The 108228-nt window shown below is 65.6% G+C and carries 118 protein-coding genes, 7 tRNA genes, 1 pseudogene and 1 other annotated feature (2 of these 127 cut by a window edge); of the genes and pseudogenes, 66 read left to right on the forward strand and 60 right to left on the reverse strand.

Annotated features, from left to right (window positions below):
* Nucleotides 1-44, forward strand: partial view of a dipeptidase gene (locus DFK10_RS02405; protein ID WP_109386214.1) — the final stretch only. It extends 1342 nt beyond the left edge of the window; the window shows 44 of its 1386 coding nt (coding positions 1343-1386); its start codon lies off the left edge, out of view; it ends in the stop codon at nt 42-44.
* Between the two features lie 6 nt (nt 45-50).
* Entirely contained in the window at nt 51-1358 is a 1308-nt protein-coding gene (locus DFK10_RS02410) for a S41 family peptidase (RefSeq protein ID WP_109386216.1), read from the forward strand.
* 60 nt (nt 1359-1418) lie between these two features.
* Here DFK10_RS02410 and DFK10_RS02415 read toward each other — a convergent pair whose 3' ends face one another.
* The 7 genes from DFK10_RS02415 to DFK10_RS02445 all read right to left on the reverse strand — a co-directional run bounded on the left by DFK10_RS02415 (nt 1419) and on the right by DFK10_RS02445 (nt 3934).
* Nucleotides 1419-1640 carry an RND transporter gene (locus tag DFK10_RS02415; RefSeq protein ID WP_109386218.1) on the reverse strand — a complete coding sequence of 74 codons (222 nt, stop codon included), beginning with the start codon at nt 1638-1640 and terminating at the stop codon, nt 1419-1421.
* A 97-nt stretch (nt 1641-1737) separates the two neighbouring features.
* Nucleotides 1738-1814: transfer RNA gene (locus DFK10_RS02420), tRNA-Asp, on the reverse strand.
* Between the two features lie 37 nt (nt 1815-1851).
* Nucleotides 1852-1928 (reverse strand) — tRNA-Asp (locus tag DFK10_RS02425).
* A 122-nt stretch (nt 1929-2050) separates the two neighbouring features.
* Nucleotides 2051-2995 carry a pirin family protein gene (locus DFK10_RS02430; protein ID WP_109386220.1) on the reverse strand — a complete coding sequence of 315 codons (945 nt, stop codon included), beginning with the start codon at nt 2993-2995 and terminating at the stop codon, nt 2051-2053.
* A gap of 188 nt (nt 2996-3183) precedes the next feature.
* Nucleotides 3184-3259: transfer RNA gene (locus tag DFK10_RS02435), tRNA-Val, on the reverse strand.
* A gap of 108 nt (nt 3260-3367) precedes the next feature.
* A tRNA-Val gene (locus DFK10_RS02440) sits at nt 3368-3442 on the reverse strand.
* Between the two features lie 21 nt (nt 3443-3463).
* Nucleotides 3464-3934 carry an HU family DNA-binding protein gene (locus DFK10_RS02445; protein ID WP_109386222.1) on the reverse strand — a complete coding sequence of 157 codons (471 nt, stop codon included), beginning with the start codon at nt 3932-3934 and terminating at the stop codon, nt 3464-3466.
* Between the two features lie 300 nt (nt 3935-4234).
* On the opposite strand from DFK10_RS02445, the gene DFK10_RS16715 reads away from it, so the two are divergent.
* On the forward strand, nt 4235-4666 hold the full coding sequence (locus tag DFK10_RS16715) for a tail fiber domain-containing protein (protein WP_328589327.1): 432 nt from the start codon (nt 4235-4237) through the stop codon (nt 4664-4666).
* Between the two features lie 26 nt (nt 4667-4692).
* On the forward strand, nt 4693-4902 hold the full coding sequence (locus DFK10_RS02455) for a hypothetical protein (RefSeq protein WP_109386224.1): 210 nt from the start codon (nt 4693-4695) through the stop codon (nt 4900-4902).
* A 107-nt stretch (nt 4903-5009) separates the two neighbouring features.
* On the opposite strand, the gene lon is transcribed toward DFK10_RS02455, so the two are convergent.
* On the reverse strand, nt 5010-7421 hold the full coding sequence (lon, locus tag DFK10_RS02460; RefSeq protein ID WP_109386226.1) for an endopeptidase La: 2412 nt from the start codon (nt 7419-7421) through the stop codon (nt 5010-5012).
* Nucleotides 7422-7534: 113 nt separating this feature from the next.
* Nucleotides 7535-7690, reverse strand: a complete 156-nt coding sequence (locus DFK10_RS16400) for a hypothetical protein (protein WP_217810040.1) — start codon at nt 7688-7690, stop codon at nt 7535-7537.
* On the opposite strand from DFK10_RS16400, the gene DFK10_RS02465 reads away from it, so the two are divergent.
* Nucleotides 7689-8576 (forward strand): hypothetical protein, encoded by an 888-nt coding sequence (locus tag DFK10_RS02465; protein WP_109386228.1) that lies wholly within the window; start codon nt 7689-7691, stop codon nt 8574-8576. The genes DFK10_RS16400 and DFK10_RS02465 overlap by 2 nt on opposite strands.
* Here the strand turns inward: DFK10_RS02465 and tgt are convergent.
* The gene (gene tgt, locus DFK10_RS02470) at nt 8573-9703 is read right to left on the reverse strand and encodes a tRNA guanosine(34) transglycosylase Tgt (RefSeq protein ID WP_109386230.1); all 1131 of its coding nucleotides are present in this window, start codon (nt 9701-9703) and stop codon (nt 8573-8575) included. The two genes, DFK10_RS02465 and tgt, sit on opposite strands and share 4 nt — an antisense overlap.
* 66 nt (nt 9704-9769) lie before the next feature.
* Between tgt and rimK the strand changes: the two genes are divergently transcribed.
* From rimK to DFK10_RS02500, 6 genes are all read left to right on the forward strand, one after another.
* The gene (gene rimK / locus DFK10_RS02475; RefSeq protein ID WP_109386232.1) at nt 9770-11182 is read left to right on the forward strand and encodes a 30S ribosomal protein S6--L-glutamate ligase; all 1413 of its coding nucleotides are present in this window, start codon (nt 9770-9772) and stop codon (nt 11180-11182) included.
* A gap of 84 nt (nt 11183-11266) precedes the next feature.
* Nucleotides 11267-11629 (forward strand): SUF system Fe-S cluster assembly protein, encoded by a 363-nt coding sequence (locus DFK10_RS02480; RefSeq protein WP_109386234.1) that lies wholly within the window; start codon nt 11267-11269, stop codon nt 11627-11629.
* 76 nt (nt 11630-11705) lie between these two features.
* On the forward strand, nt 11706-12350 hold the full coding sequence (locus DFK10_RS02485; RefSeq protein ID WP_109386236.1) for a hypothetical protein: 645 nt from the start codon (nt 11706-11708) through the stop codon (nt 12348-12350).
* Nucleotides 12347-13057, forward strand: coding sequence for a DUF3307 domain-containing protein (locus DFK10_RS02490; protein WP_109386238.1), 711 nt, complete (start codon nt 12347-12349; stop codon nt 13055-13057). The genes DFK10_RS02485 and DFK10_RS02490 overlap by 4 nt, the downstream gene beginning before the upstream one ends.
* Before the next feature lie 67 nt (nt 13058-13124).
* A complete protein-coding gene (locus tag DFK10_RS02495) occupies nt 13125-13505 on the forward strand; it encodes a HesB/IscA family protein (RefSeq protein ID WP_109386240.1) in 381 nt (126 codons plus the stop codon).
* A complete protein-coding gene (locus tag DFK10_RS02500; protein ID WP_109386242.1) occupies nt 13505-13831 on the forward strand; it encodes a TfoX/Sxy family protein in 327 nt (108 codons plus the stop codon). Before DFK10_RS02495 ends, DFK10_RS02500 begins: the two co-directional genes overlap by 1 nt.
* A gap of 66 nt (nt 13832-13897) precedes the next feature.
* On the opposite strand, the gene DFK10_RS02505 is transcribed toward DFK10_RS02500, so the two are convergent.
* A complete protein-coding gene (locus DFK10_RS02505; protein WP_109386244.1) occupies nt 13898-14797 on the reverse strand; it encodes an isopenicillin N synthase family dioxygenase in 900 nt (299 codons plus the stop codon).
* Between the two features lie 92 nt (nt 14798-14889).
* On the opposite strand from DFK10_RS02505, the gene tpiA reads away from it, so the two are divergent.
* From tpiA to DFK10_RS02540, 7 genes are all read left to right on the forward strand, one after another.
* Entirely contained in the window at nt 14890-15630 is a 741-nt protein-coding gene (gene tpiA, locus DFK10_RS02510; protein ID WP_109386246.1) for a triose-phosphate isomerase, read from the forward strand.
* 3 nt (nt 15631-15633) lie between these two features.
* The gene (locus DFK10_RS02515) at nt 15634-16806 is read left to right on the forward strand and encodes a cytochrome P450 (RefSeq protein ID WP_109386248.1); all 1173 of its coding nucleotides are present in this window, start codon (nt 15634-15636) and stop codon (nt 16804-16806) included.
* Entirely contained in the window at nt 16791-18038 is a 1248-nt protein-coding gene (gene chrA / locus DFK10_RS02520) for a chromate efflux transporter (protein ID WP_109386250.1), read from the forward strand. The genes DFK10_RS02515 and chrA overlap by 16 nt, the downstream gene beginning before the upstream one ends.
* 60 nt (nt 18039-18098) lie before the next feature.
* Nucleotides 18099-18563, forward strand: a complete 465-nt coding sequence (locus DFK10_RS02525) for an SspB family protein (protein WP_109386252.1) — start codon at nt 18099-18101, stop codon at nt 18561-18563.
* A 93-nt stretch (nt 18564-18656) separates the two neighbouring features.
* A complete protein-coding gene (gene fumC, locus DFK10_RS02530) occupies nt 18657-20060 on the forward strand; it encodes a class II fumarate hydratase (RefSeq protein WP_109386254.1) in 1404 nt (467 codons plus the stop codon).
* Nucleotides 20057-20233 (forward strand): DUF4169 family protein, encoded by a 177-nt coding sequence (locus tag DFK10_RS02535; RefSeq protein ID WP_109386256.1) that lies wholly within the window; start codon nt 20057-20059, stop codon nt 20231-20233. Before fumC ends, DFK10_RS02535 begins: the two co-directional genes overlap by 4 nt.
* Nucleotides 20230-20460: a ribbon-helix-helix domain-containing protein gene (locus DFK10_RS02540; RefSeq protein ID WP_109386258.1), complete on the forward strand. Its 231-nt coding sequence runs from the start codon at nt 20230-20232 to the stop codon at nt 20458-20460. Before DFK10_RS02535 ends, DFK10_RS02540 begins: the two co-directional genes overlap by 4 nt.
* On the opposite strand, the gene DFK10_RS02545 is transcribed toward DFK10_RS02540, so the two are convergent.
* From DFK10_RS02545 to DFK10_RS02560, 4 genes are all read right to left on the reverse strand, one after another.
* Nucleotides 20448-20675 (reverse strand): hypothetical protein, encoded by a 228-nt coding sequence (locus DFK10_RS02545; RefSeq protein ID WP_146193216.1) that lies wholly within the window; start codon nt 20673-20675, stop codon nt 20448-20450. The genes DFK10_RS02540 and DFK10_RS02545 overlap by 13 nt on opposite strands.
* 245 nt (nt 20676-20920) lie before the next feature.
* Nucleotides 20921-22288, reverse strand: a complete 1368-nt coding sequence (locus DFK10_RS02550; RefSeq protein ID WP_109386262.1) for a cytochrome P450 — start codon at nt 22286-22288, stop codon at nt 20921-20923.
* On the reverse strand, nt 22251-23597 hold the full coding sequence (locus tag DFK10_RS02555) for an alpha/beta hydrolase family protein (protein ID WP_109386264.1): 1347 nt from the start codon (nt 23595-23597) through the stop codon (nt 22251-22253). The genes DFK10_RS02550 and DFK10_RS02555 overlap by 38 nt, the downstream gene beginning before the upstream one ends.
* A gap of 78 nt (nt 23598-23675) precedes the next feature.
* Nucleotides 23676-24434, reverse strand: coding sequence for a cytochrome c biogenesis CcdA family protein (locus tag DFK10_RS02560; protein WP_109386266.1), 759 nt, complete (start codon nt 24432-24434; stop codon nt 23676-23678).
* Nucleotides 24435-24560: 126 nt separating this feature from the next.
* Between DFK10_RS02560 and DFK10_RS02565 the strand changes: the two genes are divergently transcribed.
* Nucleotides 24561-24797 carry a sulfurtransferase TusA family protein gene (locus tag DFK10_RS02565; protein ID WP_109386268.1) on the forward strand — a complete coding sequence of 79 codons (237 nt, stop codon included), beginning with the start codon at nt 24561-24563 and terminating at the stop codon, nt 24795-24797.
* Between the two features lie 70 nt (nt 24798-24867).
* Here DFK10_RS02565 and DFK10_RS02570 read toward each other — a convergent pair whose 3' ends face one another.
* The 10 genes and pseudogenes from DFK10_RS02570 to purC all read right to left on the reverse strand — a co-directional run bounded on the left by DFK10_RS02570 (nt 24868) and on the right by purC (nt 34903).
* Complete coding sequence (locus DFK10_RS02570; RefSeq protein ID WP_109386270.1) at nt 24868-27525, reverse strand: Rne/Rng family ribonuclease; 2658 nt, start codon at nt 27523-27525, stop codon at nt 24868-24870.
* 414 nt (nt 27526-27939) lie between these two features.
* Nucleotides 27940-28605, reverse strand: coding sequence for an HAD family hydrolase (locus DFK10_RS02575; protein WP_109386272.1), 666 nt, complete (start codon nt 28603-28605; stop codon nt 27940-27942).
* Nucleotides 28602-29936 (reverse strand): sigma-54-dependent transcriptional regulator, encoded by a 1335-nt coding sequence (locus DFK10_RS02580; RefSeq protein ID WP_109386274.1) that lies wholly within the window; start codon nt 29934-29936, stop codon nt 28602-28604. Before DFK10_RS02580 ends, DFK10_RS02575 begins: the two co-directional genes overlap by 4 nt.
* A gap of 8 nt (nt 29937-29944) precedes the next feature.
* Nucleotides 29945-31693, reverse strand: a complete 1749-nt coding sequence (locus DFK10_RS02585) for a sensor histidine kinase (protein WP_109386276.1) — start codon at nt 31691-31693, stop codon at nt 29945-29947.
* A 35-nt stretch (nt 31694-31728) separates the two neighbouring features.
* Complete coding sequence (gene purQ, locus DFK10_RS02590; protein WP_109386278.1) at nt 31729-32397, reverse strand: phosphoribosylformylglycinamidine synthase subunit PurQ; 669 nt, start codon at nt 32395-32397, stop codon at nt 31729-31731.
* On the reverse strand, nt 32394-32864 hold the full coding sequence (locus tag DFK10_RS02595; protein WP_109386280.1) for a hypothetical protein: 471 nt from the start codon (nt 32862-32864) through the stop codon (nt 32394-32396). Before DFK10_RS02595 ends, purQ begins: the two co-directional genes overlap by 4 nt.
* Complete coding sequence (locus tag DFK10_RS02600) at nt 32861-33583, reverse strand: zinc-binding dehydrogenase (protein WP_408005562.1); 723 nt, start codon at nt 33581-33583, stop codon at nt 32861-32863. Before DFK10_RS02600 ends, DFK10_RS02595 begins: the two co-directional genes overlap by 4 nt.
* Nucleotides 33581-33900, reverse strand: a pseudogene (locus DFK10_RS16720) (alcohol dehydrogenase catalytic domain-containing protein); the annotation flags it as partial. The pseudogene DFK10_RS16720 and the gene DFK10_RS02600, both read right to left, overlap by 3 nt.
* Nucleotides 33900-34130 carry a phosphoribosylformylglycinamidine synthase subunit PurS gene (purS, locus tag DFK10_RS02605; RefSeq protein ID WP_109386282.1) on the reverse strand — a complete coding sequence of 77 codons (231 nt, stop codon included), beginning with the start codon at nt 34128-34130 and terminating at the stop codon, nt 33900-33902. The gene purS and the pseudogene DFK10_RS16720, both read right to left, overlap by 1 nt.
* A 14-nt stretch (nt 34131-34144) precedes the next feature.
* Nucleotides 34145-34903 (reverse strand): phosphoribosylaminoimidazolesuccinocarboxamide synthase, encoded by a 759-nt coding sequence (gene purC / locus DFK10_RS02610; protein ID WP_109386284.1) that lies wholly within the window; start codon nt 34901-34903, stop codon nt 34145-34147.
* Between the two features lie 132 nt (nt 34904-35035).
* Here purC and DFK10_RS02615 point away from each other — a divergent pair, with 132 nt between their 5' ends.
* Together DFK10_RS02615 and bmt are read left to right on the forward strand one after the other, a co-directional pair.
* Nucleotides 35036-35350, forward strand: a complete 315-nt coding sequence (locus DFK10_RS02615; protein WP_109386286.1) for a DUF1476 domain-containing protein — start codon at nt 35036-35038, stop codon at nt 35348-35350.
* Between the two features lie 163 nt (nt 35351-35513).
* Nucleotides 35514-36539: a betaine--homocysteine S-methyltransferase gene (gene bmt, locus DFK10_RS02620; protein WP_109386288.1), complete on the forward strand. Its 1026-nt coding sequence runs from the start codon at nt 35514-35516 to the stop codon at nt 36537-36539.
* 4 nt (nt 36540-36543) lie between these two features.
* Here bmt and DFK10_RS02625 read toward each other — a convergent pair whose 3' ends face one another.
* Nucleotides 36544-37626 carry a PA0069 family radical SAM protein gene (locus DFK10_RS02625; RefSeq protein WP_109386290.1) on the reverse strand — a complete coding sequence of 361 codons (1083 nt, stop codon included), beginning with the start codon at nt 37624-37626 and terminating at the stop codon, nt 36544-36546.
* Nucleotides 37627-37797: 171 nt separating this feature from the next.
* On the opposite strand from DFK10_RS02625, the gene DFK10_RS02630 reads away from it, so the two are divergent.
* The 3 genes from DFK10_RS02630 to DFK10_RS02640 all read left to right on the forward strand — a co-directional run bounded on the left by DFK10_RS02630 (nt 37798) and on the right by DFK10_RS02640 (nt 39941).
* A complete protein-coding gene (locus DFK10_RS02630; RefSeq protein WP_109386292.1) occupies nt 37798-38499 on the forward strand; it encodes a corrinoid protein in 702 nt (233 codons plus the stop codon).
* A 68-nt stretch (nt 38500-38567) separates the two neighbouring features.
* Complete coding sequence (locus tag DFK10_RS02635) at nt 38568-39197, forward strand: DUF1638 domain-containing protein (RefSeq protein ID WP_109386294.1); 630 nt, start codon at nt 38568-38570, stop codon at nt 39195-39197.
* A 129-nt stretch (nt 39198-39326) separates the two neighbouring features.
* On the forward strand, nt 39327-39941 hold the full coding sequence (locus tag DFK10_RS02640) for an MliC family protein (protein WP_109386296.1): 615 nt from the start codon (nt 39327-39329) through the stop codon (nt 39939-39941).
* Here DFK10_RS02640 and DFK10_RS02645 read toward each other — a convergent pair.
* Nucleotides 39938-40339: a SufE family protein gene (locus DFK10_RS02645; protein WP_109386298.1), complete on the reverse strand. Its 402-nt coding sequence runs from the start codon at nt 40337-40339 to the stop codon at nt 39938-39940. The two genes, DFK10_RS02640 and DFK10_RS02645, sit on opposite strands and share 4 nt — an antisense overlap.
* 103 nt (nt 40340-40442) lie before the next feature.
* On the opposite strand from DFK10_RS02645, the gene DFK10_RS02650 reads away from it, so the two are divergent.
* Entirely contained in the window at nt 40443-40955 is a 513-nt protein-coding gene (locus tag DFK10_RS02650; protein WP_235866747.1) for a hypothetical protein, read from the forward strand.
* A gap of 5 nt (nt 40956-40960) precedes the next feature.
* Here DFK10_RS02650 and rnd read toward each other — a convergent pair whose 3' ends face one another.
* Genes rnd through purM form a run of 3 tightly spaced genes read right to left on the reverse strand, consistent with a single transcriptional unit; the run spans nt 40961 to nt 43791 of the window.
* A complete protein-coding gene (rnd, locus tag DFK10_RS02655) occupies nt 40961-42118 on the reverse strand; it encodes a ribonuclease D (protein ID WP_109386302.1) in 1158 nt (385 codons plus the stop codon).
* Between the two features lie 36 nt (nt 42119-42154).
* Nucleotides 42155-42748, reverse strand: a complete 594-nt coding sequence (gene purN / locus DFK10_RS02660; protein WP_109386304.1) for a phosphoribosylglycinamide formyltransferase — start codon at nt 42746-42748, stop codon at nt 42155-42157.
* Nucleotides 42745-43791 carry a phosphoribosylformylglycinamidine cyclo-ligase gene (purM, locus tag DFK10_RS02665; protein ID WP_217810041.1) on the reverse strand — a complete coding sequence of 349 codons (1047 nt, stop codon included), beginning with the start codon at nt 43789-43791 and terminating at the stop codon, nt 42745-42747. Before purM ends, purN begins: the two co-directional genes overlap by 4 nt.
* Before the next feature lie 119 nt (nt 43792-43910).
* On the opposite strand from purM, the gene DFK10_RS02670 reads away from it, so the two are divergent.
* Nucleotides 43911-44819 (forward strand): sterol desaturase family protein, encoded by a 909-nt coding sequence (locus DFK10_RS02670; protein ID WP_109386308.1) that lies wholly within the window; start codon nt 43911-43913, stop codon nt 44817-44819.
* Between the two features lie 16 nt (nt 44820-44835).
* Here DFK10_RS02670 and DFK10_RS02675 read toward each other — a convergent pair whose 3' ends face one another.
* Nucleotides 44836-45087, reverse strand: coding sequence for a hypothetical protein (locus DFK10_RS02675; protein ID WP_109386310.1), 252 nt, complete (start codon nt 45085-45087; stop codon nt 44836-44838).
* 259 nt (nt 45088-45346) lie between these two features.
* Between DFK10_RS02675 and DFK10_RS02680 the strand changes: the two genes are divergently transcribed.
* Entirely contained in the window at nt 45347-46228 is an 882-nt protein-coding gene (locus DFK10_RS02680; protein ID WP_109386312.1) for an MBL fold metallo-hydrolase, read from the forward strand.
* 50 nt (nt 46229-46278) lie between these two features.
* A tRNA-Ile gene (locus DFK10_RS02685) sits at nt 46279-46355 on the forward strand.
* Nucleotides 46356-46435: 80 nt separating this feature from the next.
* On the opposite strand, the gene DFK10_RS02690 is transcribed toward DFK10_RS02685, so the two are convergent.
* Complete coding sequence (locus tag DFK10_RS02690) at nt 46436-47755, reverse strand: ATP-binding protein (RefSeq protein ID WP_109386314.1); 1320 nt, start codon at nt 47753-47755, stop codon at nt 46436-46438.
* 41 nt (nt 47756-47796) lie between these two features.
* Here DFK10_RS02690 and DFK10_RS02695 point away from each other — a divergent pair, with 41 nt between their 5' ends.
* The gene (locus DFK10_RS02695; RefSeq protein WP_109386316.1) at nt 47797-48705 is read left to right on the forward strand and encodes an MBL fold metallo-hydrolase; all 909 of its coding nucleotides are present in this window, start codon (nt 47797-47799) and stop codon (nt 48703-48705) included.
* A 74-nt stretch (nt 48706-48779) separates the two neighbouring features.
* A tRNA-Asn gene (locus tag DFK10_RS02700) sits at nt 48780-48854 on the forward strand.
* 155 nt (nt 48855-49009) lie between these two features.
* Here the strand turns inward: DFK10_RS02700 and DFK10_RS02705 are convergent.
* Nucleotides 49010-49201: a hypothetical protein gene (locus tag DFK10_RS02705; protein WP_109386318.1), complete on the reverse strand. Its 192-nt coding sequence runs from the start codon at nt 49199-49201 to the stop codon at nt 49010-49012.
* A gap of 195 nt (nt 49202-49396) precedes the next feature.
* Here DFK10_RS02705 and DFK10_RS02710 point away from each other — a divergent pair, with 195 nt between their 5' ends.
* Together DFK10_RS02710 and DFK10_RS02715 are read left to right on the forward strand one after the other, a co-directional pair.
* The gene (locus DFK10_RS02710) at nt 49397-49888 is read left to right on the forward strand and encodes a transglycosylase SLT domain-containing protein (protein WP_109386320.1); all 492 of its coding nucleotides are present in this window, start codon (nt 49397-49399) and stop codon (nt 49886-49888) included.
* A 31-nt stretch (nt 49889-49919) separates the two neighbouring features.
* On the forward strand, nt 49920-51089 hold the full coding sequence (locus tag DFK10_RS02715) for a cation:proton antiporter (protein ID WP_109386322.1): 1170 nt from the start codon (nt 49920-49922) through the stop codon (nt 51087-51089).
* A 38-nt stretch (nt 51090-51127) separates the two neighbouring features.
* On the opposite strand, the gene ndk is transcribed toward DFK10_RS02715, so the two are convergent.
* Nucleotides 51128-51550, reverse strand: coding sequence for a nucleoside-diphosphate kinase (ndk, locus tag DFK10_RS02720; protein ID WP_109386324.1), 423 nt, complete (start codon nt 51548-51550; stop codon nt 51128-51130).
* Nucleotides 51551-51659: 109 nt separating this feature from the next.
* Here ndk and DFK10_RS02725 point away from each other — a divergent pair, with 109 nt between their 5' ends.
* From DFK10_RS02725 to DFK10_RS02740, 4 genes are all read left to right on the forward strand, one after another.
* A complete protein-coding gene (locus tag DFK10_RS02725; RefSeq protein WP_109386627.1) occupies nt 51660-53504 on the forward strand; it encodes an ABC-F family ATP-binding cassette domain-containing protein in 1845 nt (614 codons plus the stop codon).
* 99 nt (nt 53505-53603) lie between these two features.
* The gene (locus DFK10_RS02730; protein WP_109386326.1) at nt 53604-54230 is read left to right on the forward strand and encodes a MarC family protein; all 627 of its coding nucleotides are present in this window, start codon (nt 53604-53606) and stop codon (nt 54228-54230) included.
* Between the two features lie 16 nt (nt 54231-54246).
* Nucleotides 54247-54825 (forward strand): retropepsin-like aspartic protease family protein, encoded by a 579-nt coding sequence (locus DFK10_RS02735; RefSeq protein ID WP_109386328.1) that lies wholly within the window; start codon nt 54247-54249, stop codon nt 54823-54825.
* Between the two features lie 234 nt (nt 54826-55059).
* Complete coding sequence (locus DFK10_RS02740) at nt 55060-55575, forward strand: hypothetical protein (RefSeq protein ID WP_146193217.1); 516 nt, start codon at nt 55060-55062, stop codon at nt 55573-55575.
* A 390-nt stretch (nt 55576-55965) separates the two neighbouring features.
* On the opposite strand, the gene DFK10_RS02745 is transcribed toward DFK10_RS02740, so the two are convergent.
* Entirely contained in the window at nt 55966-56430 is a 465-nt protein-coding gene (locus DFK10_RS02745) for a DNA polymerase III subunit chi (protein WP_109386332.1), read from the reverse strand.
* A 4-nt stretch (nt 56431-56434) separates the two neighbouring features.
* Nucleotides 56435-57901, reverse strand: coding sequence for a leucyl aminopeptidase (locus DFK10_RS02750; RefSeq protein ID WP_109386334.1), 1467 nt, complete (start codon nt 57899-57901; stop codon nt 56435-56437).
* Between the two features lie 161 nt (nt 57902-58062).
* Between DFK10_RS02750 and lptF the strand changes: the two genes are divergently transcribed.
* From lptF to rsmA, 6 genes are read left to right on the forward strand one after another with little or no spacing between them, the layout of a single operon-like run.
* Entirely contained in the window at nt 58063-59199 is a 1137-nt protein-coding gene (gene lptF / locus DFK10_RS02755) for an LPS export ABC transporter permease LptF (protein ID WP_217810042.1), read from the forward strand.
* Nucleotides 59196-60293, forward strand: coding sequence for an LPS export ABC transporter permease LptG (gene lptG / locus DFK10_RS02760; protein WP_109386336.1), 1098 nt, complete (start codon nt 59196-59198; stop codon nt 60291-60293). Before lptF ends, lptG begins: the two co-directional genes overlap by 4 nt.
* Nucleotides 60290-62392 (forward strand): LPS-assembly protein LptD, encoded by a 2103-nt coding sequence (locus DFK10_RS02765; protein ID WP_109386338.1) that lies wholly within the window; start codon nt 60290-60292, stop codon nt 62390-62392. The genes lptG and DFK10_RS02765 overlap by 4 nt, the downstream gene beginning before the upstream one ends.
* Nucleotides 62393-62418: 26 nt before the next feature.
* The gene (locus tag DFK10_RS02770) at nt 62419-63618 is read left to right on the forward strand and encodes a peptidylprolyl isomerase (protein WP_109386340.1); all 1200 of its coding nucleotides are present in this window, start codon (nt 62419-62421) and stop codon (nt 63616-63618) included.
* Nucleotides 63618-64589, forward strand: coding sequence for a 4-hydroxythreonine-4-phosphate dehydrogenase PdxA (gene pdxA / locus DFK10_RS02775; RefSeq protein WP_217810043.1), 972 nt, complete (start codon nt 63618-63620; stop codon nt 64587-64589). The genes DFK10_RS02770 and pdxA overlap by 1 nt, the downstream gene beginning before the upstream one ends.
* A 45-nt stretch (nt 64590-64634) precedes the next feature.
* The gene (rsmA, locus tag DFK10_RS02780) at nt 64635-65465 is read left to right on the forward strand and encodes a 16S rRNA (adenine(1518)-N(6)/adenine(1519)-N(6))-dimethyltransferase RsmA (protein ID WP_109386344.1); all 831 of its coding nucleotides are present in this window, start codon (nt 64635-64637) and stop codon (nt 65463-65465) included.
* 3 nt (nt 65466-65468) lie between these two features.
* Here the strand turns inward: rsmA and DFK10_RS02785 are convergent, their stop codons facing one another.
* The 7 genes from DFK10_RS02785 to DFK10_RS02815 all read right to left on the reverse strand — a co-directional run bounded on the left by DFK10_RS02785 (nt 65469) and on the right by DFK10_RS02815 (nt 72075).
* Complete coding sequence (locus DFK10_RS02785; RefSeq protein WP_109386346.1) at nt 65469-65996, reverse strand: DUF4167 domain-containing protein; 528 nt, start codon at nt 65994-65996, stop codon at nt 65469-65471.
* Between the two features lie 197 nt (nt 65997-66193).
* Nucleotides 66194-66970, reverse strand: a complete 777-nt coding sequence (gene prmC / locus DFK10_RS02790; RefSeq protein WP_109386348.1) for a peptide chain release factor N(5)-glutamine methyltransferase — start codon at nt 66968-66970, stop codon at nt 66194-66196.
* A complete protein-coding gene (gene prfA, locus DFK10_RS02795) occupies nt 66967-68022 on the reverse strand; it encodes a peptide chain release factor 1 (RefSeq protein ID WP_109386350.1) in 1056 nt (351 codons plus the stop codon). The genes prmC and prfA overlap by 4 nt, the downstream gene beginning before the upstream one ends.
* Entirely contained in the window at nt 68019-68513 is a 495-nt protein-coding gene (locus DFK10_RS02800) for a DUF1499 domain-containing protein (RefSeq protein ID WP_109386352.1), read from the reverse strand. The genes prfA and DFK10_RS02800 overlap by 4 nt, the downstream gene beginning before the upstream one ends.
* 3 nt (nt 68514-68516) lie before the next feature.
* Entirely contained in the window at nt 68517-69458 is a 942-nt protein-coding gene (gene speB, locus DFK10_RS02805; RefSeq protein ID WP_109386354.1) for an agmatinase, read from the reverse strand.
* A 33-nt stretch (nt 69459-69491) separates the two neighbouring features.
* Nucleotides 69492-70868 carry an aminotransferase gene (locus DFK10_RS02810; protein WP_109386631.1) on the reverse strand — a complete coding sequence of 459 codons (1377 nt, stop codon included), beginning with the start codon at nt 70866-70868 and terminating at the stop codon, nt 69492-69494.
* Nucleotides 70869-70899: 31 nt separating this feature from the next.
* Nucleotides 70900-72075: a M20 aminoacylase family protein gene (locus DFK10_RS02815; RefSeq protein ID WP_109386356.1), complete on the reverse strand. Its 1176-nt coding sequence runs from the start codon at nt 72073-72075 to the stop codon at nt 70900-70902.
* Between the two features lie 169 nt (nt 72076-72244).
* Here DFK10_RS02815 and DFK10_RS02820 point away from each other — a divergent pair, with 169 nt between their 5' ends.
* From DFK10_RS02820 to DFK10_RS02835, 4 genes are all read left to right on the forward strand, one after another.
* The gene (locus tag DFK10_RS02820; RefSeq protein WP_109386358.1) at nt 72245-72880 is read left to right on the forward strand and encodes an outer membrane protein; all 636 of its coding nucleotides are present in this window, start codon (nt 72245-72247) and stop codon (nt 72878-72880) included.
* 149 nt (nt 72881-73029) lie between these two features.
* Nucleotides 73030-73848, forward strand: a complete 819-nt coding sequence (gene mazG / locus DFK10_RS02825; RefSeq protein WP_109386360.1) for a nucleoside triphosphate pyrophosphohydrolase — start codon at nt 73030-73032, stop codon at nt 73846-73848.
* A gap of 52 nt (nt 73849-73900) precedes the next feature.
* A complete protein-coding gene (locus DFK10_RS02830) occupies nt 73901-74152 on the forward strand; it encodes a hypothetical protein (RefSeq protein ID WP_146193218.1) in 252 nt (83 codons plus the stop codon).
* Nucleotides 74153-74211: 59 nt separating this feature from the next.
* Entirely contained in the window at nt 74212-74937 is a 726-nt protein-coding gene (locus DFK10_RS02835; RefSeq protein WP_109386365.1) for an SDR family oxidoreductase, read from the forward strand.
* Nucleotides 74938-75027: 90 nt separating this feature from the next.
* Here DFK10_RS02835 and DFK10_RS02840 read toward each other — a convergent pair whose 3' ends face one another.
* From DFK10_RS02840 to DFK10_RS02850, 3 genes are all read right to left on the reverse strand, one after another.
* Nucleotides 75028-76842, reverse strand: a complete 1815-nt coding sequence (locus tag DFK10_RS02840; RefSeq protein ID WP_109386367.1) for an ABC-F family ATP-binding cassette domain-containing protein — start codon at nt 76840-76842, stop codon at nt 75028-75030.
* A 62-nt stretch (nt 76843-76904) separates the two neighbouring features.
* Entirely contained in the window at nt 76905-77669 is a 765-nt protein-coding gene (locus tag DFK10_RS02845) for a GNAT family N-acetyltransferase (RefSeq protein WP_235866748.1), read from the reverse strand.
* 61 nt (nt 77670-77730) lie between these two features.
* On the reverse strand, nt 77731-78198 hold the full coding sequence (locus DFK10_RS02850) for an outer membrane protein assembly factor BamE (RefSeq protein ID WP_109386371.1): 468 nt from the start codon (nt 78196-78198) through the stop codon (nt 77731-77733).
* A gap of 116 nt (nt 78199-78314) precedes the next feature.
* On the opposite strand from DFK10_RS02850, the gene DFK10_RS02855 reads away from it, so the two are divergent.
* The 8 genes from DFK10_RS02855 to DFK10_RS02890 all read left to right on the forward strand — a co-directional run bounded on the left by DFK10_RS02855 (nt 78315) and on the right by DFK10_RS02890 (nt 83912).
* Entirely contained in the window at nt 78315-78878 is a 564-nt protein-coding gene (locus DFK10_RS02855) for a YceD family protein (RefSeq protein WP_109386373.1), read from the forward strand.
* A gap of 185 nt (nt 78879-79063) precedes the next feature.
* Nucleotides 79064-79270 carry a 50S ribosomal protein L32 gene (rpmF, locus tag DFK10_RS02860; RefSeq protein ID WP_109386375.1) on the forward strand — a complete coding sequence of 69 codons (207 nt, stop codon included), beginning with the start codon at nt 79064-79066 and terminating at the stop codon, nt 79268-79270.
* A gap of 22 nt (nt 79271-79292) precedes the next feature.
* Nucleotides 79293-80459 carry a phosphate acyltransferase PlsX gene (gene plsX, locus DFK10_RS02865; RefSeq protein ID WP_109386377.1) on the forward strand — a complete coding sequence of 389 codons (1167 nt, stop codon included), beginning with the start codon at nt 79293-79295 and terminating at the stop codon, nt 80457-80459.
* Complete coding sequence (locus DFK10_RS02870) at nt 80456-81427, forward strand: beta-ketoacyl-ACP synthase III (RefSeq protein WP_109386379.1); 972 nt, start codon at nt 80456-80458, stop codon at nt 81425-81427. The genes plsX and DFK10_RS02870 overlap by 4 nt, the downstream gene beginning before the upstream one ends.
* A gap of 94 nt (nt 81428-81521) precedes the next feature.
* Nucleotides 81522-81824 carry an integration host factor subunit alpha gene (ihfA, locus tag DFK10_RS02875; protein WP_109386381.1) on the forward strand — a complete coding sequence of 101 codons (303 nt, stop codon included), beginning with the start codon at nt 81522-81524 and terminating at the stop codon, nt 81822-81824.
* Between the two features lie 12 nt (nt 81825-81836).
* Complete coding sequence (locus DFK10_RS02880) at nt 81837-82616, forward strand: MerR family transcriptional regulator (protein WP_109386382.1); 780 nt, start codon at nt 81837-81839, stop codon at nt 82614-82616.
* A gap of 62 nt (nt 82617-82678) precedes the next feature.
* A tRNA-Pro gene (locus tag DFK10_RS02885) sits at nt 82679-82755 on the forward strand.
* Nucleotides 82756-82826: 71 nt separating this feature from the next.
* Nucleotides 82827-83912, forward strand: a complete 1086-nt coding sequence (locus tag DFK10_RS02890) for a 2'-deoxycytidine 5'-triphosphate deaminase (protein ID WP_109386383.1) — start codon at nt 82827-82829, stop codon at nt 83910-83912.
* 4 nt (nt 83913-83916) lie between these two features.
* On the opposite strand, the gene DFK10_RS02895 is transcribed toward DFK10_RS02890, so the two are convergent.
* The 7 genes from DFK10_RS02895 to DFK10_RS02925 form a co-directional block, all read right to left on the reverse strand.
* Nucleotides 83917-84123, reverse strand: coding sequence for a hypothetical protein (locus DFK10_RS02895; protein WP_109386384.1), 207 nt, complete (start codon nt 84121-84123; stop codon nt 83917-83919).
* Nucleotides 84124-84208: 85 nt separating this feature from the next.
* Nucleotides 84209-84877 carry an SMC-Scp complex subunit ScpB gene (scpB, locus tag DFK10_RS02900; RefSeq protein ID WP_109386386.1) on the reverse strand — a complete coding sequence of 223 codons (669 nt, stop codon included), beginning with the start codon at nt 84875-84877 and terminating at the stop codon, nt 84209-84211.
* The gene (locus DFK10_RS02905; protein ID WP_109386388.1) at nt 84870-85661 is read right to left on the reverse strand and encodes a segregation and condensation protein A; all 792 of its coding nucleotides are present in this window, start codon (nt 85659-85661) and stop codon (nt 84870-84872) included. Before DFK10_RS02905 ends, scpB begins: the two co-directional genes overlap by 8 nt.
* On the reverse strand, nt 85658-86671 hold the full coding sequence (locus DFK10_RS02910; RefSeq protein ID WP_109386390.1) for a glycoside hydrolase family 3 N-terminal domain-containing protein: 1014 nt from the start codon (nt 86669-86671) through the stop codon (nt 85658-85660). Before DFK10_RS02910 ends, DFK10_RS02905 begins: the two co-directional genes overlap by 4 nt.
* Nucleotides 86672-87664 (reverse strand): SPOR domain-containing protein, encoded by a 993-nt coding sequence (locus DFK10_RS02915; protein ID WP_109386392.1) that lies wholly within the window; start codon nt 87662-87664, stop codon nt 86672-86674. It lies immediately after the preceding gene.
* 70 nt (nt 87665-87734) lie between these two features.
* On the reverse strand, nt 87735-89468 hold the full coding sequence (gene argS / locus DFK10_RS02920; protein ID WP_109386394.1) for an arginine--tRNA ligase: 1734 nt from the start codon (nt 89466-89468) through the stop codon (nt 87735-87737).
* A 109-nt stretch (nt 89469-89577) separates the two neighbouring features.
* Nucleotides 89578-90753: a deoxyguanosinetriphosphate triphosphohydrolase gene (locus DFK10_RS02925; protein WP_109386396.1), complete on the reverse strand. Its 1176-nt coding sequence runs from the start codon at nt 90751-90753 to the stop codon at nt 89578-89580.
* A gap of 101 nt (nt 90754-90854) precedes the next feature.
* Between DFK10_RS02925 and DFK10_RS02930 the strand changes: the two genes are divergently transcribed.
* The 4 genes from DFK10_RS02930 (at nt 90855) to DFK10_RS02945 (ending at nt 94690) form a co-directional block, all read left to right on the forward strand.
* Nucleotides 90855-91178 carry a HesB/IscA family protein gene (locus DFK10_RS02930; RefSeq protein WP_109386633.1) on the forward strand — a complete coding sequence of 108 codons (324 nt, stop codon included), beginning with the start codon at nt 90855-90857 and terminating at the stop codon, nt 91176-91178.
* A gap of 153 nt (nt 91179-91331) precedes the next feature.
* Nucleotides 91332-92132, forward strand: a complete 801-nt coding sequence (gene xth / locus DFK10_RS02935; protein WP_109386398.1) for an exodeoxyribonuclease III — start codon at nt 91332-91334, stop codon at nt 92130-92132.
* 78 nt (nt 92133-92210) lie between these two features.
* Nucleotides 92211-92269: a sequence feature (sul1 is cis-regulatory element that is thought to sense ions involved in sulfur or methionine metabolism; They are found in Alphaproteobacteria), on the forward strand.
* Nucleotides 92270-92330: 61 nt separating this feature from the next.
* Nucleotides 92331-93821, forward strand: a complete 1491-nt coding sequence (locus tag DFK10_RS02940) for a SulP family inorganic anion transporter (RefSeq protein WP_109386400.1) — start codon at nt 92331-92333, stop codon at nt 93819-93821.
* An 11-nt stretch (nt 93822-93832) separates the two neighbouring features.
* Nucleotides 93833-94690 (forward strand): universal stress protein, encoded by an 858-nt coding sequence (locus DFK10_RS02945; RefSeq protein WP_109386402.1) that lies wholly within the window; start codon nt 93833-93835, stop codon nt 94688-94690.
* 15 nt (nt 94691-94705) lie between these two features.
* On the opposite strand, the gene DFK10_RS02950 is transcribed toward DFK10_RS02945, so the two are convergent.
* Together DFK10_RS02950 and dksA are read right to left on the reverse strand one after the other, a co-directional pair.
* Nucleotides 94706-95854, reverse strand: a complete 1149-nt coding sequence (locus DFK10_RS02950) for an FAD-dependent monooxygenase (protein ID WP_235866749.1) — start codon at nt 95852-95854, stop codon at nt 94706-94708.
* Between the two features lies 1 nt (nt 95855).
* Complete coding sequence (gene dksA / locus DFK10_RS02955; protein WP_109386406.1) at nt 95856-96278, reverse strand: RNA polymerase-binding protein DksA; 423 nt, start codon at nt 96276-96278, stop codon at nt 95856-95858.
* 204 nt (nt 96279-96482) lie between these two features.
* On the opposite strand from dksA, the gene DFK10_RS02960 reads away from it, so the two are divergent.
* The 6 genes from DFK10_RS02960 to DFK10_RS02980 all read left to right on the forward strand — a co-directional run bounded on the left by DFK10_RS02960 (nt 96483) and on the right by DFK10_RS02980 (nt 101532).
* Nucleotides 96483-97322 (forward strand): AAA family ATPase, encoded by an 840-nt coding sequence (locus DFK10_RS02960; protein WP_109386408.1) that lies wholly within the window; start codon nt 96483-96485, stop codon nt 97320-97322.
* Between the two features lie 249 nt (nt 97323-97571).
* The gene (locus tag DFK10_RS02965; protein WP_109386635.1) at nt 97572-98021 is read left to right on the forward strand and encodes a GNAT family N-acetyltransferase; all 450 of its coding nucleotides are present in this window, start codon (nt 97572-97574) and stop codon (nt 98019-98021) included.
* On the forward strand, nt 98021-99397 hold the full coding sequence (locus DFK10_RS02970; protein ID WP_109386637.1) for a DUF2927 domain-containing protein: 1377 nt from the start codon (nt 98021-98023) through the stop codon (nt 99395-99397). Before DFK10_RS02965 ends, DFK10_RS02970 begins: the two co-directional genes overlap by 1 nt.
* Nucleotides 99398-99400: 3 nt before the next feature.
* On the forward strand, nt 99401-99571 hold the full coding sequence (locus tag DFK10_RS16405; protein ID WP_217810044.1) for a hypothetical protein: 171 nt from the start codon (nt 99401-99403) through the stop codon (nt 99569-99571).
* 6 nt (nt 99572-99577) lie between these two features.
* Nucleotides 99578-100765: a vWA domain-containing protein gene (locus DFK10_RS02975; RefSeq protein WP_109386410.1), complete on the forward strand. Its 1188-nt coding sequence runs from the start codon at nt 99578-99580 to the stop codon at nt 100763-100765.
* A gap of 83 nt (nt 100766-100848) precedes the next feature.
* On the forward strand, nt 100849-101532 hold the full coding sequence (locus DFK10_RS02980; RefSeq protein WP_109386643.1) for a M48 family metallopeptidase: 684 nt from the start codon (nt 100849-100851) through the stop codon (nt 101530-101532).
* Here DFK10_RS02980 and DFK10_RS02985 read toward each other — a convergent pair.
* The 3 genes from DFK10_RS02985 to DFK10_RS02995 are packed head-to-tail and all read right to left on the reverse strand — an operon-like array spanning nt 101529 to nt 103946.
* Nucleotides 101529-102080, reverse strand: coding sequence for an RSP_2648 family PIN domain-containing protein (locus DFK10_RS02985; protein WP_109386412.1), 552 nt, complete (start codon nt 102078-102080; stop codon nt 101529-101531). The genes DFK10_RS02980 and DFK10_RS02985 overlap by 4 nt on opposite strands.
* Nucleotides 102077-103273, reverse strand: a complete 1197-nt coding sequence (locus tag DFK10_RS02990; protein ID WP_109386414.1) for an RSP_2647 family RNA methyltransferase — start codon at nt 103271-103273, stop codon at nt 102077-102079. The genes DFK10_RS02985 and DFK10_RS02990 overlap by 4 nt, the downstream gene beginning before the upstream one ends.
* A 40-nt stretch (nt 103274-103313) precedes the next feature.
* A complete protein-coding gene (locus DFK10_RS02995; protein WP_109386416.1) occupies nt 103314-103946 on the reverse strand; it encodes a DUF6778 family protein in 633 nt (210 codons plus the stop codon).
* Between the two features lie 243 nt (nt 103947-104189).
* Between DFK10_RS02995 and edd the strand changes: the two genes are divergently transcribed.
* Together edd and eda are read left to right on the forward strand one after the other, a co-directional pair.
* Complete coding sequence (gene edd / locus DFK10_RS03000) at nt 104190-105992, forward strand: phosphogluconate dehydratase (protein WP_109386418.1); 1803 nt, start codon at nt 104190-104192, stop codon at nt 105990-105992.
* A gap of 24 nt (nt 105993-106016) precedes the next feature.
* The gene (gene eda / locus DFK10_RS03005) at nt 106017-106658 is read left to right on the forward strand and encodes a bifunctional 4-hydroxy-2-oxoglutarate aldolase/2-dehydro-3-deoxy-phosphogluconate aldolase (RefSeq protein ID WP_109386420.1); all 642 of its coding nucleotides are present in this window, start codon (nt 106017-106019) and stop codon (nt 106656-106658) included.
* A gap of 222 nt (nt 106659-106880) precedes the next feature.
* On the opposite strand, the gene DFK10_RS03010 is transcribed toward eda, so the two are convergent.
* On the reverse strand, nt 106881-107141 hold the full coding sequence (locus tag DFK10_RS03010; RefSeq protein WP_109386422.1) for a hypothetical protein: 261 nt from the start codon (nt 107139-107141) through the stop codon (nt 106881-106883).
* Nucleotides 107128-108228, reverse strand: the 3' portion of a protein-coding gene (locus DFK10_RS03015) for a [protein-PII] uridylyltransferase family protein (protein WP_109386424.1). 1677 nt of this gene lie beyond the right edge of the window; 1101 of the gene's 2778 nt are visible here — the last part of the coding sequence; its start codon lies beyond the right edge, outside the window; its stop codon occupies nt 107128-107130. The genes DFK10_RS03010 and DFK10_RS03015 overlap by 14 nt, the downstream gene beginning before the upstream one ends.

Genomic DNA, 108228 nt, shown 5'->3' on the forward strand with positions numbered 1-108228 from the left:
GCATCCGGTCCTGGGCGCGGGTTCTGGCCGCCTTGGCGGGCTAGCCGCGCATGGTGTTCCGCTTCGTCCTGGGCTGGATCGGGCGGCTGATCTTTCTGCTGGTCGGCCTGATCCTGTTGACATGGCCGCTGTTCTGGCCCCCGGCCGAGCTGCGGGGCCAATGGCGGACGGACGGCTACGGGATGGTGCTCGATGTGGGCCGGTTCGGCGTGACCGCCTACCAGGAAACCGCCGTGTCCTGCCTGCCGGTCTTCCGGGCTCCGGCACATTCCCTCCTGCTGGCCGAGCTTGGTGACCTCGCCCTGAACCCGGACGATGCGGGCGGGCTACGGCTCGATGTGGACGGCACCGCCAACCCGATTCGCACGCACCGCCTGGCCGCCCTGCCCGACGCCTGCGCCGAGGGCGGCAGCCCGCAGGATGCCGGCCCGCGACAGATCTTCGATATCGCCTGGCATGGCATGGCCGAGCATTACCCGTTTTTCGAAATGCATGGCATTGACTGGCCGGGCCGATACGACCGTCTTGCGCCAACGATCAACAGCCCTGTCGACCTCTGGCCCGCACTGGAGGCCATGCTGGACGGCGTGAACGACAACAACGTCTATCTTTTCGACCCCGCAACAGGCGCGGCGATCACCCCGCCCCGGGACCTGCCCTGGCATGACGAGGCCGTGGCGTTCCGCGAGGTCCCCCGTGCCCTGGGGCTGACGCAGGTCGAGGATACCGGGCTGGAATACACCGTGCTCGATGGAAATATCGGGTATGTTTTCATCCGGCACACGGCCACGCGCGCCGGGTTCGGCACCTCGCAGGCCGTGCAGGCGGCAGAGGTCTTCGCCCAGGTATCGGACGCGCTGCGCGACACGCAGGCGATCATCCTCGACAACCGGCTGAATCCCGGCGGTTCGGATGCGGTGGCGCTGGCCTATGCGGGGTTCTTCACGGAAGAACCAGCGCTGGCCTTCACCAAGCAGACCCGCAACGACACCGGCTTTACCGACCCGGTTCCCGCCTACACGATCGCCACCGAGCTGCCCCTGACCCAGCCGGTCTACCTTCTCAATTCCGGCTACACCGCCGGTGCAGGCGAGGCTTTGGCGCTGGCACTGAAGGAGATGCCCCAGGTGACGAGTCTGGGCGAGCCAACCTCGGGCACATTGTCGGATATTCTGGACATCCCCCTGCCCAATGGCTGGATTCTCGGGCTATCGCACCAAGTCTACCGCGATACGTCGGGGCAGGCGGTGGACGGGATCGGGGTGCAGCCCGATCAGGCGATGCCTTTTGAGCCTGCCGCGTTCCGACGGGGCGTGGACCCGGCCCTGGACGCGGTGCGGGCCATGATCGGCGACTAGCACCGGCAAAGCGGGCGACGCCCGGCAATCACAACGCGGCCCTGACTGCCCTTGGCGGCGTCACGCCGCCTTTGTCACCTCGCGCAGGATCTTGGCGATCAGCAGCAGGAACGGCGCGCCATGCATCAGCAAATCGAAAATGTCGATCGGCTTCACCAGGTCGCCCGCGACCAGCATTTTCAGCTTTTCCCAGATATGCGGCTCGGGCACGAAAGGCGCCAGCCCCAACGTGGCGCAGGCCAGCAGGATCAGGGTCCAGTCGATCTGATCAAGGAATGCCATGGGAATCTCCGCTCGTTTCGCCCATGCATTAAACTTTTCTAATATTAAGGGCAAGCGCCGTGCGCCACTGGAGAATGTCCAAAACGTAGGAGAAAAGTGGCGCGGTTGACGGGGCTCGAACCCGCGACCTCCGGCGTGACAGGCCGGCACTCTAACCAACTGAGCTACAACCGCGCACTTGGGCATCGGGGGCGTTCGGACTGGGCAGCGGTGGCGCGGTTGACGGGGCTCGAACCCGCGACCTCCGGCGTGACAGGCCGGCACTCTAACCAACTGAGCTACAACCGCTCACTGCCCGCCCGGGATTGCCCCGAGGCGTGACGTGCCTTCTAGGCGCGGGTCCGGGGATCGTCAAGCGCGAATGGCACGTCGCGAAAAGGTTTTTGCGCCCCCGCCCCAAGTCGCTCCGATCACCGCGTCTGGCCCGGCAAGGGAATGAACTCCTGATCATCATGGGGCGGTAGCTGAAAGCGTCCGTTTTCCCAATCTCCGGCGCGCCAGGCCTCTTTCGCGGCCTCGATCTTGTCCTTGCTGGAGGCGACGAAATTCCACCAGATATGGCGCGGGCCATTGAGCGTGGCCCCGCCCAGCAGCATGACCCGTGCGCCCTGCGGCCCGGCCCTCATACTGACGCGGTCGCCGGGGCGGAATACCATCATGCGCCCGGCCGCATGGGTTTCGCCCGCGATCTCGACCTCGCCCTCCAGCACATAGGCACCCCGATCCTCGTGATTGCCAGGCAAGGGCAGCTGGGCAAAGGGATCAAGGCGCGCATCGAGATAGAACATCTCGGACGGAGTCTCGACCGGGGCGCGTTCCCCGTAGGCCGCGCCGAGGATCAGGCGGACGGTCTTGCCTTCGCCGTCGAGCACCGGCAAATCTCCCGCCCCGGCATGCAGAAAGGCCGCCGGATCGTCCTCACGCTCTTCGGGCAAGGCAATCCAGCTCTGAATGCCGAACAGGCTGGAAGGCTGCGCGCGCACGGCCCCGTCGATCCGTTCCGAATGCGTGATGCCCTGCCCGGCCAGCATCAGGTTCACCGCGCCGGGTTCGATCCACTGGTCAGTCCCGAGGCTGTCGCGATGGTGGATCTGGCCGCGATGCAGGTAAGTGACCGTGGCCAAACCGATATGGGGATGCGGGCGCACGTCGATCCCCTGCCCCGACAGAAATTCCGCAGGCCCCATCTGGTCGAAGAAGATGAACGGCCCGACCATCTGGCGGCGCGGCGCGGGCAAGGCGCGGCGCACCTCGAACCCGCCGATATCGCGGGCACGCGGCACGATCACGGTTTCGATGGCGTCGACCGCGTCACCAGTCGGACAATCAGGGTCGAGGGCGGGGTTCCAGCTCATGGGGCATCTCCTTTCGCAAGAAGATATGCGACGGTCCACACAACACAAAGACGCCTCTCGGCAGAGCTTCTGTGCATACATGCGTAGACAGGTTCGAACTAGGTGGGGCCCTCGCAGAGGGTGGGGGCATTTCCATACGTGCAATGCGCCACTGTCGCCTTGGATCCGCTGCGTGGACCGTATGGAACTGGTGGGTGATGAGAGACTCGAACTCCCGACATCTTCGGTGTAAACGAAGCGCTCTACCAACTGAGCTAATCACCCGTGCCGGCGGGATTTAGCGGGGCTTCATCACACTTGCAAGCCCCCACGTGCACAGCCAAGGCCCGTCCTTGAAACGACAAACGCGCCCCGGAGGGCGCGCAAGGGAAATGGTGGGTGATAAGAGATTCGAACTCCTGACATCTTCGATGTGAACGAAGCGCTCTACCACTGAGCTAATCACCCGATCCGGGCGCTGATTTAGCCTTACTCGGCGGCCTCCGCAAGGGGGTCTTTTTCCTCGGGCGCGGCGGCCTTGGGCTGGCGCACCTTGGTGACGATCACCTTCGCCTTGGCCAGGTCCTTGGTGCGGTTGATCATGACCTTGCCCAAAGGCGGCAGGTTCATTTCCTCGCCCTTGGCCAGGCCCAGCCCAAGCACGTTCAGCATGGCCTCGACCACGGGCTTCACGTCCTTCTTCTTCATGCCGGTTTCGGCGACGACCCGGTCGATCAGCTCGGGCTTTTTCAGGACGGGGCCGGATACGACCGGCTTGGTTTCCGCGACCACCTTGGCGGCTGGGGCCGGCGCGGCCTTTGGGGCCTTCGTTGTCTTGGGCTTGGCGCGTGTGGACTTCGTCACCGTCGATTTGCGCACCGCAGTTTTAGGCTTGGCGCCAGAGGTCGCCCGCGTCGTCGTGGTTTTCCGGGGTTTCGTCGGCGTCTTGCTGCTCGGCATGGATCGCTCCGTTTGTTTCTCTTTGGTCAACACTACACCAATTCCCGGCCATGACACATGGGCAAAGAAACAATTTCGACGACATGTGCCATATCACCGCGAAAACCACCCGCCGCGTTGCACATTTGGCGCGGCGGAACCAAAGCCTGCACCAACAGGCTTGACGCGGCGGCCACCCCCGCGAAAAACTCTCTTTCATAACCTTGGGGGGTTTTGTCGTTAGTCGGAATGCGTCCGGCGTTCTGCGGCAAGCTGCAAGCGTCCCGGGAATTTGCGATTACACCATTCGAGGAGATGGATATGAAAACGCTTGTTCTGGCCACCACGCTTGCCGCGTTCGGCGCCAGCAGCGCCCTCGCCGGCGGTATGGCCCCGGCCATCGAGATGGAGCCCGTCGAGATCGTCGAGGAAACCGGCGGCTCCAGTTCCAACCTGCTGATACCGCTGATCCTGATCGCGCTGATCGCCGCGGCCGCCAGCACCACCACCTCGGGCGAAGAAACCGAACTGGTCAGCGACATGCGCGTGAAGACGGACATCGTGCCGGTCGGCACAGCCGCGAATGGGCTGCCGCTCTACCAGTTTCGCTATATCGGGGCCGAGGCCGTGTTCGAGGGCGTCATGGCCCAAGACGTGCTGGCCCACACCCCCGAGGCCGTGCTCACCGACAAGACCGGCCTGATGCGTGTCGATTACGGCATGCTGGGCCTTGAAATGAAACGCATCCACTGAACCGAACCCAAAACAGGAGAAAGACCATGAAAAAGATCCTTGCAGCAGCGACCATCGCCAGCCTGACCGCCAGCAGCGCCCTTGCCGGCGGCATGGCCCCGGCCATCGAGATGGAACCGGTCGAGATCGTCGAGGAAACCGGCGGCTCCAGCTCCAACCTGCTGATCCCGCTGATCCTGATCGCGCTGATCGCTGCGGCGGCCAGCAGCACCTCGGGAACCACCGAGCCAAACTAAGCAACGGCCAAAGTCGATGCCGGTGCATCGGACCGACTGGATTTAACCAAGAACGAAAAAGGGCGCCCCGGCCGGGGGGCCCTTTCCTTTTTTCGATCCGACCGCGCCTAGTGCGCGACGGTCGCGCCGCCCTCGTCGCCCTTGCCCAGGGCGGCTTCGGCGGCGGCCGCTTCCTCGGCCTCTTCATCCCATTCGATCGGTTCGGGCTGACGCACGAGCGCATGTTTCAGCACCTCCGAGACGTGGCTCACCGGGATGATCTCCAACCCTTCTTTCACGTTGTCGGGGATCTCGGGCAGGTCCTTCTCGTTCTCCTCGGGGATCAGAACCGTCTTGATCCCGCCCCGCAGCGCCGCAAGCAGCTTTTCCTTCAGGCCGCCGATGGCGGTCGCATTGCCGCGCAAGGTGACCTCGCCCGTCATGGCGATGTCCTTGCGCACCGGGATCTGAGTCAGCACGCTGACGATGGCCGTGACCATGGCCAGACCGGCGGACGGCCCGTCCTTCGGCGTGGCCCCGTCCGGGACGTGAACGTGGATGTCCAGCTTGTCGAACTTCGGCGGCTTGATGCCCAGCTGCGGGCTGACCGAGCGGACATAGGAATTGGCCGCGTCGATGCTTTCCTTCATGACGTCGCCCAGGGTGCCGGTGGTCTTCATCCGACCCTTGCCCGGCAAGCGCACCGCCTCGATGTTCAGAAGCTCGCCGCCCACGGATGTATAGGCCAGCCCGGTCACGACGCCGATCTGGTCCTTCTCCTCGGCCAGACCGTAACGGAACTTCTGGACACCCAGGAAGTCGGACAGGTTTTCTCCCGTGACTTCAACGCGTTCCACCTCTTTCTTCACCAGCTTGGTGACGGCCTTGCGGGCCACCTTGGCGATCTCGCGTTCCAGGTTCCGCACGCCCGCCTCGCGGGTGTAGTGGCGGATGATCCCGGTCAGCGCGCTGTCATCCAGTGAGAACTCGGACGGTTTCAGCCCGTGGTTCTTCATCTGTTTGCCCAGCAGGTGCTGCTTGGCGATCTCGCGCTTTTCGTCCTCGGTGTAGCCCGACAGCGGAATGATCTCCATCCGGTCCAGCAACGGCCCGGGCATGTTGTAGCTGTTCGAGGTCGTCAGGAACATCACGTTGGAAAGGTCATATTCGACTTCCAGGTAGTGGTCCACGAAGGTGGAATTCTGTTCCGGATCAAGCACTTCCAGCATGGCGCTGGCCGGGTCGCCCCGGAAATCCTGGCCCATCTTGTCGATCTCGTCGAGCAGGATCAGCGGATTGGTCGTCTTCGCCTTCTTCAGCGCCTGGATGATCTTGCCCGGCATCGAGCCGATATAGGTCCGGCGGTGGCCACGGATCTCCGATTCATCGCGCACGCCACCAAGGCTGATGCGGATGAATTCGCGGCCCGTCGCCTTGGCGACCGACTTGCCGAGGGATGTCTTACCCACGCCCGGCGGGCCGACAAGGCACATGATCGGCCCTTTCAGCTTCTTCGAGCGCTGCTGGACGGCCAGGTATTCGACGATGCGCTCCTTGACCTTTTCCAGCCCGTAATGGTCGTCATCCAGCACCTTCTCGGCACGGCCCAGATCCTTCTTGGTGCGCGACTTGGTGCCCCACGGGATCGACAGCATCCAGTCGAGATAGTTGCGCACGACCGTGGCCTCGGCGCTCATCGGGCTCATGTTCTTGAGCTTCTTGAGCTCCGCCTCGGCCTTTTCACGGGCTTCCTTGGACAGCTTGGTCGCGGCGATTTTCTCTTCCAGCTCGGCGATTTCGCCTTCGCCGTCCTCGCCATCGCCCAGCTCCTTCTGAATGGCTTTCATCTGCTCATTCAGGTAGTATTCGCGCTGGGTCTTCTCCATCTGGGATTTGACGCGGGTCTTGATCTTCTTCTCGACCTGGAGGACGGACATTTCGCCCTGCATCAGGCCATAAACCTTCTCCAGCCGTTCGCTGATCGACAGGGTTTCCAGAAGCTCCTGCTTCTGGTCCACTTCGATCCCCAGGTGCCCCGCGACAAGGTCGGCCAGCTTGGCGGGCGCATCGGCCTCGTCCACGGCGGCCAGCGCCTCTTCGGGGATGTTCTTCTTGACCTTGGCGTAGCGTTCGAATTCCTGACCGACCGAGCGCGACAGGGCCTCGATCGCGGTCATGTCGCCGGGCATCTCGGTGAGATCCTCGCAGGCAGCCTCGAAATAGGTCTCGTTTTCAAGGAATTCCGTGATACGCACACGGGTCTTGCCCTCGACCAGCACCTTCACGGTGCCATCGGGCAGTTTCAACAGTTGCAGCACATTGGCCAGCACGCCAACGCGGTAAATGCCATCGGTATCCGGATCATCGACGCCCGGGTCGATCTGGCTGGACAGCAGGATCTGCTTGTCCTCGGCCATCACCGCCTCCAGCGCTTTCACGGACTTCTCGCGGCCCACGAAAAGCGGCACGATCATGTGGGGGAAGACCACGATGTCGCGCAGCGGCAGGATGGGATAGGAATTGCTCAGAGGCTCTTGCATGCTCTTTCCTTGTTCTTGGCAAGACGGCGGGTCCCAGCGTTAGGCAACGCCCCCGTCTCCAGTCATGGACAACAATAATTGGGTCTTGGCGCCCTGTTTTCAACCATGCCCGGTCACGCGTCGGTGATGCATTTGTGCCCGCGCTTTTCCGGGCCTGCAAGGGAGAGGGCAATCTTTCTTGGGGAAAACTCGGTGAACCGGCCCGGTTTCAAAAATGGCCGGGATATCGCCCCAATCCTGACGAGTTGGGCGATCAGGCTCAGGCGCATGAAACATGCCAGTATTCTGACCCGCTTTGGTCGCGCGCTTTTCCGGGAACGTCGCCGGGCGCTTTATGTCTTCATCCTCTGGATCATCGCCTTGCTTGTCGGCTTGCGCCTTCAGGGGAACGTGGCCTTGCCGACCGGCATCTGGGTGGCCGGCTCCGTCGTGACCGCGCTGCTGTTTGCGCTGGTTTCGTGGCTTGTCAGTGCAGCTATGCGGTATATTCGGGCCATGGCACCGATCCTGCCGCTATTGGTGCTGCAGGTCGGCCTGGCCCAGCTGGGCCTGTTCGACGGACTTGTGCCGGGGCGACCCGAGTTGGGCGGCACGCTGGCATGGATTGTCCCCTTGTGTCTCTATGTGCTGGCTTTGAACCTGCCGGTGACCCGGCGTTTCGGACGCCGCCGCGCCACCTACGACGTGCGCTGCCGCACCACCCTGCCCGCCTGGCTGCTGTATGACGGGCTCGTCGGCCGCCTGGGCCACGAAGCGGCGCTGGCCGAGGGCGATATGATCCGCGCCTTCGAGGCCCATCCCGACGATCCGTCGCGCATCCGGGTGATCGAAAAGCTCAACCGCAAGCTGGAGATCGAGGAACACCGCACGATCCTGTCGCAGGACCCGCCGCGGTCCTGTCTGTACGAGTTCGTTCATGCCAATAGGCTGGACGCACCCGAGGCCAATGCCGGAAGCGTCGCCTATGACATCAAGGATCTGGGGTCAAAGCGCCAGGTGACCATGTGCGTGACCTTCAACAATGCCTCTCTGGCCACCCGGCTGTTCGAGTGGCTCGATGACCATCAGGGCAAGCAGCTTGATCGTCGCGTGGCGCTGCTTGAGAAACGGGTGAAGGCCAAGGGCTCCAGCCTTGAGAGCGAGGTCTTCGCCTAAAGCGGCTCGATATCGCCCTGCGCCCGTGTGGCGTGGAACTCGGCCTCCCACGCGGCAAAGGCCCCTTCGGCAATCGCGGCGCGCATTCCGGCCATGATTTCCTGATAATAATGCAGGTTGTGCCAGGTCAGCAGCATACCCGAGATCATCTCGCCGGCCCGGAACACGTGATGCAGATAGGCGCGGGAATAATTGGCGCAGGCCGGACAGGTGCAGGCCGCGTCCAGCGGGCGCGGATCGTCGGCGTGGCGGGCATTCTTGATGTTGACCTGCCCGCGCCGGGTCCAGGCCTGACCCGTGCGCCCCGACCGGCTGGGCAGGACGCAATCCATCATGTCCACCCCGCGCTTGACGGCGCCGACGATATCATCGGGCTTGCCAACGCCCATCAGGTAGCGCGGCTTGTCCTCGGGCAGGAAGCCCGGCGCATAATCCAGCACGCCGAACATCGCCTCTTGCCCCTCGCCCACGGCCAGCCCGCCAATGGCATAGCCTTCGAAACCGATGGATTTCAGTGCCTCGGCGCTTTCCTCGCGCAGCTCGGGCGTCACACCGCCCTGCATGATCCCGAACAGCGCATGGCCCGGCCGGTCGCCGAAGGCATCGCGCGACCGCTGCGCCCATCGCATCGACAGGCGCATGCTTTCGGCCACGGCCTCTTCGGTTGCGGGCAAGGCCGGGCATTCGTCGAAACACATCACGATGTCGGACCCCAGAAGGCGCTGGATCTCCATCGACCGCTCCGGCGTCAACTCATGTTTCGACCCATCCACATGAGACCGGAACGTGACGCCCTCTTCGGTCAGCTTGCGCAATTCGGCCAGCGACATGACCTGAAAGCCCCCCGAATCCGTCAGGATGGGCTTGCTCCAGTTCATGAACTTGTGCAGCCCGCCCAGCCGCGCGATCCGCTCGGCGCCGGGGCGCAGCATAAGGTGATAGGTATTGCCCAGAAGGATATCCGCGCCCGTGGCCGCGACGCTTTCGGGCATCATCGCCTTCACGGTCGCCGCCGTGCCCACCGGCATGAAGGCGGGCGTGCGGATCTCGCCCCGCGGGGTCGATATGACCCCGGTGCGCGCCGCCCCGTCCGTGGCGTTCAGCTGGAACCCGAACCTCTCCGTCATCTGGCTTTCCTTTGCAATTCCGTCCGGCCTTGTTACCCATGTAGCCAGAAATGAAAAGGAGCGCCCATGTCCGAGACCGATCAGCAAGCCGAGCCAATTCGTCTGGGATGGGAAGAATGGCTGGGCCTGCCGAACCTCGGGTTGCCCACCCTGCGCGCCAAGGTGGATACCGGGGCGCGCACTTCGGCGCTGCATGCCTTTGACATCGAAGCCTTCGGATCATCGCGGGCCCCCAAGGTGCGGTTCGGCGTGCACCCGATCCCCGGACGCGACGATATTTCGATCACCTGTTCGGCCCCGGTCGTGGACCGGCGCGAGGTGACCTCGTCCAATGGCGAGATCGAGATGCGCTATGTGATCGAGACCATGGTCGATGTGGGCGACGGGCAGTCCTGGCCCATCGAGGTGACGCTGACCGACCGCGCCACCATGGCAAGCCGGATGCTGCTGGGCCGCCAGGCGCTGCGCGATGACGTGGTGGTGCAGCCCACCGAGCGGTTCCTGCGGCCCGAACGCAAGTTCGACGTCTATACAACGCGCAAGATCAAGCAGGTCGCGCCGCGCCGCGCGCTGCGCATCGCCGTCCTGAGCCGCGAGGCCAACAATTATTCGACCAAGCGCCTTGTCCACGAAGGCGAAGAACGCGGGCACTCCGTCGAAATCATCGACACAACACGCTGCTACATGGCGATCAACGCGCTGGCCCCCGAGGTGCATTACGACGGCAAGCGCCTGCCCCGCTATGACGCGGTGATCCCGCGCATCGGCGCCTCGATCACGCCCTATGGCACCGCCATCGTGCGGCAATTCGAGACACTGGGCACCTATTGCCTGAACAGCAGCGCCGGGATTTCCGCCAGCCGCGACAAGCTGCATGCCCACCAGGTGCTGGCCGGTCAGAAGGTCGGCATGCCCACCACCGCCTTTGCCGCCAGCCCCAAGGACACCAGCAACCTGATCGGGCTGGTCGGATCCGCCCCTTTGATCGTGAAACTTCTGGAAAGCACGCAGGGCAAGGGCGTCGTGCTGGCCGAAACCAAGAAGGCCGCCGAATCCGTGATCGACGCGTTTCGGGGTCTCAAGGCGAACTTCCTCGTCCAGCAATTCGTCAAGGAGGCCGCAGGCGAGGACATTCGCTGTTTCGTCATTGCCGGCAAGGTCGTGGCGTCGATGAAGCGCACCTCGGATGGCGACGATTTCCGCTCGAACCTGCACCGCGGCGGATCGGCGGTGGCCACCCGGATTTCGCCGGCCGAGCGCCGCGTGGCGGTCAAGGCCGCCAAGGCCTTCGGGCTGGGCGTTGCCGGTGTGGACCTCTTGCGCTCCGAAGACGGGCCGAAAGTGCTGGAGGTCAACAGCTCTCCGGGCCTCGAAGGCATCGAGAAGGCCAGCAAGAAGAACCTGGCCGGCAAGCTGTTCGATCATATCGAGGAACAGGTGCGCCCCGCCCCGTCGCGTCGGAAAAAGAAACCGGCCTGATCGACGACGGGCGTCCCGCGCCCCCCTTTACCCCGCCCCCGCATATCTTATATGAACGGTCAGGAATAAATCGGGAAACGCGCAATGACCGACCAGAGCCAACCCTTGGAAGGCGCACCGCTGATCAAGCCCTCGACCACCGATCACCCGCTCTACGACCAGATCGTGGAAGCGTGCCGATCCGTGTATGACCCCGAGATTCCAGTAAATATCTATGACCTCGGTTTGGTCTACACGATCGAGATTTCCGAGGCCGGCGAAGTGCATGTCATCATGACCCTGACCGCGCCGGGCTGCCCCGTTGCAGGCGAGATGCCCGGCTGGGTGCACGATGCGGTGGCCGCCGTCCCGGGCGTGCAATTGGCCGATGTCGAACTGACATGGGACCCGCAATGGGGCATGGACATGATGTCGGACGAGGCGCGACTGGAACTGGGCTTCATGTAAGCAAGCCTTTTTTATTGCATTTTCAAAAAGCAACCCTTATGGATTGCATATTGATTATGCAAGGGCGAGACCCCCTATGAATGCCACCGTCTTCACCGGTGACCTGATCGGATCGCGCGAGGCGACTACCGAGGTGATCGAGGACAGCCTTGCCGCCCTGTCGGATGCCGCATCCCGCGCCGCGCGGCTGCTCGACACCGACCTGCGGTTTACCCGCCACCGGGGCGATGGCTGGCAAATCCTACTGACGCAACCGCGCCAAACGCTGTTCCTCTGCTTGGCCCTGCTGGCCGGGTTGCGGGCCGCAGATACAGGTCTGGACACACGTATCGGCATCGGCATCGACCGGATCGAGAGTCCCGGCACAAGCGACTTGTCGGATGCCGCCGGGCCGGCCTTCGTCATGGCCGGTGACATGCTGCACGCCTTGGGCGCGCCACGCCGGAAGGAACTGGTGCTGCTGGGTGGCGGCGGGGCCCAACCCTGGCACAATGCCGTCGTGGCCCTTGTCGATTGGATTGCCCGTGGCTGGACGCCGGAGCAGGCCGAAGCCCTGTCGCTGGTCCTGCTGGAGACCGGGCAGGACACCAATGCCAAACGTGCCGAACGGCTGGGCATCTCGCGGCAGGCGTTCGAATCCCGCCTCAAGGGGACTGGCCATGACGCGCTGGCTGTCGCAAGATCGGCCTTCGAGGCCCATGATTTCGAAGGCACGCCATGATCGCCACCTTCACCGCCCTGCTGCTGGCCCATACGGCTGCCGATTTCCTGATGCAGACCGGCTGGATGGTCAGGCGCAAGGCGCATCCGGGGGTGCTCTTGCTGCATGGCGCGCTGGTGCTGGGCACGGCGCAGCTTGCCATCGGCACAGTGACCGCGCCCGCGCTGGTGGCGCTGGCTGCGGCCCATGTCGCCATCGATGCGATCAAGACCTATGGCGGGTTCCGGTCGTTGACGGCCTTTCTGCTGGACCAGGCCGCACACCTGGCGACCCTGGCGGCGGTCGCAGTCTATGCGCCCGAGCTTTGGGCCAACGGGGCCTGGGCGGGTCAGGACTGGCTGCTGCCGGTCATGGCGGTGACGGCGGGCGCGATCCTGGCGCTTGCCGGCGGGCAATACGCGGTCGGCATCCTGATGCAGCCCCACAGCCCGCGCATCCGCAATACCGGGCTGCGCGACGGCGGGCGCCAGATCGGCCTGCTGGAACGCGGTTTGATCTTTGCCTTCATCCTGACCAGCCATCCGATCGGCGTTGGCTTTCTGATCGCGGCCAAGTCGATCCTGCGTTTCGACACCGCCTCGCGCGACCAGCGCAGCGCGGAATATGTCATCATCGGCACGCTAGCCTCTTTCGGCTGGGCCATCCTGGCGGCGCTGGCGACAAAGGGCCTGCTGGACAGCCTGCCGCCTTTCGCCCTGCCCCGGTAAGCCGCCCCTTGAGATCACCGCCTTGCCCAACTAGATTGGTCAGGAAAGCGAAAGCAGGAGCTCTCAGATGTTCGGTATTCCCGGCAAACAGGCCGTCACCCTGACGCCCAAGGCAACGGAACAGATTGCCAAGCTGATGCAGCGCGACGGCAAGTCCGGCCTGCGCATCGGCGTCAAGAAGGGCGGCTGCGCGGGCATGGAATATACCATGGATTACGCCGACGAGATCGACCCCAATGACGAGGTGGTCGAACAGGACGGCGCACGGGTGATGATCGCCCCCATGGCGCAGATGTTCCTCTTCGGCACGGAAATCGACTACGAGGTCAGCCTGCTGGAAGCCGGGTTCAAGTTCCGCAATCCCAATGTCGAGGATGCCTGCGGCTGCGGCGAATCCATCAAGTTCAAGGATGTCGAGGAACTGTCGGCGGAACAGGGCCGCGGCTGATGGGGGTCTCGGACGCCGAGATCGCCTATGCCAAAGACCTTTTTTCAGACCTTCCCGGTGACATCACAACACGCAGGATGATGGGTGGGCTTTGCCTTTACCATGACGGCAGGATTTTCGCGATCCTCCACCCCGATCACGGGCTGATGATCAAGGGGGCTGGTGCGTTTCAGGATCACCTTGAGGCCAAGGGCTGCACCCGCTGGGTGCATAAACGCGCCGATGGCGGCACCAGTGCCATGCCTTACTGGACGATACCGGATGACGCCCGCGAAGACCCATCAGAGGCCAGCGCGCTGGCGCGAGAGGCGTTGCGGTTCCTGTAACCTGGCGCAGGGCCTTGCGCCCGCCCAAGCGGCCGGTTTCACCCGCTGAACCCGTGTGGCACCTGTTCAGCCCGCCTTGTCCTGCAAATGGACATAGGTTTCGTCGTAGCGCTTTTGCAGGTGGTCGGCGGCCAGGATCACGTCGTCCGACCCGATCGGCGCGACATTGGTGTCGTGGTTGGGGTTGAAGAACAGCGGCACCGAGATGCGTTCATCGCTGCTGCCCTTGACCCGGTGCGGTGTGGCCACGACCCGGCCATCGGTCCACATCTCCAGCATCTCGCCGAAATTGATGATGAACTCGCCCGGCGCGGCATTGACGGCGATCCAGCCGCCGCCGCGCTTGCGCACCTCCAGCCCCGGCGTGCCATCCGTGGCCAGCAGCGTCAGGCAGCCGTAATCGGTATGGGTGGCGATGCCGAAATCCCTGTCCCCCGCCCAGGCCGGGCGTTGCGGGTAATAGTTCCCGCGCAGCAGCGCCATGGGCCGGTCGAACTTGTCGGCGAAATAGCCCCTGTCCTCGCCAATGGCCCCGGCAATGGCGCCCAGCAGGTCCACCGAAAAGGCGCAGGCGGCCTTGTAATAGGCCTCGATCGTTTCGCGGAACCCCTCGGGCTTGTCGGGCCAGAGGTTGGGCGCATAGGTGCGCAGGCCGGTTTCGGGCGCCTCGAACCCGCAGTCGAAGACCTGCTTGTAATCGGGGTTCGCGTCCGGATCGACCTGCTCGGACCGTGCCCCGCCCCATCCCCGGCTGGCCCCGGTGCGCGCCATGTCCACCTGCGCCTTCTCCGCCGCCGGAAGGGTAAAGAAGGCCCGGTAGGCGGCGATTACGTCCTGCACCTGCGCCGCCGGGATCGGCGTATTGTAAAGGGTCAGGAATCCCATGTCGGATGCCCCGTGGCGCACCGCCGAAACCGCATCGGGATCGCCCGCCAACAAGGCCGCCGTATCTATTCTCGGGATCATTTCAGCCCCCTTCCTGCTTGCATTCGCCCCCAAATGCCGTGATCTCTTGGCAAAGCCAAGCCGAAACCCGTCCATCCTGAGGAGACCCGCCCATGCGCCGCAAATTCGCCGCCGGAAACTGGAAGATGAACGGGCTTGCCGCCGACCTGGCCGAGCTGGAAAAGATGGTTGCGGCCAAGCCCGCCCCGTCGGTCGACACCGCGATCTGCGGACCGGCGACACTGGTGCACCGCATGGCGGCCCTTGGCTGGCCCGTGGGGGGCGAGGACTGCCACGCCGTCGCGAGCGGTGCCCATACCGGCGATATCTCGGCCGAGATGCTGGCCGATGCGGGCGCCAGCTATGTCATCACAGGCCATTCCGAGCGCCGCGCCGACCACGGCGAAACCGATGCCGACGTCAATGCCAAGACCCGGGCCGCCTGGCGCGCCGGGCTGACTGCAATCCTGTGCATCGGCGAGACCGAGGCGGAATATCGCGCGGGCGACACGCTGGATGTGCTGCATCGGCAGATGGCCGGGTCCATGCCCGAGGGCTGCACCGGTGAAAACACGGTCCTGGCCTATGAGCCGGTCTGGGCCATCGGCACCGGGCTGACCCCCACCCGTGACGAGATCGGCGCGGTCCACAACGCCCTGCGCGATGCGCTGATCGAACGGTTCGGCACCGAGACAGGTCTGGCCATCCGCATTCTTTACGGCGGATCGGTCAAGGCCGCGAATGCCGCCGAGATCTTCGGCGTCGCCGATGTGGACGGGGCACTTGTGGGCGGGGCGTCGCTCAAGGCCGACGATTTCCTGCCCATCGTCGCCGCGCTGGAAGCTGCCGACTGACCCATGCAGCGGCTGCGACAATCCCCGACCGATCCCGATTTCGTCCAGAACCCCTACCCGTTCTACGACCGGGCCCGCGCCGGCGGCGACCTGTTCTGGTGGGAAGATTATGCCGCGGTCTGCGCGACCTCCTACGCGGCGGTCATGGCGCTGCTCAAGGATCGGCGTCTGGGCCGCGAGGTGCCCGAGGGCCACGCGGCCCCGATCCCGGACCGGTTGCGCCCCTTCTATGACATCGAGGCCCATTCCATGCTGGAACTGGAGCCGCCGCGCCATACCCGGCTGCGGTCTCTGGTCCTGCGCGCCTTTACCTCGCGGCGCATCATCGGCATGCGTGACGAGGTCGAGACCCTCGCACATGAATTGATCGACGCCTTTCCCCAAGGCGAATTCGACCTCCTGCCCGCCTATTGCCAGCGGATTCCGGTGATCGTCATCTGCCGCCTGCTGGGCGTCCCCGAGGCCATGGCGGACCAATTGCTGGCCTGGTCCACCGCGATGGTCGCCATGTATCAGGCTGGCCGCACCCCGCAGATCGAAGAAGAGGCGATGACTGCCTCCACGGAGTTTTCGAATTTCCTCCGAGGCTATATCGACGAGCGCCGCAGCCGCCCCGGCGAGGACCTGATAACCGAGTTGATCGCCGCCGAGGAAGCGGGCGAAAAGCTGTCCACGGACGAACTGATCTCGACCTGCATCCTGCTGCTGAACGCGGGCCACGAGGCCACGGTTCACGCCATGGGCAACGCGGTGAAACTGTTGATCGAACAGGATCACCGTCAGGTGGACGAGGAGGTGGTCGAGGAGTGCCTGCGTTTCGATCCGCCGCTGCATATCTTCGACCGTTGGGTTTACGAGGACGTGGAGCTATTCGGCCATCGGTTCCGGCGCGGCGACCAGGTGAAATGCATGCTGGGCGCGGCCAATCGCTGCCCTTTGACCTTCGAGGACCCGACCCGCTTCGCCCCGAAACGCGACGGTGTGCTGTCCACCAGCTTCGGCGGTGGCATCCATTTCTGTGTGGGCGCGCCGCTGGCGCGGATGGAATTGCTGTTGGGGCTGCGGGTGTTGTTCGATCGCTGCCCGGATCTGGCGCTGGCCGCGCCGCCCCGCTATGCGGATGTCTACCATTTTCACGGGCTTGAGCGGTTGATGGTCTCATGTCCCAACCCCTAGGCGCGCTGACCCGCGTCTTCGGGCGCATCGGCCTTCTGTCTTTTGGCGGACCGGCCGCCCAGATCGCCCTGATGCACCGCGAACTTGTCGAGGACCGCCCGTGGTTGACCGAGGCGCAATTCCTGCGCGCCCTGTCCTTCTGCATGTTGCTGCCGGGTCCAGAGGCGATGCAGCTGGCCACCTATGCGGGATGGCGGCTGCGCGGGGCGCCCGGCGGGCTGATCGCGGGCGGGCTGTTCGTGCTGCCCGGCGCCCTGGTCATCGCGGCGCTGGCCATGGCCTATGGCGCCTATGCCGACCTGCCGCTGGTGCAGGCCGGGTTCCTGGGGGTCAAGGCCACCGTTGTCGTCATCGTGATCCAGGCCATTCTGCGCCTGTCGGCCAAGGCTTTGATCGCGCCCGGCGCCAAGGCGCTGGCGGTGCTGTCCTTCCTGGCGCTGTTCCTGTTCAACCTGCCCTTTCCGCTGGTGATCGCACTCGCCGCGCTCTGGGGGGCGCTGCGGTATTCCGGCCCCACCCCGGACGGGGGCCAGCGCCCCGACCTGCGGCGCAGCCTGCGGCCGCTGGCGATCGGCGGCGCACTTTGGGCCGCACCACTGGCCGCCGCCGCGCTGGCCGGGCACAGTTTCCTGCTGTCCGTGGGTCTGTTCTTTTCCAAGTTGGCCGTCGTCACCTTCGGTGGGGCTTATGCAGTGCTGGCCTACATGACGCAGGAAGTGGTCACCGCCCAGGGCTGGATCACCACCGGGCAGATGCTGGACGCGCTGGGGCTGGCCGAGACGACGCCCGGGCCTCTGATCCTTGTCACCGAATTCGTCGGCATCACCGCCGGTTCGAACCTCGGCGGCGTCTGGCTGGGGCTGTTGGCGGGGCTGATGACGCTTTGGGTCACCTTCGTGCCCTGCTTCATCTGGATCTTCGCGGGCGCGCCCCTGATCGACTGGCTGGAACACCGCCCCCGGATCAACGCGGCCCTTTCGGCGATCACCGCCGCCGTGGTCGGTGTCATCGCAAACCTGTCGGTCTGGTTCGCGGCGCATGTGCTGTTCACCTCCGTCCAGACGCTCAATATGGGCCCGATGCAGCTTCTGGCACCGGACTGGGGCAGTTTCTCGCCGCTGGCCCTCGGTCTCGCCTGTTTTGCCGCCGCGCTGCTTTTTTGGCGAAAATGGTCTCTTTTGCAGGCGCTTGGGGCGACCACGGCGGCCGCCGTCCTCGCCGGTTTGTTCTAGGCCCTTTCCTCCCCTTCCGAATCCCGTATGCTGACCGAGACAGAGCAAAGGATCCCCCAAGTGACCCGCACCATCGACTACGGCAACCTGATGCACGAGGCCATGCGCGGCCTGATCCGCAAGGTGTTGCACGGGATCGAACAGGACGGCCTGCCAGGCCAGCACCATTTCTTCATCACGTTCGACACACTGCACCCGGACGTGGAAATCGCCGATTGTCTGTCCGATCGCTACCCCGGTGAAATGACCATCGTGATCCAGCACTGGTTCGACAACCTGACCGTGACCGAGGACGGCTTTGCCATCACGCTGAATTTCGGCGATGCGCCGGAACCGCTCTACATCCCCTATGACGCGATCAAGACCTTCGTGGACCCCTCGGTCGAGTTCGGCCTGCGCTTCGAGACCCAGCCCGACGAAGACGAGGTCGACGACGCCCCGATGGAGGAAATGGCCGAACCCGAGGCAGAGGATGAGGACCACCGGGACGCCGAGGTGGTCAGCCTCGACCAGTTCCGCAAATAGCCCCGAAATAGCGCTAACGCCGCATTCTGGCCGTTGCGGTCACAGGTTCGGGGCGGTATTTGGCATACAACGGCATACCGCAAGGACAGATCCATGACCAAGACCCGCCCAGAAACCCGCACCGAATCCGACAGCTTTGGCCCGCTTGAGGTCCCCGCCGACCGCTACTGGGGCGCCCAGACCCAGCGCAGCCTGATGAATTTTCCCATCGGCTGGGAAAAGCAGCCCGTGGCCATTGTGCGGGCTCTGGGTGTTATCAAGCAGGCCTGCGCGCAAGCGAACAAGGAAAGCGGCAAGCTCGACCCCAAGCTGGCCGATGCGATGATCCAGGCTGCCTCGGAGGTCGTCGCAGGCGAGCTGGATGACCATTTCCCCCTTGTTGTTTGGCAAACCGGGTCCGGCACCCAGTCGAACATGAACGCCAACGAGGTGATCTCGAACCGCGCCATCGAGATCCTTGGCGGTGAGATCGGATCGAAGGACCCGGTCCACCCAAATGACCATTGCAACATGGGCCAGTCCTCGAACGACACCTTCCCCACCGCCATGCATATCGCCACTGCCATGACGGTGCATGACACATTGTTGCCGGGGCTGGAAAAGCTGTTGGCCGGGCTGCGGGCCAAGTCCGAGGAATTCCGCGACATCATCAAGATCGGCCGCACCCATACCCAGGATGCCACCCCGCTGACCCTGGGGCAGGAATTCTCCGGCTATGCCCAGCAGATCGAGAACGGCATCGAACGCATCAAGCAGGCCCTCCCCAAGATCTACGAACTGGCCCAGGGCGGCACCGCCGTGGGCACCGGGTTGAACACCTCCAAGGGCTGGGACACCACCGTCGCCGCCAACATGGCCGAGATCGCCGGCCTGCCCTTCGTGACCGCGCCCAACAAGTTCGAGGCCCTGGCCGCCCATGACGCGATGGTCTTCATGTCCGGCGCGGTCAAGACCACGGCGATGGCCTGCTACAAGATCGCCAACGACATCCGCTTTCTCGGCTCCGGCCCCCGGTCGGGCCTGGGCGAGCTGATCCTGCCTGAAAACGAACCGGGCAGCTCGATCATGCCGGGCAAGGTCAACCCCACCCAGGCCGAGGCCATGACACAGGTCTGCGCCCATGTGCTGGGCAATGACGCGGCGATCGGCTTTGCCGGCTCGCAGGGCCATTTCGAACTGAACGTCTACAACCCGATGATGGCTTACAACCTGTTGCAGAGCATGCAATTGCTCGGGGATGCGGCGGACAGCTTCACCGAGCGGATGCTGATGGGTATCGAGGCCAATGAAGAGCGCATCGAAAAGCTGATGACCGAATCCCTGATGCTGGTCACGGCCCTTGCGCCGACCATCGGCTATGACAACGCCACCACCGTCGCCAAGACCGCCCACAAGAACGGCACCACCCTGCGCGAAGAGGCGGTAAAGCTGGGCTTTGTCGACGAAGAGACCTTTGACCGCGTCGTGCGCCCAGAGGACATGATCGGACCGAAATGAGCATCGTGAACCTTGGCAAGCATCGCAAGGCAAAGGCCCGGGCCGAGAAAAAGGCCCGGGCCGATGCGAACGCGGTCAAGCATGGACGCACCAAGGCGCAGAAGCTGCTGGACGCCGCGCGGGACGAAAAGGCGCGGCGTCACCTTGACCAGCACAAGTTCGAGGAAGAATGAGCGGCCGCCCGGTCAAGCATTCCCTGACCTTGCGGGGCCATCGAACCTCGGTCTCGCTGGAGGATGAATTCTGGCATGAGTTTCGACGCATCGCCGCCGAACGCGGTCAGACCATCAACGGTCTGGCCATCGAGATCGACGAGGCGCGTGGCGATATGGGGCTGGCCTCGGCCATCCGGGTTTTCGTGCTGCAGACGATCAGACGGGACCCGGCTCAGTCCTCGTAAAGCGCGGAGCGCACGCGGTTGAGCATCTCCACATCGTGGCGCTCGACCTCGGTCAGCAGTTCCTTGTCACGCTCATGTTCGGCAAGGCGTTTGAGTCGGCGTTCGTCGGCCACCGGTTCGGCGGCCTCACGGCTGGCACGGAAATGGCCCTTGGCCGCTTCCAGAAGTCGGGCGCCCATATTGCCCCGGGTCCGAAACATTTCGGTCATACTCATGCTACATTCCCCCAGATTGCGTGCTTTGAGTATCGACAAGGGCAGGAATGAGGCAAGATGGGGCCGCCTCAACCACAGCGCGACTCCGCAGAAAGGAATTTGTTAATAGCCTGTTATCATTTTCCTTTTTCGACCCAGGGCGGCACGAGTGCTGCCCTGCAAGTCAACGGACGCGCCGCCGGATCGTTGCAGTTGCAGCCACAATGTCCCGCAAAGCGGAGGCATGTTTCCCGCGCCTGAACGACTCAGGGCGAGCGCGGCTCCAGTTGCAGCCAGATCCCCTCGCGCGACCGCACGGTCAGATGCGCGACGGGCACCGGCACCCGCCCCTCGACGGCGCGCAGGCGATAACGGCGCAGCAACATCGACAACAAAAGCGGCCCCTCGACCATGGCGAAGCCCGCGCCGGTGCAAACGCGCGGCCCCGACGAAAACGGGATATAGGCATCGCGCTGGCAGGTCTTGCCGTTTTCCGTCGCCCAACGCGCCGGATCGAACCCGTCGGGGTTGTCCCAAAGCCGCGTATGGCGATGCAGGTGCCAGGGCGACAGCACCACCTGGCTGCCCACGGGCGCCGCGCGCCCGCGCATCTTCTCCGGGCAGGCCGTCTCGCGCACCATCATCGGCACCGGCGGGTAGAGGCGCAGCGCCTCGCGGAACACGTCGCGGCTGAGTTTCAGCTCTGACATGACCTTGAAATCGCAGCCACCCTCCAACGCGCGGGCTTCTTCGGCCACCTTGTCCTGCCAATCCGGGTACATCGCCATGAGGTAGAGCGTCCAGGCCAGGGCGCTGGCGCTTGTCTCGTGGCCCGCCAGAAAGAAGATCGCAACTTGGTCGACCATTTCGGCGGTGTCGAACCGTTCGCCGGTCAGCGGATCGGCGGTGGTCATGATCTTGGTGGCCAGGTCGTCCGGTGCCGTGCCCGCCGCGATCTCGGCCATGCGGTCACGGGTAAGCCGCGTGATCAGCGCACGGATCTCGCGCGCGGTGCGCTTGGTTTCGGCCTTGAAGAAGCGCGGCATCCAGCGCGGCCCGCGCAGGAACGCGGCGAGGTTCAGGATCGGCTGGGTGCGCTGATGCGCCTTGAACTGGTCGAAGACCTCGCGCGCGATCTCATGCTCGATCGGGATGGAGAACAGGGTGCGAAAGATCACGTCGGCGGCCGCATGGCTGGTCTCCGGCTCCACATCGAAGGGACCGCCCTGCCCGGCCCGACCGAACCGGTCCACCGCCGCCTCGCCCGCCGCCCACATCGCCGGAAAGGTGTCACGCAGCCGCCCGCCTTCGAAGGCCGGGTCGATGATGCGGCGCTGACGCTTCCATGTCTCGCCATTGGTCAGGAAGACGCTGTCGCCCAGAAGCGGCCGCAGCCCGGCGCCGACGCGGTCGGATTTCGGGAAATCCTCGGGCCGGTCCTTGAGCACCCGTTTCACCAGGTCCGGGTCATTGGCCAGGTAGGATCGGAAGAACGGCGTCCGGAATTCTGCCATCCACGCGCGATAGAGCTTGGCCGGCTGTGCCGACAGGATGTCCTGCCGAAACAGCCGCATGTAGCGCCAGAGCGAGACCTTGTCAGGCCGTGAGGGCGGTTTCGGCGGGATCGGCGTCATGGCCCATGCTTGTGTATTTCGAGGCCGGAACGTCAATACGGCTTTTCGACGGCGCGCGCCCCTCAAAGCGGCGGGCCAGGGTGCGGGGGCCGGCGGTGATGCGGAAATAATCGTAGTCGCCGGGCCGGTCGAAGGCGCAGAGATACTGGAAATGCAGCCGGAAGAACCGCCAGCGCAATGCCTTCCAACGCTCGGGTGACAGGGTCTGCGTGAAGGCGGCCGAAAGCACCAGCGGCCAGCGCTTGCCGGTCTCGGGGGCGACACCCGACACCGCCACCGGGTCACACAGTGCAAAGGCGCAGCCATCACCGGGCGCGGTCACGTCCACCCAGGTCAGCTCCTCGCGCTGAGACAGGTAATGCAGGTCGGCGCGCAACCGCTCGGCATCGGGCAGGAACGAGACCATCGGCACCACCTGGCCCAGGCTGAGGAAGGCCAGCGCCGGGCCGTCCTTGGGCACCTCGCCCGCGCGGATCATGTCGGCGAGGATCGACACCGCCAGATGCGCGCCCGAGGAATGGCCGACGACCAGCACCTCGTCCACAGGGTCTTGCAGGGCACGCGCGATCGTCGCGCGAAACTCGGCCATACGGACTTCCAGCTCGGGCGGGTTGGCGCCCAGCCAGCGGGCTGAAAACGCGTAGTCATGCATCAGGTAATAGGCGAAGAACCGGCCATCCCGGCGCTTGAACCATTGCAGGACGCGCCAGAAAACGAAGCCCCCGAGCGCCCACATCAGCACGATACGCGCGAAGACGAGGACCGAGAGATCCAGCGGCGGGGCATCGGGCGGTGTCGGCACCCAGCGCCCGATCGGGCCTGCAACGGCCTCGAACCCCGCAGCCAGCCCCCACCCCAGCAGCCGGGCCGCCAGAAGCCCCGCAAATATTGCCAGCACGGCCTGCAGGATCAGCATTCCCACCGGATAGAGCGCGGCGATGACCGGCCCCTTGCGCAGCCACATCAGGCGCCGCAGCGCACCGGTGCGGATATAGGTCCACGAGGTGCGCAGCAATTGCCAATAGGTGGCCGGAATGGACTTGCCCATGGACCGACGCACGATATCGGACCAGACCAGAACGTCGATCTCGGCGCGGGTTTCCTTATCGTCGATCCGGGCGTTGGTGGTCCAGCCGAAGTCCTTGCCCGCCGATTTCGGTGCAATAGAGATCTCGTAATCGGAAATCTCGGCCTGGGCCGCGGATTCGGTGCGGTAAAGCTCTCGGTAGCGGCGCGGGTGAATCGGGTCGTAGCCGGGGATGTAGAACACCCGGCGCCGCGCGACTTCACGATGGGTTTCACTGGTCATGGATCACGCCCGAAACTGCCTGCCCCGAAGTCTAGCCGCGATTTCTGGCAAAAATAAGGGCCCGCCGTGCCGGCCTTGTCAGCCCAGCGTGGCCAGCGCCGGAAAGGCTTCGAGCAGCCAGTAGCTGAAGGCGGTGAACTGGCCGGTGATCATCATGAGACCGACCAGCACCAGCAGCACCCCCGAGGTCTTCTCGATGGCGCCCATATGGCGCTTCATCCAGGCCATCACGCCGGTGAGGCTGGGAAAGAAGGCCGCGACCAGCAGGAAGGGAATGCCCAGCCCCACCGCGTAGGCCGCCAGCATGGTGACGCCCCGGCCGATATCCGCCTCGGTCGCCGCCAGCCCGAGGATCGCGCCCAGGATCGGCCCCAGGCAGGGCGTCCAGCCAAAAGCGAAGGCCAGGCCCAGCACATAGGCTCCCAGCGCCGAACCGCCCCGGTCGCCCGCATCGACGCGCAATTCGCGGTCCATGAAGCCGATGCGGTAGAGCCCGATGAAATGCAGCCCGAAACCGATGATGACCACGCCCGCCCCGATCAGCATCCAGTCCTGGTAGGCCAGCAACATGCGCCCCAGCCCCGAGGCAGCAGCCCCGAGCAGCAGGAAGATCGTGGACAGGCCCAACACGAAGAACAGCGCCGCACCGACCGCCTTGCGCCGCGAGGCCCGGTCGCCCTCGCCCATATCGGCCACGCTGACCCCGCCCATATAGGCCAGGTAGGGCGGCACGATCGGCAGCACGCAGGGGCTGAGGAACGACAGCACCCCGGCCGAGATCGCGATCAGAAGCGCGGGCAGCAGCGTGGCATCGAGAAAGGTTTCAGCGGCGAACATGGTGTCCTCTGGTCCGTTTCTCCCCAGATAGCGATTGTCGCGCCCAAGGTCACGCCACTCTTTGTCACAGGGGCGTCAGACCGTTGTAGCTGGACAAGGGGAGCTGTTTTGCCCCATTGGACGGGCATGAGCGCCGATGCGACCCTCGATGCCCGCGGGCTGAAATGCCCCCTGCCCGTTCTGCGGGCCGGCAAGTTTCTGCGCGAGATGGCGCCGGGCGACCGGTTGCGGGTTCTGGCCGATGATCCGGTCGCGGTGATCGACATCCCGCATTTCTGCCACGAGGCCGGGCATGACCTGCTGGAGCAGTCCGAGGCATCCGACCATCAGCTTTACCTGATCGCGCGCGGCCCCGATCGCTGACCAGCACCGTTTCCAAAAGAAAACCGCCGCGCGGTGAAGCGCGGCGGCTAGCTTTTCCCTTGGATGCGCTTCAGCGCCCCAGCGCCCACCAGCCGCGCCGCTTGGGCTTGGCCGGTTCCTCGGGCTTGTCCTCTGCCTTGGCCTCGGCTGCCACAGGCTCGGCGGGCTTCTCCTCGGCTGCCGGCGGCTCGGCCGGTGCCGGCTGTTCAGCGGCCTGAGCGGCCTCTGCGGGGGCCTCCTCGGTCTTCTTCTTGCGCGTCCGTGTCCGCTTGGGCTTCGGTTTGTCCTCGGCTTCGGGGGCCTCGGACGACGCGGCCGCGTCCTCGGCGGCGGGTTGCGCCTCGGGGGCCTCTTCCACCTTCTTCTTGCGGCTGCGCGTCCGCTTGGGCTTGGGTTTCTCTTCGGTCTCCGGCGCCTCGGAGGCTGCCTGCTCCATCGGGGCGGCCTCCTCGGGCTGGGCCTCGGGGGTCTCCTCGGTCTTCTTGCGGCGGCTGCGCGTCCGCTTCGGCTTGGGGCTTTCCTCGCCCTCCGGCGCATCAGGCGTCGCGGCCTCTTGCGGCGCCGCGTCCGCGGTCTTGCTATCCTCGGATGCGCCCTCGGCCTGCGGCTGATCGCCGTTCTGGCCTTCACCGCCTCCATTGCCCTTGCGGCGACGACGCCGGCGACGGCGCTTCTTCTTGGGTTGCTCCTCGCCCTCGACCGAAGCCTCGGGCTGCGGGGCCGGCTCGACCTCGTCCTCAACCTCGGCCATGACGGCCGTATCCGAGGAAATCACCGGTTGTTCCACCTCGGCCACGTTGCGGGTGGCCTGCTTGAACTTCTCAATCTGGTAATCGGGCGAAACCAGCGTCACATCGGCCTCGAGGCGCACGGACAGGCCGTATCGCGCCTCGATCTGGGCGATATGCTCGCGCTTCTGGTTCATCAAGTAGTTGACGATATTGACCGGTGCCTTGATCAGCACCTCGCGGGTGCGGCCCCGCACGCCCTCTTCCTCGACCTGGCGCAGGATCGCAAGCGCCACGTTGTCATCGGAGCGCAGCAAGCCGGTGCCGTGGCAATGCGGGCAAGGCTGCGTCGTGGCCTCCAGCATGCCGGGGCGCAGACGCTGGCGCGACATTTCCATCAGGCCGAAACCCGAGATGCGGCCGACCTGGATCCGCGCCCGGTCGGTCTTGAGCCGTTCCTTCATGCGCTTCTCGACGGCGGCGTTGTTCTTGCGCTCGTCCATGTCGATGAAGTCGATCACGATCAGACCGGCCAGGTCCCGCAGGCGCAATTGGCGTGCAACCTCGTCGGCGGCTTCCAGGTTGGTCTTGGTCGCGGTCTGCTCGATCGAGCCTTCCTTGGTGGCCCGGCCGGAGTTCACGTCGATGGCAACCAGCGCTTCGGTCACGCCGATGACGATGTAACCGCCCGAGGGCAGCTGCACTGTCGGGTTGAACATGTTACCGAGATAGCCATCGACCTGGTAGCGCGCGAACAGCGGCAGGCCGTCGGTGTAGTGCTTCACGTTGCGGGCATGGGACGGCATGATCATCTTCATGAAGTCCTTGGCCGTGCGATAGCCCACGTCGCCCTCGACCAGCACCTCGTCGATCTCCTTGTTGTAGAGATCGCGGATCGAGCGCTTGATGAGATTGCCTTCTTCGTAGATCGGCGCGGGGGCGATGGATTTCAGCGTCAGCTCGCGGATCTGTTCCCACAGGCGCTGAAGGTATTCGTAGTCGCGCTTGATCTCGGTCTTGGTGCGCTGCGACCCGGCGGTGCGAATGATCAGGCCCGCGCCTTCGGGCACGTCCAACTCGCCCGCGATCGCCTTGAGCTTCTTGCGGTCGGCGGCATTGGTGATCTTGCGCGAAATGCCGCCGCCACGGGCCGTATTCGGCATCAGGACGCAGTAGCGGCCCGCCAGCGACAGATAGGTCGTCAGGGCGGCGCCCTTGTTGCCGCGCTCCTCTTTCACCACCTGCACCAGCAGGATCTGGCGGACCTTGATGACTTCCTGGATCTTGTAGCGGCGCGGGCGCGGCTTGCGCACCGGGCGCACTTCTTCGCTGTCATCTTCGACGGCGACGCTTTCGATGCTGTCATCCTTGGCGGTGGCATCGCTGGCGTCGGGGCCGTCGTCGTCCTCGGCGGCGGCATCCTCGCCCTCTTCATCGGTTGCGGGGGTCTCCACCGGGGTCTCGGCCACGGTTTCCATGGGCGAGCTGCCTTCCTCGGCACCCGGCAGCACGCCGTCCAGCACCTGCATGCCTTCGATGTCGCCCGAAGTCTCCTCCTCGGGGGTTTCGACGGGGTTGCTATCGGGCTCGGCGCTGATCACAGCATCGGCACCCTCGGTCGCGGCGGGCTTCGGCTTGGCGCGGGACCGGCGGCGCTTGGGCTTGGGCTTTTCCTCGGCCTCGGCTTCGGCTTCGGCCTTCATGGCCTCGGCATAGGCCTTTTCCTCGGCCAGCAGCGCCTCACGATCCGCGGTCGGGATCTGGTAGTAGTCGGGGTGAATTTCCGAGAACGCCAGGAAGCCGTGGCGATTGCCGCCGTAATCCACAAAGGCCGCCTGCAGCGACGGTTCGACGCGCGTGACCTTTGCCAGATAGATGTTGCCCGCTAGTTGACGGCGGGACTGGGTTTCGAAGTCGAATTCCTCGACCTTGTTTCCGTCAACCACCACGACGCGGGTTTCTTCCGCGTGGGTGGCGTCGATAAGCATTTTCTTAGCCATGTTTTCCGTTCGCAAGACGCAACCGGCCCCGCCCCGGGGGGCGCGAGCGCGGAAACGTCTTGTCCAGTAGTGGCGATGATGCGCGCGGCGACGGCGGATGCAGGCCCTTGGGCCGCCCCTGTCCTGTCTGTCATGCTCGCGCCACGCATCGCGTTTCTTCTCCGACGGCCGAAATAAGCCGCCAATTCAATGGCCCGGCACGATGAGTTTCGAATCGTCGCGCCCGAGGGCTGTTCAAATGGCCCCACAACGCTGAGCCATATTCGCTGTCCGTGAAGGTCGGGTCTCTCTCCGCGGGTCCTTGACGGAAAATCCTACCGGACCCCAGGGCACACCGTCGTGCCAGCGATCCGTTCTCCTTACATAAGGGAGGCGCGGGGCAAATTACAATCTGAAACTGCCGATCCGACGAAATCAGCCCGGCAGATCGAACAGCGCCAGACCCTCGGCGAGGCTGTCGCAGACATGCTGGCCCAGTTCCGGAAGGGGCAAGCCCGCGGGGCGCAGGTCGGGAATCTGCACCGTGGTGCAGCCGGCGCGGACCGCGGCGGTGGTGCCGCTGTCACTGTCCTCGAAGGCCAGCGCCCGTGCCGGAGCGTGCCCCAACCGTTCTGCGGCCATCAGGTAGGGTGCCGGGTCGGGTTTGGTCGCCGGAACCTCGTCCCCGCCCAGCACGAACCTGAAATGCCCCAGCAGACCTGCCCGGTCGAGGTGATCGCGGGCCCGGCTGCCGCCGGTCGAGGTGACAACGGCCATGTCATGCCCGGCCGCCGCAAGCGCCGGGATGACCTCGGCCACGCCGGGGCGCAGCGCCACACCACCCGCCAGGCGGCGGTCGAAATTGGCCTCCATCGCGGCGACGAAACCGGCCATGTCCACCCCGGACCCGAGGAACGCGCCCGTCCGCGCCGTGGACTCGGCGCCGGATGTGCCCACCAGCGTCAGGAAGAATTCGCGCGCGGCATCCGCCGTCCGCCCCAGCCGTTCGCATTCCTCGACAAAGGCCGCCTGCACCACCCTTTCGGTGTCCAGCAGCAACCCGTCCATGTCGAACAAAAGGGCGCGGGGGGCCGTGTTCAATCCAGGTAATCCGAGCGTTGCAGGCCATACTTGGCCATTTTCTCGTTCAGGGTCCGGCGCGGCAGGGACAACTCTTCCATGACGCTGACAATCGACCCCTTGTGGCGGCGCATGGTGTTGTCGATCAGCATCCGCTCGAACGCCTCGACATATTCCTTGAGCGGCTTGCCCTCGGTCGTCATCGCCTGTTCGGGCACCTCTTCGTCGGCCATCAGTAGCGACGCGATCGACCCGGACCCCCGCCGGTTCTGCAGGACCGCGCGTTCGGCCACGTTGATCAGCTGGCGCACATTGCCCGGCCAGGGGGCCTGCAGCAATTGCGCCGCCTCCTGGGCGCTGACCTGCGGGGCGTCACAGCCGTATTCATCGGCGAATTGCTCGCTCAGCCGGGTGAACAACGTCAGGATATCCTCTCCGCGCTGGCGCAGCGGGGGCACGGTGATGCGCAGGGCGGCGAGGCGATAGAACAGGTCCGAGCGCAGCTCGCTTTCGCAGGTCTTGCCCTCGTCCTGAAGGTTGCAGATGGCTACGATCCGGGTTTCACCCGGCGTGCCCTGCTCGTTTATGGCGGTCAAAAGGCGGGCCTGGGTTTCCTTGCTCAGGGCCTCGATATCCTCCAGCACAAGCGTGCCACCGCGGGCCTCTTCCATGGCCGGGATCGGATCGTCCTGTTCCACCGGCCCAAACAGCCGCCGCGCCAGCGCGTCCTCGTCATAGGCCTGACAGGAGATCAGCACGAATTTCTTGTTGGCCCGCGCCCCCACCGCATGCAGCGCATGGGCCACAAGCGTCTTGCCGGTGCCGGTCTCGCCCTCGATCAGCACATGGCCGTCCGCCTGCCCCAGATCGAGGATATCCTCTTTCAGGCGCTCCATGACGGGGCTGGCGCCGATCAGCTTTTTCATCAGCGCGCCGCCATCGGAGAGCTCGCGCCGCAGGGCGCGGTTGTCCAGCGCCAGCCGGCGCAGGGTCGTGGCCTTCTTGGCCAGCTCGGTCATGCGGTCCGGATTGAAGGGCTTTTCGAGGAAATCATAGGCCCCCACCCGCATCGCCTCGACCGCCATGGGCACGTCGCCATGGCCGGTGATCATGATGACCGGCAGGGCGCTGTCCTGGCTCTTGAGTTTCTTGAGGAACTGCATCCCGTCCATGCCCGGCATGCGGATATCCGTCACCACGATGCCCGGGTAGTCGCTGCCGATGCCCTTGAGCGCCTCTTCGGCGCTGGCAAAGGCCTCGGTGTCATACCCCGACAGCGCCAGCCATTGCGAAATCGACTGCCGCATGTCCTGCTCGTCATCCACGATGGCGATCTTCATGGCCTGCGCCATAGCTCACCTCACTCCGCTGCTTCCATTTCGGCCGTCCAGACGGGCAATTGCACTTCGAACACGGCGCCCCCGTCCACCGCATTGCGCGCGGTCAGCCGGCCACCAAAGTCGTTCACGATGCCCGAGGAAATGGCAAGGCCCAGTCCGACCCCGTCTCCGGGCTGCTTGGTGGTGTAGAAGGGCTCGAACAGGCTATCCAGATCCTCGATGCCGGGGCCGTTGTCGCGCAGGCTGAGCCGCACGGTCTCGCCCTGGGCCAGCAGGATATCCACCGCCGGGTCCTCGACCAGCTTGGTGGCGTCCAGCGCATTGCGCAGCAGGTTGATGATGACCTGTTCCAGCCGCAGCCGGTCGGCCAGAACCCGGACCGGCCCATCCGGCAGGGTCTGGGTGATCGCGACATGGCGCTGGCGCAGTTGCGGCTCCATCATGGACAGCGCCGAAAGCACTGCATCCTTGACGTCCACGGGCTCCAGCGCATCGCTGCCCTTGCGCGCATAGGACTTCAATTGCTTGGTGATCTGGCCCATCCGTTCGATCAGACCGTCGATGCGCTGGAAGCTGGCCAGCGCCTCTTCGGGGCGGTGGCGCGACAGCAGAAGCCGGGCGCCTGCAAGGTAGGTTTTCATCGCCGCGAGCGGCTGGTTCAACTCGTGGCTGACCGCCGCAGACATCTCGCCCAGGGCCGCCAGTTTCGAGGTCTGCGCGACGGTCTGTTCGGCCACCTGCAGGTCCTTTTCGACCTTCTCGCGCTCGGCGATTTCCCGCTGCAGGCGGATGTTCAACTGGCGAAGCTCCGCCGATTCCCGTTGGAAGACGCGCATCCGCAGGGCCGATTTCCGGCTGAACGCCCAGAAGACCAGCGACAGCAGAATCGCGAACCCCATGATTTCGAGCGCCAGGATCGAGTTCACCCGCTCGCGCACCGAGGTATAGGTCGTGAAACTGACGAGCCGCCATCCCTGGAACGGCACCCGCACCTCCTGGCGCATCACGCCGTCGCCGCGCAGATAGGCGTCGATGGGCAGCGCCGACCAGACCGGGGCACTGCGCAGACCGCGCTCGATCGCGGTTTGCGGCGCAACCAGCGCCAGCGCCTCGTCCACAATCCGGCCCCGCCAGCGCGGCTCGGTCGCCAGGATCACCCGCCCCTCGCTGTCGGTGACCATCACCGCATCGGATATGCCCGCCCAGCCGCGTTCCAACTTGGCCAGGTCGACCTCGACGGCGACGACGCCAAGCGTCCGCTGGTTGGCCTCGATCCGGCGCGCATAGGTGAAGGCAAACCCACCTTCCGCGCGTTCCTCGACGGTAAAGACCGTTTCGTTGGACCGCAGCGCGTTGACGAAATGCGGTGTCGCACGCTGGTTCTCGCCCAGCCGCTCCCGCTCGGTCGCGGCGACGATGCGCCCGTCACGGTCCAGAAGCAACAACGATGCCGCACCGATCTCATCGACAAATCCCAGAAGCCGCGCTGTCGATTGTGAATAATCCCCGGAATTGAGCGCCCCGATCAGGGCCGGGTCGCGCGCCAGAAGCTGCGGAACGATGGAATTGCGCTGCAACTCGCTCAGCAGGCTGGCCGAATAAAGAGCCATACGGACTTCCGCGCTGCTGCGCGTGCGTTCGGTGAACCGCTCGGTCAGCAGGCGGTTGGACCAGAAGACCACGATCGCGGCCACGATCAACAGGCCGACTACCGTCAGCCGCAAGGTCCATGCGCCGCTGGTGCGGCGGCTTTTGTCATCCCCGCTCATGCCGCGAATCTATCCCGGCCCCGCGGCCGCGTCCATCAGGCGTTGGCCAACTGGCCGACCAATGTGCGGAACAGCGCCGCCCCGTCCGTGCCGCCCTGCGCCGGATCGGCGGCGCGTTCGGGATGCGGCATCATCCCCAGAACCCTGCGGTTTTCCGACAGGATCCCGGCGATATCGGCGACCGATCCGTTCGGATTGTCGAGATAGGTAAAGGCGATCCCGTCCGCGTCGCGCAGACTGGCAAGGGTCGCCTCGTCGGCAAAGTAGTTGCCGTCGTGATGGGCGATCGGCACGGTGATCACATCCCCGGCCCCATAGCCTTCGGTGAAGGCGCTTTCAGCGGTTTCCACTTTCAGTTCAACGGATTTGCAGATGTACTTGAGGTTCATGTTGCGCATCAGGGCGCCCGGCAGCAGCCCGGTTTCGGTCAGAACCTGGAACCCGTTGCACACGCCCAGAACGTAGCCGCCGCGCTCTGCATGAGCGACCAGCGCCTTGCAGATCGGCGAATTGGCGGCGATGGCGCCGCAGCGGAGGTAATCCCCGAAGGAGAACCCACCGGGCACTGCGACAAGGTCAACGCCGTCGGGCAAACCATTGTCCTTGTGCCAAACCACGGTGACATCCGCACCCGCCTGGCGCAGGGCCACGGCCATGTCACGGTCGCAGTTGGACCCCGGAAATTGCAGAACGGCGGCTTTCATGTCTTTTCCCTCTCGCGAAAGAACGGTTTCATCAGCAACCAGAGCAGGCTCGCCAGCACCAGCGATCCGGCCCCGATCATCCCCAGCATGGCGGGCACAAACCACAAGCCTTGCCATGTGTCCATGCGCACATTGCCCCGGCTGCCCGGGATGATCCGTATGGCGGCGGTCTCGCCGACCTCCAGATCAAAGGACGCGTGGCCGCTGCCGACACTGGCCCGGCGCGTCTCGCCGCCATCATCGTAAGTGAAAATCGGCTCGTAATTCATTGTTCCCCGGTCGAAAATCGTTTCACCGGGCCAGTCGTAGCGCTGCACCACCGTGCCCGGCACGCGCTCGGAGCGCAGAACGTAGACCCCGGCCTCGGCGGCGAATAGCCCGGCGGCCAGCAGCATCAGAACCGGAAAGGCGAACAGGATGATCCGCACCCGCATGGCCCAGGACATGGTCAACAGCCAGCGGATCATGCCCCGAACTCCGTGATAACGGCGATTCCGGGCGGAGTCGGCCCGTCGAAGGCCGCGAGCTCGGCGCTGGCCTGGGACAGTGCCACCCGGCAGGTGACAAGCGGCGACAGGTCCAGCCCCGCACCCTCGATGAATTGCAGAAGCGAAGGATAGCGCCATGCCGGCATGCCCCGTGTCCCGAACAGCGCCAGTTGCCCCGAATAGACCGCATCCATCGGGATCGGCATGGTCAGGTGGGCCCCGGCCGGCATACCGACCTGCACCATGCGCCCAAGCTTGCGCAGGGATTTCAGGGCGTTGGCGGTTGTTTCGGGATGCCCCAGCGCCTCGACAGCCACGTCCGCGCCGCCTTGCGTGGCCGCGCGCACGGCCGCTGCCGGGTCCGCCTCTCGGGCATTGAGGGTCACATCCGCGCCCAGCCGGGCGGCTTCCGCCAGTTTCTCCGGAACGACATCGACCACGACGATCTTGGCGCCCAGCCCCTTGGCCAGAAGAAGGGCGGACATGCCGATGCCGCCGCCCCCGTAGATCACCAGCCATTCGCCGGGCCGCAGGGCCGCGCGCCCCGTCAGCGCATGCCAGGCGGTGGTGACGCGACAGCCCAGCGCCGCGGCCAGGGCCGGGTCCAGCCCCTCGGGCAGCGCGGTCAGGTTGTGGTCGGCATGAGGGACGGCGATGAATTCGGCGAAGGACCCCGCACAGGTGAACCCCGGCACCACCTGCCCGGCACAGATCGTCTGGTTGCCCGCCGCGCAATCGGGGCAGGCCCCGCAAGCCAGGATGAAGGGCGCGATCACCCTGTCGCCCACGGCCCAGCGCGTGACGTCGCGCCCCACGGCCACGACTCGCCGCAATATTCATGACCGGGGATATGGGGCATCGGCACCGGATCGCCGCCCTCCCAGGCATGCCAGTCGCTGCGGCAGATGCCGGAGGCCAGTACCCGGCAGACCACCCCGTCCGTGGGGCAATCCGGGTCGGGCCATTCCTCAAGGCTCAGCGGCTGGCGAATCTCGCGCAGAACCGCCGCGCGCATCAGTCGATCTCGATCCGGTAGCTTTCGATGACCGTGTTCGCCAGCAGCTTCTCGCACATCTCGGTGACGGTGGCCTCGCTGGTGCCATCAGCCAGGTCCAGCTCGATCACCTTGCCCTGGCGCACGCCCTCGACCCCGTCGAAGCCCAGCGCACCGAGCGCGTGGCGCACGGCCTCGCCCTGGGGGTCCAGAACGCCCTGTTTCAGCATGACGGTGACTTTGGCTTTCATCGGCGTCGGTCCTTCTAGTTGATCAGCGTCGGCTTGGGATGGGCGGAATTGGCGGGCAGCACGCCGAGGCGGCGGGCCACCTCGGTATAGGCGTCGGTCAGGTTGCCAAGGTCGCGGCGGAACACGTCCTTGTCCAGCTTCTTGCCGGTTTCGACGTCCCACAGGCGGCAACTGTCGGGACTGATCTCGTCGGCCACCACAAGGCGCATGAAATCATTGTCCCAGATGCGGCCGATCTCGATCTTGAAATCCACCAGCTTGATGCCGACCCCGTGCATCACGCCGGACATGAAATCGTTGACCCGCAGCGCCAGGGCCACGATGTCGTCCAGGTCCTGCTGCGAGGCCCAGCCGAAAGCGATGATGTATTCCTCGGGCACCAGCGGATCGCCAAGGGCGTCGTCCTTGTAGGAGTATTCCACGATCGGGCGCGGCAGCGGCGTGCCCTCTTCGAGGCCCAGCCGCTTGGAAATCGACCCGGCGGCGAAATTGCGCACGATGACTTCCAGCGGAATGATTTCCACCTGCCGGACCAGCTGTTCGCGCATGTTCAGGCGCTTGATGAAATGGGTCGGCACGCCGATATTCATCAGCCCGGTCATGAAGAACTCGCTGAGGCGGTTGTTGAGCACGCCCTTGCCGTCGATCACGTCCTTCTTCTCGGCGTTGAAGGCGGTGGCGTCATCCTTGAAATACTGGACGAGCGTTCCCGGTTCGGGGCCTTCGTACAGAACCTTCGCCTTGCCTTCGTAGATCTTCTTGCGACGTGCCATGCTGTCTCCGTGTCTGCCGCCCTGCCCGGCATGGGCTGCGGCATGTGCGCCTCTTACGGCAAGCCCCACTTGCGGGCAAGCCTTCCAGCGGGCATATCAGAGTCAAACACCTGCAACGACGAGGTTCGCCCCATGTCCACCTTCGATGATCGCGAGAACGCGTTCGAGAACAAGTTCGCCCATGACGCCGAGATGCAATTCAAGGCCGATGCCCGCCGCAACAAACTGGTCGGTCTCTGGGCCGCCGAGCTGCTGGGCAAATCCGGTGACGACGCCGAGGCCTATGCCCGCGAAGTCGTGAAGGCCGATTTCGAAGAAGCCGGTCACGAGGATGTCTACCGCAAGCTGGCCGGCGATCTCGGCGACAAGGCTGACGAGGCGACGATCCGCAGCAAGATGGACGAATGCCTCAAGGAGGCCAAGGCGCAGATCATGTCCGAGACCTGATCGGTCCGGACTGCACGCGTGCGACGGGGCCGGATTTCCGGCCCCGTTCTCGTTCAGGCTTGTTCGGAGCCGCCCTCAAGACCATCTTGCAGGGAATTCAATTGATCCCCGCGCGCGCCCGTGCCATCCGCGGGCATCCTGATCCTTCCAGCCGGAGCATCCCATGCCCACCAATGCCCTGTCCCGCCTTCTGGAAACCCGCGACTGGCTGCTGGCCGACGGGGCGACCGGCACCAACCTGTTCAACATGGGGCTGCAATCGGGCGATGCGCCGGAATTCTGGAATGTCGACCACCCCGACCGCATCCGCAAACTCTATTCCGACGCGGTCGAAGCCGGGTCAGACCTGTTCCTCACCAACAGCTTCGGCGGCAATGCCTCGCGGCTGGCGCTGCATGACGGGCAGTCCCGCGTGGGCGAGCTGAACCGCGCCGCCGCCGAACTCGGCCGCGAGGTCGCCGATGCCGCCGGGCGCGACGTCGTCGTCGCCGGCTCGGTCGGCCCCACGGGCGAGATCATGGCCCCGATGGGCAGCCTGACCCACGAGATCGCCGTCGAGATGTTCCACGAACAGGCCGAGGCCCTGAAAGAGGGCGGCGTCGATGTGCTCTGGGTCGAGACGATCAGCGCGCCCGAGGAATTCAAGGCCGCCGCCGAGGCCTTCGCCAAGGCCGACATGCCGTGGTGCGGCACCATGAGCTTCGATACCGCCGGCCGCACCATGATGGGCCTGACCAGCGCCGACATGGTCAAGATGGTCGGCAAGCTGCCCAACCCGCCCTTGGCCTTCGGCGCCAATTGCGGCGTGGGGGCCTCGGACCTTCTGCGCACCGTTCTTGGCTTTGCCGCCGCCGGGCCCGAGGTGCCGATGATCGCAAAGGGCAATGCCGGCATCCCGAAATATGTCGATGGTCATATCCACTACGACGGCACACCCGAACTGATGGGGGACTATGCCGTTCTGGCGCGCGATTGCGGCGCCACCATCATCGGCGGCTGCTGTGGCACCACCCCGGAACACCTGCGGTCCATGCGCAAGGCGCTGGAAACCCGCCCCCGTGGCGAGCGCCCCACGCTGGACCAGATCGCCGCCGCGCTGGGGGGCTTTTCCTCGACCGTGGATGGCACAGAAGAAGGCGGGGCCGACACCCCCAGCCCGCGCCGCGGCGGGCGCCGTCGCCGGGGCTGACCGATCAGAACAGGCTGGGCTGCTCGGGCGTGTCCAGCGGCACCTCGAACAGGTCCCTGCGCAGCGCCGGCATCTCGCGCGCCAGCCCCAGCCGGTTGCAGGCGGCCTCGAACCGTGACCGGTAGAGCGCGGCCCACGTCCCCTGCCCGGTCATCCTGCGGCCGAATTCCGCATCATACTCCTGCCCGCCATGCAGGTCCTGCACCCGGCGCATGATCTTGCCCGCGCGGTCGGGAAAAGCCGCCTCGACCCAATCCCGGAACAGCCCCGCAACCTCGCGCGGCAGGCGCAGCGGGATCATCGAGGCGGCAACCGCGCCCGCCCCGGCCCCCGCTTCGAGGATCGCTTCCAGTTCGTGATCGGTCAGCCCCGGCACCAGCGGCGAGGCACAGATGCGCACCGGCACTCCCGCCGCCGCCAGCCGCTCGATCACCTGCAAGCGCCGCGCGGGCGTCGGCACGCGGGGCTCCATGGCACGGGACACGTCCCGGTCCAGCGTCGTCACCGACACCCCAACGGCACAAAGGCCCTGCGCGGCCATATCCGACAACAGGTCGATGTCGCGTTCGATCAGACAGCCCTTGGTCACGATCCCGACAGGGTGGCGGAACCGGCGCAAGACCTCCAGCACCTCGCGCATCAAGCGGTGGCTCGCTTCGATGGGCTGGTAGGGGTCGGTGTAGGTGCCGATCGCGATGGTCGCTGGCCGATAGGTGCGGCGCCGCAATTCCTTTTCCAGGACCGCCGCGATGCCCGTTCGGGCCACCAGCCGGGTTTCGAAATCCAACCCCGGCGAGAGGCCCAGCCAGGCGTGACCCGGGCGTGCGAAACAGTAGATGCAGCCATGTTCACAGCCCCGGTAAACATTCACCGAGCGGTCGAAGGACAGGTCGGGCGAGGCATTCCGTGTGATCGCCGAGCGCGGCCGTTCCCGCGCCACCTCGGTGCGCAGAACCGACGCCTCCTCCGGCGTCCAGCCGTCGTCGATACGCTGCCGCGCATAGGGTTCGAATCGCCCGACCGCGTTGCTTCGGGCGCCGCGCCCGCGCGCCTGGCCTGCCTGCATGGGATCATCGGAAATCTGCATGGCTCAACCATGAACAAAACACGAACAAATGAAAAGCCCTCACATTAACCGCGCGCCGATTTCATTTGCGCTTGAGTCGTTTGACGGGCACTCCATGTCGCAATCGGCTCAGACCGGTTGCGTCAATTCGGCGCAAATCCCGGGCAAGTTACGATCAATGAGGGATCCCCCATGTCGGAAGAAGAAGACATCATCCTGGCCGACCTCGACGACGAGGAACTTGTCGAACAGATGTTCGATGACCTCTATGACGGTCTCAAGGAAGAGATCGAAGAAGGCGTCAACATCCTGCTGGAACGCGGATGGGAACCCTACCGCATCCTGACCGAGGCGCTGGTCGGCGGTATGACCATCGTCGGCAAGGACTTCCGCGACGGTATCCTCTTCGTGCCCGAGGTGCTGCTGGCCGCGAACGCGATGAAGGGCGGCATGGCCATCCTCAAGCCGCTTCTGGCGGAAACCGGTGCCCCGCGCATGGGGTCGATGGTGATCGGCACGGTCAAGGGCGACATCCACGACATCGGCAAGAACCTGGTGTCGATGATGATGGAAGGCGCCGGCTTCGAAGTGGTCGATATCGGCATCAACAACCCGGTCGAAAACTACCTCGAAGCGATCGAAGAGCATAAACCCGACATCCTCGGCATGTCGGCCCTGCTGACCACCACGATGCCCTACATGAAGGTCGTGATCGACACGATGGTCGAACAGGGTATCCGCGATGATTACATCGTTCTTGTGGGCGGCGCGCCCCTGAACGAGGAATTCGGCAAGGCCATCGGCGCTGACGCCTATTGCCGCGATGCCGCCGTTGCGGTGGAAACGGCCAAGGATTACGTGGCGCGCAAGCACAACCAGATGGCCGCCGGCTGAGGCCGCGACCCGTTGCATTTTCGCGGCCTCGCCCCAAGGGCGGGGCCGTCTTCGTTTCAGGGATAGACATGGACGACAGGCAACTGACTGAAGCAGGATTGGCCGCCACAGGAGAGGGGCGCGTCCTGTTGCTGGCCTGCGGGGCGCTGGCGCATGAGATTCTGGCGCTGAAACGCGCCAATGGCTGGTCCCACATGGACCTGCACTGCCTGCCCGCCATCCTGCACAACACGCCCGAAAAGATCACCCCGGCCGTGATCGCCGCCGCGGAAAAGCACCGCGCCGCCTACGACCGCGTCTTCGTGGTCTATGCCGATTGCGGCACCGGCGGGGCGTTGCAACACGCCTGCGCAGAGCTGGGGGTCGAGATGGTCCCCGGACCGCATTGCTATTCCTTCTTCGAAGGCAATGACGTTTTCACGACCCATGAAGACAGCAATGTCACCGCGTTTTTCCTCACGGATTTCCTGACCCGGCAGTTCGAGGCTTTCGTCATCAAACCCCTTGGCCTCGACCGCCACCCCGAGCTGCGCGACATGTATTTCGGGAATTACGAAACGCTGGTCTACCTTGCCCAGACCGACGACCCCGGCCTGACCGACAAGGCCCGCGCGGCAGCCGACCGGCTGGGCCTTGCCTTCGAGCGGCGCTTCACCGGATACGGCGATCTTGCATCGGAACTGGCGAAACGCGCCTGATACGGGACGGCGGGCGGGGCGATGATGGCGCCCCTTGGGGCGGCAGCGAGCGGCGTCCCGCCGTCCCCCTTGCCAGCTGCGCGTCGCTTTGCCAGCATCGCTGCCGACCCACCCCCGAAAGGATCCGCCATGCTCCGCCGCCTTGCCCTTGCGCTCACTCTGCTACCGGTCGCCGCCCTCGCCCAGGACGGCCCGTCTTTCGACTGCGCCCGCGCCGAAAGCACCGTCGAAACCCTGCTCTGCGAGGATGCCGATCTCGCCCGTCTGGACCGTCGCCTGGCCGACCGCTTCGCCGCGGCGCTCGACACGGTCCGATCAATGGCCGGCGGCGCGGAAGAGGCGGAGGCCGACCTGCGCGCCTATCAGCGCGGCTGGATCGGCGGGCGCGACGAGTGCTGGAAGGCCGAGGATCTGCGCAGCTGCGTCGAGGCCGCCTATCTGCGCCGCGAGGGCGAGCTTGTCGCCCGTTACCAGCTGGAGGAGCCGACGAATATCGTATTCTGGGCCTGCGACGGCAATCCGGCGAACGAGGTCGTCACCTTTTTCTTCGACACCGAACTGCCCAGCCTGCGCTTTGAGCGCGGTGACAGCATCGACACCGGAGCGCTGGTGCCCACGGCCTCCGGCGCGCGCTACACGGGCAGCTTTGGACGCGAAATCTGGATCAAGGGCGACGAGGCGACCTATCGCGACCCCGACCCGGATGGCAGCGCATTCTCCTGCGTGGTCAGCAGCGAAGGCTAGGCCGCGGAGTGGCGAATCCGCTCGATCATGGCGCGCAGCCCGTTCGAGCGTTGCGCCGAAAGGTTCTCCTCCAGCCCCAACCGGGCGAATTCCGCCCTGGCGTCGATCTTCGGCACCTCGGCCACGGGCACGCCATTATAGAGCGCGCCGAGGATCGCGATCAGACCGCGCACGATCATCGCGTCGCTGTCACCGCGAAAAGAGAATTCTCCCGACTCGACATGCGGCACCAACCAGACCTGGCTGGCGCAGCCCTCAACCTTGGTCGCGGGCACTTTCAACGCCTCGTCAAGCGGCTCCATCGCCTTTCCCATGTCGATCACATGGGCATAGCGATCTTCCCAGTCATCCAGGAACTCGAAGGTTTCGACGATGTCTTCAAAGGCGTCCGTGGCCATCCCGCGCTCCTTCTTCGGTCGTCCGTGATGTAAGCTGCCTGCCCCGGCACGTCCAGTGGGCGCTTTTCACGCGGGCAAAGCTGCGGTAAGCCTTTGACAGGGAATGAATTGGGGACATGACATGCGGCGCGGTTTTCTTCTGACAGCACTGATCTTGACGACCACGACGGGCTGCGCCCGGCTGGCGGACAGCCCGGTGAATCCGCTCAACTGGTTCGGCGGCGGTGGGGGCACCCAGGAGGCCGCGGCGCCCGGCGAGGCCGAGATCCGCCCCCTCGTGCCCGCAAATCCCCGCGAAATCGTCGTGGATCAGCGTGGACCGGTGGAGACCATCACCGCGCTGTCGGTCGACCGCACGCCCTATGGCGCGCTCGTCACGGCAACCGGCCAGACCGATATCCAGGGCTATTTCAACGCCGAGCTTGTGCCGGTCTCGATCGAGGACGGAACTTTGACGCTGGAATTTCGCGCAGAGGCCCCTCCGGCCTTCACCGGCCTGGGATCACCCCGCAGCCGGCTGATCACCGTGGCCTACCGTCTGGACGCCGCCGAGCTGGCCACGATCCGCACTGTCCGGGTCACAAGCGCCCGGAACAGCCGCAGCGCGCGGCCCTGACAGGTCTACAAAGCCCGCGTCACCACCTTCTGACCTTGCACGACGAGGCCGATTTCCCCGTCGCAGAGCCGTAGCGCGTCGGCACCGAAGACCTCCTTGCGCCAACCCTTGAGCGCGGGCACATCCCGTTCCCCGGCAGCCAGCGCATCGAGATCGGCGGAACTGGCGATCAGTTTCTGCGCCACCCCCTCGCCATCGGCCTTGGCTTTCAGCAGCACGCGCAGCATGTCGGCCAGGGCCGGGTTCACCTGCAGTTTCTCGCGGCTGCGGTCGGGTTTGGGCATGTCCTCCGGATCGGTTTCCAGGCCAGCCTTGACCGCGTGCAGGATACCCTCGGCGATCTCGCCCCGCCGGGCCTCGCGCAGCAGAAGCCGCGAGCGGGACAGGTCCTTGTCCGATTGCGGTTTGGTCGAGGCCAGCTCGACCAGCGCATCATCCTTGAACACCCGGTTACGGGGCACGTTGCGCGCCTGGGCATAACCTTCGCGGAACCGCGCCAATTCCCGCACCACGGCCAGGAACTTGCCCGAACTGGTGCGTGTCTTGATGCGTTTCCACGCCTCGGCGGGATCGACCCGGTAGGTGGCGGGGTCCTGAAGCACGGCCATTTCCTCGGCCACCCATTTCTTGCGCCCTGACTGCGCGATCTGGCGGTCCAGCTCTTCGTAGATCACACGCAGATGGGTCACGTCAGCCAGCGCGTATTTCTTCTGCGCCTCGGTCAACGGGCGGCGCGACCAATCGGTGAAGCGGCTGGATTTGTCCAGCGAGGCCTTGGCGATCTTGCGCACAAGGGTTTCATAGCCCACCTGCTCGCCAAAACCGCAGACCATTGCGGCCACCTGCGTGTCGAACAATGGCTCGGGAATCAGCCCGGCATCCACGTGGAAGATTTCCAGATCCTGGCGTGCGGCATGGAACACCTTGACGACGCCATGATCCCGGAAGAGCTCGTAAAGAGGATCCAGCGACAGGCCTTCGGCCAGCGGATCGACCAGCACGGCGTTTGCATCGCCCTCGCCCGGATAGGCCAGCTGCACGAGACACAGCTTGGAATAATAGGTCCGTTCGCGCAGGAATTCGGTATCGACGGTGACGTAGGGGTGCTGGGCGGCCTCGGCGCAGAAGGCCGCGAGGTCCTCGGTCTTGGTAATGGTTTTCATGGCATTGCCTTAGCCTGTTTTTGCGAGGACCGAAAGTCAGGACAGGTGGACCGGCGTCCGGTCCCCCGCCGCGAAGCGCCGCAGCACCGCCGGGTAGAGCCGGTGTTCCTGTTCCAGCACCCGTGCGGCCAGCCGGTCGGGCGTGTCGCCGGGGCGGATCGGCACCCTTGCCTGCCCAAGGATCGGGCCGCCGTCGAGTTCCGCCGTTACCTCGTGCACGCTGCACCCGGCCTCCGTATCGCCGGCCTCCAGCGCGCGGGCATGGGTGTTCAGCCCCTTGTATTTGGGCAGAAGCGAGGGGTGGATATTCAGCATCTTCCCGACGTAGTGGGTAATGAAAAGCGGCGTCAGGATACGCATGAATCCGGCCAGGCACAGGATGTCAGGCACATGAGGGTCGATTGCTGAAACAAGCGCCTTTTCAAAACCTTCTCGATCACCTTTGAAGCCCCGATGGTCCACGACCGCCGTGGGAATCCCCCTTGCCTCGGCCTTGGCCAGCCCGCCCGCGCCCGGCACGTTCGAGAGCACCAGACAGGGCCGCGCGGGATGGTCGCCCACCATGCTGTCGGCCAGGGTCACCATGTTGGACCCGCCGCCCGAAATCAGGATCGCGACCCGCTTGGTCAAAGAAGCGTGCCCAGGTAGCGGACGCCCTCGCCTTGCGTGACCCGGCCCAGCTCGACCACGGTTTCACCCTCGCCTGCCAATACTGCGGCGATGCGCTGTGCCTGCTCCTCGGCCACGACGACGACCATGCCGATGCCGCTGTTGAAGGTCTTGAGCATCTCGGCCGCGTCCATCCCGCCCTGCTCGGCCAGCCACCTGAAGACCGGTGGCAGGTCCCAGGCATCGAGGTTGACCTCGGCGCCCAACCCCTCGGGCAGAACCCGTGGCAGGTTCTCGGTCAGTCCGCCGCCGGTGATATGGGCGAGGCCATGTACGCCGCCGGCACGGATCGCCGCCAGCACTTGCGTCACATAAAGCCGCGTGGGCGCCAGAAGCGCCGCACCCAGTGTCCCCTCGTCCCAGGGGCAGGCATCGTCCCAGCCCAGGCCCGAGCGTTCAACGACGCGGCGCACCAGCGAATAGCCGTTGGAGTGCACCCCGTTGGAGGCGAGCCCCAGCAGTACGTCGCCCTCGGCCACGTCGGCGGGCAGCGCCGCCCCCCGTTCCATCGCGCCCACGGCAAAGCCCGCAAGGTCGAAATCCCCGGCGGGATACATGCCCGGCATTTCCGCCGTCTCGCCGCCGATCAGGGCGCAGCCGCTATCCTCGCAACCCTTGGCGATGCCCTCGATCACGCGGGCGGCGGCGTCCAGCTCCAGCTTGCCGGTTGCGAAGTAATCCAGAAAGAACAGCGGCTCGGCGCCCTGGCAAACAAGGTCGTTCACGCACATGGCAACAAGGTCGATGCCGACGCCGTCCACCTCGCCGGTGTCGATGGCGATGCGCAGCTTGGTGCCCACGCCATCGGTCGCGGCCACCAGCACCGGGTCGTCATAGCCCGCCGCCTTGAGATCGAAGAGACCGCCAAAGCCCCCCAGTCCGGCCATCACACCTGGCCGGTTGGTACGTTTTGCGGCGGGCTTGATCCGGTCGATCAGGGCGTTACCCGCATCGATATCCACCCCGGCATCCGCATAGGTCAGGCCGTTCTTCGTCATGTCCACGATCCCCCGATTGGCGTTCTGCGCTGCCGATACAGGGTTTGCCCCATGCGGGCAACTGCCGCGGCCAAGCACCTCGCAGTAATCTTGACGCAGTTCGCGCCCGCGGTAATGGTGGCGGCATGCAGGGGATCTGGGACTTTCTGGTAGAGCATCTGGGGCCGACAGAAGTTCTGTCGCCCATCTACCTCGCCTGCTTCTGCCTGATCGCCTTCTGGCTCTATCTGGTGCGCAAGGAAGAAGGCAGCTTTCTCGCTTATCTCCTGCCGCGAGACATCTGGCGTCACAAGTCGATCCGGATCGACTTCGCCATGCTGATCATCAACCGGCTCATCGCCGCAGTCGGCATCACCGCGCGCCTCGCCGCGGCCCCGGCCGTGGCGGCCTGGGTCGCCCAACAGATGCCCCGCCCTTTGCTGGCCGAAGACCAGCTGACACCCCTCATGCTGGCGCTTATCGTCTTTCTGATCGGGGATTTCTTCCTCTACTGGGTGCATCGTTCCTATCACCGGATCCCGACGATCTGGCCGCTGCACGCGGTGCATCACAGCGCCTCGGTGCTGACACCGGTGACCACCTATCGCCAGCACCCGGTCGGCTCGCTCATCACGACCGCACTGAACACCGTGGTTTTCGGGGTGCTGTTCGGGGTGATTGCGGGCGCCTATGGCCCGCATCTGACCTTCGCCGAGATTGCCGGGGCCAATGCCTTCGTCTTCCTGGCCAATGCCACGATGACGAATTTCCAGCACTCGCATATCTGGATCAGCTTCGGCCCGGTGCTGGAACGCATCTTCATCTCGCCTGCGCAACACCAGGTTCACCACTCGATCGAGCGGCGCCATTACAATCGCAATTTCGGACAGACCCTGGCCATATGGGACTGGATGTTCGGAACGCTCTACCTGATCCGGGAAAAGGAAGAGATCCGATTTGGCCTTACGGATGATGCCGATGCGCCACTGATGACGCATCGGCTTGACCACATGCTGATCGATCCCGTGCGGCGGATGTTGAGGCCGTCGCGTTAGGGACCGACCCCGGTCCTCAGAACTTCATCAGGATGTCGTCGTCGTCCTGGCTTTCCTGCGCATCGCTCGCGTTCTTGCTGCGCGATGAGGTCAGGCTGCCGGCGCCGTTCAACAGCATGACCGCCCCAACGACAAGAAGCACCAGCAAGGCGCCGGACGGATCGCTGTCCGCGCCCAATGCAGGCGGCTCGGGCGAATAGGACCACGAGCCCGCATGGGCGGCTGTGGCCATGACAGAGGCGACGGCCCCCAGGAATAATCTCTTCATTGGTTTCTCCTTCCCCAAGGCTTCCTAATGATACCGAGATTATCAGCTTATCCCGAATGAGAAACGTTTTTCTGCAATAGCGCTCTGTTTGCATGGCCCGGTTGACGCGCGCAGCCGACGCGGTGCCTTCGTCCATAGCCGCATCCTCTTCAGTCCCGGGCAACGCCCGGCTTTGCAACCCGTGGCATCACGGGGGTTGACCCGCGTTTCTTCGCCCCCACATCACATTAAAGTTTTCTAATGTTTGAAAGGAACGATCATGACCTCACAATCGCCTTCTCCCGTCGTCCGCGCGTTTTTCGATCGACCGACCGGTAGCCTGCAATATGTCTTCCACGACCCCAAGACGCGGCGCGCGGCCATCGTGGACCCGGTCTGGAACTATTTCCCCGAGGCCGGCGCCGTCAGCACGCAAAGCGCCGACGAGATCCTTGCCTATGTTCAGGCCGAGGGGCTGACCGTCGACTGGATCCTCGACACGCACCCCCATGCCGACCATTTCAGCGCTGGCCCCTACCTGAAGGAAAAGCTGGGCGCGCCCCACGGGATCGGGGAAAAGGTCACCGGTGTGCAGAAGCTGTGGCAGGAACTCTACAACCTGCCCGACCTGGCCACCGATGGCAGCCAGTGGGACCGGCTCTTTGCCGAAGGCGAGGAATTCATGGTCGGCGAGATCCCCGTGAAAGTGATGTTCTCGCCCGGGCACACGCTGGCCTCGATCACTTATGTGGCCGGGGACGCGGCCTTTGTGCATGACACCCTGATGATGCCCGCCTCCGGCACCAGCCGCGCGGATTTCCCCGGCGGCAGCACCGAGGATCTGTGGAATTCCATCCGCGCGATCCTGGACCTGCCCGGGCAGACACGGCTCTACATCGGGCATGACTACCCCGCCCCCGGCGTGGCGCCGCAATACATGGCCACGGTGGCCGAGCACCGGCTGAGCAACCGCCATGTCAAGGACGGCATCGGGAAGGCCGAATTCACCGCCACGCGTGACGCCCGCGACCAGACGCTGAAACTGCCCGCGCGGATGCTGGAAGCGCTTCAGGTCAACATCCGGGGTGGCCGTCTGCCCGAGCCCGAGGCGGATGGGCACAGCTACCTCAAGAAGCCCATCGGCCGGTTCGACCCGCGGTGATGGTCCGGTATTGACGCGCCAGCCCTTTTCGGCGTAGCGGGAGGGCTGGCGGGCCTGTAGCTCAATTGGTTAGAGCAGAGCGCTCATAACGCTTTGGTTGCGGGTTCGAGTCCTGCCGGGCCTACCACCGCCGACATTGCAAAGACGATGTTCGGCGGCCTGCGCAAGGCACGTTTGCCACCGGCAAATGCGCCGCAGCACCTCCACCTACCGCGGCAGAACGATATCAACGCGCAAGCCGCCGAGTGCTTCGCTGTCATCGAGTCGCAGGGTGCCGCCGTGACTCCGGGCAATATCGGCCACGATGGCCAACCCCAGCCCGACACCCGGACCCTGATCCTGGTTGCGGGCCGGGTCCAGCCGGGTAAAGGGCCGCACCGCGTCCTCGCGCGCCCGGGGCGGAATGCCCGGCCCGTTATCCTCGACCGAGAAGCGCACCGCGCGCGGACTGACCTGCACGCTCAGTCGGGCCTTGTCGCCGTAGCGCAAAGCGTTGCCAATCAGGTTTTCCAGCGCACGCCGGATGGCCATGGGGCGCAATTGCACCTCGGCACCGTCCCCGGTCATCTCGCCTGCGTCCACGGCCTGGTCCATACGCGCGGCATCGTCCAGCACCTGCTTGGCAAGGGCCACCGGGTCTACGGGGCTGCGTTCGTCCTCGGCCGCGCCGCGCGCATAGTCGAGGAAAGCGTCCAGCAGGCGCTCCATGTCGGCCACGTCGCGGGTCAGCGGCGCCACCTCGTCGTCATCCAGCAACCCCAATCCCAGCTTGAGCCGGGTCAGCGGTGTGCGCAGATCATGCGAAATCCCCGACAGCATCAGCGTGCGCGCCTGGGTCTGGCGCTCCAGTCGGGCCCGCATATCGAGGAAGGCGTGACCTGCCGCGCGCACCTCGTTGGCCCCGGCCGGTGAATAGGGAATCACCCGCCCGCGCCCGTATTCGGCCGAGGCGTTGGCGAGCCGCTTGATCGGACGCAGCTGGTTGCGCAGGTAGATGTAGGCGATCACCGTCATCAGCACGCCGAGAAACACCATCAAAACCAGCAATTGGTGCGGATTCGACGCCGAGACGCGCTGACGCTGGAACCCCACCGACATCTGGCCATGCTCGGTCTCGATCCACAACATGACCCGCCGATCATCAGGCAGGAGGATCGGCCCCAGGCCCGGCAGCCCCTCGCGCAGCACCCGGCGCAGGACCAGCCCGGAAAAGTCGTACCAGCGCCGCTGATCGGCCGCCGGCAGGTCGGGGTCCGGCAGGCGCACATCCAGCGCCAGGGCCGGGGCGATTCCGTCAATGGCCGCCTGTGCCCCTGCCCGGTCCGGCGCCGCGTTCACCGTGTCCGTCAGGTAGGTCAGGTCATACAGCACCGAGCGGGTCATCTGTTCGGTCACGTCCTCGAAATGGCGCTGGATGAAGGCCACCGAGATCGTCAGCTGCAAGGTGATCACCGGCAGGATCAGGATCAGGGCGGCCCGGCCATAGAGGCTGCGGGGCATGTATCGTTTGAGCCACTGGAACATCATGGGCTAAGGCTATCCCCGGCGCGCGGCGAAGGAAACGCAAGATGCAGGACGACATGGAAAAACCGCAACCGGGCAGCCCGGTGACCCTGGCCGATGAGCTGACCATGGTGCTGGCGCCGAACCCCTCGCCCATGACCCATTGGGGCACCAATACCTACCTGCTGGGCGACAGCCGCCTTGCGGTGATCGACCCCGGCCCCGACGATGCACGCCACCTGGCCGCGCTGCGGGCCGCGATCCGCGGGCGCCCGGTGAGCCATATCCTCGTCACCCATGCCCATCTGGACCACGCGCCCCTTGCCCGCGCTTTGTCGCGCGAAACCGGCGCGCCGGTGCTGGCCTTTGGCGATGCAAGCGCCGGGCGCAGCGCGGTGATGCAGGACCTCGCAAAGTCCGGTCTTGTTGGCGGCGGCGAAGGGGTCGATACGGGGTTCTGCCCGGATGAGACGCTGGCCGACGGGGACCGGATTGCGGGCGACGGCTGGACGCTCGAGGCGCTGCACACGCCCGGCCACATGGGCAATCACCTGTGCTTTCTGTGGGAGGACAGCGCGTTCAGCGGTGATCACGTGATGGGCTGGGCCAGCTCGCTGGTCTCGCCGCCCGATGGCGACCTGACGGATTTCATGGCTGCCTGCCATCGGCTGGCAGCCACCGGGGTGACACGCCTCTGGCCCGGCCATGGCGGCCCGGTAACCAGCGCACAGGACCGTATCGCCGAGCTGATCGCCCATCGCAGGGCGAGAGAGACACAAATCCGCGCGGCCCTTGTCGACGCGCCCGGCACTGCCGCTGAAATCGCCGCACGGGTCTATACCGATATCCCCCCGCCCCTTCTGCCCGCCGCCGAACGCAATGTGCTGGCCCACCTGATCGACCTGAGGGAACGCGATCTGGCGCACACCGAAACACCCCTGACGACCGCCGCGCGTTTCACCGCCACAGGATAATCCGGGCCCTTTCAAAAAACTGAAAAGAACCCTCTGGACGCGCCAGAATCCTGTTGCTATATGCGCCCTCGTGTTCCGGCGTAGCTCAGCGGTAGAGCAGTTGACTGTTAATCAATTGGTCGTAGGTTCGATCCCTACCGCCGGAGCCAAAATTCACTGACAAAACCAAGGTCGTTCCGCATCTGGCGGAGGATATGCCATGAAATGGCCATATTTCCGCCCCGTTTTTGCCGCGCAGGCCTGCTGGGCTTGATCCACGGCCCATCAAGAGGCCGCCAGGCAGAGACCCAGAGGCAGAGCAGGTTCACGTTATGGCAAAAGACAGCACCACACGGCCAACACCGCCGTCGTCCCGCACCCCCAGCAACACCGGCACGCGGCGCAGGCCGGGGCCTCCGAAACCCGTGGTTTTCCGGGACTTCGCCAGCATCTGAGTCTCCGCCAGCACATGTCGCGGCGTTCCCTGCGCCATGATGCTGACGCGCGGATCGGCCATCCGGTTGCGCGGCTTTCTCCCTCCGCGCCGCGCCGGAGCCGATCCGTTTTTCTTGCCACCTATTGCCGGAATTGCCCGGTGGGCAGGCCCGTTCGGCAGTCCTTCGCTGCGGGGCCGGGTCTGTCAGATCGGCTGACCCTTGCCGAGCGCGATCGCCAGGCTTTGCGGAACACCCGGCAGAGGCTATCACAAGACATGCGCCTCTTGTCCGCCTTCCTCGGTCTCGTCCTTCTGGCTGCCTGTGGTAGCGGACCCCCGGATGCCGAGACCCGCAAACTCGCGCCGGTCGCGCTCTATCCCGGTGAAACCCCGCAAATGCGGGCCTTGGTCGAGGAATACGCCGCGGTGCATGACATCCCCGAGGCGCTGCTGCACCGTGTCATCCAGCGCGAGAGCGATTATCGCCCCGGCGCCCGTAACGGCCCCTATTGGGGGCTGATGCAGATCCTGCCCGAGACCGCCGCGCAGATGGGCCATTCCGGGCCGCCGGAAACCCTTCTGGATGCGGAAACCAACCTGAAATACGCGGGCCGCTACCTGAAAGGGGCGTGGCTGGTGGCCGATGGCGATATCGACGCGGCGGTGATGTGGTATGCCCGAGGCTATTACTACGAGGCCCGTGACCGCTGTTTGCTGGTGGAAACCGGGCTGCGCGACCGCGAAATCGCCCGCCACTGCCGCGCTTGAGGCCCCGGCCCGCGCGGCCTAACGTGGGGTCATGACGCCCGAGATCGTGATCCTTGCCCTTGGCATCCTGTTCCTGGCCGGTCTCGCGCTGGATGCAGTGGGGCACGCGGTGCATGTGCCGCGCGTGACCCTGCTGATCCTGCTGGGAGTGCTCGTCGGCCCGCCGGGGCTGGACTGGCTCCCGATCGACATCCATTCCGCACACGAGGTCCTGGCGCCCACGGCCCTGACCATGGTCGCCTTCCTGATGGGCGGCAGCCTCGACCGCGGCACCTTGGCCGCCCAGGGCCGGTCGATCCTGGTGCTGTCGGTCGCGCTGGTGGTGGTCACGGCGACGGTCGTCGGGCTGGGGCTTTGGGCCGTGGGCCTGCCGCTGACCGCCGCGCTGCTGCTTGCGGGTATCTCGACGGCGACCGCCCCGGCGGCGACGCTCGACGTCATCCGCCAGGCCGGTGCCCAAAACACGGCTTTCGGCAAGCTGCTGACCGGGATCGTCGCCATCGACGACGCCTGGGGGCTACTGGCCTTCTCACTGTTGCTGACCCTCGCGGCCACGGCCGGCGGCAATGGCGACGCGCAGGTGCTGGCCCACGCGGGCTACGAGATCGGGGGCGCGGTGCTGCTGGGCCTCGCCATCGGGCTGCCGGGCGCGGTGCTGAGCGGTCGGGTGAAACCGGGTGAGCCGACCCTGATCGAGGCGCTGGGGCTGGTCTTCCTGCTGGCCGGGCTGGCAATGTTGCTGGAGGTTTCCTTCCTGATCGCGGGTATGACCGCGGGGGCGCTGATCGCCAATATCGCGCGCCACCATGACCGCCCTTTTCACGAAATCGAGCGGATCGAATGGCCCTTCCTGCTGCTGTTCTTCGTCATGGCGGGCGCGTCACTGGACATCTCGGCGCTGCTGGCCGCCGGCTGGGCGGGGCTGGCCTATATGGTCTTGCGCGTGACCGGCCGTTTGCTGGGCGGGGGCCTTGCCGGCCCGGCGGCGGGGCTGAACGTGACCCGCGGCACCCGCACCGCCGCCGCCCTTCTGCCACAGGCCGGGGTGGCAGTGGGCATGGCCCTTGTCGCCGCCGAGCGATTTCCGCAGATGGGTGAGATCGTGCTGGCGGTCACCATCGCCTCGACCGTGGTCTTCGAAGTGGCTGGTCCGCCCCTGACCCAATGGGCATTGGCAAAGGAAAACCGCCCGGACGGTTAGGTCCGGGCGGCTCCAGATTTTCGATATCCTGTTCGCGCTCAGCCGACCAGTTCGAGACCGGAGAAGAAGAAGGCGATCTCTTCGGCGGCGGTGTCCGGCGCGTCGGAACCGTGGACCGAGTTTTCACCGACCGACTCGGCGAACTCGGCACGGATCGTGCCCGGCGCGGCATCGGCGGGGTTGGTCGCGCCCATGACTTCGCGGTTCTTGGCAATGGCGCCTTCGCCTTCCAGCACCTGCACGACGACAGGGGCCGAGGCCATGAAATCGGTCAGTTCGTCAAAGAAGGGGCGTTCGGCGTGGACGGCGTAGAACTGGCCGGCCTGGGCCTTGGTCAGCTGGATCCGCTTCTGGGCGACGATGCGCAGACCGGCCTCTTCGAACTTGGCATTGATCTTGCCGGTCAGGTTACGGTTGGTGGCGTCGGGCTTGATGATCGACAGGGTGCGTTCGGTGGCCATGGGTCTTTCCTCGATGGTCAGTGTGAATATCGCCGCGCCGATAGCATGGGGGGTGCGGCTTGAAAAGGTGCGATTGACGCGCCCCGCCGGCTCTGGCACCCCCTGCCCCATGCTACGGATCGAGGATATCTCCTATTCGGTCGAGGGCCGCCCCCTGATCGAGAATGCCAGCGCGGTCATCCCCACCGGCCACAAGGTCGGTGTCGTCGGCCGCAACGGCACGGGCAAGACCACCCTGTTCCGCCTGATCCGGGGTGAGTTGACGCTGGAGACCGGGCGGATCGACCTGCCCAAGGGGGCACGGATCGGCGGTGTCAGCCAGGAAGTGCCCGGCTCCGAGACATCGCTGTTGGACACGGTGCTTGAGGCCGATACCGAGCGTCTGGCCCTGATGGAAGAGGACAGCGACGATCCGGCCCGCATCGCCGAGATCCAGACCCGGCTTGCGGATATCGACGCCTGGTCGGCCGAGGCGCGGGCCAGCGCCATCCTCAAGGGGCTGGGCTTCACCGATGCCGAGCAACGCATGCCCTGTTCGGCCTTTTCGGGCGGCTGGCGGATGCGCGTGGCTTTGGCCGCCGTGCTGTTCTCGGCCCCCGACCTGCTGCTTCTGGACGAGCCGACCAACTATCTCGATCTCGAAGGGGCGCTGTGGCTGGAAAGCTATCTCGCGAAATATCCCCATACGGTTCTGGTGGTCAGCCATGACCGGGGCCTTCTGAACCGGGCCGTGGGCGGCATCCTGCACCTGGAAGACCGCAAGCTGACCTATTACGCGACCCCGTATGACCAGTTCGCCCAGCAACGCGCCGCGCGGCTGGCCGTGGCCGAGGCGCAGAACCGCAAGGCGCAGGAACGGGTCGCCCATCTGCAGAGTTTCGTCGACCGGTTCCGCTACAAGGCCTCGAAGGCGAAACAGGCGCAAAGCCGCCTGAAGATGATCGAGCGGATCAACCTGATCTCGACCCCGCAAGAGGCGGCCCTGCGCGCCTTTTCCTTCCCCGAACCCGAAGAGCTTTCGCCGCCGATCATCACCACGGACGGGGCCGCCGTGGGCTATGGCGACACCACGGTGCTGGACCGGCTCACCCTGCGTATCGACCAGGATGACCGGATCGCCCTGCTGGGGCGAAACGGCGAGGGGAAATCCACGCTTTCCAAACTGTTGGCAGGCAAACTTGATCCGCAGAAGGGCAAGTTCACCGCCCATAACAAGCTGCGCGTCGGCTATTTCGCCCAGCACCAGCTGGACGAGCTGCGCCCCGAGGAAACCCCGCTGGACCATGTCCGCCGCCTGCGCCCCGACGAGGCCCCGGGCAAGCTGCGCGCGCGCCTGGCCGGGTTCGGGCTGACGGCCGATCAGGCGGAACTGCCGGCGGCCAAGCTCTCGGGCGGTCAGAAGGCGCGCCTGTCGCTATTGCTGGCCACGATCGATGCGCCACACCTGCTGATCCTCGACGAGCCGACCAACCACCTCGACATCGAAAGCCGCGAGGCGCTGGTCGAGGCCCTGACCGCCTATTCCGGCGCCGTCGTGCTGGTCAGCCACGACATGCACCTGCTCAGCCTCGTCGCCGACCGGCTGTGGCTGGTCAAGGATGGCCGCGTCACCCCGTTCGAGGATGACCTCGACGCCTATCGCAAACTGCTTCTGTCCGGCGACAAACCCGCGAAAGCCGACAAGCCCAAACCCAAGGCCCCGCGCCCCTCGCGCGACAAGATCCTCGAATTGCGCTCGGAAGTGCGCAAATGCGAGGCCCGCGTCGCCAAGATCGAGGAGATGCGCGAGAAACTCGCCGCCAAGCTGGCCGATCCGGCGCTTTACGAAGAGGCGAAGGCGGGTGAACTTGAAACCTGGAACCGCAAATATGCAGAGGTGATGCAGGGGCTGGACCGCGCCGAAACCCTGTGGCTGGCGGCGCAGGAAAAGCTGGACGTGGCCGAGGCCGGCTGACGCCAGGGGGCGCTGCCCACAGCGGCTGTGTTCTCAACCCAAAGACGCCGGGCGGATCGGTGCTGGCGTCCGGCTGCGGGTCGCACTAGGGTCGGACCCATGATCGACATGGCCTTTCTCGTCACCGCCTTCGCCGCGCTTTTCGTGGTCATCGACCCGATCGGGCTGACCCCGATCTTCGTGGCGCTGACCCAGGGCATGAGCGCCGCCAAGCGTCGCGCGCTGGCCATTCGGGCCTGCGTCATCGGCTTCCTGATCCTGCTGGTCTTCGCACTGTTCGGCGAGGCGGTGCTGGGCTTCATCGGCATTTCCATGCCCGCCTTTCGCGTGGCGGGCGGTATCCTGCTGTTCCTGACCGCGCTCGACATGCTGTTCGAGCGGCGCCAGAAACGCCGCCGCGACCAGGCCGACGAGGAAGATGAGGACGACGAGGACCCGTCGGTCTTTCCCCTGGCCATTCCGCTGATCGCCGGGCCGGGCGCCATCGCCACGATCATCCTGCTGGTGGGCCAGACCGAGGGGCCGACCGGGTTCGCCGCGGTGATGGGCGTGTTGCTGGCGGTGCTGGCGCTGGTGATGGTGCTGTTCCTGGCCGCAGGCTTGCTGGAACGGCTGTTGGGCCGGGTCGGGATCAACGTGGTCACGCGGCTTCTGGGGATGTTGCTGGCGGCGCTGTCGGTGCAATTCGTGCTCGACGGGCTGCGCTCTTTCGGTTTGGGCGGCTAGGCCCTATCTATCCCCCATGACCGGAGATCAGACCGCATCCTTCATCTTCCTGGCCCTGCTCGGTGTGGCCATTCTGGGATCTTATATCGCCCATAGCCGCCTGAAGGGCAGCCAGATGCTGCAACAGGCGATGATCTGGGTGCTGATCTTCGTGGGCGCCATCGCGGCCGCCGGGCTGTGGCAGGACATGAAGGGCGATCTGACGCTGACCCAGGCCACGATTTCCGACAATATGGTCGAGGTGCCGCGCGGGCGTGACGGGCATTTCCACCTTGATTTGCAGATCAACGGCGTGACCGTCCCCTTCCTGGTGGATACCGGGGCGACGCAGGTGGTCCTGACCCGTGCCGATGCGGCCCGCGTGGGGCTAGACCCGGCAGAGCTGAATTTCATCGGCACCGCCTTCACCGCCAATGGCGAAGTGCGCATCGCTCCGGTGGTGCTGGAGAGGGTCACGCTCGGCCCGATCGAAGACCGCAACCTGCGCGCCACGGTCAATAGCGGGCAGATGGAACAGTCGCTGCTGGGGATGACCTATCTGAACCGGTTCGAGCGGATCGAGATCCAGAACGACCGGCTGGTTTTGACGCGGTAGGGGTGGCGTGCTTTCATGGCTAGATGTCCGCTGGCAGCCCTTTATGGACAGTCGTTCTGCACTTGCATCGGATGAGTCTGCCAGCAGGACGGGCGGGCAGTGTGCATTCGCTGAATGAGAATAAGGAAACTGGCAATGAACTGAAAGGGGACCTTAAATCTCGGGACCGTAGCTGTTGCCAAGGATTTGAGGTAGTCATCTTACTGACTACTCTACAGAGTGAGACCTGTTGGAATGTATGAAAGCGCTCCTCGGCGTACAGAACTGCGCAAGTTTGCTGTCACACTCAGAGACGCGCCCACTTGGCCCGTCAAAGAGGTGCCTTTCGAGCTTGAGCGCGCAATTTTCTATTCCGCAGTTGTGCTGAGGAAGCTGATCGAAGATCGAAAGCTCACTGACTCTTTCGCGGCTGAGAAACTCAGAGTTCGAGTCCACGCCGCCAACGCGCCGGAAAAATCCTCCTGGTGGCGCAACATGCCCGGCTCCGTCGAATTCGACTGGCAAAATGCTTCTGTAACTGACGTAGCAGTTAACGAACTTTGCTCCCAGATTGTACATTTATTCGGACGATATTGGTGGGTGGATGAGGATGATGAACTCAGTGGCATGGTTGTATGTTCCCACCGCCACCAAGACAGGCAAGGCTTCCATATTGGCTTCATCATGTGGGCTGGCTTGTTGGAAAAAGCAGCTAAGGATTGGCCGACACAACGCACGATACATGCAGGAGGTGAACACAAAGTCGAGTGAAGCGTTCTGAAGCTGATTGGCGCCGACCTGCCCCCGAAACCTCCCTCGTTCTGATGTAGTGCTTGCTCAACCTTTCGAAGGAGCAAACGGTTGGGAAGAACTAGTTTCACTGAGGCGCAAATCATCGGGATGATAAGAGAACAGGAAGCAGAGATGCCGACAGCGGCGAATGTCCGCAATTCGGGCTGCGACGGCAGCATCCCAACTGGTGGGTCAATGGGCGGTATGGGCCGTCAGTTCGATAAAGGCGAACATCGCCGCCAACTTTGCAAACCCCGCTCCCTGCGCAGAGCCGCCATCCCCGCCATCCCACCGAACGGTGCTTTGCGCCCTTCGCCACTCTCCGCAATTTCCGCGCCCTGCCCCCGATAAAAAACGGCCGGCCAGGGGTCAGCCCCCCGCCTCGGCCTTCATTTCCCAGCGGCCGCTTTCCTGAGACCAGTATTGCGCCGGGCAGCCGGCCTGGGTCAGGGCCTTCCACTGGTCGCGCGCCTGCTGCAAGGCCGCGCCGTCATGGCCGTCGAAGATCACGCAGACCCGTTCCATCGCCTGCACTTCCTCGGGGCTGACCGCCGCGCCGTCCACGGACATGACGCAGGTCGGGGCATTGGCGGCGCCCTCTCCCATCGTCAGCAGCACCGGCTGGTCGGCATCATGGGGGCCGCCGTCCAGCCCGTGCGGCAGGAACCCCTCTTCCGGGCCCAGCCACAGGGCGGCATCCAGCGCCTGCATCCGCGCGCCATCGACGCCCCGGACCTCGATGCGCCAACCGACCTCGCGCGCCTTGCCCAGCAACATGGGCAGGACGCGCTCCAGCGGCTGCGTCGTCAGGTGATAGAAATAGGCGGCCCCCATGCCCCTAGCCTTCGTAGCGATCCGCGATCAGCCGGTTGAGCGCCATCACCCCCCAGCCCGTCGCACCTTTGGGGGCGAGCGTCGTGTCCCTGGATTGCAGCGCCACGCCCGCGATGTCCAGGTGACACCACGGCACCTCGTCCTTGACGAAGCGCCTCAGGAACTGCGCCGCGGTGATCGACCCGGCCGGCCGGCCGCCCACGTTCTTCATATCGGCGATGCGGCTTTTCAGCTGGTCGTCATAGGCCTGCCCCATGGGCAATTGCCAGGCGCCCTCGCCCTCGGCCCCGGCGGATTTGATGAAATCGGCGGCCAGCTTGTCATCATTGCCGAAAACGCCCGCGTTTTCATGGCCCAGCGCGATTATCATCGCGCCGGTGAGGGTGGCCAGGTCGATCATGCCCGACGGCTTGAACCGGTCCTGCGCGTACCAGAGCACATCGGCCAGGACCATGCGTCCCTCGGCATCGGTATTGATGACCTCGATCGTGTCGCCCTTCATGGATTTCACCACGTCGCCGGGCCGGGTGGCATTGCCCGAGGGCATGTTTTCCACCAGGCCGACTAGACCCACCACATTGGCCTTGGCCTTGCGCAGGGCCAGCGTGCGCATGACGCCGCTGACAACACCCGCGCCGCCCATGTCCATGGTCATGTCCTCCATGCCCCCCGCCGGTTTCAGGGAGATCCCGCCGGTGTCGAAGACCACCCCCTTGCCGACCAGCGCAAAGGGGGCTTCGTCGCCGCCGCCCTTCCACTGCATGACCACCAGCTTGGAAGGGCTTACGCTGCCCTGCCCCACGGCCAGCAGCGCGCCCATCCCGAGCGTTTCCATATCGGCCTCTTCGAGGATCTCGACCTCCAGCCCGATCTCCTGCATCGCGGCCAGCCGTGCGGCGAAATCGTCGGTCGTCAGCACGTTGGCCGGCTCGTTCACCAGGTCACGGGTGAAGAACACCCCCTCGGCCACGGCGGCCATGGGGGCGGCGGCGCGGGCCAGCTCCTCGGGTTTGGAGGCCATGATGTCCACCGGGCCGGGCGCCTCTGCGGGGTCGGTCTTGTGGGTTTCGAATCCATAGCCGCGCAGCGCCAGGCCAAGCGACAAATCCGCCCCTCGGCCAGTGCTGCCCAGAAGAACCAGCAGGTCGCCCTTGCCCCGCGCCTTGGCCAGCTCGGCGCCGGCGCGGCGCGCCTCGTCCACGCTGGGCCGGCGCGGCAATTTCACGACCAGAACCGCCTCGGCGGCCATGCCGGCGGGCCAGTCCAGCGCCAGCACATCGCCGATCTTGGCCTTTTCGAACCGTTCGCTTTCGGCCAGGCGCGCCACGGCCTTTTTCGTCAGCGAATTCACCTTGCGCGCGCCTTGGTCCAGCTTGCCATCGGGCGTGACGACCACCGCGATGCGGCCGGCGCGATCGGCCAGCCCGTCCAGGTCGGTTTCGTGAAAGCGAATCTCGGCAGGTCGGGACATGCGGCGTCTCCTGTGGTGTGGGGGGTGTGGAATGCTGAGCAATTGGTAGCCTGCCCCCCGCCGGATGGCCAGAGAGCACTTGGGTTGCCCAAAAAACTGATATAGCGTCCCGCTACTGCCAGGACGGGCCATCGGCCCTAGACGAAACGGGGGAAAAACAGGTGCCGCGATTCGACCGCTACATGCTGTCGCAATTCCTCACCGTGTTCGGCTTCTTTTCCCTTGTTCTCGTGCTGATGTACTGGATCAACCAGGCGGTGCACCTGTTCGACCAGATCATCGCAGACGGACAATCGGCCTGGGTGTTCCTGGAACTGACCGCCCTCTCCCTGCCTGCCCTGATCCAGCTGGTCCTGCCGCTCGCCGCCTTCGCCGCCTCGGTCTACGTCACCAACCGCATGGCTTCGGAAAGCGAACTGGTCGTGGTCCAGGCCACGGGCTACTCCACCTTTCGCATGGCCCGCCCGGTTCTTGTCTTCGGGGCCATCGTGACCGGCCTGCTACTGATCCTGTCGCATGTGCTGGTCCCCGTCAGCCAGGGCCGGCTGATCGAGCGTCAGGCCGAGATATCGCGCAACCTGACCGCCCGGCTGCTGACCGAGGGGCAGTTCATGTCACCCTCGGCCGGGGTCACGCTGTTCGTGCGCGACGTCACCCCCGAGGGCGAGCTGCGCGACATTTTCCTGTCCGACAGCCGCCGCGAGGATCGCCATATCGGCTATACGGCCAGCCGTGCCTTCCTGGTGCGCGCCGAGGCCGGTCCGCAGCTGGTGATGATCGACGGGCTTGCCCAGACACTCGACAAGGACAGTCAACGCCTTTTCACCACCCGGTTCGATGATTTCGCCTATGACATCTCGGCCCTTGTCCCCGAGGTGGGCAATCGGCGCCGCTCGGTCCAGGAGGTCTCGACCTTCGAGCTGCTCAATCCTAGCCCCGCCCTGCAAGACGAAACCCGCCGCGATGCGGCCTACCTGCTGCATGCGGGTCACGAACGGTTCGCCCAACCGCTGACGGCATTGGTCGGGGCGTTCCTTGGCTTCGCGACGCTGCTCGTGGGCGGGTTCAGCCGGTTCGGCCTGTGGCAACAGATCCTGGGCGCGATTGCCCTGGTCGTGGTCATGAAATCCATCGAAAGCGCCGCTATGGGCGCCGCGCGCGCCAGCGTATCCGCCTGGCCGCTGACCTACGCAGGGCTGATCTTCGGCCTTGTCGCCGGGCTGACCCTGCTTTTCGTGAGCACCCGCCCCTACCTGTTGCGCCGCCGCCCGACCCTGCCCGCGGGGACCGGCGCATGATCCTGTTTCGCTACTTTTCGCGTCGGTTCCTGATCACGTTCGGCAGCACGTTCGCGGTCTTCCTGCTGCTGAACGGCTTTATCGACCTGGTGGAACAGGGGCGCCGCTTCGCCCGGACCGAGGCCGGTTTCGCCCAGATCCTCGGCCTGACGCTGCTGAACCTGCCGCAGGCGCTCTACCAGATGCTGCCACTGATCACAGTGCTCAGCGCCATCGCGCTGTTCCTGGGCCTTTCGCGATCCTCGGAGCTGGTCGTGACGCGCGCGGCCGGGCGCTCGGCCCTGCGCGCCTTCCTGGGGCCGCTTCTGATGACCCTGATGATCGGACTCGTGGCGGTTGCGGTCTTCAACCCGATCGTCGCGGCGACACTGAAGGAATACGAAGACCGGTCCTCTGGCCTGCGCCAGGACCCGTCCAGCATCCTGGCGATCTCGGATGACGGGCTATGGCTGCGGCAGGGCGATGCGGATCGACAGACGGTCATCCGCGCCGAAGCCACCAATCTTGACGGCACCGTCCTGCAAGACGTCACGTTCATCACCTTCACCCAGGCCGGCGGGCCAGTGCGCCGGATCGAGGCCGCCACCGCGCAGCTTGTCGAAGGGGCCTGGGAACTGACGCAGGCCAAGGCCTGGCCGCTCTCGGATGGCCGTGTGGCCGAACAATGGGCGACCACCCATCCGACCTTGCGCATTCCCTCGACACTGTCCGCCGACCAGATCCGCGACAGTTTCGGCACGCCCAGCTCGATTCCGATCTGGGACTTGCCCGCCTTCATCAACCGGCTCGAAGCCGCCGGGTTCTCCGCGCTGCGTCACCGCGTCTGGTTCCAGATGGAACTGGCCCAGCCCTTGTTCCTCTGCGCCATGATGCTGATCGCCGCCGGCTTCACCATGCGCCATCAGCGCGGGCGGCGCGTGGGCCTTCTGGTGCTGACCGCGGTGATCCTGAGTTTCGGGCTGTATTTCCTGCGCAACTTCGCGCAAATCCTGGGCGACAACGGCCAGATCCCCGTGGCACTGGCCGCCTGGGCACCGCCCCTTGCGGGAATAGCGGCCTCGCTGGGGCTGCTCTTGCACCTGGAGGACGGATGATACGGCGGATTGCCCTGGTCGTTCTGCTATGGCTCTGGCCGCTGGCGCTTGCGGCGCAGGCCCCGGCCACGCTGGTCGCCGACCGGATCCTGGTGCAGGACAGCGGCAACCAGCTGATCGCCGAAGGAAATGTCGAGGTCTTTCATGATGGCACCCGCCTGTCAGCGGCGCGCATCACCTATGACCGCAGCACCGACCAACTGGCGATTATCGGTCCGATCTTCATCCGCACCGCCGAGGGCGAAATCCTGACCGCCGACCGCGCCAGCCTCGACGCCCGCCTCGAAAGGGGCCTTCTTCGCGGGGCACGGCTGATCCTGGACGAACGGCTGCAACTGGCCGCCGACCGGATCGACCGGGTCGACAGCCGCTACACCCAGCTGACGCGGACCGCAGCGACCTCGTGCAAGGTCTGCGATGACGGCCGGCCGCCGCTATGGGAAATTCGCGCCGGCCGGGTTGTCCATGACAGCGAGGCGCGCCAGCTCTATTTCGAGGATGCCCAGTTCCGGGTCTACGATCTGCCCATCTTCTGGCTGCCCCGCATGCGCCTTCCGGACCCGACCCTGACCCGGGCGACCGGCCTGCTGATCCCGGAACCCCGGGCCACCGACCAGCTCGGGCTGGGCATCAAGCTGCCCTATTTCATCCGCCTCGGCGATCACCGCGACCTGACCCTGACGCCCTACCTGTCACCCGAAACCACCACCTTGGATGCGCGCTACCGGCAGGCCTATCTGAACGGGCTGATCGAGTTGCGCGGCGGCATCACGAACGACACCCTGACCGATGCGCCGCGCGGCTATCTCTTTGCCGAAGGAGCATTCCGACTGAAGGATGGCGGCATATTGCGCTTCGACGTGGAGTCGGCCTCGGATGACGCCTACCTGCTGGATTACGACATCAGCGGGGCCGACCGTCTGGACAGCGAGCTCAGCTATACCCGCGTCGAGGACCGGCAGATGCGCCGCGCCCATGTGACGCTCTACCAGAGCCTGCGCGCCGCCGAGGACAATGACCGTCTGCCGCCGGTCGTGGCCGAAGCGGCCTGGGAACGGCGCACGACGCCGTCCATCGGCGGGACGTTGACCTTCGGCGGGGCATTGGAAGGCCATCTGCGCACGCTCGATGCCGGGCCGGACGGCCTGGGCGACACATTGCGCGCCGGGGCGACGCTGGATTGGCGCCGGTCTTTCGTCACCCGGCCGGGTCTGATGATCGAAACCGAGGCCGGGCTGCGGCTGGACCATTACGCCTTTTCCGACGATGCGCTGGCCGATGACACGACCCGCACCCGGACGCAGCTGGGAACCACCCTGCGCTACCCGTTGATCCGGAAGGGCCCGCAGGCCACCCACCTGCTGGAGCCGGTGCTACAGTTTGCCTGGTCCGACCAGTCGGGCGGTGCCGTCCCGAACGAAGACAGCTCCACCGCCGAGTTCGACCAGACCAGCCTGCTGTCCCTGTCGCGATTCCCCGGAGAGGACGCCACCGAAACCGGCGCCCGCGCCGCCCTGGGCCTGAGCTGGGCCCGGCGCGGTGACCGGGGCTGGAACAGCCGGCTGACCTTCGGCCGGGTATTGCGGGACCGGGCAGAGCCGGACTTCACCCACACCTCCGGCCTCGACGGCACGGCGTCGGACTGGCTGATTGCCGCAGCGCTGGAAAGCCCGGAAGGTCTGGCACTACAGGGCCGGACCCTTGTCGATGACGCGGCGCAGGTCACCCGCGCCGAGGCCTTGCTGGACTGGTCCAACGCCCGGCTCGACCTGACCGCCGGCTATATCTTCCTGCCCCCCGACACCGAGGAGGACCGGGCCGACCCGGTGCGCGAGATCAGCTTCGACGGCACCTACAGGTTCAACGAAAACTGGTCGGCGGGACTGGACATGCGCTATGATCTGGCCGCCGGGTCACCCTCGCAGGCGGGGCTGGATGTCGGCTGGCGCAACGAATGTGTCACGGTCGATTTTTCGGTGTCGCGCCGCTTCACGTCTTCGACTAGTGTGCAACCGACAACCGATTTCGGCCTGCTGGTGGGGCTTACCGGGTTTTCCGCCGGGCGCGTTGGCGCCAGCCCCGGACGCTGCCAGGACTGAGACACTGACCAAATCAAGAGGTTCCAATGCGTGCCCTTCTGTCACTGATCGCCCTCTTCGCCACGCTGGCCCTGCCGGTGCAGGCACAATTCTCACCGGCGATCACGGTGAATGACAAGGTCATCACCCAATACGAAATCGACCAGCGCGCGCGGATGCTGCGCGTGTTCAACAGCCCAGGCAATCTGGCCGAACTGGCGCGTGAACAACTGGTCGAGGAACGCCTGAAGCAAGAGGCGCTCGATCAGGCCGGGATGCGCTTGACCGAGGATGGCCTGCAGCGGGCAATGGCGGATTTCGCCGCGCGCGCCAACCAGGAGTTGGAGCAGTTCCTGACGGTGCTCGCGCAGAACGGCATCGACGAGGAAACCCTCCGCGACTTCGTGCGGATCAACGTCACCTGGCGCGACTTCATCCGGTCCCGATACGGGGACCGGGCCCAGATCTCCGAGGCAGAGATCGACCAGGCCCTCGGCCAGTCCGAGGGGGGCGCCGGGATCGAGGTTCTGCTGAACGAGATCATCATCGCCGCCCCGCCACCCGAGGCCGCCCGCGCCATGGCCACAGCCGAACGCATCAGCGAGATCACCTCCTTCGCGGCCTTCGAGGCCGAAGCGCGCCGTGTCTCCGCCCTGCCCTCGCGTGAACGCGGCGGGCGATTGAACTGGCTGCCGATCAGCAATTTCCCCGCTCCGCTGCGGCCGATCTTCCTGGGGCTGGCCCCGGGCGAGGTGACCGACCCGCTGCCCATCGAGAATGGCGTCGCCCTGTTCCAGCTGCGCGATGTGCGCGAGGTGCCGCGCGCCCCGGCTGCCCCCGCAGCCATCGAATACGCGGCCTACTTCATCGACGGGGGCCTGTCGGATCGGGCGATCGCGCGGGCTGAACGCCTCTCGGGGCAGGTCGATACCTGCGACGATCTTTACGGCGTGGCCCAGGGCCAGCCGCCCGAAGTGCTGCAGCGCGACGCGCTGCCGCCTGCCGAGATCCCCGAGGACGTGGCCTTGGAACTGGCCAAGCTCGACCCGGGCGAAACCTCCTACGGGCTGACCCGGGCCAACGGCGAAACGCTGGTCTTCCTGATGCTGTGCGGGCGCACCGCTACCCTTGAGACCGAGCAGGACCGCGACGCGATCCGCAACCAGTTGCGCTCGCAGCGGCTGGAAGGCTACGCGGACGCGCTGCTGGCCGAACTGCGCGCCTCGGCCCGCATCGTCGAGAATTGATGCGGCCCATCGCGGTCAGCTGCGGCGAACCGGCCGGGATCGGGCCCGAGATCGCCGCAGGGGCCTGGGCCGCCTTGCGCGACACGGTGCCGATCCTGTGGATCGGTGACCCGGCCCACCTGCCCGAGGGCACGCCCTGGCAGGCTGTGGCGAGCGCGGACCAAGCCAAGACGGCCGCCGCGACGGCCTTGCCCGTTCTGGCCCAGGATTTCGGGGCACCGCGCCGCCCCGGCACGCCGGATCCCGCCCATGCGCCCCATGTGATCGCCGCGATCGAAGCGGCCGTGCGCCTGGTCGATAGTGGGGATTGCGCGGCGCTCTGCACCGCGCCCATTCACAAACAGGCGCTGATCGACGGGGCCGGGTTCGCCTATCCCGGTCACACGGAATTCCTGGCCCATCTGGGCGGCGCCGACCGGGCGGTGATGATGCTGGCCAGCGATGCACTGCGCGTCGTGCCCGCGACGATCCATATCCCGCTGGCCGAGGTGCCCCAGGCCCTGAGTGCGCGCGGCCTGACCGACACGATCCTGATCACCCATGCCGCCCTGATCCGTGATTTCGGCATTCCCGCCCCCCGGATGGCCGTTGCCGGGCTGAACCCCCATGCGGGCGAAGGCGGCAAGATCGGCCGTGAAGAGATCGAGATGATCACCCCGGTGCTGGACGCCCTGCGTGCCGAGGGGCTGGACATTGCCGGCCCGCTTTCCGCCGACACGATGTTCCATGGCGCCGCCCGCGCCCGCTATGACGTGGCGATCGCCATGTATCACGACCAGGCGCTGATCCCGATCAAGACGCTGGCCTTCGACGAAGGCGTGAACGTGACCCTTGGCCTGCCGTTCATCCGCACCTCGCCCGACCATGGCACGGCCTTCGACATCGCCGGGACCGGCACCGCCAACCCCGCCTCGATGATCGCGGCACTTCGCATGGCCGCGCGAATGGCCGAGGCCCGGCATGGGCGGTGAGCGGCCCTCCGGGGGGAGTTTATTGCCAAGATGAAGAGAGAGAAAATGGATGACCTGCCCCCGCTGCGGGACGTGATCGCGGAACATGGCCTGTCGGCCCGGAAGGCGCTGGGGCAGAATTTCCTGCTGGACCTCAACCTCACCGCCAAGATCGCCCGCATGGCCGGGTCGCTGCACGATCATGACGTGCTGGAAATCGGCCCCGGCCCCGGCGGCCTGACCCGGGGCCTGCTGTCCGAGGGGGCGCGGCGCGTGGTGGCGGTGGAAAAGGATGCCCGCTGCCTGCCCGCCCTGCAGGAGATCGCCGCCGCCTATCCGGGGCGGCTGGAGGTGCTGAATGCCGACGCGCTGGACATCGATCCGGGCGCGCACCTGACCCCGCCCATCCGCATCGCCGCCAACCTGCCCTACAACGTGGGCACGGAATTGCTGGTGCGCTGGCTCACGCCGCCGGATTGGCCCCCCTTCTGGGACAGTCTGACTCTGATGTTTCAAAAGGAGGTGGCGCAGCGAATCGTCGCCGCCCCCGGGTCGAAAGCCTATGGCAGGCTGGCGATCCTGGCCCAGTGGCGGACCGACGCGGAGATCGTCATGGAATTGCCGCCGCAAGCGTTTTCACCGCCGCCCAAGGTGCATAGCGCCGTCGTCCACCTGACGGCCCTGGCCGAACCGCGCTTTCCCGCGGATGCAAAGACATTGGAAATGGTGGTGGCCAAGGCCTTCAACCAGCGGCGCAAGATGCTGCGCGCCGCGTTGAAGGGCCTGCGCCCGGATATCGAGGACCGGCTGATCGCGGCCGGGATCGCGCCAACGGACCGCGCCGAACAGGTGGACCTTGAACGGTTCTGCGCCCTTTCGCGGGCCATGGATGGCTAGGGTCTACTCGGCCGCTTCGGTCGTGCCGCCGCTCTTGTCACCGCCCTCAGCGTTCCCGCTGTCTGATTGATCACTGCCCTTTGGCTTGCGGGGTTTGCGCTTGGGCTTCGGCCTGGGGGCGTTTTCCGGGGTCTCGACGAGGCCCGTCTCGCTGCCGCCCTGATCCGAGCTGCCCTCGCCGGAGGCCGCGGCTTCCTGCGCCTTGAGCCGTTCAGCGCGTTCGCGATCGCGCTCGGCCTGGCGTTCGCGGTTCTGGCGTTCCTGTTCCTCGCGCTTGGCCTCGACCTCGCGCTGTGCCTCGGCCAGCAGGCGCAGGTAATGCTCTGCGTGCTGGGCGAAGTTCTCGGCGTTCACGCGGTCACCGGCCAGCACGGCATCACGATGCAGCTGCTGGTACTTGTCGATGATCTGTTGCGGCGTGCCACGCACCTTGCCTTCGGGGCCCGAGCTATCGAAAACCCGGTTGATGATATTGCCGCCCGAGGGCCGGTTGTTGCGGTTCTTCCGCGACCTGGATCGTGAGGATTTCATGAACGTCTGGTTCCAGCTGTGTTTCTTGTCGAGGCCCGACCCCGCCTCATGCGGGGGTCTTTGGGTTCGGTGGCCTGCGATGTTCTGGCTATGGTCGAAGAGCGGGCGAACCCACGTCCATCCGACACCTCTGACTAAGCATTGGGGGGCGGGTTCCGCAAGGGGATTCGGACGAAAAGGCCTCGAAATGCGATGATTCAGCGCTTTGTGGGCACCATTGTGCCGATCACGACACGGTCGCGCCCGTCGATATCCGGGCGGATTTCGACGCTTTCCAGCCCCGCCGCCTCGAACATCGCGGCAACCTCGGCGCCCTGAGTGGGGCCGATCTCCACCATCAGGCGACCGCTCGGGGCCAAGTGCGCGGGCGCGCCAGAGACCAGCACACGATAGGCCGATAACCCGTCGCCCTCGTCCGTGAGCGCCATGCGCGGCTCGTAGGACAGTTCCGGTTGCAGGGCCGCCATCTCGTCCGCCGCGATATAGGGCGGGTTCGACACGATCAGGTCGAAACTGCCCGAGACCGCCTGCCACCAGTCAGACCGGATCAGTGCGGCCCGGTCCTGCACCCCCAGCCGCCGGGCATTGCGCCCGGCCACGGCCAGAGCTGCCTCGGACAGGTCCGTGCCCAGACCCGTCGCGTGATTCCGTGCGGCCAGAAGGCTCAGCACGATGCAGCCGGATCCGGTGCCCAGGTCCAACACCCGCGAGAACGGGGCCTCCAGCGCCGCCGCCACCAGTGTTTCGGTATCGGGGCGCGGGTCCAGCACGTCCGCCGTCACTTCGAAGCGGTGCTCCCAGAAATCCCGGTAGCCCAGAATGTGCGACATCGGTTCTCCAGCGGCCCGACGGGCGGCCAGTTCCGCGAGGGAGACGCCACGGTCCTCGGCGATGCGGGTCAGCTTGCGCGCCTCGCGACGGGCATCGGCAAGCCCGGCCTCGGCCAGCCTTTCGGCGGCCTCAGCCTCGGTCACCCGCCCATCTCCGCCAACATTGTGGCTTGCGCGTCCTGGATCAGCGCGTCGATGATCTCGTCCAGATCGCCCGCCATGACCTTGTCCAGCGCATAGAGCGTCAGATTGATCCGGTGGTCGGTCATGCGGCCCTGCGGAAAGTTGTAGGTGCGGATGCGTTCGCTGCGATCGCCCGACCCCACCTGCAAGGCCCGCGCCTCGGACCGTTCGTCATGGGCCTTCTGCCGTTCCATGTCGAACAGCCGGGTCTTGAGCACCTGCATGGCGATCTCGCGGTTGCGGTGCTGGGATTTCTCGGACGAGGTCACAACGATGCCGGTGGGCAGATGGGTGATGCGCACCGCCGAATCGGTGGTGTTCACATGCTGCCCGCCAGAGCCGGAGCTGCGCATCGTGTCGATCCGCAAGTCATTGGGGTCAATACGGATATCGACATCCTCGGCCTCGGGCAGAACCGCCACGGTCGCCGCCGATGTATGGATGCGGCCGCCGCTTTCAGTTTCGGGCACGCGCTGCACCCGGTGCACGCCGGATTCGAACTTCAGCCGGGCAAAGACACTGTCGCCACTGATCCGGGCCGTAACCTCCTTGATCCCGCCCAGTTCGGTCTGGGCCTCTTCCAGCACCTCGAATTTCCAGCCTTTGCCCTCGGCATAGCGCTGGTACATGCGCAGCAGGTCGCCGGCGAAGAGCGCCGCCTCTTCGCCGCCCGTGCCGGGGCGGATCTCGATGATGGCGGGGCGGCTGTCGGCGGCATCCTTGGGCAGCAACGCCAGCTTCACGGCCTGTTCCAGCTCGGGCAGTTTCTCGCGCAGCTCTGGCAGTTCGGCCTCGGCCAGTTCCTTCATTTCGGGATCGTCCAGCATCGCTTCGGCGCCTTCGATCTCTTCCATAAGGGACTTATAGGCACGGACGGTTTCGACCACCGGGCGCAGCTCGGCGTATTCGCGGCTGACCTGGGCGAAGTCGTCACCGGACAACCCCTCGGCCATGCGGGCTTCGAGATATTCGAAACGGTCGGTGATCTGGTGCAGTCGGTCCTGGGGGATCATGGGCCTGCTTTTGCCTTTTCGCCGGGGCTTTGCAAGGCCCCCTCGGGCATGGCCCCCAGCCAGGCCCGCACGCGGGCGGCGTTGACGCCCAGATCGGACTGGCCGAAACGCAGCCGCGCGTGGAGGGTCAGGGTCGTGGCCCCATCCGCCTGCGGGTCATCATCGGTGATGTAGACGGTGGTATAGTCCGGAAAGCCCCAAAGCGCGGACCGGGTGACATAGGTGACGAAGCCCGCCTCGGCGCTACCCGCCAACACCGTGGTCCGGGGCGTTTCCTTTGCGATGCGGTCCAGCGCCTGCAGGACCACGGCCGGATCGCCTGTGACCACCCGCCGAGCCTCGAATCCGCCGGGGGACGGGTAATCGCCCGGCGCTTTCGGATAGGCAAAACGGTGCCAACGGTCAGCATCGCTGGGCGCAACCCGCACATAGGCGGCCCCCATGACCAACAGAAGGACAACGAGAACGATGAGGACGACGAACCAGCGCATGGATCACCGATAGGTCACGCCAGGCAGGATGCAAAGCAATTCGTATAGGATATTGGCCCCGGTCAGCGCCGTGTTGCCGGATGGATCATAGGGGGGCGACACCTCGACAAGATCGCAGCCCACCACGTTGAGACCGCGCAGCGCCCGGATCAGCTCCATCGCCTGAGGCGTGGTCAGTCCGCCGATCTCGGGCGTGCCGGTGCCGGGGGCATAGGCAGGATCGAGGCTGTCGATGTCGTAAGTGATATAGCAGGGCTGATCGCCGATCTGCGCCACGATCTCCTGACCCAGCCCGGTCAGCGATTTATGCCACAGGTCGGGCGCCAGCCGCTGGTTGAAGCCCCAACCGGCTGCCTCGGTGAAATCCTCGGCCGAGTAGCCCGTGCCACGCAGGCCGATTTGCCAGACTTTATAGGGATTTATCAGGCCTTCTTCGTGGGCGCGGCGAAACACGGTGCCATGGGTTTCACGCATGCCGAACATCTCGTCATTCACATCCGCATGGGCATCCACATGGACCAGCGCAACGGGGCCGTGTTTGCGGGCCATGGCGCGCAGGATCGGCAGGGTCAGCGCATGGTCGCCTCCGATCCCCATTGGGATCACCGGGTGCTGCAACAACGCGTCGTAATGGGACTCGATGATCTTCAGGCTGTCGGCAAGGCTGAACGTATTGATCGCGATATCGCCGGTATCGGCGCAATTCAGGCTGTCGAATGGCGCCGCCCCGGTCTGAAGATTGTAGGGCCGGATCATCGCGCTTTCCTGCCGGACCTGTTTCGGCCCGAACCGCGTGCCGCTGCGCCATGAGGTGCCGATATCCATGGGGATTCCGACAAATGCCACGTCCAGCCCCGCCGCGTCAGCCTGTTCCGGCAGCCGCATGAAACTTTGCGGTCCGGAAAAGCGCGCCAGGTCGTTGCCGCTGATGGGTTGGTTGGGCATATGCTTATCCTTCAACGCCTTGCAGCGCGATGTTCATCCGATCTTGACGCCGTCGCGAACCAGCTGATCCGTGACCTCAATGATCGCTGCACGCAGGATTTCGGCAACGAAGTCGATCTGGTCCGGCGTGATGACAAGCGGCGGCGACATGACGTTGAGCGACCCCATGGGCCGCACGATCAGGCCCCGCGCCTCGGCCGCGTCGGTGATGCGGCGGCCAATGTCGATGCCTTCGTCAAAATCCCGCCGTGTCGTCTTGTCGGCGACGTTTTCCACGCAGCCGATCAGGGTATGGCCGCGCACGTCGCCCACGATGGGCAGGTCCTCCAGCCCGTGCAAGGCCTGCTGGAACAGCGCCCCCATCTCCTTGGCATGGGACAGAAGCCCTTCATCCTCGATGATCTCGATATTCTTGAGCGCGGCGGCGCAGGCCACCGGATGCCCCGAATAGGTAAAGCCCGACGTATACCAGCGATCGCCTGACATATCGAGCCAGAGATCATCGGAGAATATAACGGCGCCAATCGGTTGATAGCCAGAGCTCAACCCCTTCGCACAGCAGATGATATCCGGCGTCACGCCGTAGATCGTCTCCGACGCGAACCATTCGCCGCAACGCCCGAACCCCGTCACCACTTCGTCGGCAACGAAGAGGATGCCGTGACGCTGGCAGACCTCCCACATCCGTTTCAGATAGCCGGGGGGCGGCACCAGCACCCCACCCGAGGCCTGGATCGGTTCGGCGAAGAAAGCCGCGATCTTCTCGGCGCCGACCTCTTCGATCTTGGCCTCGAATTCGGCGATCAGGCTGTCCTCGAACTCTTCGACACTCATTCCTTCAGGGCGGCGATAGACGTAAGGCGCCTCGACATGGTGGATCGTGTCGGATTTGTAGGTGAATTCCGGCGACCGGTCCCCATCGCGCATGCCCAGCGACATCGAAACGAAGGTCGAGCCATGGTAGGAATGTCGCCGCGCGATGACGTGGGTGCGGCCCTCGAAGCCCCGCGCCGCCTGAACGAACTGCACCATGCGATAAGCACTGTCGATGGCCGTGGAGCCGCCGGTGGTGAAATGCACCCGATTCAGGCCCTCGGGCGCGATCTGCGCCAGTTTCGCAGACAGGAGCGCCTGCGGATCATGGCTCTGATCGACGAAGGTATTGGCAAAACCCAACCGCTCGGCCTGTTCGGCAATGGCCTGCGCCATTTCCTTGCGGCCCAAACCGATATTGGTGCACCACAGCCCGCCAACCGCATCGAGATAGCGCTTGCCATCCACATCCCACAGGTCACACCCCTTGCCACGGGTTATGACCATGGGGCCGTCCCGTTCAAAGCTTTCGAAATGGGTCCAAGGGTGCAGGGCGTGCGCCTTGTCGAGCGCGGCGAGGTCATTGTGCTGTGTCATGCGCATATCAGACGCCAGCGCCGCGACGGCGTCAATCCCGCTCGGCACCCATCGGCAGGGCCCGTTCGACGGCACGCGCCAGGAAACTGGCCCCCACGGGGGCGGCCCGGTCGTCGAAATCGTATTCTGGATGATGCACCATGGCGGTTTCACCATTGCCGAGGAACAGGTAGGCGCCCGGCACCTTTTCCAGGAAAAACGCGAAATCCTCGGCGCCCATTTCCTTGACCCCGTCGCCCTCGACCGCGTCCGGCCCGACGATCTCTTCAGCCACTGAAACAGCGAACCCGGCCGCCTCCGGATCGTTGATCGTCGGCGGATACCCTTCTTCATAGTCCAGCCGCGCGGTCACGCCGAAGCTGGCCGCCTGCCCCGCGACGATCTCTTCCATGCGGCGTTTGACCATGGCCTGAACCTCCTTGTCGAAGGTGCGCACCGTGCCGCCAAGGTAGGCGGTGCCGGGGATCACGTTGTCGGCGCTGCCGGCATGGATCATCGTCACCGACACCACCAGATCATCGAGCGCGTAGTGATTGCGGCTGACGATGGTGGCCATGGCCTGCCCGATGGACAAGGCCGCCGGGATCGGGTCCAGCGCATCATGCGGATAGGCCCCGTGCCCGCCCTTGCCGGTGATATGGACGTGAAAGGTATCCACCGCAGCCATGACCGCACCGCGCGTGGTATAGAACTGGCCCAGCGGCACACCGGGCATGGTATGCAGCGCATAGATCTCGCGGATGCCAAAGCGGCCCAGCACCCCTTCCTTCACCATCAGCTCGGCGCCGTCGCCAACCTCTTCGGCGGGCTGGAACACAAGCGCGACACGGCCCGCGAAATTACGCGTTTCGGCCAGGTAGCGCGCGGCCCCCAGCAGCATAGCCGTATGCCCGTCATGGCCACAGGCATGCATCTTGCCGGGCCGCGTGCTGGCCCAGTCGGCGCCGGTCGCCTCTTCGATGGGCAGCGCGTCCATATCGGCCCGAAGGCCCACCGTGGGCCCCGCACCCTGCCCTTCGATGATCGCGACGACACCGGAGACCGCGATCCCCTCGTGGATTTCATCGACGCCGAATTCCTTGAGACGGCCCACGACATAGGCGGCGGTCTCGTGGCACTCCTGGCCGAGTTCGGGATGCTGATGGATATGACGCCGCCATGCGGCCATCTCGTCCGCGAAGCCGGCAATGCGGTTGATAACAGCCATGGGCATATGCCTTTTGAAGTTGCGTTGAGCCGGTCGCCGAGACAGCGTTTTGGGGTCACGCGTTGCATCACGGGAACGGGTCGGACCTTCATCCCCGCCCCACTGGAATCGCGCGCTCTTGGTATGTTAGCTCCACTGAACAGAAACAACGATTTCAGGAGGGGAGACAATGCGTTTTTTTGTTTTCACAGCCTTTGCCGCTGTCACCGCGTCAACCGCCGTTGCCGGTAACATGAACGAGGCGACACCGGCGCCGGCGCCCACGCCGGTTCAGGCGACACCTGAAGTGGCTGACTTCTCGGGTGCCTATGCCGGGATAGGCTATGGCGTGGCGCAGGGCGAGATCGGCTTCAACGGTGCCGACGACGACTACGAATTCAACGATGGCATGGTCGTCTCGGCCTTCGGCGGCTACAATTTCCAGCAGGGCAACTTCGTCTATGGTGGAGAGATCGCCTTTAACAGCATTTCGGATCTTTACGTGCCCGGTGGCTTTGGCGACGACGACCATATTGAGTCGCTCATCGACCTGCGCGCGCGCGCCGGTTATGTCGTAGGCAACGCCATGATTTACGGGGCGCTGGGTTACTCCTTTGGCGACTATGTCGAGAACCCCGGCACCTCTGCCACATTCAGGATGAATGGGCCAGCCGTGGGCGTAGGTGCTGATTACAAGATCTCTGAGAACCTGTTCATCGGGGCCGACTACATGCTGCGCAAGCTTGACGGGAACGAAATAGATACTGACCAGCCGGCCGCCTCGAACGTGTCGACCATCAACCTGAGGGTCGGCTACAGCTTCTGAAAAGAAGGTCTGGTCTCACGGAAGGGGCGACGGTGTGTTAACCGCCGCCCCTTTCTGCATTGGCGTCCGGCCCACGCGGCCCCGTGCATCGCCCCTTGGCCCCCGGCACCGGTCTGGTAGGGTCCGGCTGCTATCGAAGGGACGAAACCATGAGCGACGACCTGATCCGCGACACCCGGCCCGAGGTGCAGATGGACCGCCTGCTGGAAATCATGCGACGGTTGCGTGACCCGGACTCGGGCTGTCCCTGGGATATCGAACAGAGTTTCGACACGATCGCTCCCTACACCATCGAAGAGGCCTACGAAGTCGCCGATGCCATCGCCCGCGACGACATGGCCGACCTCAAGGGCGAGTTGGGCGACCTTCTGTTCCAGTCCGTCTTTCACGCGCAAATGGCCGAGGAGGCCGGGCATTTCAGCTTTGCCGACGTGGCCCGCACCATGTCCGACAAGATGGTGGCGCGGCATCCGCATGTCTTCGGCGCCGACAATCGCGAGAAATCCGCCGAACAGCAGACCCGCGACTGGGAGGCCGTCAAGGCGGCCGAACGCGCCCGGCGCGGCGAGACCCGCACGCTTGACGGGGTGGCCATCGGCCTGCCGGCGCTGCTACGGGCGCTGAAACTGCAGAAACGGGCAGCGCGGGTTGGATTCGACTGGCCGCAGGTGACGCAGGTCATCGACAAGATCGCCGAAGAATCGCGCGAACTGGCCGAGGCCCGCGACAGCCTGTCCGCCGACGGCATCGAGGACGAGATGGGGGACCTGCTCTTCGTCATGGCCAACCTGGCCCGGCACCTCGATGTCGACCCGGAGGCCGCCCTGCGCCGCGCCAACGCCAAGTTCCAGCGCCGCTTCGAGGCCATCGAGGACGCGCTCGCACATAACGGCAAGACCCCGGGCGAAAGCACCCTCGACGAGATGGACGCGCTCTGGAATGCCGCGAAGCGGGCGGAAAAGACCTGACTGCGGCAGCTTGGCGCATAGTGCGCACGGCCGCGGTCCCTATCTGCCTTGCATGAGCATCCTGACCCCCATTCCCCCCGCCCAGCCCTGGTACGCCAGGGCCTTCTATCGCCTGCCCGTCATCGGGTGGCTGGCCCGTGACCTCGCCTTCGGCGACAAGGACAATATCTGGTATTTCCTGGTGATCGTGCTGACCGGCGTGATCCTGTCCGTCGCCGCCTGGGGCTTGCCTGCGCTGGTCATGATCGCCCTGACCTATGTGCCGGTCCACATGGCTCTGATGGCGATCCTCGCCCGGCCCTGACCGCTTGCGCCCAAGCGCCGGACTTGGCAAACCCTTCTGGTCAACAGGAGGGTTCTTCGATGCAGATCACGCAGGCCAAGGCCATCGTCACCGGGGGCGCCTCCGGCTTGGGCGCGGCCACCGCGCGGCATTTGCGCGCCCAAGGGGCACAGGTCACGATCCTGGATCGCGACGATGCCTCCGCGCTCGCGCAAGAGATCGGCGCCGGCTACGAACAGACCGATGTGACAGACGAGGTGTCGGTCACCGCGGCGCTCGATGCGGCAACCGCGCAGATGGGCGGCCTCAACGCGGCCATCAACTGTGCCGGGATCGCCACCAGCGAAAAGACCCTCGGCCGCGACGGGCCGCATGCGCTCGACAGTTTCCGCCGCACGCTGGACATCAACCTGACCGGCAGTTTCAACGTCGCGCGGCTGGCGGCGGCGCGGATGACCACCGGCGGCGTTATCGTCGACACCGCCTCGATCGCCGCCTTCGACGGGCAGAAGGGCCAGCCGGCCTATGCCGCGTCCAAGGCCGGGATCGCGGGGCTGTCGCTGCCCATGGCGCGCGATCTGGCGCGGAACGGCATCCGGGTCATGGCCATCGCGCCGGGCATCTTCCGCACCCCGATGCTGGAGGGCCTCGGCGAAGAGGTCATGCAGACCCTCGCCCGCGACGTGACCTATCCCCAGCGGCTTGGCGATCCCGATGAATTCGCCGCCCTCGCCCGGTTCATCCTGGAATGCGATTACCTCAACGGCACCACGATCCGGCTGGACGGCGCGTTGCGGATGCCCTGACCCTCATCTTGCCGAAAATACTCCGGGGGAGTCCGCGTCAGCGGACGGGGGCAGCGCCCCCTGTTCGATCCGGACAAGCGCGCGCAGCGCTCAATCTGATTGCGCCTTCTCCTCCAGCGACAACCACTCGTCCTCCGCCGCCGACAGCTTCTCCTGGCGCTCGGCCAGCGCCTCGGTGGCCTTCTTGAACTTGACCGGTTCGCGCGTGAACAGCTCGGGATCGGACAGCAGGTCTTCCAGCTTGCCGATCTCGGCCTCGAGCCTTTCGATCACGCCGGGCAGCTCCTCCAGCCGGTGTTTCTCGGTAAAGGACAGCCCGACCGGTTTCCTGGGGGCGGGACTGGCCGGTTTCCCGGCCTTGCGCCTTGGTTTTTCGACAGGGGCCGGCGCGCGGTCCTCGCCCCGCTGCGCCTGGTAGTCGCTCCAGCCCCCGGCATAGAGCACCGCGCGTCCGTCGCCCTCCATCGCGACGGTGGTGGTCGCCACGCGGTCGATGAAATCCCGGTCGTGGCTGACCAGCAGGACCGTCCCCGCGTAGTCGCCCAGGATGTCCTGCAACAGGTCCAGCGTCTCGATGTCCAGGTCGTTCGTGGGTTCGTCGAGCACCAGCAGATTCGATTCCTGCGCCATCAGCTTGGCCAGCAAGAGCCGGGCCTTCTCGCCACCCGACAACGCGCGCACCGGGGCCCGCGCCTGGGCCTCGTCGAACAGGAATTCCTTGAGATAGCCCACCACATGCTTGGGCTGGCCACGCACCATCACCTGGTCGGCCTTGCCGCTGACGCGCATGCTCGGGTCGCCGGTCAGGCTGTCCCAAAGGCTCATGTCGGGATCGAGCTGCGCGCGGGCCTGGTCGAACACCGCAACCGACAGGTTCGTGCCGTGTTTGACAGTTCCGGCATCGGGTTCAACCTCGCCCAGCAACATCTTGATAAGCGACGTTTTTCCAACACCGTTCGGCCCGACAAAGGCAACCCGGTCGCCGCGCTGCACCGTCAGGTCGAACCCCTTGACGATGGCCTTGCCGTCATAGGCTTTCGTCAGCCCCTCGGCCTCGATCACCTTCTTGCCGCTCTTGGGGCCGTCTTCCAGCGCCATGGCGGCGGTGCCCTGGCGGCGGATCATCGCGGCGCGCTCCGCGCGCAAGTCCTGCAACGCCCGCACCCGGCCCATGTTGCGCTTGCGCCGGGCGGAAATGCCCTCGACAGCCCAGCGGGCCTCGGCCTTGATCTTGCGATCCATCTTGTGGCGCTGCTGGTCTTCTTCCTCCCAGACCTTGTCGCGCCATTCCTCGAAACGGGCGAAGCCGCGTTCCTGGCGGCGCACCTGTCCACGGTCGATCCAGAGCGTCGCCCGTGTCAGCGCCGACAGGAAGGCTCTGTCATGAGAAATCAAGACAAATCCGGCCTTTGTCTGGGACAGTTCATGTTCAAGCCAGCGGATTGCCTGGATGTCGAGATGGTTCGTCGGCTCATCAAGAAGCATCAGATCGGGCGCCTCGGCCATCAGCCGTGCCAAGGCCGCGCGGCGGCGTTCCCCGCCCGAGGCCAGGTCCGGCGCCTGGTCCAGCCGCACCTTCAGCCCCTCGGCCACCGCCTCGACGCGCCAGGCCTCGCCCGGTTCCAGCCCGGCGGCGGCGAAATCGCCCAGGGTGGCGAAACCGGCCATGTCCGGGTCCTGTTCCATGTAGCCGACAGAGAGGCCCGGCGGCACCACGCGGGTGCCCGTGTCGGGTTCAACAAGTCCCGCCATCACCTTGAGAAGCGTCGATTTTCCCGATCCGTTTCGCCCCACCAGCGCAACCCGGTCACCAGGCTGCACGACCAGAGACAGGTCATCGAAAACGGGATCGCCGCCGAAGGTCAGCGAGATGTCGGAGAGCTGCAGAAGCGGAGCGCGGGCCATGCCTGCCTGCTATAACCGGCGCGCCCGGCGCGCAAGGGGCGCCGAAAGCCCCAACATTCAATCTAACCCGCGAGCGCCCGCAGCGCCCGCACCCGGCGCGGGGGAATCGCCGAGATTTCCAGCCCGGTGAAAACATGCAAGGTGCCCAGGTCGTCGTCGATGACGGCGTGGTCGCTGACGCGGCCGCCCATGCCGAGATAGCTGCGCAACAACGACGGAAGGGTCCGCGCCGCCGCGACAGGGTCCGGCGGCGGCCCCTCCGGGGGGCCCAGGGTCACGGTCCGCTGCGCCCTTCGGCCCGGCCGCCAGGCGCAGGGGGCAAGGTGGCGCGCCGCGAGAAGCGCGAAACCGGCCCTATATGGCGTGGGATCGGTGCCGGGAAACGAGGAACAGCCGATGAGCATCCCGGCCCCGGCTCCATTGACGATCGCCGACAGGCGCCCCCAGGCCACCCGCAGGATATCCGCGTCGGGCAGACCTGGCCGGATACAGAACCGCCCCAGTTCGACCACCGGCGCGGCGTAATCGCCAAGGCCGGACAGGTCGTAGAACCCGGCCGCATAGCTGTCGCGCAGACCGCCACCGTCACCAAACAGGCGCACCCGAAAGGTACAGGCAAGCGTGCCGTCCCGGTCATCCTCGACCAGGACATGCTGGCAGAACGGATCGTATCGGTCGGCATCTCGCCCGGCGGCGCGGCTCTGCCGCGAGTGGAAACAGCCCGCACGCAGGATCTGGGCCGCGACAATGTCCGCTTCGCTGTCGGCCATGCGGACTCGGTAGCGCCCGCTATCCGACCGGTGTTCCATCAAAGGTGCCTGCCGCATGTCACCGTTCCCAGCTCTGGCCAAGTCCAGCCTAGCGGTCAATCGTGACAAAGCCCAGACGTCAGCTGCCCGGTGGGTTGAGGATGCTGCCCGCGTCGAAATTTCCGAAGGCCCCGAACAGCTGGCCAAGGAAGGTCGTGTCCTGGATGCCGTCATCGGTCACGCGCCGCGACAGGCGCACGACCTGCCCGTCCTCCAGCCCGAAGCGTTCGATATTGCGCACAACGCCGGCCTCGTCGAAACTGACGGCCAATACCTCGCGTTCCACCTCAGTGGGTTCGGTGAGACCGAAATGGCGGAACCGGCTTTGCACGTAGTAGTAATTACCGTCGCCCATGGCACTGCCCGTGGTGGGGGGACCGGCCACATCCTCGACGCTGGCGCGTGTGTCGATGCCGATCACCACCTCGGCCAGGTCCTCGTCGGTCGGGATATAGCCATGGTTGCGGTAGATCGCCGTGCATCCGACCGAGACCCCGAGGGCCGCCACCAGAATCGCGGTCCTGATCCGTTTCGCGGTGCTGCTCATGCTGCCTTCCCTTCCCCTCGGACGCCTCTGGGCCGCGCGCACGGCCTTGCGTCGGGCGGCCATGGCTTTTAACGCAGTTACACTACACCCTCTGCCCTGTTCAAGGCTTTGACCGCATGTCCGACTCGAACGCCCTGCCGCAAGAATTGCTCCGCTTCGCCGATCTGCCCGGCCGCAAACCGCATCGCTTCACGCTGGAACCCGACGCCGCGGGCCGCGACGCGGTAGCCGACGCGCTGGGGATTCGCGGGGTTCGCAAGCTGCGCCTGAGCGGCGAACTGCGCCCGATGGGCAAGCAGGATTGGCGTCTGACCGCCGAGCTGGGCGCGACAGTGGTGCAGGACTGCGTGGTGACCCTTGAGCCGGTCACGACCCGGATCGACGAGCCTGTCGAGCGGATCTACAGCGCCGATTTCGAGCAGCCCGAGAGCGCCGAGGTCGAGATGCCCGAGGATGATACCACGGAGCCGCTGCCCGCAGAGCTGGACCTGGCCGACGTGATGATCGAGGCGCTGGCGCTGGCCCTTCCCCCCTATCCGCGCGCAAAGGGGGCCGAGACCGGCGAGGCGGTTTTCACGGAACCGGGCAAGACCCCCCTGCGCGACGAGGATCTGCGCCCCTTCGCCGGGCTTGCGGGGCTGCGCGACAAGCTCGAAAAGGACGCCGGCGACGAGGACTGACCCCGGCCCCGAAGGGCGCGCCAAAAAGGGCTTGCCAAACAGCGGAATCGCAGTATTTTCGCGGCCTCTTTCGGATCGTGGCTCGACAGGCCGGGGCGTATGCACTAGACCCCGCCAGAGTTTCCTTTCGAAACCCGGAATTCACGCGGGGCACCGGGTGCCCCAAGCTAAGCAAAGGTTGAGACATGGCTGTCCAGCAGAACAAGGTATCCAAGTCGCGTCGGAACAATCGCCGTTCGCATCACGCGCTTGACGGTGCCAATCCGAATGAATGCCCCTCCTGCGGGGAACTGAAGCGTCCGCATCACGTGTGCCCCTCCTGCGGCCACTATGCCGATCGCGAAGTCGTGGCCCAGGCCGACGAGATCGATCTGGACGACGACGCGGCGTAAGCAGCGGTCCGGATCGGGTGACATGACCACGGCTCATACGTCGAAACAGACAGCAGCTGAGGGCATTTCGTCCGGGGACATCGTTCTATCCGTCGACGCCATGGGCGGCGACAAGGGACCCGCACCGATTGTTGCGGGTCTTTCGCATTTCCTGCGCAAACGTCCCGGCGCACGTGTGCTGCTGCACGGTGACGAATCGCAACTGCGGCCACTGGTGCAGAAACGCCGATTGTCCGGCCAGGTCGAGATTCGCCACGCGCCCGACGTGGTCGCGATGAGCGACAAACCCAGCCACGTGATGCGCCACGGCAAGGCCAGTTCCATGTGGTCGGCCATCGAAGCGGTCCGTGACGGCGAGGCCCAGGTCTGTGTCAGCTGCGGCAATACCGGCGCGCTCATGGCTGTGTCGATGATCCGGCTGCGCAAGGTCGAAGGCGTCAACCGCCCCGCCATCGCCTGCCTCTGGCCATCCCGCAATGCAAGCGGGTTCAACATCATGCTGGATGCCGGCGCCGATATCCGCGCCGACCAGGACGATCTGTTGATGTATGCCCTGATGGGCGCCTCCTATGCGCGCAATGCGATGGGCCTGTCGCGGCCACGGGTCGGCCTGCTCAATGTCGGGGTCGAGGAGCACAAGGGTCGGGCCGAGCTGAAGGTCGCCCAGGACCTGATCGCGCGCGCCGCGTCACGCGGGGAATACGAGTATATCGGGTTCGTCGAGGGCGGCGATCTGCCCTCGGACAGGGTCGACGTGATCGTCACCGACGGGTTCACAGGCAATGTCGCGCTCAAGACCGGCGAAGGCACCGCCAACCTGATCTCGGAGCGCCTGCGGGAGGCGTTCCGCAAGACGCCCCTGTCGCGCATCGCGGCGCTGCTGGCGGCAACCTCGCTGCGCCGGCTCAGCAAGCGGATTGATCCGCGCCGGGTCAATGGTGGCGTGTTCCTGGGTCTCAACGGGACGGTGATCAAGAGCCACGGCTCGGCCGATGAGACCGGCGTGCGGGCCGCCGTGGAAATGGCCTATCAACTGGCCGAATCCGGGTTTTCCAAGCGTCTGGCCGCGCGGGTTGCATCCGCCGCAGCCCTTGCGCAAGATGACCCCGACGAGGAGGCGACGGAAGATGCGGCGGGATCTCCCGCATCAGCCGGATCGCCGGGGGCAAAGGACAAAAAGAAATCATGACACGCCGAGCTGTCGTACGAGGCATCGGGCATTACCTGCCCGAACGCATCGTTCCGAATTCGGAATTCGAGAAAACGCTGGATACGTCCGACGAGTGGATCCGCACGCGCTCGGGCATCGAGACCCGCCGCTTCGCCGCCGATGATGAATACACCTCGGACCTGGGCGCCCACGCCGCCCGCGCAGCCTTGGACAATGCCGGGCTGTCGCCCGATGACATCGACGCGGTGATCGTTGCGACCTCGACCCCGGACCTGACCTTCCCCTCGTCGGCCACCATGATCCAGCAGAAGCTGGGCATGACGCAGGGCTTTGCCTTCGATGTTCAGGCGGTCTGTGCCGGCTTCATCTACGCACTGGCCAATGCCAACGGGCTGATCGTGTCGGGCCAGGCAAAGCGCGTGCTGGTGATCGGGGCCGAGACCTTCAGCCGAATCCTCGATTTCACCGACCGGTCCACCTGCGTCCTGTTCGGGGATGGCGCGGGCGCGCTGATCCTGGAGGCGCAGGATGGCACGGGCGGCGCAGAGGATCGCGGGATCCTGGGGATCGATCTGAATTCCGACGGACGCTACCGCGACCTGCTCTATGTCGATGGCGGCATGGTCAGCCAGAAAACCGGTTTCGTGGTTATGCAAGGCAATGCCCTGTTCCGACAGGCCGTCGAAAAACTGGCGCAAACGGCCGATGCGGCGCTGGAAAAGGCCGGACTGGGCCATGGCGACGTCGACTGGATCGTGCCGCACCAGGCCAATATCCGTATCATCCAGGGCACCGCCAAGAAACTGGACCTGCCCATGGACAAGGTCGTTGTCACCGTTCAGGACCACGGCAACACCTCGGCCGCCTCGATCCCGCTGGCGCTGTCGGTGGGGGCCGAACGCGGCCAGATCAAGCCGGGAGACCTGATCGTCACAGAGGCCATCGGCGGCGGCCTCGCCTGGGGTGCGGTGGTGCTGCGCTGGTAGGCGGGAAACCCGCTTCGTTGCGACGCGCAAGTCCCTGTTATTGACTCTGTTTTTGCCAAGGGCCTAAAGTCCTTGAAAATACGAGAGGGACGGTATGTCAGAGAAGACGCTTACCCGGATGGACCTTGCCGAGGCCGTCCACGAAGAAGTGGGACTGTCACGCAACGAAAGTGCCGATCTCGTCGAGTCCGTTTTGCAGCACATGTCCGATGCTTTGGTGCGAGGCGAAAACGTGAAGATTTCGTCCTTCGGCACGTTCTCGATCCGTGACAAGGCGGCACGGATGGGCCGCAATCCCAAGACCGGCGAAGAGGTTCCGATCTCGCCCCGCCGGGTGCTGAGTTTCCGGCCCAGTCACCTGATGAAAGACCGGGTCGCCCATGGCAACAAAGGCTAGGGAGGCGCGGGAATGAGCAAATCCCGCGACGCATTCCGCACCATCTCCGAGGTCTCCGACTGGCTGGATACCCCGGCCCATGTTCTGCGATTCTGGGAAAGCAAGTTCAGCCAGATCAAGCCGGTCAAACGCGCCGGCGGGCGCCGCTACTATCGCCCGCAGGACATGGAATTGCTGGGTGGAATCAAGAAGTTGCTGCATGACGATGGCATGACCATCAAGGGCGTGCAGAAGTTGCTGCGTGAAAAGGGCATCAAGCACGTTGCCGCGATGGGCCTGTCCCTGGACGATGCCCTCGAAGCGGAGAAAGCGGTTGAGTCCGCACCCCGCACAGCGGCATCGGGCCCTGCGCCTGCTGATCCGGCGCCAAAGACCGAGCAGAACGCGGCGGCTGCGGACATCATTCCCGAACATGTGGACCCGCCGGTTAGCGGGTCAGAGCCGGAAGAGGCACCGGCACCGGCCGCCACGACCGGACTGCCCGACCAGCCCGACAACGTCGTGCAGCTGACCGCTGCCGAACCGAGCACGCAGGCCGAGGAAGAGCCCGAGGCCACCGACACCGATGCGCCACCAGCGGCGCCCGAGGATGGCCCCCCGGCGGATGCCGCCGCCCTTCTCGCGGCCGTGCCCGCGGATCCCTCTGATTCTTCTTCCAGGGCCCCGGCCCGCCTGCTCGACCTGCTGCCAAGGCTGCGTGACCCGGAAGCACAGCTTGCGGCCCGCGCCGCCGAAATCGCCCCGCTGCTGGACCGCATGCAGGCCTTGCGCGATCGCATCCCGCCCCGGTGATCGGCGAAATGGCGAATTGGCCCTTGCAGCAGGATTTGTATTCAGTATGTAGAGCGCCTAGTCGGGCTATGGCGCAGCCTGGTAGCGCGTCCGTCTGGGGGACGGAAGGTCGCAGGTTCGAGTCCTGCTAGCCCGACCAACAAAACCGCCCGTCGGCGCATATGCGCGGCGGGCGTTTTTGCAACCGGCATGTGGCTGCGGGGGACGAGGATGAAATCTGGCGTATTGGCCGACCACCAGATCCGGGCGATGATCGCCGAGGGCGGCATCGCGGCCTCTTCCCCGATCCTCAATGACCAGGTGCAGCCCGCGTCTCTTGATCTGCGGCTGGGCGACACGGCCTACCGCGTGCGCGCCTCGTTCCTGGCGGGCAAGGATCGCACCGTCACCGACCGGCTGGACGAACTGACGATGCACCGGATCACCCTGACCGGTGGCGCGGTGCTGGAAAAGGGCTGTGTCTATGTCGTGCCCCTCATGGAGCGGCTGTCCCTGCCCCAAGGGATGACCGCCGCTGCCAGTGCCAAAAGCTCGACCGGACGGCTGGACCTGATGACGCGGGTCATCACCGACCATGGCGTCGAATTCGACCGCGTGCCCGAGGGCTATGACGGCCCGCTTTACGCCGAGATCTGCCCGCAGAGCTTTTCCGTGGTCGCCCAGCCGGGCCAATTGCTCAACCAGATCATCTTTCGCCAGGGCCAGACCTTCCTGAGCGATGCGGAGCTTGCCGCGGTCCACGCGGAAACCCCGGTGGTCAATGGCGAGCCGGTGATCTCGGAAGGGTTGGGATTCTCCGTCGACCTGAAGCCCCGGACAGGCGATCTGGTGGGCTACCGCGCCAAGCGTCATACGGGCGTGGTCGACCTGGCCAACCTGAACCATTACGACCCGGCCGAGTATTGGGAAGAAGTCCGCACGACAGAGGGCCGGATCATCCTCGACCCCGGTGCATTCTACATTTTGGTCAGCCGCGAGGCGATCTGCATCCCCCCCGACTATGCCGCCGAGATGGCGCCCTACCTGGCCATGGTGGGGGAATTCCGGGTGCATTACGCGGGGTTCTTCGACCCCGGATTCGGATGGGACGGGGCCGGCGGGGCCGGGTCACGGGGTGTGCTGGAGGTGCGCTGCCACGAGGCACCTTTCGTTCTTGAACACGGCCAGATCGTCGGCCGGCTGGTCTATGAACACATGTCCGAACGCCCGACGGCCCTCTACGGGCGCGACATCAAGTCGAACTACCAGGGACAGGGACTGAAACTGTCCAAGCATTTCCGCAGCCCGGCAAGCTGAGGTCTCAGAACTTGCCGACGCGGCGCGTCACCCGTGCCATGCGGCGGGCGTTCTTGGCGGTGTTTTGCGCCGATTTGGCCTGCTGGCGTTCCTCGGGGCTTTGCTGGTCGCGGGGTTTCTGGCCGCGTTTGACGGCGGCGTTGATCCCGGCATTGATCCCCCGCCCGATGACGCGGCGGATGATCATGTTGATCAGTCGTTCGAGGTTCATGCGAGCCTCCTTCCTGCTCTGCCCAATATAGGGGCTCGGATCTTTCGGGACAAACTAGCCGGCAAGGATGGCGAGAATTTGACGCTCACTCCTCGTCGAACAGTTCAGTCTGATCGTCTTCGCCCTCGTCCTCTTCGGAATCCGGGGCGCCCTGCCCCGGTGGCGGACGATTGTCGAGCAGGCCAGCGGCGCGCAGTTCTTTGAGCCCGGGCAGGTCGCGGGCGCTTTCGAGGCCGAAATGATCCAGGAATTCCTGCGTGACCACGAATGTCACGGGCCGGCCCGGTGTCATGCGACGACGACCGAAACGGATCCATTCCATCTCGATCAGCTGGTCGATGGTGCCGCGGCTGACGCTGACACCGCGAATCTCCTCGATCTCGGCGCGGGTGACGGGTTGGTGGTAGGATATGATCGCCAGCGTTTCGATCGCCGCCCGGCTGAGCTTGCGGGTCTCGACCGTTTCCTTCTGCATGAGGAAGCCAAGGTCGGGCGCGGTGCGGAAGGCCCAGGCATCACCCACCTTGACCAGCCGCACGCCGCGCCCCTCGTAGCGTTCGCGCAGATGCACCATGGCCTCGGCCGGGTCGGACCCGTGCGGCATCCGGCCCGCCAGTTCCTTGATCGTGACCGGCTCGGCGCTGGCGAACAGGATCGCCTCGACCATCCGTTCCTGTTCGGCGATGGGCGGCGCTTCGAAGAGGGTCTCTTCGGTCTCGGGCGCCTGCCCGGTTTCCGTCTCTGCCTCAGCCATCCTGTTTCCTTCTGATCTGGATCGGCGCGAAAGTATCGCCCTGGCGCAACTCGATCCGGCCCTCCTTGGCCAGTTCCAACGAGGCCGCGAAGGTCGAGGCCGTCGCGCTGCGCCGCCGGGCCGGGTCGTTCTCCCAGCCCTCGGGGAGATAGGACAGGATATCCGTCCATTCCCCGGCAAAGCCGATCAGCGGGCGCAGGCGGCTCAGCGCCTCTTCCATGGTGAAGATGGCGTCGCGATCCATCGTGTAGGGGCGGAACTCGTCCTTGGTTCGGATGCGGGCATAGGCCTGCATCAGGTCCAGCAGCGTCGCGGTATAGGTCACGCGCCGGGTCCGGGTCACATCCTCGGTGATGCCACGGGCAAAGAAATCACGGCCCAGCTGGTCGCGCGCCATCAGCTTGGCGGCATGGTCGCGCATCGCTTGCAGGCGTTCCAGCTGAAACGCCAGGTGCGCGGCCAGTTCCTCGCCCGAGGGCCCCTCTTCCGCCGGATCGGGGGGCAGCAGAAGCCGCGATTTCAGGAAGGCCAGCCAGGCGGCCATCACAAGGTAATCGGCGGCCAGTTCGATGCGCAGGTCGCGGGCCTTCTCGATGAAGGCCAGGTATTGTTCGGCCAGGGCCAACACGCTGATCTGGCGCAGATCGACCTTCTGCGTGCGCGACATGGTCAGCAGCACGTCCAGCGGCCCTTCGAACCCGTCCACGTCCACGATCAGCGCCTCGGCGGCAAGCCGGTCGCTGACATTGGTGACGGTGTCTTCGGTGAATTCCGCGTCGTTCATCGTGCCCCTCGGCCGGGGCCCTCCCCGACAAGGGTTTCAAACTCCGCAACACAGGCCGAAATGTCAATGGATGCGGGGCTTGGGCGGCCGTTCAACGCGGCTTCAGCCCGCCGCATTGCCTCGGGGGTCAGCGAGCCGCTGGCCTGCGCCACCGCTTCGACCACCTGCGGGCCGCCATTGCACTGCAGCACCGCGTCGCAACCCGCCGCAAGGGCCGCTGCCGCGCGCTCGGGCGCGCTGCCCGACAGGGCCTCCATCCCGATATCGTCGCTCATCAGCAACCCGTCGAAGCCGATCGCCTCTCGGATCAGGCGGATCACCTCGGGGGATTGGGTCGCCGGGGCGGACTGACCAAGGCTGTCAAAGACGATATGCGCGGTCATCCCCAGCGGCAGGTCGGCCAATGCCCGGAACGGCGCGAAATCCAGGGCCTCCAGTTCGGCGGGCGGCAGGTCCACGCGCGGCAAGGCCTTGTGGCTGTCCACCTGCGCCAGGCCGTGGCCCGGCATGTGTTTCACGATCGGCAGCACCCCACCCGCAAGGCACCCCGTGGCCACGGCTCGGCTGATCCGGGTGACGGTCTCGACCGTCTCGCCATAGCAGCGATTGCGCAGGAAGGGATGCGTTTCGGCGCGGGCCAGGTCGGCGCAAGGCACCGCGTTCACGTCGATGCCCGCGTCGCGCAATTCCTGCCCGATGATCTGGTAGCGCAGCGCCATGGCCCGTTCGGGATCGCTGGCGCGGGCGACATCGTCAAGCGGCGGCAGCCATTCGCGCCAATGGGGCGCGCGCAGGCGTTGAACACGCCCGCCTTCCTGGTCGACCATCACAAGGGCCTCATGACCGGCGGCGGCCCGCAGGTCATCTGTCAGGCGGCGCAGCTGGTCGGGGGTGTCGACGTTGCGGGCGAACAGGATGAAGCCGAGCGGTTGATAATCCGCGTAGAAGCTTTTTTCCCAATCCGTGATCGCTGTCCCTTGCGGCCCGATGATGGCCGCACCCAGCGCCATTCAGCGCACCACGACCGGGATACAGGGCGCGTCTTCGGCCACCAGCGCGGCACAGAACCGGCGCGCGTCACTCAGGTCCGCAAAGCCCTGTGCGCGGAGCCGATAGAAAGTGCGTCCGCCCGATTGGGCCTCTTGGATCACCCGTGACTTGTCGCCCATGAAATCACCGAACCGGCCCGAAAGGCGCGTCCATTCGCGCGCCGCGATCTCGGCGCTGTCGAAGGCGCCCAGCTGGACCAGCTTGGTGCCAGCGGGCAAGGCGCCGGTCAGTGTCGGGGCGGAGGGTTCCGGCGCCTCGGCCACGGCGGCGACCGGTTGCGCGGCCGGTGCGGCCGCAGGCACAAGGCGTGCGGGCCGGACCTGTGGACGCAAGGAGGTCGACACCCCCGGCACGCTGGGGTCGACGAAATCGGTCATGTCCACGCCATTCACGGCCACGGCAACCGGGACGTCCTCCCCCTCGGCAAGGTTGGTCAGCGGCGCGGCGCCGGCGGCGATCTGGTCGGCCAGGGCCAGCACGTCCTCGGCACTGAGCGGTTCTGCAGAGTTCCGTGGCGTGGCTTCGGCCTCAGACGCATCGGCCACGGTCGGGCTCACTTCGGCCATTTCGGGCGCCGGATCGGCCGGAGCGACTTCATTGGCCTCGGCCAGTGGCGCCACTTCAAGGTCCTCGTCCTGCAACTGTGTCGACACCGGGGCCAGAACCAGCCGGTCCTCGGGTTCGGCGGCCCCGCCCTCGGCCGGCACGGCGTTGACCGCCAGGCCGGTATGGGCGGCGATCTCTCCGCCCGGGTTTTCCGGGGCGACACGCATTTCGCCCTGCATGGCCCGGACCACCGGCACGCCGGTCACATCCCGCATCAGAAGCTTGTAGCCCCAGACGCCGACGCCAATCACCAGCCCGACGGACAGGACAGCCCCGAAAATGTTGACGATATTGCCTGCGTGAGTCACATTGGGGGCCGATTGCGACCCCCCTGTCATCTCTGCCATTTGCGCCTCATAGCCCGGCTTGAGCGCCGGTTTCTTGCCTAGCCTTCAAGGCCCCGGGCCATCGTGCGCTTCAGCGCATCTCTTCCGCCGGGGTTACGCCAAGGATACCAAGACCGTGCGAAATGACAACGGAAACGGCCCGGATCAGGGCGATTTTCGCCTGTGTTGCCTCAGAATCACCCTCCTGGATGAAACGCAGGCTCGTGTCGTCATTGCCCCGGTTCCACAGCGCATGGAGCTCCGAGGCCAGATCATAGAGATAGAAGGCCACCCGGTGCGGCTCGTGCGTGCGCGCGGCGATCTCGACCAGGCGCGGCCATTCAGCGAGCTTGGCGGCCAGCGCCAGCTCTGCCGGGTGGGTCAGTCCGGACAGGTCGGCGCCCGCCAGCGTGGCATCCGACACGTCCACATCCGCCTTGCGCAGCACCGAATGCACCCGGGCATGGGCGTATTGCACGTAGAAGACCGGGTTGTCTTTCGACTGCTCCGTCACCTTGTCGAAATCGAAATCCAGCGGCGCGTCGTTCTTGCGCGTCAGCATGTGGAACCGCGTGACGTCCTTGCCCACTGCATCAACCACGTCACGCAAGGTGACAAAGGTGCCCGCCCGCTTGGACATCTTGAACGGTTCGCCATTCTTGTAGAGCTTGACCAGCTGCGTCAGCTTGATGTCCAGCGGCACGGCATTGTCCGACAGCGCGGCGACGGCGGCCTTCATGCGTTTGACATAGCCGCCATGATCCGCGCCGAATACATCAATCAACGCATCGAAGCCCCTGGAAACCTTGTCGAAATGATAGGCGATGTCCGGGGCGAAATAGGTCCAGCTTCCGTCCGATTTCATGATCGGGCGGTCCACGTCATCGCCGTATTCGGTGGATTTGAACAGGGTCTGTTCGCGCGGCTCCCAATCCTCGGGCAGCTTGCCCTTGGGCGGCTCCAGCGTGCCTTTGTAGATCAGGCCCTTGCCGCGCAAATCCTCGATCGCGGCCTCGATCCGGCCCGTGCCGTAAAGCGACTTTTCCGAGTAGAACACGTCCATCGACACGCCCAGCGCGGCCAGGTCTTCACGGATCATCTGCATCATCCGTTCGGTGGCGAAATCACGCACCTCGTCCAGCCAGTCTTGTTCGCCCTTGTCGACAAACGCATCACCGACCTTGGCCTTGAGCGCCTCGCCCACCTCGATCAGGTAATCGCCGGGATAGGTTCCGTCCTCGAAGGCGACCTCCTGCCCGTGCGCTTCGAGGTAGCGCAGGTAAACCGACCGGGCCAGAACATCGACCTGGGCACCGCCATCGTTGATGTAGTATTCGCGCGTCACGTCATAGCCCGCGTAATCCAGAAGGCTGGCCAGCGCATCGCCGAAGACCGCGCCGCGGGTATGGCCCACATGCAGCGGGCCGGTGGGATTGGCCGAAACATATTCGACGTTGATCTTCTGCCCCTGCCCCATGGCGGACCTGCCGTAGTCGGGGTCGGTCAGCGCCGCCTTGACGACGCCATGCCAGACCGTCGCGGCCAGGCGCATGTTCAGGAATCCCGGTCCGGCCACGTCCGCCGATGCAATCCGGTCATCCCCGGCCAGCTTCGTGGCGAGCGCCTCGGCGATGTCCCGGGGCTTCAACCCTGCCGGCTTGGCGAGCACCATCGCGGCATTGGTCGCCATGTCGCCATGTGCCGGGTCGCGCGGCGGCTCGACCGTCACGTTGGCGTAATCCAGACCGCCGGGCAGCTGCCCTTCGGCGGCCAGAACATCGAGACAGTCGATCACGAGCGACCGGATATCGGCGAACAGGTTCATTTGCGCGTCCCTTCAGGAAATCGAGTGCGGTTTAGCATTTGCGCGCGAGAGGTCAACGCGCAACGCGTGCATGCCCTGCCGGCCTTGAGGGCGACCGTCGGTGGCGGGATCAGCTGCCATTGGTGAACTCCCCGGCGATGGACACCCGCCGCCCGGTCAGGTCCGCATGGGTCTTGAGCGCGAAGCGGTCGGTCATCCCGGCGATGTAATCGGCCACGATCCGCGCCAGCTGCGCCTCGTCCCCGGCCCGCGCCACGTCGCCCTGCCATTGCCGTGGCAGATGCCCGGGCGTAGACAGGAAGATCGGGAACAGTTCGTTGACCACCTCGGTCACCTGCGTGCGCATCTCGACCACGCTGGGGGCGCGATACATGCGGGTGAAAAGGAAGCTGCGGACCTGCTTGAGATCCGCCCAGAGCGCGGGCGAGAACCGCACCATCATGCGCCCCGCGCCGCGAATATCGGCGGCGGTTTGCGGGGCAAGGTCGTCCAGGTTCGCGCGGGTCGCCGCGATCACGTCCTCGACCAGAACGCCGAAGAACCGCCGCAGCGCCTCGTGCCGCCGCCTGTAAGGGTCCAAACCCGGATAGGCCGTGTCCACCTCGCGGAAGCAATCGCCGACGATGGGCAGCTCCATCAGGTCTTCGGTCGTGAACAGCTTGGCCCGCAACCCGTCATGGATGTCGTGGTTGTTATAGGCGATGTCATCGGACAGGGCCGCGATCTGCGCCTCGGCGCTGGCATGGCTGTGCAGCTCGAGGTCGTGACGGGCATCATACTCGGCCAGCGCCACGGGAACCGGGTCGCCCACCGGGCCGTTATGCTTGGCAATCCCTTCAAGGGTTTCCCATGCCAGGTTCAGCCCGTCCCATTCAGCATAGTGCCGTTCCAGCGAAGTGACGATGCGAATGGCCTGGGCATTGTGATCGAACCCGCCATAAGGCGCCATCAACGCGGCCAGCGCGTCCTCGCCGGTATGGCCGAAGGGGGTGTGGCCCAGGTCATGGGCCAGCGCCACCGCCTCGGTGAGCTCTTCATCCAGCCCGAAGCACTTGGCGATGGTCCGCGCCACCTGAGCCACCTCTATGGAATGGGTCAGGCGGGTGCGGAAATAATCGCCTTCGTGCTCCACGAACACTTGCGTCTTGTGCTTGAGCCGCCGGAAGGCGCTGGAATGGATGATCCGGTCCCGGTCGCGCTGGAAAGGCGAGCGATGCGCGCTTTCCTCTTCCGCGAACAATCGGCCCCGGGTCGTGCCCGGATCACATGCAAACGGCGCTGCCATCGCCCTGCTCCCATCTTCGATTTCGTCGGGCGACCTGCCTTGTCGCCCCTGCCTGTGCCCCCTATATTCCACCTGAACGCAAATCGACAGGGCCGACCATGCTGACCGTTCCTCCCAAAGTGACCGACCGCGCCTTCGACCGGCTGGCCGAGATCGGCGCCGCCGACCAGGGCAAGGCCCTGCGGGTGGGCGTCAAGGGTGGCGGCTGTTCGGGCTTCGAATACGAGATCGACCTCGACGATCCGGGTGCCGATGACCTTGTGCTAGAAGGCAAGGGCCAGAAGGTCGTGGTCGACAGCGTGTCCCTGCCCTTCCTTGCCGATGCGACCATCGACTTCTCCGAGGAGCTGATCGGGGCGCGCTTCGTGATCGACAATCCCAATGCCACCAGCAGCTGCGGCTGCGGCACCTCCTTCTCGATCTGAGCGCCGCATCTCCGCGCCGGGGCAGGTCATGAGCCACAGCGGCCGTTTTCCCGCCAACGCGCCCCTTCATCTTGGCAAATAAACTCGAATCCGGCCCTCGGCCCTTGCCCCGCCCCCGGGCATGGGCGAAAACGCTGCAAAGGAGGGCCGCCCATGAAGATCGCCACTTTCAACATCAACGGGGTCAAGGCCCGGATCGGGGCGCTGACCGACTGGCTGAGCGAAAGCCAGCCCGACGTGGCGCTCTTGCAGGAGATCAAGTCGGTCGATGAAAACTTCCCGCGCGAGGTCTTCGAGGACATGGGCTACAATGTCGAAACCCACGGCCAAAAGGGCTTCAACGGGGTCGCCATCCTGTCGAAATACCCGCTTGAGGACGTGACACGCGGCCTGCCCGGCGGCGAAGGCACGGGCCGTGACGGGGCCGATGATGAGGAAGCCCGCTACATCGAGGCCACGGTCGTGGGCGACCGGGCCGTTCGGCTCTGCGGGCTGTACCTGCCCAATGGCAACCCCGCGCCGGGCCCGAAATTCGACTACAAGCTGCGCTGGATGGAGCGCCTCGAGGCGCGCGCGCAAGAGCTTCTGGAGGCCGAGGAACCGGCCCTCATGGCCGGCGACTACAACATCATCCCGCAGGAAGAGGACGCCGCCCGCCCCGATGCCTGGCGCGATGACGCACTGTTTCGTCCCGAAGCGCGCGCGGCCTTTCGCAAGATCCTCAATCTGGGCTTCACCGAGGCCTTCCGCGCCCGCACCCTCGGGCCGGGCCACTATACCTTCTGGGATTACCAGGCCGGGGCCTGGAACCGGAATGACGGCATCCGCATCGACCATTTCCTGCTGACCCCGCAATGCGCCGACCTGCTGCGCGATTGCTGGATCGAAGCCGAGGTTCGGGGGCGCGAGAAACCCTCGGATCACGTGCCCGTCTGGGTCGACTTGGCCGCCTGAGGCGGGGTTTCGGCCCCCGCGCCTTACAACACCATTGAACCGAAGGCCGATGCGGCCTATACGCCGCGTCGCAGCGAACAGGGATTCCGGGTCCGCACCCGGAATGGCTCTTCCGGCCGCCTATCCGCCGGACAACCGATTTCAGACCCGGTCTGACCCAAGACCGCGCCCGGCGCGGCCCAAGGAAATTCTTACGACATGATGTCCCTTTCCGCCTATCGGCATGAATGGTTTCATAATATCCGCGGCGACGTTCTGTCCGGCCTCGTCGTGGCCCTGGCCCTGATCCCCGAGGCCATCGCCTTTTCGATCATCGCGGGCGTCGACCCGAAGGTCGGGCTTTATGCCAGTTTCTCGATCGCCGTGATCACCGCGATCACCGGCGGCCGTCCCGGCATGATCTCGGCGGCCACCGCCGCCACGGCGGTCCTGATGGTGACGCTGGTCAAGGATCACGGCCTGCAATACCTGCTCGCGGCAACGGTTCTGGCCGGCCTCTTGCAGATCGTGGCGGGCTTCTTGCGGTTGGGCTATGTCATGCGCTTCGTGTCGCGTTCGGTGATGACCGGCTTCGTCAACGCGCTGGCCATCCTGATCTTCATGGCGCAACTGCCGGAACTGGACCCGCGCGCCGTGCCGCCGCTGACCTATGCACTTGTCGCTGCGGGGCTGGCGATCATCTACCTGTTCCCACGCCTGACCACCGCCGTCCCCTCGCCGCTTGTCACCATCATCGTGCTGACCATCCTGACGGTCGCCATGGGCTGGGACGTGCGCACGGTGGGCGATATGGGGCAATTGCCCGATACCCTGCCCGTCTTCCTGATCCCCGACATTCCGCTGAATTTCGAGACGTTGCAGATCATCTTCCCTTACGCACTGGCGGTGGCCGTGGTGGGCCTGCTGGAAAGCCTGATGACCCAGCAGATCGTGGACGATCTGACCGACACCAATTCCAACCGCAACCAGGAATGCATCGGCCAGGGCCTTGCCAATACCGCGACCGGCTTCATTGGCGGCATGGCAGGTTGCGCGATGATCGGCCAGTCCATCATCAACGTGAAATCGGGCGGCCGCGGGCGGCTGTCGAGCTTCGTGGCCGGTGTGGTCCTGCTGATCCTCGTCGTCGGGCTGGGCGATATCGTCGGCATCATTCCCATGGCCGCCCTTGTGGCGATCATGATCATGGTTTCGATCGGCACGTTCAGCTGGTCCTCGATCAAGAACCTGCGTGACCATCCCCGGTCCTCCTCGATCGTCATGCTGGCGACGGTCTTCTTCGTGATCTACACCCATAACCTTGCCATCGGGGTGCTGGTCGGCGTGCTTCTGTCGGGCATCTTCTTTGCCTGGAAGATCGCCCAGCTGTTCCGCGTGCGCTCCGAGATCACGCCGGACGGCACCCACCGGACCTATTTCGTCGAGGGGCAGCTGTTCTTTGCCTCCTCCGAGGACTTCATGAAGGCGTTCGACTTCAAGGAAGCGCCCGACAAGGTCACCATTGATGTCAGCCGCGCCCATATCTGGGACATTTCCTCGGTTGCGGCGCTGGACATGGCCGTGCTCAAGTTCCGCCGCGAGGGCGCCGAGGTCGAGCTGATCGGCATGAACGAGGCGTCCGAAACCATCGTCGATAGGCTGGCCGTGCATGACAAGCCCGGCGCCATGGAAGACCTGCTGGGCCATTGAGGAGAGACAAGATGACCACCAACACGCTGATCGCCCTCGTCGATGGCTCCGCCTATTCCGAAAGTGTCTGCCACCACGCGGCATGGATCGCGGGCCGGACCGGCTTCAAGGTCAAGGTCTACCACGTCATGGGCCGCCGGGACGCCCCCGAGAAACAGGACCTGAGCGGCGCCATCCGCCTTGGCGCCCGGTCGCGCCTTCTGGAGCAGCTGTCAGAGCTGGATGCAGAACGCGCCAAGCTGGCCCATGAACACGGCCGCGCCATCCTCGAAGACGCAAAGGCGATCATCGAGGGCGACGGCGACATCACCGTCGAAACCCGCCTGCGCCAGGGCGACCTTGTCGACACGATCACCGCCAAGGAAGACACCGGCGACATGATCGTGATCGGCAAGCGCGGCGAAGCGGCGGGCGTGGCGATGGAGCATCTTGGCTCCAACCTCGAACGGATCGTGCGCGCCAGCCACCGCCCGGTCTTCGTGGCCAACCGTGCCTTCCAGACCCCCAGGAAAGTGCTGGTGGCCTTCGATGGCGGGGCCTCGTCCCTCAAGGCGGTGGACTACATCGCCCGCAGCCCGCTTTTCGCAGGTCTGCATGTGACGCTCGTCTTTGCCGGAAACCCCAATGCCCAGGTGGACAAGGCGCTGGAGGACGCGTCGGCCACCCTGCGCGCGGGCGGGTTCGAGGCCGACACGAAGACCATGCCCGGCGAACCGGAAAAAGTGCTGGCCGATATGACGGAAAACGAAGGCTATGACCTGCTGGTCATGGGCGCCTATGGCCACAGCCGCGTCCGGTCGCTGCTGATCGGCTCGACCACGACGGAAATGCTGCGGTCGTGCAAGGTGCCGGTTGTGCTGATGCGTTGACCGGGGCGCGGGGCATCAGCCCTGCGTCACGTCGTGATCGTAAAGCCAGTTCAACCGGTCCAGGTAGGCCCCGGGTGCCAGCGCCCCAATCCCGCGCAGCCCCATATGCGCCACGCGGCGCGGCAGACCGCCCAAATGATATTTCACGGCGTTGCCATTGGCGGTGGAGATCGCCCGCTGGACCCGGTCACGCCGCATCTGCTGGTAACGCGGCAGGGCCTCGGCGATCTCTGCCCCGTCGCAACAGGCCGCCAGCACCCAGGCATCCTCGAAGGCCAGGTTCGCGCCCTGCGCGAGGAAGGGCAGCGTCGGATGGGCGGCATCCCCCAGGATCGCGATGTTGTCCTTGTGCCAATGGCCTGCCACCGGGTGCCGGAACAGCCCCCAAAGCCCGACGGCCTCGACCTTGTCCAGAAGCCCGGTCAGCCGCCCCGACAGGCCCCGGAAGGCATGGCGCAGGTTGCCGGGGTCGTCATGGATGTTCCAGCCTTCCTTGGCCCATTGCTGGCGTTCCTGCACCGCGACGATGTTCAGCCGCCCGCCGGGCAGCGGATAGGTCACGGCGTGTTGTTTGGGCGCCATCCAGACCCGGGCCACGGGCGCGGCATCGGGATGGTCGATCACCGCACGCCACGCCACCTGCCCGGTGAAGAACGGCGCGTCCTCGCCATTGAGCATCGGCCGCAGCACGGAACGGATACCGTCGCCGCCCACCACGAGGTCGGCCTCGGGCATCGTACCGGGCGTGACCTCGGCCCCGGTATGGACGGCGACACCGGCGTCGCGGCAGGCCGTCAACAGAATGTCGATGAGGTCGGCCCTGTGGAAAAAGCGATAGTCCGGTCCGGGCCGTTGGGTCAGGTCGAACCGCGTCAGGCGACGGCCCGCGACCGCATCCATCGGCTCGACGGCCTCGGCGGCGATGGATCGCGCGGCGGCCGCATCCTCTAGACCCAGTGCGGCCAGAACCCGCGCCCCATTGGGCGAGACCTGAATGCCCGCGCCAACCTCGGTGATCGCGGGGGCGCGTTCGAACACCTCGACCGTGGCCCCACCCCGGGCAAAGGCCAGCGCGGCGGCCAGACCGCCCAGCCCGCCCCCCACAACGGCAACGCGGCGGCCCCGGTTGAGGCCGCCGCGTGATGTCTTGCCGGATTCTGCCACGTCAGTCGTCCCGATGGACCTTTTCGCGGCGTTCATGGCGTTCCTGCGCCTCGAGGCTCATGGTCGCGATGGGCCGCGCATCCAGCCGCTTGAGGCTGATCGGTTCGCCGGTGATTTCGCAATAGCCGTATTCGCCTTCCTCGATGCGGCGCAGGGCGCTGTCGATCTTGGCAACCAGCTTGCGCTGGCGATCCCGGGTGCGCAATTCAAGGGCGCGGTCGGTTTCCTCGCTGGCGCGATCGGCAATGTCGGGAATGTTGCGGGTGCTGTCCTTCATGCCTTCGATCGTGTCGCGGCTGTCCTCGAGGATCTCGGCCTTCCACTCGATCAGCTTGCGCCGAAAGTACTCCAGCTGGCGGTCGTTCATGAAGGGTTCATCTTCGGCCGGCTTGTAATCCTCCGGCAGGAAAACTTCTGCTTTCATCGTGTCTCCCCTGGAAAGGACGGGCGCCGAAGCGTCGAAATCATGTGACAATGTCCGGCCTCCTTTGAGGGCGTCTTTACTCCCATCACGGGACGCTGTCACCCCCTGATCTCGGCCAATTCATCGCGGCTTGAAGGCGCCGCGCGACCTGATACCGTTACCATTCCGTCCCTGTTCACGAATTGCGCGAAAGGCCAGAAAAACATGCATTTCCAAGGCACCGATTCCTATGTCGCCACCGAGGACCTGACGATGGCGGTGAATGCTGCCATCGCGCTGGAACGGCCGCTGCTGGTCAAGGGCGAACCGGGCACCGGCAAGACCGAGCTGGCTCGCCAGGTTTCCGCGGCGCTGGGACTGCCGATGATCGAATGGCATATCAAGTCCACGACCAAGGCGCAGCAAGGCCTTTACGAATACGATGCGGTCAGCCGGCTGCGCGACAGCCAACTGGGTGACGAGCGCGTGCACGACGTGGCCAACTATATCAAGCGCGGCAAATTGTGGGAGGCCTTCGAGGCCGACGGCAAAACCGTTTTGCTGATCGACGAAATCGACAAGGCCGATATCGAGTTTCCGAACGACCTTTTGCAGGAAATCGACCGGATGGAATTCCACGTCTACGAAACCGGCCAGACCGTCCGCGCGAAACAGCGCCCGATCGTCATCATCACTTCGAACAACGAAAAAGAGCTGCCCGACGCCTTCCTGCGGCGCTGTTTCTTCCATTACATCCGTTTCCCGGACATGGAGACCCTCAAGCAGATCGTCGAGGTGCATCACCCCGGCATCAAGGAGGCGCTTCTGACCACGGCGCTGACGCAATTCTACGAGATCCGCGACCAGGCCGGGCTGAAAAAGAAACCCTCGACCTCGGAAGTGCTCGACTGGCTGAAACTGCTCTTGGCCGAGGATCTGGACCCGGCGGATTTGAAACGCGACGGGGCCGATGCCCTGCCCAAGCTGCACGGCGCGCTTCTGAAGAACGAACAGGACGTGCACCTGTTCGAACGGCTGGCCTTCATGGCCCGGTCGGGCCGCTAGTCGGAATTGCCCATATCTAGTGGCCCCGCGAAACCGGGCCACTAACCCGTTGAGTCTTTTGAATCACACTCGGGATCGATCCCGATGATTCCGGCGATTTCCGGTCGCTCGGAGGGTCTGTCCTGCGGTCTAAATGGACGGGCCGCTACGGGGGTCGTCGAATTTCCTTAATTCGCCCCCAATGGGGCCGCAGTCCGCTGGCAGGTCGGCACTGTGACATCAAGGAGAGCAGGTTTGGCCAAGGCAAAAATGCCGGTCGATATCCGCCCGCTCACATCCGCCGACGAAGCGGAGTGGCGCAGGCTGTGGACCGACTATCTGACCTTTTACGAGGCCAGCGTCGAGGACGCTGTCTATTCCAGCACGTTCGCGCGTTTGCTGGGGGATGACCCGGCCGACTTTTCCTGCCTCATCGCCTGGGTCGAGGACCGCCCGGTCGGCCTGACCCACTACCTCTTTCACCGCCACGCCTGGCGCATCGAAAATGTATGCTACCTGCAGGATCTCTATGCCGACCCGGATGTGCGGGGCCACGGTGTCGGGCGTGCCCTGATCGAGGCCGTCTATGCCGCCGCCGATGCGGCCGGCTCACCCTCGGTCTACTGGCTGACGCAGGATTTCAACACCACGGCCCGACAGCTCTACGACCGGGTCGCGACCCTGACGCCGTTCATCAAGTATCAAAGGCCGGCGCCATGATGGGCCAGAGCTTCCGCCGGTTGTTGGCCATCTCGGTGGCTTTCCTCACGGCCTGCACTCCGGTCCCGCAAGAGCCTGTCACCCCGACCCGGGCCATCGGCATGACCGACAGCACCATGCCGGCCATGCGGTCTTTCTCGGGCCAGCGCGTTACCACGCCGACCCGGTCGAACCGTGAAATCGCAAAGGATTTCATGGACCTGTCCTTCCGCATGGAAAGTGGGCGCCCGGTTGCGCGGCTGACCCGCTTCGTTCAGCCGATCAGCGTGCGCGTGACAGGCGATGTGCCCGCCAGCCTGCCCCACGACCTGCGCGGCCTGCTGGCGCGGCTGCGGAACGAAGCCGGCATCGACATCTTCCTGACCGGCGCGCCTCGGGCCGCGATCACGATCCAGGCGATCCCGCGTGCCGTGCTGAACGATGCGGTTCCGCGCGCCGCCTGTTTCGTTGTGCCGCGCGTGTCCAACTGGGAGGAATTCAAGCGCGCCCGCCGCACCCCGCAAGTGGACTGGACAACGCTGGAACGGCGCGACCGGGCCGCCGTCTTCGTGCCCTCGGACGTGGCGCCGCAGGAAATCCGCGACTGCCTGCACGAGGAACTGGCCCAGGCGCTCGGGCCGCTCAACGACCTTTACCGCCTGCCCGACAGCACCTTCAACGATGACAATATCCACGCGGTGCTCACCAGCTTCGACATGCTGATCCTGCGGGCCTATTACGATCCGGCGCTCGCCAACGGGATGACACGTGGCGAGGTCGCGGCCCGGTTGTCCGGCATTCTGGCGCGGCTGAACCCCGCCGGGCAGACCAGCCCCGCGCGCCCGCAGAACGACACGACCCGCGACTGGATCGAGAATATCGAACTGGCCCTGTCGGCCGGTCCCTCGCCCGCAAGGCGCCGCAACGCGGCCTTCGAAGCGATCAGCCTGGCCGGGGCGATGAACTGGCAGGGCCCGCGTGATGGCTTTGCCCACTACGCCTTTGGCCGGCTGAACGTGGGCTATGACCCGCAGATCGCCCTGACCAGTTTCCAGCGGGCCATGCAGGTTTACGGGCGCAGCGCCGAAACCCGGTTGCACGCGGCCCATGTGGCGGTGCAACTGGCAGCCTTCGCGCTGTCCGCCGGGGATGCGGGCACGGTCATCGCGCTGGCCGACCAGTCGATCCCGGTGGCGCGCCAGCACGAGAACGCCGCGTTGATGGCCACCCTGATGATGTTCAAGGCCGAGGCGCTGGAGCTTCAGGGCCGCGACGCCGAGGCGCAGGCGCTGCGCATGGACTCTTTCGGATGGGCGCGCTACGGCTTCGGCTCGGACGCGAATGTGCGCGCACGGATGCGGGAAATCCGGGCGTTGACCCCAGAACAAGGACTCTAGACGATGATCTACCCCCTCGGCGGCCTTCTGATCGGAGCATTGGCAGGCGCGGTGATGGCCAAGCGCAAGGGGGGCGGCGCACTGGACATCGCCCAATGGGCGGCAGTGCTGGCGATCATCCTGGGGCTGGTTGGCCTGTTCATCACCGTCGGCATCACCCGGGCCGCCGTTTAACCCGGCATGTTCCTGCGCTTTTTCGAGATGCTGCGCGCGCACCGGGTTCCGGTCTCTTTGCGCGAACATCTGTCGTTCCTCGACGCCATGGCCGCCGGGCTGGCGACCTATGATATCGAGGCGTTCTATTACCTGGCCCGCACGACGCTGGTGAAGGATGAAAAGAACATCGACAAGTTCGACCGCGCCTTCGCCGCAAGTTTCGAGGGGCTGGAGGCGATCAGCGCCGTCGACATGATCGAGGCCGTGGACCTGCCTGCCGAATGGCTGGAAAAGCTGGCCGAGAAACACCTGAGCGCGGAAGAACGCGCCGAGATCGAGGCGCTTGGCGGCTTCGACAAGCTGATGGAGACGCTGAAAGAGCGGCTCAAGGAACAGCAGGGCCGCCACCAGGGCGGCAACAAGTGGATCGGCACGGCCGGCACCTCGCCCTTCGGGGCCTATGGCTACAACCCCGAGGGCGTGCGCATCGGGCAGGACAAATCGCGCCACCAACGCGCGGTCAAGGTCTGGGACAAGCGCGAATTCCGCGAATATGACGACAGCATCGAGATCGGCACCCGCAACATCAAGGTGGCCCTGAAACGGCTGCGCAAATGGGTCCGCGACGGGGCCGAGGACGAGCTGGACCTGCACGGGACCATCCGGGCCACCGCCGAACATGGCTATCTCGACGTGAAAACCCGCCCAGAGCGACGCAACGCCGTCAAAGTGCTGCTGTTTCTCGACGTGGGCGGGTCGATGGACCCGCATGTGAAAATGGTCGAAGAGCTGTTCTCGGCGGCCAAGACCGAGTTCAAGCACCTCGAATACTACTATTTTCACAACTGCCTGTATGAGGGCGTCTGGCGCGACAATCGCCGCCGCTGGAACGCCCAGACCCCGACATGGGAGGTGCTGCGCACCTATGGGCCGGACTACAAATGCATCTTCGTGGGCGATGCGTCGATGTCGCCCTACGAGATCGCCTATCCGGGCGGTGCCAACGAGCATTGGAATGAAGAGGCGGGCCAGGTGTGGATCACACGGGCGCTGGAGCAATGGCCCGATACGCTCTGGCTGAACCCGGTGCCGGAACGCTATTGGGGCTATACCCAATCCATCGGCATGATCCGCCAGATCCTCGGCCCCGAGCGCATGGTGCCCATGACTCTGGAAGGGATCGAGCGCGGCATGCGGGTGCTGGGGCGATAAGGAGTGGCCCGCTCCGCCGGCACAATGTTCGACCGCGCAGATGCACGCTTGCCGCCCCTGCCCCGCGCGCCTATCTCATGGTCATGCTGCGCTTCGCCCCGATCCTTCTGGCCCTGCTCTATGGCCTCCTGCTCTATCGCTTTTCCGTCTGGCGGACCAAGCGAGAGCTTGACGCCCGCTCGACCGAGTTGGTCGATCCCACACTGAAGGCCCTGACCGACGATCTGGCCCGCGTGGTCGATGTGCCCCGCATCAAGGTGCATCTCTACGAGATCGAGGCCGTGAACGGGTTGGCCGCGCCGGACGGACGGATCTTCATCACCCGAGGATTCTACAACAAGTATCGCGCGGGCGAGGTGACGGCGGTCGAACTGGCCAGCGTCATCGCGCACGAGCTGGGCCATGTGGCCCTTGGCCATGCCCGGCGCCGGATGATCGACTTTTCCGGCCAGAACGCCCTGCGCACGGCGCTGGCGATGATCCTGTCGCGCTTCCTGCCCGGCATCGGCCCTATCATCGCCAATTCGGCCATGTCGCTGCTGATGGCGCGGCTCAGCCGGTCGGATGAATACGAGGCGGACGCCTATGCCTCGGCCCTGCTGCTCAAGGCCGGGATCGGGACCGCGCCGCAGAAATCCCTGTTCGAGAAGCTGGACGGGATGACCGGCGCGGGTGGCGCGGCCATGCCGGCCTGGTTGATGAGCCATCCGAAGACCGCGGAGCGCATCAAGGCGATCGAGGCGAACGAGGCCAAGTGGGGCGGCTAAGCGCCCCGCCCTGCCAGCGCCTTGCCCAGCCGTGGCAACCTTGCCTTGCGCAGCAGCGCGCGGATCTCCCATTCCTCGCCCGACAGGCGCCGGGCATCGGCCAGAACGGCTTGGCCCACATGGGCAACCAGCTCTGGCTGGGCCTGCCAGATGCCCATCAGGAACGTGTCCGGATCGACCCGTGCAAGGCCTTCCTCGGCCAGCACATCGCGGGGGAAGTCCCGGGCATTCAGCGTCATGATCGCATCGGCCGAGGCCCCGACCGCCGCTGCCAAGACGTGAATATCCGCCGGATCGGGCAGCCAGAAGCGCCGTTCGGCCCCCTGCGGCACGGGCACCACCGCCTTGGGAAAGCGCAAGCTCAGCGCGGCGATTTCGCCCCGCGCAATGGTCTCGCCCTCGGGGCCGATCTTGCGGGCCGCACGGGCCCATTCCTCTTCGATGCGCTCGGACCAGAGCGGGGTGAAGGCCCCCGCCTCGGCGACACCCAGCACCATCTGGCGCATCACCGTGGGATAGAGCACGCAGGCGTCGATCAGGACTTTCACAGGCGGAAGACCAGCGATTTGAGATAGCCGCTTTCGGCCAGTTGCGGCAGCTGGGGATGATCCGGCCCGGCAAAGCCGGTATGGATCAGCGGCCCGCGCCGCCCGGCCTTGCCGATACCCCGCGCGCTGGCATCGCGGAACCGTTTCAGATCCGCGGCATGGGAACAGGAGCACAAGGTCAGGAACCCGCCCTCGGACACCAAGGGGGCAGCCATGCGGGCGATCCGCTCATAGGCGCGCAGACCGGCCTCAAGCGCCTTCTTGCTGGGGGCAAATGCCGGTGGGTCGCAGATGACCACATCGAAGGTGGCGCCGTCCTCGGCCAGCGCGGCGAGAACCTCAAACGCGTCGCCCTGCCGGGTGTCGAAGCGGTCAGCCATGCCGCCCGCCTCGGCGCCCGCCCGGGCAAGGTCGAGCGCCGGGGCGGACCCGTCCACCGCCAGCGCCGAGGCCGCCCCTCCGGCCAGCGCCGCCAGCGAAAAGCCCCCGACATGGGAAAAGACATCCAGCACCCGCGCACCGCGTGACAGGCCGGCGACGAAGGCATGGTTGGGGCGCTGGTCATAGAACAGGCCGGTTTTCTGCCCGCCCATCAGGTCGGCCATGTAGGTGGCGCCGTTCATCGGCACCGGCACCGGGCCATCGGGGGCCCTGCCATGGACCACGGCCATCTCCTCGGGCAGGCCCTCCAACCCGCGCGCCCGGCCGGTGCCATTCTTGATCACGCAATCCACGCCGGTTTCCGCCACCAGCGCCTGAACCAGGATATCCAGATGCGCCTCGGCCCAGGCCGCGTTGGGCTGCACAACGGCCACGTCACCGAACCGGTCGATGACGACACCGGGCAGGCCATCCGCCTCGGCATGGATCAGCCTGTAATAGGGCGCATCATAAAGCGCCGCGCGCATCGAAAGCGCCCGGTTCAGCCGCCCCCGCAGCCAGGTCTCGTCCAGCAGCGCGGCCGGGTCGCGGTCCAGCACCCGCGCGGCGATGCGCGACGCCGGGTTGACCGTGACCAGCGCGAGGTCGCGGCGGTCGGCATCCTGCAAGACGGCCAAACTTCCGGGCGCGAGCGCCTTGGTGCGGCGGTCCAGGACCAGTTCATTGGCATAGACCCAGGGGAATCCGTGCCGGATCGCCTGGGGTTTCGTCTTGGGAAGAAGCCGCACGAACGGCAAGGAGGGCTGCGTCATGGCAGCCCTCCTAATCGGTTCCGGCGTGTTGGGAAAGGGGTCAGCTGGCGGGCTGGTCCGGCGTGGTGCCCTGCCCCGGCAAGCCGGTCAGGTTGTCGCGGAACAATGCGGTCAGATGAGCAAGGATACGCACCTTCTGCGTCTCACCGCGCTGCTCGGCCATGATCGCGGCCTGGCCACCCAGCCCCGGCAGATCGGCGTTCACGCGGCGGGTGGGCTCCAGCACGGCCCCGGTTTCAGCATCGCGGATGGTCAGGTCGAACTTGATCGAGTGCACGCCGCCCACGGAATACCGGGTCCGCTCGGTCAGGGAGTGGAACCGGGCCAGCGTCACGTCGACGATCACCGGGGTGGCGCCGTCCAGACCTTCAGCGCCCTGGCGGATCGCGGTTTGGAAAATCTCGGAGATCTGCATCTTGCGATCGCCCATCGGGTCACCGCGCCAGACGATATCGGCCACCGGGTAGAAGGAATTGGCCTCGGACACCGTCAGATCGGCGGGCGCGGCAAAGCGCACGGCTTGGAGCCGGTAGTCGCGTGGCTCAGACTCGGGGGCGGCCGTGGCCAGCTGAGGTGCCAGCATCGGCGCATTCCGGGTCGGGCCCTCGAAGGTCGAACAGGCGGAAACCACCATGCCCAGTCCGAGCAGCACTGCGAGCTTGATCTTCTTCATCTCAGGTCCTCCTGGTCCCTGCGCAATGGCGAAACGCCATCTCCGGACCGGATTGTTTCGATTTAAGTCTTGGTTATTTTTCCCTTAAGACTGGGGCGAAACTGTGATGCGAACGGGGCAATCGGGGGGTAAGAACGGGGCCAACCGACGGCGGCAAACGCCTGCCCAACCACGCTTGTTAGCGCTAACTATCTGTGCTAGATGACCGGCAACCGCCCCCGCGATGAACAGCGAGAGACCGATATGAGCGTTCGAAAGCAACTACAGGAAGTCACCGACCGGATCATCGCCCGCAGCGAGCCGACCCGCCGGACCTATCTGGACCGCATGGCGGCGGCGGCAGCCGAAGGCCCCCGCCGGGCGCACCTGTCCTGCGGCAACCAGGCCCATGCCTATGCCGCCATGGGCGAGGACAAGGCCTCGCTGACCGATGAGCGCAGCGCCAATATCGGGATCGTCACCGCCTATAACGACATGCTGTCGGCGCATCAGCCGTTCGAACACTTTCCGGACGTGATCCGTCAGGCCGCGCGCGCAGCCGGCGGCACCGCGCAGGTCGCGGGCGGCGTGCCGGCCATGTGCGATGGCGTCACCCAGGGCCAGACCGGCATGGAACTCTCGCTGTTCTCGCGCGACGTGATCGCGCTGGCCGCCGCCGTGGGCCTGTCGCACAACACCTTCGACTCCGCGCTTTACCTTGGCGTCTGTGACAAGATCGTGCCGGGGCTGGTCATGGCGGCGGCCACCTTCGGCTATATCCCCGGCGTGTTCGTGCCCGCCGGGCCGATGACCAGCGGGTTGCCGAATGACGAAAAATCTCGCGTGCGTCAGCAATTCGCCACCGGCGAGGTCGGTCGTGACGCACTGATGAAGGCCGAGATGGAAAGCTATCACGGCCCCGGCACCTGCACCTTCTATGGCACCGCCAATACCAACCAGATGCTGATGGAGGTCATGGGCCTGCACCTGCCCGGTGCCAGCTTCGTCAATCCCGGAACGCCGATGCGCGAGGCCCTGACCCGCGCGGCCACCGAACGAGCGCTGCAGATCACCGCCCTTGGCAACGAGTTCCGCCCGGTCAGCGAAATCCTCGACGAAAAGGCCTTCGTCAACGGCATGGTCGGGCTGATGGCCACTGGGGGCTCGACCAACCTCGTTCTGCACCTGCCCGCCATGGCGCGGGCGGCCGGGGTCATCCTCGACCTGCAGGATTTCGCGGACATCTCCGCAATGACGCCGCTGATGGCCAAGGTCTATCCCAACGGGCTGGCCGACGTGAACCATTTCCACGCCGCAGGCGGGCTGCAATACATGATCGCGCAACTTCTGGATGCCGGGCTTCTGCACGAGGATGTCAAGACCGTGGCCGGCGACGGGCTGTCGCTCTATACCCGCGATCCCAAGCTCGACGGCGACAAGATCACCTATACCGACGGCCCGACCGAGACCCGCAACGACAAGATCCTGCGCCCCTGTTCGGACCCGTTCCAGCCCACCGGCGGGCTGGTCCAGCTCGAAGGCGATCTCGGCCGCGCGGTCATCAAGGTCTCGGCGGTGGCGCCCGAGCGCCACGTGATCGAGGCGCCGGTCCGCGTTTTCCACGACCAGGAACAGGTCAAGGCCGCCTTCAAGGCCGGCGAATTCACAGGCGACACGATTATCGTCGTCCGTTTCCAGGGGCCGCGCTCCAACGGGATGCCGGAACTTCATGCGCTCACCCCGGTCCTGTCCGTCCTGCAGGATCGTGGGCACAAGGTCGCGCTGGTCACCGACGGGCGCATGTCCGGGGCCTCGGGCAAGGTGCCCGCGGCGATCCACGTGGCCCCCGAGGCCGCGCGCGGCGGACCCATCGCGCTGCTGCGGGATGGCGACGTGCTGCGGCTCGACGCCACAAGCGGCCGGCTCGATTGCCTGACCAGCCTGGAGGGGCGCGAACCCGCCGAGGCCGACCTGGCCGGCAATGGCAACGGCGTGGGCCGCGAATTGTTCGAAACCTTCCGCCAAAGCTGCGGCCTGTCGACCGAGGGCGCCTCGGTCATCCTCTGACCCAATACACCGAAAGACACGCGCATGACCCCCGAACACGCCTCCGAACTCACCGCCAAGGTCTGCAACCTCGCCCCCGTCGTGCCGGTGCTGGTGATCGATGACGCGGCAAGCGCCGCCGACCTCGCCCGTGCCCTCATCAAGGGCGGCCTGCCCGCGCTGGAAGTCACCCTGCGCACCCCGGCCGCGCTGGACGCGATCCGCGAGATGGCCGCGGTCGAGGGCGGCGTGGTTGGCGCCGGCACGCTGCTGACCGCCGATGACGTGGAACGCGCGAAAGAGGCCGGGGCCACCTTCGGGGTCTCCCCCGGTGCCACCAACCGGCTGCTCGATGCCTGCGAGGCCAATGATCTGCCGCTCCTGCCCGGCGCCGCCACCGCGACCGAGGCCATGGCCCTTCTGGAACGCGGCTACCATGTGCAGAAATTCTTCCCCGCCGAGGCCAATGGCGGGGCCAAGGCACTCAAGGCGATCGGCGCCCCGATCCCGCAGGTGAAGTTCTGCCCCACGGGCGGTGTCAGCCTCGCCAATGCGCCCGACTACCTGTCCCTGTCCAACACGCTCTGCGTCGGCGGCAGCTGGGTCGCCCCGGCGCAATTGGTCAAGGCGGGCGACTGGGCCGGCATCACCGCCCTGGCCGCCGAGGCCGCCGCCCTGCCCCGCTAGGACCACCCGAAAGCGGGGCGGTCTTGCGCTCCTGGCCCACGGCGTCATGCAAAGGTCCGGCTGGCCCGCGAGCCGACCGTTGCACGCGCCCCGCTCCATCGTCTCATCTCGCCGGAAATACTCCGGGGGAGTCCGCCCACCGGGCGGACGGGGGCAGCGCCCCCACCGGGCGCGGGCCGCAGGCCCGCGCGCCCCGGCGACAGCGTCAGCTGGCGCAAGACCTCATCCCAGCCGCGCCTTGCGCCCGCCACGGCGGCGTGCCGGGCCGGCACTGTCCAGCCCGTCCCGCAGCACCTCTGTCATCGGGTGCCCCTCTTCCCCGTGCCGATCCAGCAGCACCGGGATCGCGGCGCCGGCCTCGACCTGCTGCAGGCTCAACGCCCAGTCGAGGAAGATCGTCCGGCATTCCTCGGTCGTGATGCCCTCGATCCGGTAGGCCTCGTAGATCAGGCCCTTGGGATCGTTTTCGTCAACTGGTCTCATCTTCCTCTCCCACAATCGCGGTGATCGTCGTGGCGGCCTGCTCCGAGACCTCCGCGATCCGTGCCGCCAATGTCTCCATGTCTTCCTCGCCGGTCTCACGCAGGAGCATCGCCCGCCCGCCCGCACCCAGCGCGTCGGGGTCCATGACCCCGCCGCTGAGAAGTTTTCCGCTGGCCTGCAGGCTCCAGAACAGGTCCGCCGCACCGCGCAGGCGCTCTGCCTGTTCGGGGGCGACAACTCCGGCTGCGGCCGCCTCCGACAGCTGGTGCGCCGTGGCATGGGCGGTGCTGCCCGACAGCAGCGCCAGCGCCTGCCCGGCCAGTTCCACATCCTGCAGACGCCCCGGCCCGATCTTCGCATCCCAGATGCCCTGGGGCGGTTTGGAAGCGGCGATGCGTGCGCGCATGGCCGCCACGTCACCGCGCACCGTATCCCCCCCGGCCTTGGCCGCCAGAACCCGCGCCCGGCTGGCCTCGACATCGGCCCCAAGATCTTCCGGGCCGGCCACCACGCGCGCACGGGTCAGGGCAAGGTGTTCCCAGGTCCAGGCCTCCTCCATCTGGTAGCTTTCGAAGCTGGAGAAGGCGGTCGCCACCGGCCCCTGCTTGCCCGAAGGCCGCAGCCGCATGTCCACCTCGTAGAGCCGCCCCTCGGCCATGGGCGCCGACAGGGCCGTCACCAGCGCCTGCGTCAGCCGCGCGTAATATGGCCGAACCGAAAGCGGTTTGGGCCCGTCGGAGCCTTCGGCTTCGGCGCCATCATAGATCACGATCAGGTCCAGATCGGATTGCGCGTGGATGCGCCCGGCCCCCAGCGATCCCATGCCGAGGACCACCGCGCCCCGCCCCGGCGGCGCCCCGTGCTTCTCGGCGAATTGTGCCACCACATGTGGGTAGAGCGCGGCGATCACCGCCTGGGCCAGGTCGGCATATTGCCGCCCCGCCTCGCCCGCGTCGATCAACCCGCGCAGGTGATGCACGCCGGTGCGGAAATGCCATTCCTTGGCCCAGCGCCGGGTCGTGTCCAGCCGCGCCTCGTAATCGGGGGCCTGGTCCAGCACCTTGCTCAAGGCGTCGGTGAGCGCCGC

It is taken from the genome of Salibaculum griseiflavum (assembly GCF_003129565.1).
Lineage (GTDB): Bacteria > Pseudomonadota > Alphaproteobacteria > Rhodobacterales > Rhodobacteraceae > Salibaculum > Salibaculum griseiflavum.

Excerpts from the sequence above, each read along its gene's own strand:
- DFK10_RS02910 (WP_109386390.1), bottom strand. The coding sequence starts at position 86,671 with ATGGCGCTGGGTGCGGCCATCATCGGGCCGCAAGGGACAGCGATCACG.
- chrA (WP_109386250.1), top strand. The coding sequence starts at position 16,791 with ATGTCCCAACCCCTAGGCGCGCTGACCCGCGTCTTCGGGCGCATCGGC.
- DFK10_RS02540 (WP_109386258.1), top strand. The coding sequence starts at position 20,230 with ATGAGCGGCCGCCCGGTCAAGCATTCCCTGACCTTGCGGGGCCATCGA.
- DFK10_RS02480 (WP_109386234.1), top strand. The coding sequence starts at position 11,267 with ATGACCGACCAGAGCCAACCCTTGGAAGGCGCACCGCTGATCAAGCCC.
- DFK10_RS16405 (WP_217810044.1), top strand. The coding sequence starts at position 99,401 with ATGATCTACCCCCTCGGCGGCCTTCTGATCGGAGCATTGGCAGGCGCG.
- DFK10_RS02615 (WP_109386286.1), top strand. The coding sequence starts at position 35,036 with ATGTCCACCTTCGATGATCGCGAGAACGCGTTCGAGAACAAGTTCGCC.
- DFK10_RS02750 (WP_109386334.1), bottom strand. The coding sequence starts at position 57,901 with ATGTCCCGACCTGCCGAGATTCGCTTTCACGAAACCGACCTGGACGGG.
- DFK10_RS02580 (WP_109386274.1), bottom strand. The coding sequence starts at position 29,936 with ATGGCGCAGGCCATGAAGATCGCCATCGTGGATGACGAGCAGGACATG.
- DFK10_RS02410 (WP_109386216.1), top strand. The coding sequence starts at position 51 with ATGGTGTTCCGCTTCGTCCTGGGCTGGATCGGGCGGCTGATCTTTCTG.
- DFK10_RS02800 (WP_109386352.1), bottom strand. The coding sequence starts at position 68,513 with ATGCGCTGGTTCGTCGTCCTCATCGTTCTCGTTGTCCTTCTGTTGGTC.
- plsX (WP_109386377.1), top strand. The coding sequence starts at position 79,293 with ATGACCACGGCTCATACGTCGAAACAGACAGCAGCTGAGGGCATTTCG.
- DFK10_RS02675 (WP_109386310.1), bottom strand. The coding sequence starts at position 45,087 with ATGAAGAGATTATTCCTGGGGGCCGTCGCCTCTGTCATGGCCACAGCC.
- bmt (WP_109386288.1), top strand. The coding sequence starts at position 35,514 with ATGCCCACCAATGCCCTGTCCCGCCTTCTGGAAACCCGCGACTGGCTG.
- DFK10_RS02415 (WP_109386218.1), bottom strand. The coding sequence starts at position 1,640 with ATGGCATTCCTTGATCAGATCGACTGGACCCTGATCCTGCTGGCCTGC.
- ihfA (WP_109386381.1), top strand. The coding sequence starts at position 81,522 with ATGTCAGAGAAGACGCTTACCCGGATGGACCTTGCCGAGGCCGTCCAC.
- DFK10_RS02905 (WP_109386388.1), bottom strand. The coding sequence starts at position 85,661 with ATGAACGACGCGGAATTCACCGAAGACACCGTCACCAATGTCAGCGAC.
- xth (WP_109386398.1), top strand. The coding sequence starts at position 91,332 with ATGAAGATCGCCACTTTCAACATCAACGGGGTCAAGGCCCGGATCGGG.
- DFK10_RS02735 (WP_109386328.1), top strand. The coding sequence starts at position 54,247 with ATGACCGGAGATCAGACCGCATCCTTCATCTTCCTGGCCCTGCTCGGT.
- DFK10_RS02445 (WP_109386222.1), bottom strand. The coding sequence starts at position 3,934 with ATGCCGAGCAGCAAGACGCCGACGAAACCCCGGAAAACCACGACGACG.
- pdxA (WP_217810043.1), top strand. The coding sequence starts at position 63,618 with ATGCGGCCCATCGCGGTCAGCTGCGGCGAACCGGCCGGGATCGGGCCC.
- DFK10_RS02740 (WP_146193217.1), top strand. The coding sequence starts at position 55,060 with ATGTATGAAAGCGCTCCTCGGCGTACAGAACTGCGCAAGTTTGCTGTC.
- lon (WP_109386226.1), bottom strand. The coding sequence starts at position 7,421 with ATGCAAGAGCCTCTGAGCAATTCCTATCCCATCCTGCCGCTGCGCGAC.
- DFK10_RS02945 (WP_109386402.1), top strand. The coding sequence starts at position 93,833 with ATGACCACCAACACGCTGATCGCCCTCGTCGATGGCTCCGCCTATTCC.
- purC (WP_109386284.1), bottom strand. The coding sequence starts at position 34,903 with ATGGCACGTCGCAAGAAGATCTACGAAGGCAAGGCGAAGGTTCTGTAC.
- DFK10_RS02715 (WP_109386322.1), top strand. The coding sequence starts at position 49,920 with ATGACGCCCGAGATCGTGATCCTTGCCCTTGGCATCCTGTTCCTGGCC.
- DFK10_RS02690 (WP_109386314.1), bottom strand. The coding sequence starts at position 47,755 with ATGATGTTCCAGTGGCTCAAACGATACATGCCCCGCAGCCTCTATGGC.
- DFK10_RS02535 (WP_109386256.1), top strand. The coding sequence starts at position 20,057 with ATGAGCATCGTGAACCTTGGCAAGCATCGCAAGGCAAAGGCCCGGGCC.
- DFK10_RS02565 (WP_109386268.1), top strand. The coding sequence starts at position 24,561 with ATGAGCGCCGATGCGACCCTCGATGCCCGCGGGCTGAAATGCCCCCTG.
- DFK10_RS02570 (WP_109386270.1), bottom strand. The coding sequence starts at position 27,525 with ATGGCTAAGAAAATGCTTATCGACGCCACCCACGCGGAAGAAACCCGC.
- rpmF (WP_109386375.1), top strand. The coding sequence starts at position 79,064 with ATGGCTGTCCAGCAGAACAAGGTATCCAAGTCGCGTCGGAACAATCGC.
- DFK10_RS02640 (WP_109386296.1), top strand. The coding sequence starts at position 39,327 with ATGCTCCGCCGCCTTGCCCTTGCGCTCACTCTGCTACCGGTCGCCGCC.
- DFK10_RS02695 (WP_109386316.1), top strand. The coding sequence starts at position 47,797 with ATGCAGGACGACATGGAAAAACCGCAACCGGGCAGCCCGGTGACCCTG.
- DFK10_RS02980 (WP_109386643.1), top strand. The coding sequence starts at position 100,849 with ATGCTGCGCTTCGCCCCGATCCTTCTGGCCCTGCTCTATGGCCTCCTG.
- DFK10_RS02545 (WP_146193216.1), bottom strand. The coding sequence starts at position 20,675 with ATGAGTATGACCGAAATGTTTCGGACCCGGGGCAATATGGGCGCCCGA.
- DFK10_RS02550 (WP_109386262.1), bottom strand. The coding sequence starts at position 22,288 with ATGACGCCGATCCCGCCGAAACCGCCCTCACGGCCTGACAAGGTCTCG.
- DFK10_RS02555 (WP_109386264.1), bottom strand. The coding sequence starts at position 23,597 with ATGACCAGTGAAACCCATCGTGAAGTCGCGCGGCGCCGGGTGTTCTAC.
- DFK10_RS02855 (WP_109386373.1), top strand. The coding sequence starts at position 78,315 with ATGTCCGACTCGAACGCCCTGCCGCAAGAATTGCTCCGCTTCGCCGAT.
- DFK10_RS02960 (WP_109386408.1), top strand. The coding sequence starts at position 96,483 with ATGCATTTCCAAGGCACCGATTCCTATGTCGCCACCGAGGACCTGACG.
- DFK10_RS16715 (WP_328589327.1), top strand. The coding sequence starts at position 4,235 with ATGAAAACGCTTGTTCTGGCCACCACGCTTGCCGCGTTCGGCGCCAGC.
- DFK10_RS02485 (WP_109386236.1), top strand. The coding sequence starts at position 11,706 with ATGAATGCCACCGTCTTCACCGGTGACCTGATCGGATCGCGCGAGGCG.
- DFK10_RS02785 (WP_109386346.1), bottom strand. The coding sequence starts at position 65,996 with ATGAAATCCTCACGATCCAGGTCGCGGAAGAACCGCAACAACCGGCCC.
- DFK10_RS02940 (WP_109386400.1), top strand. The coding sequence starts at position 92,331 with ATGATGTCCCTTTCCGCCTATCGGCATGAATGGTTTCATAATATCCGC.
- DFK10_RS02880 (WP_109386382.1), top strand. The coding sequence starts at position 81,837 with ATGAGCAAATCCCGCGACGCATTCCGCACCATCTCCGAGGTCTCCGAC.
- DFK10_RS02810 (WP_109386631.1), bottom strand. The coding sequence starts at position 70,868 with ATGACACAGCACAATGACCTCGCCGCGCTCGACAAGGCGCACGCCCTG.
- rimK (WP_109386232.1), top strand. The coding sequence starts at position 9,770 with ATGTCCGAGACCGATCAGCAAGCCGAGCCAATTCGTCTGGGATGGGAA.
- DFK10_RS02990 (WP_109386414.1), bottom strand. The coding sequence starts at position 103,273 with ATGACGCAGCCCTCCTTGCCGTTCGTGCGGCTTCTTCCCAAGACGAAA.
- tgt (WP_109386230.1), bottom strand. The coding sequence starts at position 9,703 with ATGACGGAGAGGTTCGGGTTCCAGCTGAACGCCACGGACGGGGCGGCG.
- DFK10_RS02835 (WP_109386365.1), top strand. The coding sequence starts at position 74,212 with ATGCAGATCACGCAGGCCAAGGCCATCGTCACCGGGGGCGCCTCCGGC.
- purQ (WP_109386278.1), bottom strand. The coding sequence starts at position 32,397 with ATGAAAGCCGCCGTTCTGCAATTTCCGGGGTCCAACTGCGACCGTGAC.
- DFK10_RS02495 (WP_109386240.1), top strand. The coding sequence starts at position 13,125 with ATGTTCGGTATTCCCGGCAAACAGGCCGTCACCCTGACGCCCAAGGCA.
- DFK10_RS02650 (WP_235866747.1), top strand. The coding sequence starts at position 40,443 with ATGAATTGGGGACATGACATGCGGCGCGGTTTTCTTCTGACAGCACTG.
- purS (WP_109386282.1), bottom strand. The coding sequence starts at position 34,130 with ATGAAAGCCAAAGTCACCGTCATGCTGAAACAGGGCGTTCTGGACCCC.
- DFK10_RS02830 (WP_146193218.1), top strand. The coding sequence starts at position 73,901 with ATGAGCATCCTGACCCCCATTCCCCCCGCCCAGCCCTGGTACGCCAGG.
- DFK10_RS02500 (WP_109386242.1), top strand. The coding sequence starts at position 13,505 with ATGGGGGTCTCGGACGCCGAGATCGCCTATGCCAAAGACCTTTTTTCA.
- scpB (WP_109386386.1), bottom strand. The coding sequence starts at position 84,877 with ATGGCTGAGGCAGAGACGGAAACCGGGCAGGCGCCCGAGACCGAAGAG.
- DFK10_RS02730 (WP_109386326.1), top strand. The coding sequence starts at position 53,604 with ATGATCGACATGGCCTTTCTCGTCACCGCCTTCGCCGCGCTTTTCGTG.
- DFK10_RS02895 (WP_109386384.1), bottom strand. The coding sequence starts at position 84,123 with ATGAACCTCGAACGACTGATCAACATGATCATCCGCCGCGTCATCGGG.
- DFK10_RS02725 (WP_109386627.1), top strand. The coding sequence starts at position 51,660 with ATGCTACGGATCGAGGATATCTCCTATTCGGTCGAGGGCCGCCCCCTG.
- DFK10_RS02645 (WP_109386298.1), bottom strand. The coding sequence starts at position 40,339 with ATGGCCACGGACGCCTTTGAAGACATCGTCGAAACCTTCGAGTTCCTG.
- DFK10_RS02820 (WP_109386358.1), top strand. The coding sequence starts at position 72,245 with ATGCGTTTTTTTGTTTTCACAGCCTTTGCCGCTGTCACCGCGTCAACC.
- DFK10_RS02710 (WP_109386320.1), top strand. The coding sequence starts at position 49,397 with ATGCGCCTCTTGTCCGCCTTCCTCGGTCTCGTCCTTCTGGCTGCCTGT.
- DFK10_RS02635 (WP_109386294.1), top strand. The coding sequence starts at position 38,568 with ATGGACGACAGGCAACTGACTGAAGCAGGATTGGCCGCCACAGGAGAG.
- tpiA (WP_109386246.1), top strand. The coding sequence starts at position 14,890 with ATGCGCCGCAAATTCGCCGCCGGAAACTGGAAGATGAACGGGCTTGCC.
- DFK10_RS02515 (WP_109386248.1), top strand. The coding sequence starts at position 15,634 with ATGCAGCGGCTGCGACAATCCCCGACCGATCCCGATTTCGTCCAGAAC.
- edd (WP_109386418.1), top strand. The coding sequence starts at position 104,190 with ATGAGCGTTCGAAAGCAACTACAGGAAGTCACCGACCGGATCATCGCC.
- eda (WP_109386420.1), top strand. The coding sequence starts at position 106,017 with ATGACCCCCGAACACGCCTCCGAACTCACCGCCAAGGTCTGCAACCTC.
- DFK10_RS02815 (WP_109386356.1), bottom strand. The coding sequence starts at position 72,075 with ATGGCTGTTATCAACCGCATTGCCGGCTTCGCGGACGAGATGGCCGCA.
- DFK10_RS02870 (WP_109386379.1), top strand. The coding sequence starts at position 80,456 with ATGACACGCCGAGCTGTCGTACGAGGCATCGGGCATTACCTGCCCGAA.
- dksA (WP_109386406.1), bottom strand. The coding sequence starts at position 96,278 with ATGAAAGCAGAAGTTTTCCTGCCGGAGGATTACAAGCCGGCCGAAGAT.
- rnd (WP_109386302.1), bottom strand. The coding sequence starts at position 42,118 with ATGAAAACCATTACCAAGACCGAGGACCTCGCGGCCTTCTGCGCCGAG.
- ndk (WP_109386324.1), bottom strand. The coding sequence starts at position 51,550 with ATGGCCACCGAACGCACCCTGTCGATCATCAAGCCCGACGCCACCAAC.
- DFK10_RS02680 (WP_109386312.1), top strand. The coding sequence starts at position 45,347 with ATGACCTCACAATCGCCTTCTCCCGTCGTCCGCGCGTTTTTCGATCGA.
- DFK10_RS02995 (WP_109386416.1), bottom strand. The coding sequence starts at position 103,946 with ATGAAGAAGATCAAGCTCGCAGTGCTGCTCGGACTGGGCATGGTGGTT.
- DFK10_RS02975 (WP_109386410.1), top strand. The coding sequence starts at position 99,578 with ATGTTCCTGCGCTTTTTCGAGATGCTGCGCGCGCACCGGGTTCCGGTC.
- DFK10_RS02925 (WP_109386396.1), bottom strand. The coding sequence starts at position 90,753 with ATGGCAGCGCCGTTTGCATGTGATCCGGGCACGACCCGGGGCCGATTG.
- DFK10_RS02595 (WP_109386280.1), bottom strand. The coding sequence starts at position 32,864 with ATGATCCGCTGGCTGTTGACCATGTCCTGGGCCATGCGGGTGCGGATC.
- DFK10_RS02455 (WP_109386224.1), top strand. The coding sequence starts at position 4,693 with ATGAAAAAGATCCTTGCAGCAGCGACCATCGCCAGCCTGACCGCCAGC.
- DFK10_RS02630 (WP_109386292.1), top strand. The coding sequence starts at position 37,798 with ATGTCGGAAGAAGAAGACATCATCCTGGCCGACCTCGACGACGAGGAA.
- DFK10_RS03010 (WP_109386422.1), bottom strand. The coding sequence starts at position 107,141 with ATGAGACCAGTTGACGAAAACGATCCCAAGGGCCTGATCTACGAGGCC.
- DFK10_RS02850 (WP_109386371.1), bottom strand. The coding sequence starts at position 78,198 with ATGAGCAGCACCGCGAAACGGATCAGGACCGCGATTCTGGTGGCGGCC.
- DFK10_RS02840 (WP_109386367.1), bottom strand. The coding sequence starts at position 76,842 with ATGGCCCGCGCTCCGCTTCTGCAGCTCTCCGACATCTCGCTGACCTTC.
- DFK10_RS02625 (WP_109386290.1), bottom strand. The coding sequence starts at position 37,626 with ATGCAGATTTCCGATGATCCCATGCAGGCAGGCCAGGCGCGCGGGCGC.
- DFK10_RS16400 (WP_217810040.1), bottom strand. The coding sequence starts at position 7,690 with ATGCGCCTGAGCCTGATCGCCCAACTCGTCAGGATTGGGGCGATATCC.
- DFK10_RS02490 (WP_109386238.1), top strand. The coding sequence starts at position 12,347 with ATGATCGCCACCTTCACCGCCCTGCTGCTGGCCCATACGGCTGCCGAT.
- DFK10_RS02890 (WP_109386383.1), top strand. The coding sequence starts at position 82,827 with ATGAAATCTGGCGTATTGGCCGACCACCAGATCCGGGCGATGATCGCC.
- DFK10_RS02430 (WP_109386220.1), bottom strand. The coding sequence starts at position 2,995 with ATGAGCTGGAACCCCGCCCTCGACCCTGATTGTCCGACTGGTGACGCG.
- DFK10_RS02670 (WP_109386308.1), top strand. The coding sequence starts at position 43,911 with ATGCAGGGGATCTGGGACTTTCTGGTAGAGCATCTGGGGCCGACAGAA.
- DFK10_RS02965 (WP_109386635.1), top strand. The coding sequence starts at position 97,572 with ATGCCGGTCGATATCCGCCCGCTCACATCCGCCGACGAAGCGGAGTGG.
- fumC (WP_109386254.1), top strand. The coding sequence starts at position 18,657 with ATGACCAAGACCCGCCCAGAAACCCGCACCGAATCCGACAGCTTTGGC.
- argS (WP_109386394.1), bottom strand. The coding sequence starts at position 89,468 with ATGAACCTGTTCGCCGATATCCGGTCGCTCGTGATCGACTGTCTCGAT.
- DFK10_RS02505 (WP_109386244.1), bottom strand. The coding sequence starts at position 14,797 with ATGATCCCGAGAATAGATACGGCGGCCTTGTTGGCGGGCGATCCCGAT.
- DFK10_RS02465 (WP_109386228.1), top strand. The coding sequence starts at position 7,689 with ATGAAACATGCCAGTATTCTGACCCGCTTTGGTCGCGCGCTTTTCCGG.
- DFK10_RS02970 (WP_109386637.1), top strand. The coding sequence starts at position 98,021 with ATGGGCCAGAGCTTCCGCCGGTTGTTGGCCATCTCGGTGGCTTTCCTC.
- rsmA (WP_109386344.1), top strand. The coding sequence starts at position 64,635 with ATGGATGACCTGCCCCCGCTGCGGGACGTGATCGCGGAACATGGCCTG.
- lptG (WP_109386336.1), top strand. The coding sequence starts at position 59,196 with ATGATCCTGTTTCGCTACTTTTCGCGTCGGTTCCTGATCACGTTCGGC.
- DFK10_RS02915 (WP_109386392.1), bottom strand. The coding sequence starts at position 87,664 with ATGGCAGAGATGACAGGGGGGTCGCAATCGGCCCCCAATGTGACTCAC.
- mazG (WP_109386360.1), top strand. The coding sequence starts at position 73,030 with ATGAGCGACGACCTGATCCGCGACACCCGGCCCGAGGTGCAGATGGAC.
- DFK10_RS02705 (WP_109386318.1), bottom strand. The coding sequence starts at position 49,201 with ATGGCCGATCCGCGCGTCAGCATCATGGCGCAGGGAACGCCGCGACAT.
- DFK10_RS02770 (WP_109386340.1), top strand. The coding sequence starts at position 62,419 with ATGCGTGCCCTTCTGTCACTGATCGCCCTCTTCGCCACGCTGGCCCTG.
- DFK10_RS02560 (WP_109386266.1), bottom strand. The coding sequence starts at position 24,434 with ATGTTCGCCGCTGAAACCTTTCTCGATGCCACGCTGCTGCCCGCGCTT.
- DFK10_RS02845 (WP_235866748.1), bottom strand. The coding sequence starts at position 77,669 with ATGCGGCAGGCACCTTTGATGGAACACCGGTCGGATAGCGGGCGCTAC.
- speB (WP_109386354.1), bottom strand. The coding sequence starts at position 69,458 with ATGCCCAACCAACCCATCAGCGGCAACGACCTGGCGCGCTTTTCCGGA.
- DFK10_RS02765 (WP_109386338.1), top strand. The coding sequence starts at position 60,290 with ATGATACGGCGGATTGCCCTGGTCGTTCTGCTATGGCTCTGGCCGCTG.
- DFK10_RS02585 (WP_109386276.1), bottom strand. The coding sequence starts at position 31,693 with ATGAGCGGGGATGACAAAAGCCGCCGCACCAGCGGCGCATGGACCTTG.
- prfA (WP_109386350.1), bottom strand. The coding sequence starts at position 68,022 with ATGATCCCCCAGGACCGACTGCACCAGATCACCGACCGTTTCGAATAT.
- DFK10_RS02745 (WP_109386332.1), bottom strand. The coding sequence starts at position 56,430 with ATGGGGGCCGCCTATTTCTATCACCTGACGACGCAGCCGCTGGAGCGC.